The organism is Aureimonas flava (genome assembly GCF_003583935.1).
Classification (GTDB): Bacteria; Pseudomonadota; Alphaproteobacteria; order Rhizobiales; family Rhizobiaceae; genus Aureimonas; species Aureimonas flava.
This window is the reverse complement of record NZ_QYRN01000002.1, coordinates 1-112284: the sequence shown is the minus strand read 5'-3', so window position 1 is coordinate 112284 and position 112284 is coordinate 1. Positions and strand designations below refer to the sequence as shown.

The following is a 112284-nucleotide window of genomic DNA, read 5'->3' as shown; positions in this document are numbered from 1 at the left end:
ATATCGAGAGCCTGCGGCCGGACGTGATCGCCACCGGCAACATCGGCTGCATGACGCAGATCGGCTCGGCCACCGCGATCCCGATCGTCCACACGGTGGAACTCCTGGACTGGGCCCATGGCGGCGAACGCCCGGCGGCGCTGGAGGGCCTCGCCGCGCCGGCACGGGCCGGATAGCGCGACGCGGAACGGCCCGCCGCGGGCGGGCCGTCGCCGATCGATGGACCGAAGCGGCCGGTCAGCCGCCGAACACGGCCGACAGGAGGCCCTTCCGGCCGACCTGGCGCAGGGTGCCGGTCTCCTGCACGAGGCGGTTCGGCTGGCCCGGCCCGATCACCACGACACGCGTGCCGCGCGCCGCCCGCTCGTAGAGGTGGGAGACGTCCTCGTTCATCATGCGGATGCAGCCCGAGGACATGTTGAGGCCGATCGTCCAGGGCTGGTTGGTGCCGTGGATGCGGAACATCGAATCGCCGCCGCCGCGATACAGGTAGAGCGCGCGCGCGCCGAGCGGATTGTCCGGGCCGCCGGGCATGTAGGCCGGCAGGATGCGGCCCTTGGCCTTCTCGCGCACCCGCATGGCGGCCGGCGGCGTCCAGCCGGGCCACTCGGCCTTGCGGCCCACCGACATGGTGCCGCCCCAGGAGAAGCCGTCCTTGCCGACGCCCACGCCGTAGCGCGTCGCCGTGCCCTGGCCCTCGATGAAGTACAGGAACTTCCGGTCCGTATCGATCACGATCGTGCCGGGCTTCTCCTTGGTCGAGATGGCGACGGTCTGCCGGGCGAAGCGCGCGTCGGGCTTGCGCATCATCTGCGTCTTGCGCTCGACCTGGTCCTGGCGGATGCGGGCCCGGTCGCCCGAGATCCACCGGGCGCTCGCGTGGTCGTAGACCCGCACCTGCGGTTCCGCCCGGGCGGCGAGGGGCGCGGCGAACGGCGAAAGGCCTACCACGAGGGCAAGGAGAAGGGGCGTCGTCTTCATGGGCGTTGCGTCCTTTTCGTAAGGGCCGGGCAGGGCGGATATGGGCCGATCAAGGCCTATGGGGCGCGGCTTGTCAGCCGTGCCGGAAGATCGGTTGTGGTTTTGCAACCCTCTGTTGCAGTCAGAGCACGACCACGCGGGTGCCGACGCCGACGCGCTCGTAGAGGTCCATCACGTCCTCGTTGCGCATGCGGATGCAGCCGGACGACACGGATTGGCCGATGGTCCAGGGCTGGTTGGTGCCGTGGATTCGATAGAGGGTGGAGCCGAGATACAGGGCGCGCGCGCCTAAGGGGTTCTCCTCGCCGCCGGGCATGTGGGCCGGCAGGATGCGGCCCTTGGCGCGCTCGCGGGCGATCATCTCGGCCGGCGGCGTCCAGCCGGGCCACTCGGCCTTGCGGGTGATCTTGTGGCTGCCGGACCAGCCGAAGCCCTCCTTGCCGACGCCCACGCCGTAGCGCATGGCGCGGCCGCCGGCCTCGACGTGGTAGAGGTAGTGCGCGCGCGTATCCACCACGATCGTGCCCGGCGCGTAGCCGCCGTCGTAGTCCACCCGCCGGGGCAGGAAGGCGGGGTCCATGCCGCGCGGCCGGGTGGCGCGGGACGCGGCGGCGCGGGCCGGCGCGGCCGAGGCGGAGGCGAAGACCGGTGCCCCGGTGCGGCGCTCGCGCAGCACGCCGGCCGAGCGGGGCGCGGCGGGCGCCGCCTGCCCGAAGACCACCGGCGCGCGGCCGGCGCGATAGGCGCCGAGCGGCTGCATCGGCCCGCCGCCCTCGGGGATCACGCCCACCGGGATGTTGCCCTCGAACACCACCGTGCCGGGTGCCGCCGGCGGGGCGAGATGGCGCCGCGCGTAGCCCGGCACGACGCCCGAGCCGGGCGAGAGCTGCCGCACCCAGGGTTCGGCGACGTCGGGCGGCACGGAGAGCGGGCGGCGGTCGCGCGCCTCGGCCGGCAGGGCGAGCGAGCCGAGGAGCGACATCGCGCAGAGCGCGTGGAGGAGGCGCATGGGAACAAACCTCGTTCAAACGGCACGCCGGCGGGCGGCGCGCGACAATCCGGGCCGAGGATGGGCGCCAATCGCCAGCGAAAGGTGAATCGCACCGCCCTTTGCGCCGGCGGGCGGGCGTCTTCCGCCCGGCAGGGTGAACGCGCGGTAAAGTTGCGGCGGGCGTGGCCGAGCCGCACGGCCTAGCGCCAGGTCTCGTCGACGCTCGCCAGGAAGGCCGACAGGACGTCGCTGCCGCGCCGCGCGCGGGGCGTGTAGAGTTCGAACAGGCAGAGATAGCCGATGTCGTCCGGCCGGATCTGCCGCAGGCGCCCGGCCGCGACGTCCGCCTCGGCGGCGTGGTGCGGCAGGAAGCCGACATAGCGGCCGGAGCGGATCAGCATCAGTTCGGGCTCGATCTGCTGCACCGTGGCCTCGATCCGCCAGCGGATCCGGCGCATGCCGTCCTCCTCGCGCCAGTAGCCGCGATGCACGTAGGGCGCCTCGGCCAGCGCCTCGTCGGTGAGCTCGGCGTCGGGCCGCCCGAAGAAGGGGTGCGCGTCGCCGCAGTAGAGCCCGTGGCTCTCCTCGTAGAGGGTCCGGTAGTCGATCCCCTCGACGCGCGAGCGGTGGCTGCCGATTCCGCAATGGTAGAGCCCCTCCGCGACCTTGGGCTGGATGTCCTGCGGGCGCTCCTGCACCAGCGTCAGACGCACCTCCGGGGCGATCCTCCCGAAGGCGCGGACGACCTCGCTCAGGCGGTTGCGCGGGTCGCTGGCGACCGAATCGAGGATCGCGACGCGCAGCTCGCCGCGCAGTTCCCCCTTGAGCGCGGCGATGTCGCCGGCGAAGTCGCCGAGCGCGCCGCCCAGGCGCCGGGCCGCCTCGTGCACCGCCCGCCCGCGCTCCGTCAGCCGGAAGCCGCCGCGCCCGCGCTGGCACAGGGTGAAGCCGATCCGCTCCTCCAGCGCCGTCATGTGGTTGCTGATGGTCGACTGGCCGATGTTCAGTTCGGCCTCCGCGCCGGCATAGCCGCCGCCGCGCACCACCGCGTCGAAGACCTGGAGGAGGCGCAGGTCACTTCCCGAGACGCGCATCGAACCCGCCCTTCCATGGACAATCGTCAAGGTGAACCTTGATAGAACCCTATGGCGCGCGCGTCGATCCCCGCCCTATGGTCGAAACGACGCCATCCAGCCGACGTGATCATTTCGCATGCAAGGCAGCTTCTCCCCCTTCGGTCCGGTGCGCCCGTGAGCGGCGCCACCCGCCTCGCCCGCGTCGCGGTGCCGCCGATCGCCCAGGCGGGCCGCTGGGCCGCGCTCTACGACGGACGTCACGGCCCGGGGATCGACTGCAGCCAGGCGGTGCCGAACCGTCCGCCCCCGCCCGCGCTCGCCGAGCGTCTCGCCCGCGCCGCCGCCGAGCCGGCCAGCGCCCGCTACGGCGACATCCTCGGCGACCCGCCCCTTCGCGCGGCCTACGCGGCGCATGTGTCGCGGCGCTACGGTGCCCCGCTCGATCCGTCGCGCGTCGCCATCACCAGCGGCTGCAACCAGGCGTTCTTCGCCGCCTGCGTCGCGCTGGCCGGCGCCGGCGATGCGGTGATCCTGCCCGCCCCCTGGTACTTCAACCACCTCATGACGCTGGAGATGCTGGGCATCGAGGCGCGCCCGCTGCCGCTCGACCCGGTGGCCGGGTTCCTTCCCGATCCGGCGGCGCTCGATGCCCTGATCGACGCGCGCACCCGCGCCGTGGTCCTGGTGTCGCCCAACAACCCGACCGGCGCCGTGTACCCGGAGGCGCTCCTGGCGGAGATGCTGGCGCTGTGCGCGCGGCGCGGCGTCACCCTGATCCTGGACGAGACCTATCGCGACTTCCTGGAGGGCGATGCGCGCCCGCACGACCTGTTCTCGCGGCCGGAGGCCGAGGCGCACCTCGTCGCCCTCTATTCCTTCTCCAAGACCTACGCGATCCCCGGCCACCGCGTCGGCGCGCTGGTGGCCGGTCCCGCGCTGATGGGCGACATCGAGAAGGTGGTGGACTGCATCCAGATCTGCGCCCCCCGGCCGGCGCAGGCGGCGCTGCCCTTCGCGATCGAGACCTTGGGCGACTTCCGGCGCGCCGGCGCCCGCGAGATCGCCGGCCGGGCGGAGGCCTTCCGCCGGGCGCTCGGCGCGCTTCCGGGCTGGCGCGTCCGGCAGGTCGGCGCCTATTTCGCCTATGTGGAGCATCCGTTCGGGTCCGAGCCCTCGGACGCGGTGGCCGCCCGCCTCGCCCGCGAGTTCGGCGTCGTCACGCTGCCGGGCTCCTTCTTCGGCCCCGGCCAGGAGCGGTTCCTGCGCATCGCCTTCGCCAATGTCGACGGGTCCGCCATCGCCGAGCTCGCGCGACGCCTCGCCCTCGCATCCCACCGACTGGACATGACCGCATGAGCATCGACCTCGAAGCCCTGCGCGCCCGCTTCGGCGGCGACAACGAGCGGGTGATCCACGACCGGGACTTCGCGCGCGTCGCCTCGCGACTGTTCGACCCGAAGGGCACGCGCGTCGCCCCCTTCGCCGGCATGCCGACGCTCCTCGACGCGCCGCACCGCACCGTGGACTGGAACGCGCCCGACCTTTCAGGGCTCGACGTCGCGCTCCTCGGCGTGCCGATGGACCTCGGCGTCACCAACCGGAACGGCTCGCGCTTCGGCCCGCGCGCCCTGCGCACCATCGAGCGCGTCGGCCCCTACAACCACGTCCTCAAGACCATGCCGACGATGGACCTCGCGGTCGCCGACGTCGGCGACGTGCCGTTCCGCTCGCGCTTCGATCTCGAGACCTCGCACCGGGACATCGAGGCGACGATCGCCGCGATCGTGGCGGCCGGCGTGGTGCCGCTGTCGGTCGGCGGCGACCATTCGATCTCGCTGCCGATCCTGCGCGCGCTGGGGCGCGAGCGCCCGGTCGCGATGATCCATATCGACGCCCACTGCGACACGAGCGGCCCCTTCGACGGCTGCAAGTTCCACCATGGCGGCCCGTTCCGGCAGGCCGTGCTCGACGGCGTGCTCGACCCCGAGCGCACCATCCAGATCGGCATCCGCGGCTCGTCCGAATATCTCTGGGAGTTCTCGGCCGCGTCTGGCATGACCGTGATCCATGCCGAGCGCGTGCCCGAGCTCGGCATCGCGCGCATCGTCGAGATGGCGCGCCGGACGGTGGGCGACGCCCCGGTGTACCTGTCCTTCGACATCGACAGCCTCGACCCCGCCTTCGCGCCGGGCACCGGCACGCCGGAGATCGGCGGCCTCACCTCGCGCGAGGCGCAGGCGATTCTGCGCGGGCTCGCCGGCATCCGCATCGTCGGCGGCGACCTCGTGGAGGTCGCCCCGCAATACGACGCCACCACCAACACCGCCCATGCCGGCGCCCAGATGCTGTTCGAGATCCTCAGCCTCGTGCCCTTCTCGCCGGCGCGCGCCGCCCCGCAACCCTGACCCACCGAACGGAGACCCAAGGCATGACACGCATCGTCCATCCCACCCGCCGCTCGGTCCTGATCGGCGCCGCCGCCGGCGCCGCGACCCTCGCCATGCCCGCGATCGGGCGCAGCCAGGAGCGGTCGCTGAAGGTCGGCGTCTACGGCGGCTACTTCAAGGACAGCTTCGACGAGAACGTCTTCCCGGCCTTCACGCAGGCGACCGGCATCGCGGTGGAGAGCGTCGCCGAGCCGACCGGCGAGGCCTGGCTCGTGCAGCTCGAGCAGGCCGCGCGCGCCGGCATCGCGCCGGCGGACGTGTCGATGATCAGCCAGGTCGCCATGCGCAAGGGCCTGTCGACCGAGCTCTGGGCCCCGCTCGACCTCGCGAAGATCTCGCGCTCGGCGGACGTGCTGCCGCCCTTTCTGCTGCGCTACCCGGACGAGCGCGTGGCGGGCGTGGGCGCCGTGGCCTGGTACATCAACCTCGTGACCAACACCGAGGCCTACCCGACGGCCCCCGAATCCTGGGCCGCGTTCTGGGACCCGGCGAACCAGGGCAAGCTCGGCCTGCTCGCGCTGGTCTCCAACTCGTTCCTGCTTGAGGTGACGGCCAAGACCTTCTTCGGCGGCACCGAGGTGCTCGACACGGACGAGGGCATCCTCAAGGTCATGGACAAGCTGGCCGAGCTGAAGCCCAACGTCCAGCTCTGGTATCGCGACGAGGCGCAGTTCGAGGCGGCGCTGAAGTCGGGCGAGATCCCGATGGGCCAGTACTACCACGACGTCACGGGACTGGCCGCGTCCAAGGGCGCGCCGGTGCGCTCGACCTTCCCCAAGGAGGGCGGCATCTCGGATTCGGGCTGCTGGGCCGTCAGCCGCGCCTCGGAGAAGCTCGACGAGGCGCATGTCTTCATCGACTACATGACGCAGCCCGCCACGCAGAGCCTGCTCGCGCGCAAGGTCGGCACGGCGCCGGTGATCGCCCGCTCGCTGCTCGACCTCACCGACGCCGAGTTCGCGGCGGTCTCCTCTACCGCCGAGCCGATCGTGCCGCGCTACGACCTCTACGTCTCCAAGGCCGACTGGCTGAACCAGAAGTGGACCGAGCTGATCGTCGGCTGATCCGCCCCGGTCCCCTCGAACCCTGCAAGATCGGAGCCCCATGACCGACCTCGTGCTCAGCGGCGTCACCAAGCGCTTCGGCGCGACCCTGGCCGTGGAGGCCGTCGACCTCGCCATCCCGGACGGCACGCTCGTGTGCCTTCTGGGTCCGTCCGGCTGCGGCAAGACCACGCTGATGCGCATGATCGCGGGGCTGGAGAGCCCGAGCTCGGGCGAGATCCGCTTCGGCGCCGAGGACATCACCCGCGTGCCGGTCCACCGGCGCGGCTTCGGCATGGTGTTCCAGTCGCTGGCGCTGTTCCCGCACCTGTCGGTCGGCGACAACATCGCCTATCCGCTGCGCCTGCGCGGCGAGGGGCGCGCGGCGGTGGAGGGGCGGGTGCGCGAGCTTCTCGACCTCGTGCGCCTGCCGGGCGTGGAGGGGCGGGCGATCACGCAGCTTTCCGGCGGCCAGCGCCAGCGCGTGGCGATCGCCCGCGCGCTGGCCGTGGCGCCGCGCCTGTTTCTCCTGGACGAGCCGCTCTCGGCGCTGGACGCCAAGCTGCGCGAGGCCATGCAGGTCGAGCTGAAGCTCCTGCAGCAGCGGCTCGGCATCACCACGATCGTGGTCACCCACGACCAGCGCGAGGCCATGACCATGGCCGACCGCGTGGTGGTGATGCAGTCCGGCCGCGTTCTCCAGATGGACCGCCCGATCGACGTCTACCGGCGCCCCGCGACGCCCTTCGTCGCCGACTTCCTGGGCCAGACCAACCTCCTGGCGGCGCGGCGCGAGGGGGGCGGGGCGCGCCTTGCCGGCGGCTTCCTTTCCGACCTTGCGCTTCCGGCGCCGCAGGCGCTCCTGTCGATCCGGCCCGAGGACCTCTCGATCCTGCCCGACGGCGAGGGGCCCATCGCGGCCGATGTCGAGTTCGTGCGCGACATGGGGTCGGCGGTGGAGGTCTTCCTCCAGGCGGAGGGGACGCGCATCGTGGTCCACCGCGAGGCGGGCGCGGCGGTGCCGCCGGTCGGCGCGCGCGTCTCGCTCGCCCCGAGGCCCGGCGCCGCCACGATCTTCCCGGCCGAGGCCGCATGAGCGCGGCCGCCCCGCAGCGCGCGGGCACCGGCCAGGCCGCCCTCCTGTTCCCCGGACTGATGCTGGCCGCCTTCTTCGTGGTGCCCTTCGGGCTGATGATCGCGGTGTCGTTCTTCCAGCGCGTGCCCGGCGGCTTCTACGAGCCGGTGTTCACGCTCGACAACTACGCGCGCTTCCTGTCGCTGTTCTTCGGGCGCGTGCTCCTGTTCTCGCTCGGCCTGTCGGCGCTGGTGGCGCTGATCTGCCTCGTGGTCGGGGCACCCTTCACCTATCTCCTGTCTCGCATGGGGCGGCGGGCGCAGGTGCCCTGGCTGGTCGCGCTCCTGTCGGTCCTGTCCCTGTCCGAGGTCATCATCGGCTTCTCCTGGTCGACGCTGCTCAGCCGCACGGCGGGCGTGTCGAACCTCCTGGTGGCGCTCGGGCTGATGGTCGAGCCCACCGCCCTCACGCCGAGCCTCGGCGCCGTGCTCCTCGGGATGACCTACCAGGCGCTGCCCTACTGCGTCCTGGTGCTCTACCCGTCCTTCTCGCGGCTCGACCCGGCGCTGGGCGAGGCGGCGGAGACGCTCGGCGCCTCGCCGGCGCGCGCCTTCCTGACCGTGATCCTGCCGGCGCTGCGCGGCGCGCTCGCCGCCACGTTCGTGGTGGTCTTCGTGTTCGCGCTCGGCTCCTATCTCCTGCCCCAGCTCCTCGGCCGTCCGCAGCACTGGACGATCTCGGTGCTGGTGACCGACCAGGCGATCTACCAGTCCAACATGCCCTTCGCGGCCGCCATGGCCGTGTTCCTGGTGCTCGCCTCCATGCTCCTGGTGGCGCTCTCGGCCCTGTTCGGCGCCCGGCGTCCGGGAGCGCGCGCATGAGCCGCCTCGCCCCGCGCCTGCTGCTCGCGATCGTCGCCCTCTTCCTCGCCGCGCCCGTGGCGATCATCGCCGGCGTCTCCCTGAACGCGCAGCAGAGCCTCGTGTTTCCGCCGCAGGGCCTGTCGGCGCGCTGGTACGCCGCGATCTTCACCGACCCCGCCTGGCGCGCCGCGCTCCTGACCTCGGTCGCGGTGGCGGCGCTCGCGGCGCTCCTCGCCGTGCTGGTGGCGCTGCCGATCGCCTACGCGCTGTGGCGGCGCGCGAGCCCGGTCGGACGGCTGGTGCAGCTCCTGGGCGTCTCGCCCTTCGTGCTGCCGCCGGTGATCACCGCGCTCGGCGCGCTGGCCTTCTGGTCCACCGCCGGCTTCTACGGCTCGCCGTTCACCGTGGTGGTCAGCCACGCCGTGTTCTTCACCAGCCTGCCGCTGGTGACGCTGACGCTCGGATTCGCCTCGATCGACCGCGAGATCGTGGAGGCCGCGCGCACCATGGGCGCCGACGAGCGCGCCGTGCGGCGCACGATCGTGCTGCCGATGATCCGGCCCTATCTCGTGTCGGGCTTCGCCTTCGCCTTCGTGCTGTCGCTCAACGAATACATCATCGCCTACATGACGGTCGGCTTCACCATGGAGACCGTTCCGATCAAGATCTTCAACGCGCTGCGCTACGGCTACACGCCGGTGATGGCCTCGATCTCGGTCCTGTTCGTGGCGCTCGCCGCCGTGGTGTTCTCGCTGGTGGCCCGCTTCGGCGACCTGCCCCGGCTTCTGGGTGCCTGGGACCGGCGCTGATGCGCCTCGCCCTGTTCCAGCTCGACGCGGCGGAGGCGGGCGACGGCGAGGCGGGGATCGCGCGCGCCCGGCGGTGCCTCCTGCGGGCGCGCGAGGCCGGGGCGGCGCTCGCCCACCTGCCCGAACTCGCGATCCCTGGCTACGGCGTCGAGCCGGAGGCGCTCCAGGCCGAGGCCGCGCAGGCCCCGGCGGCCCTCGCCCGGCTCGGCCGGATGGTCCATGAGACCGGCGTCGCCCTCGCGCTCGGCATGCCGATCCCGGAGGGCGGCGCGGTGCGCAACGCCGCCGTCTTCCTCGCGCCCGGCGCCGCGCCGGTGGTCTACGCCAAGCGGTTCCTCTACGGGGAGCACGAGCGCGCAGCCTTCCGTCCCGGCACCGTGGGCGCGCCGGTGGTCGCCTTCGCGGGGCTGCGGATCGGGTTGCTGGTCTGCTTCGACGTCGAGTTTCCCGAAACGGTGCGCGCGCTGGCGCTCGCCGGCGCCGACCTCGTGCTGGTGCCGACCGCGCTTCCCGCCGGCGCCGGCGCCCGCTTCATCGCGCGCACGCTGGTGCCGGCCCGCGCCTTCGAGAACGGGCTGTTCCTGTCCTATGCCGACTGGTGCGGCGCCGACCGGCGGTTCCGCTTCCAGGGCCTGTCGGCCGTGGCGGGGCCGGACGGGGCGCTGCTCGCCGCGGCGGACGAGACCGGGGCGGCGATGCTCGTCGCCGATCTCGATCCCACGGCGATCGAGGCGGCGCGTGCCGCCAACGATTATCTCGGCGAACTCCGGGCGTGGCGGGAACGAGGGCGGGCGGACGGTTAGCCGCGCGTCCCCGCCCTCGCGACGGGCATCACGGACGCGGCAGGCGCACCGCGTCGGGCGCCACGGCGGCGAGGGGTGCGGGCTCGAGGAAAGGGCGCAGGCTGTCGCGGCTCGGCGCGTCGGCCTTGACCACGCCGCGCCCGACGATCCACGCGCCCTGTTCCGCCATCAGGTCGAGCAGGCGGTCGTCGAGCCGGGCGCCGATCTCGGTGTCCTGCCACAGCGCGCGCACGGCGGCTGCGTCGATATTGCCCTGGACCGTCGCCACCACCGCCTCGGCGGCGGCGTCCGGGTCGGCCGCAACGCTCCCGTCCGCCTCCACCACGGCGTCCAGGAACCGCGTCACCGCCTCGCTCTTGCCGTCCAGGGCCGCGGGGCTCGCGGCCAGCACGAAATGCGGCTCGTAGAGGTCGGAGCGGATTTCGCGATAGTCCTCGCCCAGCGCCCGCGCCGCCGCCGGGTAGGCGTTGGGGAAGGGCACGATCGCGTCCACGTCCCCGCGCAGGAGCGCGGGCACGAGGTCGGCCGGCGCGGCATTGACGATCTCGGCGGTGACGCCGGCGGCCCCCAGGATCTTGCCGAGCAGGAAGTCGGTGTTGGTTCCGAGCGTGACGCCGATGCGCCGACCCGCGAGATCGGCCGGCGCGGCGATGCCGGAGGAGGCCTTGGCGATCACGCGCGAGCCCCGGTAGCGGGCGAGGTCGGCGACGATCGCGAAACGCTGGTCGCGCAGGGCGCCGGTGACCGCGGGCAGCTCGGCCATGGTGGCCAGGTCCGCCTGGCCGCCGGTGAGCGCCTCGAAGGCCTCGCGGCCGCTGGCGAAGGTCACGACGGATACGTCGAGCCCGGCCTTGGCGAAAAGGTCCTCCGCGAGCGCCACGTCGATCTGCGGCATCTGCGGGGCGGGCGACCAGGCGAGGGTCAGCGTGTCCTGCGCGGCGCCGGGGGAGGCGGCGAGGGCGATCGCCAGGACCGATCCGGCGGCGAGGAACAGGCGGCGGGTCGTGCGAAACATGGGGGAGCTCCGGGCGGGGGTCAGGATTCGGGGTGGAGGAGGCCGACGATCGCGGTGCGCAGGTCGCCGAGCGCGGCGTCGAAGCGGGCGACCGAGCGCGGCCGCGGCGTGTCGATCGCGTAGCTCGCCAGAATCCGGCCGGGTGCGTGCGACATGACGTGCACGGTGTCGGCGAGCAGCAGCGCCTCGTCCACGTCGTGGGTCACGAACAGGACGGTGGCGCGGTGGCGGGCCAGGAGGCGCAGCAGCAGCGCGTGCATCGAGAGGCGCGTCTGCGCGTCGAGCGCGCCGAACGGCTCGTCCATCAGGAGCACGCTCGGCTCGCGCACCAGCGTGCGGGCGATGGCGACGCGCTGCTTCATGCCTCCGGACAGTTGTCCGGGAAACTTGTCGCCCTGGCCGGCGAGTCCGACCTCCTCCAGCGCCTGGAGGGCGCGCTCGCGGCGCTCGGCGCGGGACAGGCCCTTGTTGGCGAGCGCGAACTCGATGTTGCCGCGCGCGGTGAACCAGGGAAACAACGCGTATTGCTGGAACACGACGCCCACATCGGGGCCGGGCCCCTCCACCGGCCGCCCGTCGATGCGCACGAAGCCGTGGCCGAGGGGCACGAAGCCGGCGAGCGCGTTCATCAGGGTCGACTTGCCGCAGCCCGAGGGGCCGATCAGCGCGGTGAAGGAGCCGGGCTCGAGGCGCAGCGAGGTCCGGTCCAGCGCCAGCACACCGCCACGCGGCCCGGCGAAGCGGATCTCGGCCTCGTGGATCTCCACGAGGCCCGGCGCGGCCAACGTGCGGACGGCGGGGGAGGGGGTGTCGATCGCCATGCGGGCCTCACGCCTGCTGCCAGTGGACGATGCGACGGCCGAGCCGGTACACGGCCGCGTCGATCACCGCGCCGATCAGCCCGAGCTCGATCAGGAGCGCGAACATGCGGTCGGTGCGGATGTACTGGCGCGCCTCCTGGAGGCGGTAGCCGATGCCCGAGGAGGCGCCGGTGAGCTCGGCCGCCACGAGGCTGAGGAGGGCGAGCGCGACGCCGAGCCGGATGCCGGCCAGAATGTGCGGGGCGGCCGCCGGCACCACCACCAGGAAGAACTCGCGAAGCCGCGAGGTCGCCAGCGAGCGCGAGGCGCGCACGAAGATGTCGGGCACGTAGTCCATGCCCTGGTGGGTGTTGAACCAGACCGCCAGGAACACGGTGTAGGCGATCACGAAATACTTCGACCCCTCGCCGATGCCGAACCAGACGATCGCCACCGGCACCAGCGCGATCGCCGGGATCGGCCGCATCACCGCCAGGAACGGGTTGAGGAGAAGGCGGAACAGCCGGGTGCGTCCGGTCAGGAGGCCGACGGCGACCCCGAGCCCCGCGCCGATCGCAAAGCCGATCGCCGCGCGCGAGAGCGAGGCGGCGAGGTCGGTCCAGAGGACGCCGCTTCCGGCCATCTCGGCGAATGCGCGCGCCGTGTCGAGCGGCGTCGGCAGGATGGTGGAGGACACCGGCGCCAGCACGGTCGCGAGCCACCAGGCGCCGATGACCAAGGCGAAGGAATACAGCGCGCCGGCCGAGCCGAGGCGCGGCAGGAGGCGCCGGACGCCGAAGGCCCGGGGCGTGCGCGAAGGGGCGGCGGCCGGTATGGTCATCGACCGTCTCCTTTCAGGGCCTGAGCCAGGGGATCTGCGCGGCCTCGTAGCGATGGGCCCGGAACACGCTGTTCTGGACCCCGGCGGCGAAGTCGCGCGCGCCGTCGTCGGGATATTCGCCGAAGAAGGGGATCACGTATTCCCACACGACGTCGCCCTCCGGGGTGACCTCGAACAGCCGGCCGAACGCCGATTCGCAGATGAAGGTGTTGCCGTTCCACAGGCGCTGGGCGCTGCCCATGTAGGGTGAGAAGAAGGCGGGCTTCAGCGGGTCGGCGTATTCCCAGACCGTGCGGCCGGTGCCGGGGTCGACCTGCACGGCGCGCGAGAAGGGCGCGGTGACGCCGGGGCGCAGGTTGCCGTTGTCGAAGCACAGGATCGAGCCGTCGGCCATCTCGATCGGCGTGTGCTGCTGAGCCAGCCGGTCGGCGCCGATGCGCCATGCGACGGCGCCGGTGTCGCGGTCCACAGCGATGATGCCGGAGGTGACGCGCAGGCTCATCAGCACCAGCCCGTCGCGGGTTTCGCCGAGCCCGTTGACGAAGGGCCAGTGGCGCCGGTCGAAGATGGGATGGACGGGGTAGTCCTCGGGCGGGAGGTGGTCGCCCGCCGCCCAGCGCCAGACGGTCTCGCCCTGCCGGTTCACCTGGCGGATCACGTCGCCCTGGACGATGCCGTCCGGCGCGTCGCGGCGCGGATCGCCCCCGGCGACGCGGGCCGACAGCTCGGCGGACAGCGGCTCCACCGTCGCGTAGAGAAGGTCGCCGTTGTCGAGCCAGCGGGCATCGTGGTGGTGGCGCGGATCCTCGAACCGCCAGACGATCTTGCCCTCCGGCGTCGCCTCGTAGAAGTCGCCGCCGCGCCAGAGCGGCCAGGCCGGATAGGGGCGGAAGGGGTCGGGGTGGCTGCCGTTGTAGCCGAGATGGCCGTTGGGCAGGATCACCGCGTCGCGGCCCGGCCGGACCGGCATCTGCCAGCGGTGGACCACCTCGCCCCGGATGTCAACGAGATACACCGCGCCGCCCCCGGTCTGGGGCGCGAACAGGGTGTAGCCGCCGGCCGAGCGCGCCGCATCGAGGGCCGTCAGGCCGACGCCGCGGCGCCGCAGCGTGGTCTGGTCGGCGGCCGGCGGGGAGGGGGCGGGGGAAACGGACATCGGCGGACTTTCCAGCGATCGACGTGCCGGGGCGGAAGCCAAGTCGGCACGTTATCTACAACGTTTTTGTACGTGTAACGGCGATTGGAAACGCAGGTCAATATGGTATAGAAACGTTGTAGAGCATCTGATTATACTTTGAGCGCGGTGCTCAGGAAGTGACGACCCAGGTGAACATTCAACAGGCAAGGCCGCGCTCCGCCGGCGGCGCACGGCGCGTCACCATCGTCCAGGTGGCCGAGCTCGCCGGCGTGTCGCCCTCCACCGCCTCCAACGCGATCACCGGACGGCGCCCCGTCGACGCCCAGACCCGCATCCGGGTCGAGAAGGCGGCGCTGGAACTTGGCTACCGGCCCAATCTCAGCGCCCGCCGGCTGCGCTCCGGGGGCGCGGCGACCTTCGCGATCTTCTCGTCCATGCCCTTCGCCGTGTCGGCCGGCCCGTCGCGCCTCGGCTTCATGATGGAGATCGCCGCCGCCGCCTCGCTGGCCGCGATGGAGCAGGGCGTGGCGCTGATGCTGGTCCCCCCGATCGCCGGCGCCGACCTGTCGCGGCTCGACCTCGACATCGACGGCGCGCTGGTGATCGAGCCCTCGCGCGATGATCCGACGCTCGCCGCGCTGGCGGCGCGCGGCGTGCCCACGGTCGCGATCGGTCGCGTTCCGGGCGGCATGGCCGGGATCGAGGAGGTCGACCTCCAGTCGGAGGCGACGGCCGAGCTTCTGGTCGCGCACCTCGCCGGGCGCTGCGCGCGGATGGCGCTGGTGGTGGGCGACGCCGACCGAACCTCCTACGCGAGCGCGGAAGCAGCCTATCGCAACCACGCGCGGCGCAGCGGCTCGGAGCCCGTGGTGCTGCGCCTGCCCGAGGGCGGGGGCCAGGAGGGCGCGGCCCGGGCCTGCGCGGGGCTCCTGGCGTCGGATCCAGGCATCGACGGCATCCTGGCGCTGGTGGACGCCTTTGCGACCGGCGCGGTGCAGGCGGCCCGCTCGCTGGGCCGCTCGGTGCCCGCCGATCTCAGGATCGCCACGCGCTACAACGGGCTGCGCGCGATGGAGTCCGAACCGCCGCTGACGGCGGTGGACCTGAGGCTGGACGAGGTCGGGACGCGCGCGGTCCACCGGCTTCTGGCGATCGCGGGACTGGGCGCACCGGCGCGGCGGCGCGCGGCGCCGTCCCCGGTTCTGGTGCCCCGCCGATCCACGGCATGCGAGGCCCCGGGCAGCACGCCCTAGGCTCGGGACGCGTCGATAGGCGAGGCAGGGTCTGGGCCAGGCTGGCTCGGGGGATTGGATGCGTGCGATCCGTACCGGCTAATGGGCGAGCAGATGGGTTGCGGGAGGGCTGGCCGCAGGTGGCGCCGATCCCCCGACCGTCGTGATCGGTGCGCAATAGGCCTGCGTCGGACGGGCGACGGCGTTCCCGCCAGCCGATTGCCGACGCCCTGGACGGCGAGCGTGTCGCCCCCGACGGCGATCCGTCCGGTATGCGCGCGGGACGCCGGCTCGCGGGCCGTCTTCAGAACGGGGCGACGAGGTGGCCGCCGCCGCGATCCACCAGAGGAAGCCTTGCCGGCGGATCGCCGAGCGGCCGGACGGCGCTCGGGATGTCGCCCGCGAGCAGAGGGAACGCACCGCGCCGGCGGGTGGGATCGGGCACCGGCACCGCCTCGATCAGCCGCCTCGTATAGGGGTGGCGCGGATCGCCGAAGACCTGCGCGGCTGTGCCGAGCTCCACGATCTGCCCGAGATACATCACGGCGACGCGGTCCGAGATGTTCTCCACCACCGCCATGTCGTGGCTGATGAAGAGATAGGCGATGCCGAACTCGTCCTGCAGCTCGCGCAGGAGCTCCAGCACCCGCTTCTGCACCGAAACGTCCAGCGCGGAGACGCTCTCGTCGGCGATGATCAGCCGGGGCCGCAGGGCGAGCGCCCGGGCGATGCAGATGCGCTGGCGCTGGCCGCCCGAGAACTGGTGCGGATAGCGGCGCATGTCGTCCGCCGAAAGGCCGACGCGGCCGAACAGGCCGGCGACGTGCTCCTCGCGCTCGCGGGCCGAGCCCATGCCGTGAATCGCGAGCGGCTCGCCCACAAGATCGCCGACGCGGCAGCGCGGGTCGAGCGAGGCGAACGGATCCTGGAAGATCATCTGCACGTCGCGGCGCAGGGCCTTGCGCTCCGGCGCGGAAAGGCCCTGCGCCGGCCGGCCGGCGATGGAGATCCGGCCCCGGTAGGGAACGAGGCCGGCCATCGCCTTGGCCGTCGTGGACTTGCCGCACCCGCTCTCGCCCACGAGGCTCAGCGTGCCGCCGGCCGGCACGTCGAAGGAGAGGCCCGACACGGCATGGACCTCGGCCACCGTGCGGCCGAGCACGCCGCCCTTCAGCGGAAAGCGGACCTCGAGATCCCGGATCTCGGCCACCGGCGCGGCCGACGCCGGCGCCGCGGGGCGGCGTCCGTCGCCCATGCGCGGCACGGCGGCGAGCAGCGCCCGGGTGTAGGGCTCGCGCGGGACGGCGAAGAGCGGACCCACCGGCCCCGTCTCCACTGCCCGGCCCCCGCGCATCACGACCACGCGGTCCGCCATCTCGGCCACCACGCCCATGTCGTGGGTGATCAGGATCAGCCCGGTGCCGCGCGCGGCCTGGATTTCGCGCAGGAGGCCGAGGACCTGGGCCTGGATGGTGACGTCGAGCGCCGTGGTCGGCTCGTCGGCGATCAGGACGTCGGGCTCGAGCGCCAGCGCCATCGCGATCATCACCCGCTGGCGCATGCCGCCCGACAATTCGTGCGGATGCTGGCGCAGCCGGCGCTCGGCTTCCGGAATGCGCACCGATCGGAGCGCCTCCAGCGCCAGGGCGCGCGCCTCGGCCGCCGAGACGTCGCGATGGGCCTCGATGGCCTCCGTGAGCTGGCGGCCCACGGTGAGCACCGGGTTGAGCGAGGTCATCGGCTCCTGGAAGATCATCGCGATCCTGTCGCCGCGCACGCGGCGCATCTCGCGCTCGGGCAGGCGGGTCAGCTCTACCCCGCCGAGCCGGATCCGGCCGCCCGAGACCACCGGTCCCGGTCGCGGCAGCAGGCCCATCACCGCGAGCGAGGTGAGCGACTTGCCCGAGCCCGATTCGCCGGCGATGCACAGCGTCTCGCCTCGGGCGAGCGAGAAGCTCAGCCCGTCCACCAGCGTCCGGGCCCGTTCGCCGACGCCGACCGAGATCGACAGGTCCTCCACCGCCAGGACGGTGTCGCGGGCCGGCGCCGGTGCGCCGGCCGCAGCGGTTCGCGCGGACGCCGCCGTCACTCGAACACGACCCTCGGGAAGTAGAAGGAGACCACCCAGTTCGGCATGTCGACGATCTCCGAGATGCGAAGGTCGCCGCAGGTCGAGACCAGCATGTAGGCGTCCACGGGCGCGAGATTGTAGCGCCCCGCCAGAAGCTCCACCATGTCGGCGACCGCCTGGCGCGCGCCGGTCATCAGGTCGGGTCCGACGCCGGTGGTCACCTCGTAGCCCTTGGCGTCGAGATGGCGGGTGACGGGACCGGGCGTGGTGAAGCGCGGCATCCGAAGGTTCGCCCCCTTCACGAGGTCGAGCGTCAGCACCGCGTTCATCGGGCTCTCGATCGCGGTGCCGCAGACCTCGCCGTCGCCCTGGGCGGCGTGGGTGTCGCCCACCGAGAACAGGGCGCCGGCCACCTCCACCGGAAGGTGGAGCACGGTGCCGGCCGAAAGGTCCCGGATGTCGAGATTGCCCCCCACGCGGCGCGGCGGAACCACGGAATGATGCCCCGGCTCGGCGGGCGCGTTGCCGATGGTGCCGGCGAAGGGCTTCAGCGGCACGCGCCCGTGCCGCCCGAAGGCGGCGGGCTCGAGCGAGGCCGCGTCGTAGTTCCAGAGGGTGAGCGCGGGTTCGGTGAACTGGTCCGCCAGGAGCCCGAAACCGGGAATGTTGGCCGTCCACCCGAAGCCGGACGGCTTGAAGCCCTCGATCGTCACCTTGAGCGCGTCGCCCGGCTCCGCCCCGTCCACGAAGATCGGGCCCGACACGGGGTTGATGCGGGAGAAGTCGAGCGTGGTGACGCTCGACGCCGTGGAGGCGGGCGTGATCTGTCCGGCCGAGCTGTCCCGGCACTCGAACTCGATCGTCGCCCCCGGCGCCACGCGCAGCGCCGGCTCCAGCGCGTTGTCCCAGCCGAAATGGTGCTGGCGGCCGTGGATCGTGTAGTCGCAGGCCTTGCACATGTTACCGGGTCTCGACGTAGCGGTAGTTCATCGGCGTGTTGACCGGGTCGACATAGAGCGCGTCGTCGCCGCCCATCCGGGCGGAGCGCATCGTGTAGCGCTTCTCGTTGAACACCGGCACCCAAGGCGCGTCGGCCATCACCTGCCGGTAGACCTCGCCCCAGGCGGCGGCCCGCTCGGCGGCCTTGGCCGGATCCACCATGGCGTCGGCGTCGGCAGCCTTCCGGTCCAGCGCCTCGTTGCAGTACTTCGCCCAGTTCCAGCCGCCGTCCGCCGCGCCGGCGCAGCCGAGGATCGGACCGTAGAAGTTCGACGGATCGGGGAAATCGGCGATCCAGGCCATGCCGCCCGACCAGATCATCGGCGCGCCCTCGGCCGAGCCGCCGGCGGCGATCACGTTGGCCTGCGCGAGGCTCTGGATCGAGGCCTTGATGCCGACCGCCGCGAGGTCCTGCTGGATCGCCTGCGCGATGCGCGGCTGCGGATCGACGTTGGCGACGAAGAGTTCGGTCTCGAAGCCGCCCTCGTGGCCGGCCTCCGCCAGGAGCTTCTTGGCGGCCTCGACGTCGTACCTGTAGCCTTCGAAGCCCTCGACGTAGCCCGGCATGGTGGGCGGCAGCGGCTGGTTGGCGGGCGTCGCGCGTCCGTTGATGATCTGGACGATGCGCTCCTTATTGATCGCCATGTTGACGGCCTGGCGCACCTTCAGGTCGTCGAAGGGGGCGGCCTTGGTGTTCATGGTGATGTAGCCGGTGTGGAGCTGTACGCCCTCCACCACCCGGGCCGCCTCTTCGGGATTGCCCATCACCTCGCGGAACTTGGCGGGCGGGATGCCGTCGCCCGGCACGTCCACCTCGCCGTTCTGGACCCGCAGCAGCGAGACCACCGGCTCCTGGCCGATCTCGAAGGTGATGCCCTCGAGCTTGGGCGCGCCCTCGCGGTAGTAGTCCGGGTTCTTCTCAAGGACAAGGCGCTGGCCGAGCGTCCATTCGGCGAGCTTGAAGGCGCCGGTGCCGACCGGATTGCGCCCGAAGTCGGCGCCCGACTTCTCGACCTCCTCCCTGGGCACGATGAAGGAGAAGTTCAGCGCCATCACCGAGAGGAAGGTCGCGTCGGGACGCGAGAGCATCACCTCCACCGTCCTCGGATCGACGATCCTGACGCCGGAGAGCGCGGTGGCCGTGCCGGACTGCATGGCGTCGAAGCCCTCGATCGAGCCGAGGAAACCCGCGCCCGGCGACTGGGTGGCGGGGTTCACGGTGCGCTCGAAGGAGTATTTCACGTCGTCCGCGGTCATCGCGCGGCCGTTGTGGAATTTAACGCCGTCGCGCAGCTTGAAGGTGAAGACCTTTCCGTCGGGCGAGATCTCGTAGCTTTCCGCAAGGCCCGGCCTCAGCGTCGCGGTGCCGGGCTCGTAGTCCATCAGCCCGTCGAACAGGGCCTTGATGATCGAGAAGTTCTGCCAGTCGTAGCCGATCGCCGGATCGAGCGTGGCGATGTCGTCCTTGTAGGTGACCGTGATCGCGTTCCCGTCCTGCGCCGAGGCGGCGGAGGGCGCGGAGAGAAGCGCGGCGGTGATGGCGAGCGCCGCGGCGCTCCGCTTGAACAGGGACCTCATGGGCGGGCTTCCTTCCTACTGGAGCTTGATGCGGGGATCGACGAAGGGGGCGACGAGGTCGGCCAGGAGGTTGCCGAGGACGATGGCGACCGCCGAGACCAGCGTGACCCCCATGATGACGGGTAGGTCGACGCGCTGGATGGCCTGCCAGGCGAGCTGGCCGATGCCGGGCCAGCCGAACACGCTCTCCACCACCACGATGCCGCTCATGAAGAGGCCGATGTCGATGCCGATCATCGCGACCACGGGCAGGATCGCGTTGGGCAGGGCGTGGCGGGCGAGGATGGTCCAGCGCCGGAGGCCCTTGGCGCGGGCTGTGCGCATGTAGTCCTGGCGCAGGACGTCCACCATGGAGGAGCGCATCATCCGGGCGTACCAGCCGGCGCCGAGGATGCCGAGGGTGAGCGCCGGCAGGACGAGGTGGGCGAACGTGCCGTAGCCGCCGATCGGGAACCAGCCGAGCCGCACCGCGAACACGTAGAGAAGCAGGAGGCCGACCACGAACTGCGGGGCCGAGACCGTGACGAAGGAGGCCACCATCAGCGCGTGGTCGCTCGACCGTCCCCGCCGGACGGCGGCCAGCATGCCCATGGTCAGGCCAAGCGCGAGTTCGCACAGGATCGCGGCCAGCATCAGGAGGAGGCTCGCCGGAAGCCGCGCCCGGATCAGCTCGGCGACCTCGGACCGCTGGAGGTAGGAGCGGCCGAGATCGCCCTGGACGAGACGGCCGAGATAGCGGGCGTACTGCACGGGGAAGGGCTGGTCGAGGCCGAGCTGGGCGCGGATGCCGGCGACCTGCGCGGCCGAGGCGGTGCGCCCGGCGATCTGCCGTGCCGGATCGGCCGGCAGGAGATAGAGCAGCGCGAAGGTCACGAGGCTGACGCCCAGCAGGATCAGCACCGCTTGGACCAGACGCCGCGCCAGATAGATCGCCATCAGCCGCGCCCCTCCTCGGTCGGGTCGAGCGCGTCGCGCAGCGCGTCGCCCACGAGGTTGAAGGCGAGGGCGAGGAGCAGGATCGCTGCGCCCGGAAAGAACACCAGCCAGGGCGCCGCCTGGAAATAGGTCTGGTTCTCGAAGATGATGTTGCCCCAGGACGCGTCCGGCGGCTGCACGCCGACGCCCAGAAAGGACAGCGTCGCCTCCAGCAGAACCGTGGTCGAGATGCCGAGCGTGCCGTAGACGATCACGGTGGAGAAGAGGTGCGGCATGACGTGGCGGAACAGGATGCGCGCACCCCCCGCACCCAGCGTCACCTCGGCCTGGATGAACTCGCGCTCCGCAAGCGAGCGCGTCTCGGCATGGACGACTCGGGCGACCTGCACCCAGTTCACCAGGGCGATGACCAGGGCGACGATCCAGAGGCTCGGCCGCAGCACGGCGGCCAGGCAGATCGCCAGGAGAAGCGCGGGAAAGGCCATCATCAGGTCGGTGAAGCGCATCAGAACCGCGCCGAGCCAGCCGCGGACATAGCCGGCCACGACGCCGACCATGGTGCCGATCAGGAGCGCCGCGCCGTTGGCGGCGACCCCGATCACCAGGGAGTTGCGGGCCCCGAACAGGAGGCGCGACAGGAGATCGCGCCCCAGGAGATCGGTGCCGAGCCAGTAGGTGGCCGACGGCGGGAGGGGCGCGCCCTCGAGCGACAGCCCGTCGAAGAACTGCTCGTTCGGATCGAACGGGGCGATCCAGGGCGCGAAGGCCGCCGCCAGCACCACCACGGCGATCATGAGGAGGCCAAGCACCGCGAGCCGGCGGCGCAGCAGGCGGCGGAAGACGCCGCCGCCGCCGGTCCCGGCGGCGGGCGTGCGGGCGTCAGGCCCGGCGAGGGCGCTCATGGGCTACCTCCCGGTTCTTGAGCGCCACCACGTGGTGCGCCGCTTCCTCGAGCGTGACCTGCCAGCTCATGGCGAGCGCCCGCAGCTGCGCATAGGCCTGCTCCTCGCCGACCGCGGCGCCCGACAGCGCGGCCACGGCGCGCACGATTGTCCGGCGCTGGTCCAGGCGCTCGCGCAGGTCCGCGATCTCGCCTTCCAGCCGCCGCCGTTCGTCGAAGGCGCGCCGGGCGATCAGCAGGGCGGCGTAGACGCCGGCACTGCCGACCGGCTTCACGATCTGGGCGTCCGCCTTCAGCGACAGCGCCCATTCGATGCGCCCGGGCGCCTCCGAGCCGATCAGCGCGACCAGCGGCATCGGCGCCTCGCCCGGCCGCCACGGGAACTGTTCGTCGAAGCCGTGGTCGACGTCGAAGAACAGGAAGTCCGCATCGGCGGTCGCGGCGGGCAGTTCCGGCCAGGCGCCCTCGATCTCCAGCCCGATCGCGCGGAGCTGGCGGATCAGCATGTCGATGGAGGCATGCTCGCGGTGGAGCAGCACGGCCTTGGCGCCGCCGAGATTGGGGATGCGCGGGCGCCGGGTCATCGCACCAGCCTCAGCGGCGGGCGGAAGGTCGCCACGGGGTCGTAGTGCGAGAGATAGGGGTCCGGCTCGACGCCCCCCGCGCTGGTCTCCAGCACCTCGAAGCCCGAGCCCCGGATGCGGCCGATGGTCATCGGCAGTTCGGCGTGCTGGGTGCGCGCGTCGATGCGGATCGTCCCGAGCGCCGTGCGGTGCGTGCCCTGTCCGAGGACCCGGCGGACGGCGGACGGCTCGTCCGTGCCGGCCGCCTCGATCGCGTCCGCGAGCACGGTCACCGCCGCATGGGCCGCCGCCTCGAACGAGGAGCGCGGACCCGCCGCGCCGTCGTGCACGAAGGCAAGACTCGACAGGTGGCCTTCGCCGTGCGGCGCGATCGCGCAGAGTTCGGCCTCGGTGAGGTTGCACGAGACCACCGGCCGCCGGTCGGCGCGGAACCGCGCGTCCTCCCGGCCGAGCGCCGCATAGGCCTCGTAGAAGGCGTAGGAGGAGGGGCCGATAAGGTTGTTCAGGACGAAGTCGGGCAGGCCGGCGCGGATCTCGGCGATCAGGCGGGACACGTCCGTGTCGCCCAGAGGCAGATAGCGTTCTCCCCGCACCTCGCCGCCGGCGTCGGCCACGAGGTCGCGCGCGATGCGGTTCATCTCCCAGCCCCAGATGTAGTTCGAGCCGAGCAGGAAGGCGTGCGGGCCGTAGCGCCGCGCGACATGGGCGACAAGCGGCACCAGGTGCTGGTTCGGAGAGGCGTTGGTGTAGACGACGTGGTCGTTCGCCTCGAAGCCCTCGTAGGGCGCGGGATACCAGAGGAGGCCGCCGTGCCGTTCCAGCGTCGGGATCGCCTCCTTGCGGCTCCACGAGGTGATGCAGCCGACCACGTGGCGGGCCCGCGTGTTCGAGAGGAGGTCCGCGCAGAGCGGGGCGTAGCGCTCGATCCGGCCGCCGGGATCGCGTTCCACGGCTCGGAAGCGGACCCGGCGCCCCGGGTCTTCGTTGACCGCCGCAATCCCGCTCATCGCGCCGTCCCGGCACGCGTTGCTGAGGCGCTCGTAGTGGCCGGAGCGCGAGAAGAGGACGCCGATCTCGATGTGCCGTTCCACGCCATTCGTCCCGAAACGAAAAAGCCCCGCGACCCCAGGCAGGCGGACGACGCGTTGCAAGGGATGGCAGGGCTCGATTGCCGTCCGGCAGACAGGGCCGGTATGGACCCCGACCTTGCGCCACGCATCCCGCCGCGTCAAGCGCCTTGCCGCGATCGAAGGCGTGCGCAGAAAATAGGCAGATCACGCCCGTCGATACGCGTCGCTTCGTGTCGGCCTCGAAGGGGTGTGCGCCCAGCGTTCGCCCCCCTGCTATTCATCGCCTCGTGACGGCATCGGAGAACGACGACACGCGTGGCAAAATCTTCCGTCCCTGCCGCCCTCCGTCTCAGTCGCCCGACGAGGCGGGCGTCGCTCAAAAGCGTGCGGCATTGCGGCACCCGCGAGCACCCTTGAAGAACGAACGGGGAACGGCATTTGCCCCTGTCGCCAGGCTCACGTGGCCGCATCCAGAAGGCGATCCGACGATGACCCGACTGCGCTTCGTTCTCGGCGATCAGCTATCGCGCGACATCTCGTCCCTCCGCGACCTCGGGCCCGGCGACGTGGTGCTGATGGCCGAGGTCGACGAGGAGGCGACCTACGTGCGCCATCATCAGCGAAAGATCGCCTTCCTGTTCTCCGCCATGCGCCACTTCGCGGCCGAACTGGAGGCCGACGGCATCACGGTCGATTACCTGCGGCTCGACGGGGAACGTCGGGCGGGCTCGTTCACGCAGGCGCTGGAGGATGCGCTGAAGCGCCACGGGCCGCAGGCGGTGGTCCTCACCGAGCCCGGAGAATGGCGGGTCCTGGAGATGACGAAGTCCTGGGAGGGCGCGTTCGGCGTGCCCGTCGAGGTGCGGCCCGACGATCGCTTCCTGTGCTCGCACGAGGACTTCGCGCGACTCGCGGGAACCGGGCGCACGCTCCTGATGGAGAGCTTCTACCGGCGGATGCGCGAGCGCACCGGCTATCTCATGGATGCGGACGGACGGCCGGAGGGCGGGCGCTGGAACCACGATGCGGACAACCGCGAAAGCCTGCCGAAGCGCATTCCGATTCCGGTCCGACCCGTGGTCGAACCCGACCGGACGACAAGCGAGGTGCTGAGCCTCGTCGCCGCCCGCTTCGGCAACCATTTTGGCTCCCTGAAGGGTTTCGACTACCCGGTGACGCGCGCCGACGCTTTGCGGTATCTCGACTGGTTCGCGCAGAAGGCGCTGCCCCGCTTCGGCACCTACGAGGACGCCATGCGCCAGAGCGAGCCGCTTCTGTTCCATTCCCATCTCTCGGCGCTGATCAACTGCGGGCTTCTGAACCCTCGCGAATGCTGCGAGCGGGCCGTCGCGGCCTACCGGCAAGGCCATGCGCCGATCAACGCGGTGGAGGGCTTCGTGCGCCAGATCATCGGGTGGCGCGAGTTCGTGCGCGGTGTCTACTGGCGCGAGATGCCGGGATACGGCGCGCGCAACGAACTGGCGGCCGACCGGCCGCTGCCGGACTTCTTCTGGACCGGCGAGACCGGAATGAACTGCATGGCCCAGGCCATCCGCGAGACGGCGGCGAACGCCTATGCCCATCACATCCAGCGCCTGATGGTGCTTGGCAACTTCTGCCTCCTGGCCGCCATCGATCCGCGCGAGGTGCAGGAATGGTATCTCGTGGTCTACCACGACGCCTTCGAATGGGTGGAGATGCCCAATGTCGTCGGCATGGTGCTCTATGCCGACGGCGGCGTCTTCGCCACCAAGCCCTATGCGGCGTCGGGCAACTACATCAACAGGATGTCGGACTACTGCCGCCGCTGCCGCTACGACGTGAAGCAGCACACCGGCGAGGACGCCTGTCCGTTCAACTACCTCTACTGGGACTTCGTCGCACGTCACGAGGCGCGCCTTGCCGCCAACCGGCGCACCGATCGCATGGTCGCGACGCTCCACCGCATGGCGGAGGAGAAGGTCGCGGCGATGCGCGGCGACGCCGCCGCGTTCCTGGACGGGCTCGAAGCGTCAGGAACCTACTGACGGCGCCCAGGCGGTCGGTCTCGCGCGGTCTCGCGAACCGCCGCCGCGTGCCGGCCTGAAGCGCGCCGCGCCTCGCCGACCTTTCCGAGGCAGCGGCACAGCCTGCGCTGCCGGAAGGCGGCGAGCCTCGCGGCTCGATGCCGCGCCGCCCACACGGAAACGAAGGAGACCCTGACGCCTTGCTCGACGCCGGGCCTATCGCCGCGTCGAACGCAAAGCGATCCAGGCCTGCCGCACCCGGTGCTGTGAACGCTGCACGAGACGCAACAGGAGAGTTGCCGTGCGCATGTCGTCGATGGGAAGGAAAATTGGAGCGGGCGATGGGATTCGAACCCACGACCCCAACCTTGGCAAGGTTGTGCTCTACCCCTGAGCTACGCCCGCCCGCTCCGTGTCCGGTGCCCTCTGGGCTCCGGCGGTGAGTGGCTTATGGCCCAACCGCCGGGCGATTGCAACAGGGAAAATGACGATGCGGCGACGATCGCGAGGGGGCACGGACGGTCGCGGCTGAAGGACCCCGGAGGAGGGCGGGCCGGAGGCGAAGGCGGGTCGCGGCGGCGGTGGCGGTGCCCGCGCGGTGCGTCCGGTTCTTGATGGCGCGGCGCTTGCGCACGATATGGCGACCTGTCATCCCCAGGGAAGCCGGACGGCCATGCCGGCCGCCCGAGACACCCTTTCGGCTGCCGCCGATCGCGATCCTGCCCGGTCGCGGCCGGCGGCGAGCCCCAGCGACGCGGACGGTCCCGATGAGCAACAATCCCTATGCCTCGCCGCTCGGCGGCTACGGCGCGCAGACCACGGCCTCGGGCTCCGCCGCGGCGCGCCCCGCCGCGCCCGCGCCCGCCGGCGAACTGGTGAAGGATACGACCACCGCCAACTTCTCGGCCGACGTGGTGCGCGAATCGCGCAACCAGCCGGTGCTGGTCGACTTCTGGGCGCCCTGGTGCGGCCCGTGCAAGCAGCTCACGCCGGTGCTGGAGCGCGCCGTGCAGGCCGCCGGCGGGCGCGTCAAGCTGGTGAAGATGAACATCGACGAGCATCCGTCGATCGCCGGCCAGCTCGGCGTCCAGTCGATCCCGGCCGTGTTCGCCTTTGTGGACGGCCAGCCGGTGGACGGGTTCATGGGCGCGCTGCCAGAGAGCGAGGTCAAGGCCTTCATCGACCGGCTCACGGCCGGCCGCCCGGCGCCGGGCGGCGACCCGCTGGCGGAGGCGCTGGACCAGGCGGACGAGTTCCTGAAGGCCGGAAACGCGGCGGAGGCCTCCCAGCTCTTCGGCGCCGTGCTCCAGCACGACCCGGAGAGCGCCCGGGCGGCGGCGGGGCTTGCCGAATGCTATCTGGCCGCCGGCGACACGGCGCGGGCGAAGTCGGTCGCCGAGGCGATGCCGCCGAAGGTGCTGGACGACCCGGCCTTCGCCGCCGTGCGCGCGCGGCTGAAGCTGTTGGACGAGATCGCGGGCCTCGGCGACGCGACGGCCCTGCGCGCGCGCCTCGCGGCCGATCCCGACGATCACCAGGCCCGCTTCGATCTCGCGCTGATCGCGCAGGCCGAGGGCGACCGCGCGGCGGCGGCGGATCATCTCCTGGAGATCGTGCGCCGCGACCGCGCCTTCGAGGACGACGGCGCGCGCCGCAAGCTCCTGGAGTTCTTCGAGGCCTGGGGGCCGATGGACCCGGCCAGCAAGGAGGGCCGGCGCAAGTTGTCCTCGCTCCTGTTCCGCTGAGCGGGCGCCGCCCTTGCGGGCGGGGGGCGCTGCGCCAATTGGGCGGGAAGGCGAAGGAGGTCGGACCGTGGTTCAGGTCGGAAACGTCAACTACCGGACGGAAGCGGATCTGCCGGAGACCGTGCCGGTCTTTCCGCTGACGGGCGCGCTGCTCCTGCCGGGCGGCCAGATGCCGCTCAACATCTTCGAGCCGCGCTACCTCGCGATGCTCGACCGGGCGATCGGCACCGATCGGGTGATCGGGATGATCCAGCCGCGGCTCGACGGCGCGCTGCGTCCCGACGGCGAGCCGGAGCTGTGCGCCGTGGGGTGCCTCGGCCGCCTGACCTCGTTCTCCGAGAGCGGCGACGGGCGCTACGTGATCAGCCTGCAGGGAATCGCGCGCTTTCGCGTTCTGGAGGAGACGCCCGGCCGCGAGCCCTTCCGCCTGTGCCGCATCGCGCCCTTCTCGGCCGATCTCGATCCCGGCGAGGGCGCCGACGAGGTGGACCGCGAGGGCCTGCTCAAGGCCTTCCGCCAGTATCTGGAGGCCAACCAGCTCCAGGCCGACTGGGATTCGGTGTCCAAGGCGTCCAACGAGACGCTGGTCAACGCCCTGTCGATGATGTCGCCCTACGGCGCGGCCGAGAAGCAGGCGCTCCTGGAGGCGCCGGACCTGAAGACGCGCGCCGAGACGCTCGTCGCCATCACCGAGATCTCGCTCGCGCGCGAGAATTCGGGCGACGGCGGCGGCCAGATCCTGCAATAGGCCGGCCGACGCCGATGGCCGAAACGGAAGGACGCCCCATGCCGGAGGACGCCGAGCGCCACCGCCCCGACCCCAAGCTCCTGGAGCTCCTGGTCTGCCCGCTGACCAAGGCGCAGCTCGTCTACGACGCCGAGCGCGGCGAACTCGTGTCGCGCGCCGCGCGGCTCGCCTATCCGATCCGCAACGGCATCCCGATCATGCTGCCGTCCGAGGCGCGCCCGCTGGAATAGGACGCCGGGCGGGAGACGGGCCCCGCCCGCCTCGGGGTTTCAGATGCCCATGCCGTCGCGCACGTCGGTCGGGTCCACCGGCAGCGCCTCGGTCTCGGCCGGCACCATGAGCCGCCGCAGGTACGGGCGCAGCACGAAGTCCAGGACGCCGAGGATCACGGCCTGCCAGACATGGAGGCCGAGCAGAACGGCGATGATCGCCATCATCACGGCGGCGGCGGCGCGAAACAGGGTGACGCCGCACGCGCGCGCGGCATCGCTCGCGAGCGAGGGGCCGAGCCATTCCGCCTTGGCCCGGTCGAAGGGCGTGCGCGGCTCGGCCGGGGCGCCCTTGGCGGCGGTCTGCGGCGCCGGCATGCCGAGCAGCGTCGACTGCGTCTCGGGCAGCGCGGTGACGGTTCCCAGCGCCACGGTCTCGTTGGTGAGCTGGTCCACCAGGATGAAGGCGCCGAGCTCGCGGCTTTCCCGGTAGGCCGTCGCCACCAGCGGCTTGTCGAAGGCGAGGGTGACGCGGCCGATCTCGTTCATCAGGAGCGCGTTGGCGGGGCGGGGCTGGTAGGAGTGGATGTCCACCGCCTCGCGCAGCGCGCGCACGGTGGCGGGAGTCTGGGCGGATCCGAGCCGCGCCACCACGCGCGCGCCCGCAATCAGGGGCCGGTCCACCATCCAGAGGATCTCGGCGTCGAGCCGCGTCTGCGGGGCGATCGGGTCGCCCTCGCGCACCAGGACGTCGCCGCGCGATGCGTCGATCTCGTCGGCGAGCGTCAGCGTCACCGCCTCGCCGTCCTCGGCCTCCTCGACCTCGCCGTTCGGCCCGAAGATCGCCCGCACGTGGCTGCGCTGGCGGCTGGGCAGCGACAGCACGGCGTCGCCGCGGCGCACGCGACCGCCCGCCACCGTACCGCAGAAGCCGCGGAAGTCGAGATTGGGCCGGTTCACCCACTGCACCGGCAGGCGGAACTGCGGCGAGCCGGCGCTGAGCGTCTCGGGCTCGGCGCGCTCCAGCGCCTCCAGAAGCGTCGGCCCGTCGTACCAGGGCGCGTTGGGCGAGCGCGTGGCGAGGTTGTCGCCGTTCTTGGCCGAGAGTGGGACATAGGTCACGCTGGTGAAGCCGAGGGCCGGCCGGATCGCCTCGTAGCCCTTCACGATCTCGCGGAAGGTCGCCTCGTCGAAGTCCACGAGGTCCATCTTGTTGATCGCCACGATCACCGACTTGATGCCGACCATCGAGGTGATGAACGAGTGGCGCCGCGTCTGGGGCAGGATGCCCTTGCGCGCGTCCACCAGGATCACGGCAAGCTCGGCCTGGCTCGCGCCCGTCGCCATGTTCCGCGTGTACTGCTCGTGGCCGGGCGTGTCGGCGATGATGAAGGCTCGCCGGCCGGTCGAGAAGTAGCGATAGGCGACGTCGATCGTGATGCCCTGCTCGCGCTCGGCCGAAAGCCCGTCGACCAGGAGCGCGAAGTCGAGATCCTCGCCGGTCGTGCCGAACTTGCGCGAGTCGCGCCGCAGGGCGTCGAGCTGGTCGTCGAATACGGAATCGGTGTCGTAGAGGAGGCGGCCGATCAGGGTCGACTTGCCGTCGTCCACCGAGCCGCAGGTGATGAAGCGCAGGAGCGATTCGGCCGGCGAGGCGAGAAGCGGCATGTCGGCCTGCGGATCCACGATCCCGTCGTCGGCGGTGTCGGCCACCACGCCGTCGGGCGCGGGCCCCGCGAAGGTCTCGTCCTCGGCGAGCGCGCGTCCGTTGGCGGAGGCGGCCAGGACCGCGTCGCCGGCGGCGGAGGTGTCGGGCTTGGGCGCGCCGCTCATCAGAAGTAGCCTTCCTGCTTCTTTTCTTCCATGGAGGCGCCACCGTCCCGGTCGATCAGCCGGCCCTCCCGCTCGGAGGAGCGCGAGCCGCGCATCTCGGAGATGATCGCGTTGAGATCGGCCGCCTCCGAGCGCACCGCGCCCGTCAGCGGGTAGCAGCCGAGGGTGCGGAAGCGCACGGTCATCTCCTCGACGCTCTCGCCCGGCAGGAGCTTCATGCGCTCGTCGTCGCGCATGATGATCATGCCGTCGCGCACCACGACCGGACGCTTCTTGGCGAAGTACAGCGGCACCACGGGAATGTTCTCGAGCGCGATGTAGTCCCACACGTCCGCTTCCGTCCAATTGGACAGGGGGAAGACGCGAAAGCTCTCGCCCTGGCGCTTGCGGGTGTTGAAGAGGCGCCAGGGCTCGGGCCGCTGGTTCTTGGGCTCCCAGCGATGCTCGGCCGAGCGGAACGAGAAGATGCGCTCCTTCGCCCTCGATTTCTCCTCGTCGCGACGCGCGCCGCCGAAGGCCGCGTCGAACCTGTGCTTCGCCAGCGCCTGCTTGAGGCCTTCGGTCTTCATCACGTCGGTGTGGACGCGGCTGCCCGAATCGAACGGGTTGACGCCGGCCTTCACGCCCTCCTCGTTGATGTGGACGATGAGGTCGAGGCCGAGGTCCTTGGCGATCCTGTCGCGGAACTCGATCATCTCGCGGAACTTCCAGGTCGTGTCGACATGGAGCAGCGGGAAGGGGGGCTTGCCGGGCGCGAAGGCCTTCATGGCCAGATGCAGCATCACGGCCGAGTCCTTGCCGATCGAATAGAGCATCACCGGATTGTCGGCGGTGGCCGCGACCTCCCGGATGATGAAGATCGATTCGGCCTCCAGGCGCTGCAGATGCGTCATGTGCTTCATGGCGGGGCTTTCGGTTGGGCCGCTGGCGGGGCCCGATGGTCGTTGGCCGGCGCGGCGCCGGCCGGAAGGGGATCAGAAGCTCGATCGCTCCGCGAGGGCGGCCCGTCGCTCTTCCGTGTCGCTGACGGCGACGGGATCGTCGACATGGAGCCCGCATTCGCGCCGGGTCTCGTCCTCCCACCACCAGCGGCCGGCGCGCTCGGGCTCGCCGGGCCGGATGGCGCGGGTGCACGGGGCGCAGCCGATCGACAGGAAGCCCTGCGCGTGCAGCGCGTTCACCGGCACCGCGTTCCGGGTGCAGAACGCCGCGATCTCCGCCCGCGTCCAGTCGAAGAGCGGGTTCGCCTTGACCAGTCCGCGCGACGCGTCGGCGCTCACGAAGTCCATGCCCTCGCGGTTGGCCGACTGGTCGCGGCGCAGGCCCGCGACCCAGGCCGAGGCGCCGGCGAGCGCGCGGTTCAAGGGCTCGACCTTGCGCACGCCGCAGCAGGCCTTGCGCATCTCGGGCGCGAAGTAGAACCCGTTGACGCCCTGGTCCTCGACCAGCGTCTCCAGCGCCTCGGCCTGCGGATACTTCGCCCGGATGCGCCGTCCGTAGCGGTCCTCGGTCTCCTGCCACAGCGCGTAGGTCTCGGGGAACAGGCGGCCCGTGTCGAGCGTGACCACCTCGATCTTGAGCTTTTCGGAGAAGATCAGGTGCGTCAGCATCTGGTCCTCGATCCCGAGCGAGGTGGTGAACACGATGCGCCCGGGCACGCTCTCGCGCAGCAGCCGCAGCCGCTCCAGGGGCGCGCGCCCCGCGAAGCTTGCGTTCAGCGCCTCGACCGTGTCGCCGAGCGCGGCGCTCATGCGTTCTGCCGCCGCGCCGCCAGGCGCTTCTGCAGGATGCTCTCGTCCTCGCCGTAGCCGGTCTGGTAGTGGTCGCGCACGATGTCCTTGGCGGCCATCCACTGCTCCACCGGCTGGCGCGCGGCCATGGCGTCGGGCAGCTCGATCTCGTCGAAGCCGCAGTCCAGCGCCTCGCGGAACTGGTCGGCGATCAGCGGGCCGGCCGCGCGCAGCGTGCCCGAGAAGCCCGCCCGTCGCAGGCGCTTGGCGAGCGACAGGCCGCGCCCGTCTGAGAAGGAGGGAAAGCCGACGGAGATGAGGTCCACGGTGCCGAGATAGGCTTCCAGCGCGCAGAGCGGCGTGTCGCCGCCGACATGGAGGCCGAGCCCGGTGTTGCGGCGGTCGGCGATCGCCTGGTCGATCGCGGTGAGCGGCAGGATCACCGCGCCCTCGGCGAGCGACAGGTCGGCGCCCTCCTCGACGCGCGAGAACGTGTCGGCCTTGGGGCCCGTGCGGTCGATCAGCACGCTCATGCCGGCTCTCCCGCGTGCTCGCGCCCGACGAAGGCCGTGAAGCCTTCCTTGAAGGGCTCGAGGCCCGCGCGCTTCACCGTGTCGATGAAGGTCTCGGCGCCCTGCCGTTCGCGGCGGTAGACCTCCACCAGCGCCTCGATCGCGCCGGGCACCTGGTCGGCGTCGATGCCGGGCCCGACCCGCTCGCCGAGCGCGGCGGCCTCCGAGGCGTCGCCCCCGACGGTGATCTGGTAGTTCTCGCGGCCCGACTTCTCCAGGCCCAGGATGCCGATATGGCCGACATGGTGATGGCCGCAGGCGTTGATGCAGCCGGAGATCTTGATCTGGAGCGGCCCGAGGTCGCGCTGGCGCTCGTCGCTCGCGAAGAGGTTCGAGATGTCCTGCGCGATCGGGATCGAGCGCGCGGTGGCCAGCGCGCAGTAGTCGAGGCCGGGGCAGGCGATGATGTCGGTGACCAGCCCGGCATTGGCCGTGGCCAGGCCCGCCGCCACCAGCGCGGCATGGACGGCCGGCACGTCGTCGAGCTTGACGTGCGGCAACACGAGGTTCTGGACGTGGGTGACGCGGAACTCGTCGAACGACCAGCGCTCGGCGATGTCGGCGAAGGCGCGCATCTGCGCGTCCGACATGTCGCCGGGCACGCCGCCGATCGGCTTCAGCGAGACGGTCAGCGCCACGTAGCCGGGCTGGCGGTGCTCGAACCCGTTCTGCTCCACGAAGCGGTCGAGCTCCGGGTCGTTCGCGCGGGCGTCGTCCAGGATCCTCGAGGTCGCGGGCAGGGTCTCGTAGGCGGGCGGCGCGAAGTAGCGGGCGATGCGCTCGACCTCGGCCTCGGGCGCGTTGATCGTCGGCCCGTCGAGCTGGGCGTATTCGGCCTCGACGCGGGCGCGGAACTCCTCCGTGCCGATCTCGTGCACCAGGATCTTGACGCGCGCCTTGTACTTGTTGTCGCGGCGGCCTTCCGCGTTGTAGACGCGCATCACCGCCTCGAGATAGGCCAGCAGCTCGTCCTTGGGCAGGAAGTCGCGGATCACCTTGCCGATCATCGGCGTGCGGCCGAGGCCGCCGCCCACGATCAGCTCGTAGCCGACCGCGCCGGTCTCGGGATGGCGCAGGATCCGGATGCCGATGTCGTGCACCCGGATCGCCGCGCGGTCGTGCTCGGCGCCGGTGACGGCGATCTTGAACTTGCGCGGCAGCCACGAGAACTCGGGATGCAGGCTCGACCACTGGCGGATCAGCTCGGCGGTGGGGCGCGGGTCCTCGACCTCGTCGGCCGCCACGCCCGCGAACTGGTCGGCGGTGACGTTGCGGATGCAGTTGCCGCTGGTCTGGATGCAGTGCATCTCGACATCGGCCAGAAGGTCGAGGATGTCGGGCACGTCGCGCAGCTTGGGCCAGTTGTACTGGAGGTTCTGGCGCGTGGTGAAATGCGCGTATCCCTTGTCGTACTTCTCGGCGATCAGCGCGAGCTGGCGCATCTGCTTGGCGTTCAGCGTGCCGTAGGGCACCGCGACGCGCAGCATGTAGGCGTGGAGCTGGAGATAGAGGCCGTTCTTCAGGCGCAGCGGCTTGAACTCGTCCTCCGACAGCGAGCCGTCGAGCCGGCGTTCCACCTGCTGGCGGAACTGGGCGACGCGCTCGCGCACGAAGCGCTCGTCGAATTCGTCGTAACGATACATGCCGCTGGTCCTTCGTGTCTTGCCGGAGCGTCGGCCGGTCCCGTCGCGGCCCCGCCGGGCCGCGCGCCTCGCGGGGGTCCGGGCGCTCCTAGAATTCCGCCTGCTTCCCGTATTGCGGCAGCATGGTCGGGCCTTTCTGGCGGATCGCCTCGCGGAAGTGGCTGGCGACCGGCAGGCCGCCCGCGTCGCGCGAGACCGCCACGAGGTAGGGATCCACGATGCGGTTCTCCCCGACGCCGCGGCGCCCTTCCTCCTCCATCCAGGCGGCGGTCTCGGCGTCGTCGGCGACGAGCGCCGCCCTCGGGTCGAGGGTCCAGCCTTCGCGCGTCAGGAACACGACCTCGCCGTCCAGGAGATCGTTGGCGCTCATGATCACGGGAAGCTTGGGTCCCTTGCTCTTCGCGCCTGCCTTGACCTCGCCCGCCATCTCGCTTCGTCCCGCTGCCCGTTCATGCGCCCCGCCCGCGGTGGCTCGGGGGCCGCCGCGGCGAGGCTGTCATCGTTCTAAATAGGCCAGAGCGCAAGCGGTTGCGCCGACACGCGTTCCAATCCTCGCCGGGCGAGGGAAACGATTTTCCGCCGAGGCGCCCGGCGCGCGATGATTCAGATCGGCTCGCCGAGAAGCAGGCGGGGGGAGGGGCCGCCGGCGAGGCCCGAGGCCTGCCGGATGAAGTGGCGCTTGGCGGCGGGCGCGCGGTCCACCAGCGACAGGCCGAAGGAGCGCACGGCGCGCAGGAGCGCGTTGTCGTTGGAGAAGAGCCGGTTCAGCACGTCGGTGGTGACGCCCATCTGCACCGTGTCGAAGCGCCGCCAGCGCCCGTAGAGCTCCAGCGTGTCCAGCGCGCCAATGTCGCGTCCGAGGCGCGCGGCCTCGACCACGGTCTCGGCGAGCGCCGCCGCGTCCTTGAAGCCGAGATTGAGCCCCTGGCCGGCGATCGGGTGGATGCCGTGCGCGGCGTCGCCCGCCAGCGCGACGCGCGGGCGCACGAAGTCGCGCGCCAGGGTCAGGCCGAGCGGAAAAGCGCGCGGGCGACCCTCCACCGCGAGGGCGCCGAGCTTCAGCCCGAAGCGCTGCTCCAGCTCCAGCTCGAACACCATGTCGTCGGCGCGCAGGAGCCGATCGGCCTCGGCGGTGGATTCGGTCCACACCAGCGAGGAGCGGTTGCCCTTCAGCGGCAGGATGGCGAAGGGGCCGGCGGGCAGGAAATGCTCCTCCGCCCGGCCCCCGTGCGGGCGCTCGTGCCGGACGGTCGCCACGATGCCGCTCTGGCCGTAGTCGGTGTGCACGGTGCGGATGCCCGCCATGTCGCGGATGCGCGAGCGCACGCCGTCGGCCGCGACCAGGAGGCGCGCCTCCACCGTCTCGTCCGCGAGCTCCACCCCGATCGCGGCGGCACGCTCGGCGATGCCGGTCACCGGGGCGTTCGCCCGGATGGCGATGCCGAGCGCGGCGGCGCGCGCCCGCAGCGCCCCGTTCAGCGCCACGTTGGGCACCATGTGGGCGAAGGGCTCGCCGGGCTCGCCCTCGCCGCCGAAGGTGAGGAACACCGGGCGCACCGGGTCGCCGGTCCGCGAATCGGTGACGATCATCTCGCGGATCGGCTCGGCCTCGTCCCGGATCGCCTCCCAGGCCCCAAGCCGCGTCATCATGCGCACGGCGGCCGCCGCGATGGCCGAGGCGCGCGTGTCGCGCTCCCAGACGCCCTCGGGTGCCGCGTCCACCAGCAGGATCTCGAGCTCGGGCGCCGCCTGCTTGATCGCGACGGCCGTGACCAGCCCGACATAGCCGGCGCCGGCGACCACGATGTCGGCGCGGCGGGACGGGGCGGGCGTCGCGGGAGTGTCGGACATGGGCGGACTTTCCGTTTCGGGGCCGGGCGCCGGGCGACGCGCAGTCGGTTCTCAATCTAGGGCATGCGCGGTGAAAGCCGAACCGGCCTCACGCGGGTTGGTGCGAGCGGCGCCGCACGGTCCATCGCCCGAGACGGGCGCCGATCGGCCGTTCCACCCACAGGTGGACCGCCGCCGAGCCGAGGAGCGCGGCGCCAATGCACAGGACCAGGATCAGGGGCAGGGGCAGGCCGAGCCGGTCGCCGACGATGCTCGTGATCCGCAGCGCGAAGGGATGCGCGAGATAGAGCGCGTAGGAGGCCGCGCCGCCGAACACCAGGAGCCGCGTCATCGGCATGTCGCGCGCCGGAGGGCCGAGCGCCGCGCCGGCGGCGATCAGGAGCGCCGGCAGGCCGCCCGTGACCAGCCGGGGCAGGTGCTCGAAGGCGGACACCTGGAAGAGCCAGACGGCGAGGAGCGTGCCGGCGGCCAGGAGCGCGGCGGCGGCCGCGCCGCCGAGCCGGACGCCGGCGACATAGGCCATCGCCAGGCCGATGCCGAGCAGGAACTCGCCGATCACCGAGTTGCCCCAGAACCGAAGCCACCAGACCTCCGCCGGCACCGCGGCGGCCGCGGCCCAGAGCGCCGCGAACGCCGCCCCGACCAGCAGGAGGCCTGCGCGCCGGCCGAGGCCGAGCGCCAGCGCGAACACGAGGTAGAACAGCATCTCGTAGTTCAGGGTCCAGCCGAGCGACAGGACCGGGAAGATCAGCCCGTCGGCGCGCGGCCAGGGCAGGAAGAGGTAGCTCGCCAGGATGTGCGCCGGGTCGTGGCTCGGATTGTTGACGGCGCTGCCCACCGCCAGCGTGGAGGCGAGCATCAAGGTGGTGACGATCCAGTAGAGCGGCACGACGCGGATCGCGCGGCGGCGCAGGAAGTCCCGGGCGACGCCCGGCTCGCCGAACCGATCGCGCATCGTGTAGTACATGATGAAGCCGCTGATGACGAAGAAGATGTCCACCCCGAGCCCCCAGTCCAGGAGGCCCGCGGACGCGAAGCCCGTGCCGCGCCGCGCCGCGATGTTGGACACGTCGAAATGGGCGTGGGTGAATACCACGAGGAGGGCGGCGACGAGGCGAAGGATCTGGACATTGACCAGAAGATCCGCGCTCTGGCGGTTCGGAACGGCGGGCATGGTGGCTTCCAGGTGGACCGGTTCTGCGGCCATACCAGAATTCCTGTATCCTTCCGCATCGCAAAACAAGGGAACGGCGCCGGCACATGGACGAAACGATGAACAGGCTGATCCGGGCGCTCGACCTCGAGAAGCTGGAGGAGAACCTGTATCGCGGGGTCAGCTCCTCGGTGGGCTGGCAGCGCACCTTCGGCGGCGAGGTGATCGCGCAGGCGCTGGTCGCCGCCCAGCGCACCGTGGCGGCCGAGCGGCCCGTCCACTCGCTGCACGGCTACTTCCTGCGTCCCGGCAACCCGCAGGCGCCGGTGATCTACGAGGTCGCGCGCATCCGCGACGGCGGCTCGTTCACCACGCGCATCGTCCACGGCATCCAGCACGGCGAGGCGATCTTCACGCTCTCGGCCTCGTTCCAGCGCCGGGAGGAGGGGCTCGACCACCAGATGCCGATGCCCGACGTGCCGCGGCCGGACGCGCTGCCCTCGGCCGCCGACCTCGCGGACGAGATCCTCGCCCGCGCGCCCGAGCCGATCCGCCGCTACTGGAGCCGGCCGCGCCCGATCGAGTTCCGGCCGGTGTCGTTCGACCACTACCTGACGCGCGAGCCCCTGCCGCCGCGCCAGCACGTCTGGGTCCGCACGGTGGCGCCGCTCGGGGACGACCCGGCGCTGAACGCGGCGGCGCTCGCCTACCTGTCCGACATGACGCTGCTCGACACCGCGCTGTTCGCGCACGGGCTTTCGGTGTTCGACGAGCGCATCCAGGCGGCCAGCCTCGACCATGCCATGTGGTTCCACCGCCCCGTGCGGGTCGGCGACTGGCATCTCTACGCGCAGGACAGCCCGTCCTCCTCGGGCGGGCGCGGGCTGACGCGCGGTTCCCTGTTCGCCCTGGACGGCACGCTGGTCGCCTCCGTGGCGCAGGAGGGGCTGATCCGCCCACGCCGGCCGCCGGAAGGCTGACCTGATCGATATCTAGGCATCTGCCTCGGTATCGGGCAATTCGTCCAAAGGGCGATCAGTCTTGCTGACCAATGATCCGGCACGCCCCCCTTTCGCGCCGCACAATCTTGGCGAAAACGGGGCTGGCGTTCATTTGGCACGCATCTTGATTCCTGTTTGGGCGTGACCCACGGCCGCCTGGCCGGCGGGTCGCCCAATCCAGCGGGGCGCGCGAGCGTCCGACCCGCGTGAAGGTTCGAGGTGCACATGAAAATCGTGATGGCGATCATCAAGCCATTCAAGCTCGACGAGGTGCGTGAGGCCCTGACGGCCGTCGGGATCCAGGGCCTGACGGTGACCGAGGTGAAGGGGTACGGGCGGCAGAAGGGCCACACGGAGATCTACCGTGGCACCGAATACGCCGTGAGCTTCCTGCCCAAGCTGAAGATCGAGATGGCGGTTCCCACCGACATGGTGGAGCGCGCGGTCGAGGTGATCGCGGGAGCCGCCAAGACCGGCCAGATCGGCGACGGCAAGATCTTCGTCTACGGCATCGACCAGGCGGTCCGCATCCGCACCGGCGAAACCGACACGAACGCGCTCTGAGGGGACACGACACGATCATGCGCTTTCTGAAGACTTCCCTGGCGACCATGGCCCTTTCCGGCCTTTCCACGGTCGCCGCCCTCGCGCAGGACACGGGCGTGGCGCCCGCTCCCGAGCAGGTGCCCGCCGATGCCGCGGCCGCCGTCGCCGACGTCATGGACAAGGGCGACGTCGCCTGGATGATGGTGGCCACGGTGCTGGTCCTGTTCATGATCCTGCCGGGCCTCGGCCTGTTCTACGGCGGCCTGGTGCGCGCCAAGAACATGCTCTCCGTGCTGATGCAGTGCGTGACGATCACCGCGGTGGTGATGATCATCTACGTGACCTACGGCTATTCCTTCGCCTTCGGCGGATCGGAAAGCGCCTTCTGGGGCGGCACGGGCAAGCTGTTCCTGGCGGGCATCACCAAGGACACGATGGCCGCGACCTTCACGTCGGGCGTCGTGATCCCGGAATACGTGTTCATCGCCTTCCAGATGACCTTCGCCTGCATCACGCCGGCGCTGATCGTCGGCGCCTTCGCCGAGCGCATCAAGTTCGGCGCCGTGGTGCTGTTCTCGATCCTCTGGGTGACGATCGTCTACTTCCCGGTCGCCCACATGGTGTGGGACGCCAACGGCCTGATCTTCACCGGCGCCCATGCGGGCGGCGTCGCGGCCCTCGACTTCGCGGGCGGCACGGTGGTGCACATCAACGCCGGCATCGCCGCGCTGGTCGGCTCGTTCCTGGTCGGCAAGCGCACCGGGCTCGGCCGTGACAACATGGCGCCGCACTCGATGACGCTGACCATGGTCGGCGCCTCCATCCTGTGGGTCGGCTGGTTCGGCTTCAACGCCGGCTCCAACCTCGAGGCCAACGGCGGCGCGGCGCTCGCCATGATCAACACCTTCACCGCCACGGCCGGCGCGACGGTCGCCTGGGTGATCCTGGAAGCCATGCTGCGCGGCAAGGCCTCCATGCTCGGCGCCGTGTCGGGCATCATCGCCGGCCTCGTCGCCGTGACGCCGGCCGCCGGCGCCGTCGGCCCGATCGGCGGCATCTTCCTGGGCGCCATCGCCTCGGCCGCCTGCTACTTTTTCGTGGCGGTGGTGAAGCCCAAGTTCGGCTACGACGACTCGCTCGACGTGTTCGGCATCCACGGCATCGGCGGCATCGTCGGCGCCATCGGCACCGGCATCTTCGCCTCCACGGCGCTCGGCGGCGGCGGCTATCTCGACGGCGTCACCATGGGCGCCCAGGTCTACTCGCAGGTCGTCGCGGTGCTCATCACCGTGGTCTACTGCGGCGTCGTCTCGGCGATCCTCTACAAGATCGTCGACGCCGTGATCGGCCTGCGCCCGACCCTGGAAGCCGAGCGCGAGGGCCTGGACATCACCTCGCACGGCGAGGCGGCCTACCACTCCTCCTGATCCCATCGGACCAGGACCGGAAAGCGAAAGGGGCAGGCGGAGCGATCCGCCTGCCCCTTTCCCGTGCAGCGTCGGGCAGGGTCCTGGGGCTCTCCCGAGCCCCGAGTCCCGGGCCGCGTCAGGGCCGGATTTCGCCGATCGACCAGGGCAGCGGCTCGCCGCCGCGGAACACCACCACGTCCTCGTCCTCGACCGAGACGGCTGCGAGCGCGGTGGCGGGCTTGCGCAGGAGCGTCACCGTTCCCGTGTTGACGGGCAGTCCGTGGAAGCGGGCGCCGTTGAGGCTGGCGAAGGCCTCGAAACGGTCCAGCGCGCCCTCCTCGTCGAAGACCTGGACATAGGTCTGCAGCGCCGTCGCCCCGCCGAACACGCCGGCCGAGCAGCACTCGGCCTCCTTCGCGCCGCGCCGATGCGGCGCGGTGTCGGTGCCCAGCATGAAGCAGGCCTCGCCGGAGGTCGCCGCCTCGCGCAGCGCCAGCCGGTGCCGCTCGCGCTTGGCGACCGGCAGGCAGTAGAGATGGGGCCGAAGCCCGCCCTGGAAGATCGAGGTGCGGTTGATCACGAGGTGGTGCGGCGTGATCGTGCAGGCCGCCTGGCCCGCATGGGCGCGCACCAGCGCCACAGTCTCGGCCGTGGTCGCATGTTCCACCACGACCTTCAGCCCCTCGTGGCGCCGCAGCAGCGGCAGCATCTCGGCCTCCATGAAGGCGGCCTCGCGATCGAAGATGTCGATCGCGGGATCCGTCGCCTCGCCGTGCACCAGAAGCGCCATGCCGATCCGCTCCATGCGCTCCAGCACCGGGGCGAGCGCCGCGATGTCGGTGACGCCCGCATGCGAGTTGGTGGTGGCGCCGGCCGGATAGAGCTTGGCCGCCCGCCACACGCCTTGCGCGTAGCCGCGCTCGATCTCGTCCGGCTCCGTGTGGTCGGTGAGGTAGCAGGTCATCAGCGGCTCGAAGTCCGAGCCGGCGGGCAGGGCGGCGAGGATGCGCTCGCGATAGGCCTGCGCCATGGGCACCGTGACCACGGGCGGCACGAGGTTCGGCATCACGATCGCACGCCGGAACTGCTGGGCGGTGAAGGGCAGCACCGCCTCCAGCATCGCCCCGTCGCGCAGGTGGACGTGCCAGTCGTCCGGCCGGCGGATGGTGAGCGAGGGGACGGCCGCGGCCGGTCCGCCGGACGAGAAGAGGGTGTCGGTCGACATGGGCGCGGCCTCCGGGTGTCTCCTTGGCCGCCCAAAACGCGAACGGGCGGCGGGGCCCCTGGATAGCCCCGCCGCCCGTCGATTGCCAGAAGGCCCGGTGCCCTACTCGGCCGCCGGCTGCATCTGCGGCGGCGGCGGGCGGTCCCCGGCGGTCCGTGTCTCGCCGGCCCGCGTCTCGCCGGAGCGTCCCGCGAACTCCGTCACGCGCTTCCAGGTCGGATCCCGGTCGGAGCCGGCGGCGTGGTCGGGCACGAGGGGCGGACCCTGGTGGTCGGCGGGCGTGTGCGCGTTCGGCTCGCCCATCTCCTCCTCGCCCATCTCCTCCTCGCTCGCGTTCGGCTTCAGCAGCCGGCGGAACAGGCGGCCCGTCACGTGGCTGAGATCGTCCATCAGCGTGTAGAGCGAGGGGATGAAGACCAGCGACAGCAGCGTCGAGACCAGGAGGCCGCCGATCACCGCGATCGCCATCGGCGCGCGGAACTCGCCGCCCTCGCCGGTGGCCATGGCTGCCGGCACCATGCCCGCCGCCATGGCGAGCGTGGTCATGATGATCGGCCGGGCGCGCTTGCGGCCCGCGTCGATGATCGCGTCGCGCTGGCTCATGCCGTGCCGCTCCTGCTCCACCGCGAAGTCCACCAGCATGATGGAGTTCTTGGTGACGATGCCCATCAGCATCAGGATGCCGATCACCACGGGCATGGAGATGGCGTTCTGGGTCAGGAGCAGGCCGCCGACCACGCCGCCGACCGAGAGCGGCAGCGAGGCGAGGATGGTGATCGGCAGGAACACCGAGCCGAACAGCAGGATCAGCACCACCAGGACCAGCATGATGCCGGCGGCCATCGCCGAGGCGAAGCCGGCGAAGACCTCGCCCTGGATCTCGGCGTCGCCGACCTGCTGGAGCCGCACGCCCGGCGGCATCGAGCGCACCGCCTCCGACGCCATGATGTGCTGCGAGCCCTCGCCGATCTCGCGGCCCGGCGCCATGGAGGTGCCGACCTTGACCAGGCGCTCGCGGTCGTAGCGCTCGATCGTGGACGGGCCCTGGCCGAAGCCGATGTCGGCCACCGCGTCCAGCGGCACGGAGGCGCCGGCACCCGTGTTGACGCGCAGCGAGCTGACCGCCGACAGGTCGCGCCGCGCCGCCTCGGAGAGCTGCACCCGGATCGGGATCTGGCGCGTGCCCGCGTTGAACTTGGCGAGGTTGGCGCCGAGGTCGCCGATCGTGGCGACGCGCACCGTCTGCGAGATGGCGTCCGGCGCGATGCCGAGGTCGGAGGCCTCGTCGAGGCGCGGCCGGATGCGGATCTCGGGCCGGTCGAACGAGGCCATGGCGCTCGGGTTGGCGAAGATCGGGTCGCGCCGCATCTCCGCCTCGAGCTTCGAGGCCGCCTCCGACACCGCCTTGCCGTCCTGGCCGAGGATGCCGACCGACAGTTCGCGCTCGCCCCGGTCGTTGACGAAGAAGGAGCGCAGGTCCGGGATCCGCGAGAGCCGTTCGGTGACCACCGGCTCGAGGTCCGCCTGGCTGCGCGTGCGCTCGAACTTGCGCGTCAGCGCGATGGTCATCGCGGCGCGGCGCACCTCGAGCGTCCCGGTCGGCGAGGCGCCGCCGATCACCAGGACGGAGCGCACCTCGGGAAGCTCGCGCACGGTGCGGGCCGCCTCGTCGGTGATGCGCCGCGTGGTCTCCAGGGTCGCGCCGGGCGGCAGCTCCAGCGACACCACGATGCGCGAGGCGTCCTCCTTGGGGATGAAGCCGGTGGGCAGGTACTGGATCGCGTGGATCGACAGGGCGAAGAGCCCGATGCCGGCGGCGAGCGTCCCCCAGCGCCAGCGCACCGTGGCGCCCAGGAAGCCGGTATAGGCGCGCATCAGCGGCCCGTCGTGGCGCTCGGCTTCGTGCGGGCGGTTGAGGTAGGCGAGGAGCGCCGACAGGATCAGCGCGCCGGCGAGGATCTCCACCGCGAGCCGGCCCGCCGCGTCCCAGGACACGGGCGGCAGCGCGGCGGCGTAGGGCTGGATCGCGCGGGCGATGCCGTTGCCCGCGGCGGCCGCCTCCGGCAGGGCGGCCAGGCCGAACACCGCGCCGATGGCGAGCCCGGCCAGCGGCAGGAGGCGCAGCAGGTATCGCTTCAGGAGGCGCCCGAAGCCCGGCCCCTCGTAGCGGGGGCTACGGAAGAAGTAGGCCGCCAGCATCGGCGTTATGAGGCGTGCGACCAGCAGCGAGAAGAACACCGCCACGGCGACCGTCAGGCCGAACTGCTTGAAGTACTGGCCCGCCACGCCCCCCATGAAGGAGACCGGCGCGAACACGGCGATGATGGTCATGGTGATCGCGATCACCGCGAGGCCGATCTCGTCGGCGGCTTCCATGGAGGCGCGATAGGGCTTCTTGCCCATCTGCATGTGCCGCTCGATGTTCTCGATCTCGACGATCGCGTCGTCCACCAGGATGCCGGTCACCAGCGTGATGGCGAGCAGGCTGATGAGGTTGAGCGAGAAGCCCAGGAGGTCCATCGCCCAGAAGGTGGGAATGGCGGCCAGCGGCAGGGTGATGGCGGCGACGGCCGTCGCGCGCCAGTCGCGCAGGAACAGGAGCACGACGATCACGGCGAGCGCCGCGCCCTCGGCGAGCGTCTCCATGGCCGATTCGAAGTTGCCGTAGGTGTAGGTGACGCTGTCGTCGATGCGCGAGAAGCGCACGTCCGGGTGCTGCGCGCCGAGTTCGGCGACGCGCCCGGCCACGGCTTCGGCCACCGTGGTGTCGCTCGCCCCCTTGGCGCGGTAGATCGCGAAGGCCACCACCGGCTCACCGTCGAGACGGGCGAAGGAGCGCGGCTCCTCCCAGCGGTCCAGGACGGTGCCGAGCTCGTCGAGCCGCACCTCCCGCCCGCCGCCGAGGGCGATGCGGGTGGAGGCTAGGCCCGAGACGGTGGCGGCCGAGGACAGGGTGCGGATCGCCTGTTCCTGGCCGCCGAACTCGCCGCGCCCGCCCGACAGGTCGACATTGGTGGAGCGGAGCTGCGCGTTGACGCCGGCCGCCGTGATGCCGAGCGCGGCCAGCCGGTCCGGATCGAGGCGGACCTGGATCTCGCGCTCCACGCCGCCCATCCGGTCGACCCGCCCGACGCCCTTAAGGCCCTGCAGCGCCCGGATCACCGTGTCGTCCACGAACCAGGAGAGCTGCTCGGGCGTCTTGCCGGGCGAGGAGGCGGCATAGGTGACGATGGACTGGTTCTCGACCTCCACCCGCTGGATCACCGGCTCCTCGATCGTGCGCGGCAGGTCGCCGCGGATCTTGGCGATGGCGTCCTTCACGTCGTTCACGGCGCGGTCGGTGTTGATCTCCAGCCGGAACTCGGCCGCCGTCACCGACTGGCCGTCGGTGATGGTGGAGGTGATGTGCTTGATGCCCGAGACGCCCGCCACCGCGTCCTCGACGCGCTTGGTGATCTGCGTCTCCATCTCGGACGGGGCCGAGCCCTGTTCCTGGATGGTGACGGAGACGACGGGGACGTCGATGTTGGGGAAGCGGGTGATCGGCAGCGTCAGGAAGGAGACGATCCCGAGCGCCACGAGCACCACGAAGAGGAGGATCGGCGGAACCGGGTTGCGGATCGCCCAGGCGGAGATGTTCCAGTTCATCGCGCGGCCTCCGCCGTCCGGGTGTCCGCGTCCGCCGCCACGGGGGTCACCGCGTCGCCGTCGCGCACGAAGGTGCCGGCCAGCGACACCACGTCCTCGCCGGGCTGAAGATTCTCGGTGATCTCGACGTCGTCGCCGGCCACGAGCCCGGTCTTCACGGTGCGCGTCTCGATGCGGCCGTCGCGGACCACCTGGACCGTGGCGACCCCGTCCTCGGTGAGGACGGCGGTGCGCGCGATCACGACGCCCTGCGAGCGGGCCGTCTCGACGCTGCCGCGCGCGAAGGAGCCGGAACGCAGCGCCGGCGAGGGGGCGAGCGCGATGCGCACCCGCCCGAGCCGCGTCGCCTGGTCCACCAGCGGCGACACGAGGCGCACCTCGCCCGCCACCGCCGCCTCGCCGCCGGGCAGGCGCACCGTGGCGGCCTGGCCCTTGCGGACATGGCCGAGCTGCGTCTCGCTGACCTCGGCGTCGAGCTCGATCAGCCCGTCGCGCGCGATCTCGAACAGGGTGCCGCCGGCCGCCGACACCACGGCGCCGAGCCGCGCCGCGCGCGACAGGACCAGCCCGTCGGTGGGCGCCTTGATCTCGGCCTTGGAGCGGCGAAGCTCCAGCGAGCGCCGGTCGGCCTCGGCCGACGCGCGGTCCGCCTCGGCGAGCGCGATGCCCTGGCGGGCGGAGGCGAGGCGCGCGGCGGCCGAGGAGGCCGCCGAGACGCGCTGGTCGAGAACGTCCTGGCCGACGATGCCCTTGGCGGACAGGGCGCGGGTGCGCTGCAGGGCGTTGGTCGCCTCCGTGCTGGCCGACTGGGCTTCCTCCACCAGCGCGCCGGCCTGCGTGATCGCGGCGTCGGCACGGGCGATCTGCGCGGTGGCGCGGGCGAGGTCGGCGTCCACGAGGTCGGTCGCCAGCCGGGCCAGCACCTGGCCGGCCTTCACCGTGTCGCCCTCGTCGGCGAGAAGCGCCACGATGCGCAGGCCTTCCACGTCGGCGCCCACGCTCACGGTCTCGCGGGGCACCAGCGTGCCGGTGACCGGCACGGTGGCGACGATCGGGCGCCGCTCGGCCTTGACCACGCTGATCGAGGGCGGCGCCACGGCGGGCTCCTTGGCCAGGACCGGCGATGCGGCGGCCAGAAGCAGCGCGAGCGCGAGACGGACGGAACGGACGGACATCGACGGCCTCCGGGTGGTCGGGACGGAACGGAAGGGGGCGGGGGAGGGGGCGGCGGAGCGAGGCGCCATCGGCTCAGACCTCGTCCATGCGCAGGAGGGCGCGCAGGATGCGCCGGAGATGCGGCTCGATCGCCTCCAGCGCGACGTCACGCTCGAACTGGAGACGCATCATCAGCCCGTCGCCGAAGGAGAAGATCATCGTGAGCGCGATGTCGAGATCGAGGTCGCGCGGCACCTCGCCCCGCTCGCGCGCGTCCTCCACGGCGGCGCGCATGCGATCGCGAACCAGGGTCTCCAGCTCGCAGAACCGGGCGCCCACGGCGGTGTTTCGCAGGGATTCTGAGCAGATCTCGATCATCAGGCCGCCGCTCTCGGGGTCGCGTGCGGAGGCGAGATAGTCCATCGCCATGGCCACGAGCCGATCGGCGATCGTGCCGGGGCCGCGCAGGTGCTCCAGGCAGGCCACGGCGCCGGCGCGCTCCTCCTCGGCGATCGCCTCGATGATCGCGTCCTTGGACGGAAAGTAGCGATACAGGGCGCCCGGGCTCATCTGCGCCTCGGCGCAGACCTGGCCCATGGACGCGCCGTGAAAGCCTGCGCGTGCAAAGCAGGCGCGGGCCGCCGACAGGATCTGACGGCGCCGGTCGTCGGCGGGCTGCTGAGCCTGCGCAGCGAGAGGAGGAGGTGTCATCGGCGGTCCCGTATCAGTGAGAGCGAACGATCGTTCTCATACCCGGCTGCGACGGCGTTGTCGAGAGACCCGTCGCCTGAATGCCGTTTTTTGGAGATGACCGCGGAGGGGCTCGCGCCGCTTGGCGCTAGCGCGTTGTCGCGTCGTTGGCCGGGCGCGGCGCGCGCGCGCGGGGCGGCGCCCACTCGGCGCGGAACGCCGCCAGAACGTCGCGCGCCTGGTGGCGCCGGCTCATCACCGCGTCGAGCACCGGTCCGTTCAGCACCGAGATCGAGCGCAGGATGCGCGCGTCCGCCGGGCCCGTCGCCACCTGGGGCCCCGCCGCGCGGACCGCCTCGGCCGGCCCGCCTTTGCGGTCCTCCGTCCTGGGCGTGTCGGGAAAGCGCAGAATGTTCATCGGGCCATGGATCGCGTTGCCGCCCGGCCGGATCGCCGGCGCGGGTCGTCACCCGAAGCCTTACGCGAGGATGTTGAAAAGAGTGTTGGGAAAGGTGCTTAACGGAATCCTTTCCGAAGCTGGGCGGCGACCTTGGCGGGGCCATGTGCTTGACAGGGGCGCCCGCGCCTGCTTCAAGCGCCCGATCCAGCGTTCGATCCCGTCCGCGACCCGCCGACCGTGCCCCTTGCCCCGCGCAGGCCGCACGGAGGTCCCCATCCGCCAGCGAGTGTCGCCCGCGGATGCGTTTCCGTTTGGCGCCGGCTCGCGGCTTGGATCGGGCGCGACGAGTTCCCATTCTTCCGGGGTCCGGAAGAACAAGGAAGACGCCCGATGTTTGAATCCCTCCAGGACCGTCTCGGGTCCATCCTGAACGGCCTCACCGGCCGCGGTGCCCTGTCGGACGGCGACGTCGCGGCGGCGCTGCGCGAGGTGCGCCGCGCGCTCCTGGAGGCGGACGTGTCGCTGGAGGTGGTGCGCTCCTTCACCGACCGCGTGCGCGAGAAGGCCGTCGGCGCCCAGATCGTCAAGTCGATCAAGCCCGGCCAGATGGTGGTCAAGATCGTCCACGACGAGCTGGTGGCGACGCTCGGCTCCGACCAGGTGGCGATCGACCTCAACGCGCCGGCGCCCGTCACCATCATGATGGTCGGCCTCCAGGGCTCGGGCAAGACCACCACCACGGGCAAGATCGCCAAGCGGCTGACGGAGCGCCAGCGCAAGCGCGTCCTGATGGCCTCGCTCGACACCCGCCGCCCGGCCGCGCAGGAGCAGCTCCGCGTCCTGGGTGAGCAGACCGGCGTCGCGACGCTGCCGATCATCGCCGGCCAGGGCCCGGTGGAGATCGCCGCCCGCGCCTCGCAGGCCGCCAAGCTCGGCGGCTACGACGTCCTGATCCTCGACACGGCCGGCCGCACCCATATCGACGAGCCGCTCATGCAGGAGATGGCCGAGATCAAGGCCAGCGCCCGCCCGCACGAGATCCTCCTGGTCGCCGACTCGCTGACCGGCCAGGATGCGGTGAACCTCGCCCGCTCCTTCGACGAGCGCGTTGGCATCTCGGGCCTGGTGCTCACCCGCGTCGACGGCGACGGGCGCGGCGGCGCCGCCCTTTCGATGCGGGCCGTCACCGGCAAGCCGATCAAGCTGATCGGCACCGGCGAGAAGATGGACGCGCTGGAGGAGTTCCACCCCGGCCGCATCGCCGACCGCATCCTCGGCATGGGCGACATCGTCTCTTTGGTCGAGAAGGCGGCCGAGAACATCGACGCGGAAAAGGCCGCGGCGATGGCCAAGAAGATGCAGTCGGGCAAGTTCGACCTCGACGATCTCGCCGACCAGATCCGCCAGATGCAGAAGCTCGGCGGCATGGGCGGCGTGATGGGCATGATGCCCGGCATGGCCAAGATGAAGGATCAGGTTTCGGCGGCCGGTCTCGACGACAAGCTCTTGAAGCGTCAGCTCGCCATCATCTCCTCCATGACCAAGTGGGAGCGCGCCAACCCGGACGCGCTGAAGCATTCGCGCAAGAAGCGGATCGCGGCGGGCTCGGGCACGGACTCGGCCGACATCAACAAGCTTCTCAAGATGCACCGCCAGATGGCCGACATGATGAAGGCGATGGGCGGCAAGGGCGGCAAGGGCGCCGGCATCATGGGCAAGCTGATGGGCGGCCTCGGCTCCAAGATGGGCCTGCCGCCTGGGCTGGGCGGCGGCATGCCGGACCTGTCGAAGATGGACCCCAAGCAGCTCGAGGAGATGGCCAAGGCCATGCAGAAGGGCGGGCTCGGCAGCCTGCCCGGCGGCCTGCCGCCCGGCCTCGGGAGCGGCGGCCTGCCGGGACTTCCCGGCGGCGGCTTTCCCGGACTTCCCGGCCTCGGCCGGAAGAAATAAGGGCCGCCCGGCGGCCCCGACCACCCGACCACAGCAACCCGACGGCGCGACACTCCCGGACGACGCCGCGACCTCACGAGAACCAGAAGGAAGACCCCGATGCCCCTGAAGATGCGCCTCGCCCGTGCCGGCTCCAAGAAGCGCCCCTACTACCACGTCGTGATCGCCGATGCCCGCAGCCCGCGCGACGGCCGCTTCATCGAGACGGTCGGCTCGTGGAACCCGATGCTCCCGAAGGACGCCGAGCGCGTCACCCTCAGGGAGGACCGGATCAAGCATTGGCTCGGCGAGGGCGCCCAGCCGACCGACCGCGTGCTCCGCTTCCTCGACAAGGCCGGCATCGCCAACCGTCCGGCCCGCGAGAACCTGACCAAGGGCCTGCCCGGCAAGAAGGCGCAGGAGCGCGAGGCCGAGCGCAAGCAGCGCGAGGAAGACGCCCGCGAGGCGGCCGCCAAGGCGGCGGCCGAGACGGCCGGCGCCGAGGCCTCGGCCGAGTAAGGCAATCTTCACGTTTCACGTGAAACAGGTGGCGGCGTCCCGATTCGTTCGGGGCGCCGTTTTTGTCTGGCGACGGGCCCGGGTCGCACCGCCCGCGCGTTTCGCTTGACGAGGCGGGCGCGACGGGTCAGTGACGCCCGAGATCGGAGCCTTGCTCCCTCCACCCCTCCGTTCCGGGATGCCCATCGTGACCGAGCCGACCCGCGACCGCGTACTCCTGGCCGTGATCGGCGGCGCCCACGGCATCAAGGGTGAGGTGCGGGTGCGCTCCTTCACCGCCGACCCCGAGGATGTCGGGGCCTACGGCCCGCTCTCCGACGCGGCCGGCCGCCGCTACACCGTGGCGTCGGCGCGCGTGCAGAAGACCGTCGTGGTGGTGCGTTTCCGCGAGGTCGCCGACCGCAACGCCGCCGAACTCCTCAACGGCACCGAGCTCTTCGTGGACCGCGCGGCCCTGCCCGACGAGGGCGAGGACGAATTCTACCAGGCCGACCTCGTGGGCCTGGTCGCGCGGCTGGTGGACGGGACCGTGATCGGCGAGGTCGTGGCGTTCCACGACTTCGGCGCCGGCGACATCCTGGAGATCGCGCCGGAGGGGGGCGCCAGCGTCATGATCCCCTTCACCGAGGCCGCCGTGCCGGAGGTCGACCTGGAACTCGGCTTCCTGCTGGTCGAACCGACCGCCGCCGGTCTCGTGGCGGCCGACGAGGATGCGCCGCGCGAGCCATGATCTTCCGACGCCCGCGCGCTTCCCCCGAAGGACCGGTCGACGCCGCGCGAGGCGCCGTGCCGCACGGGGACGACGCGGCGCGCGCCGTGCCGGTGGGCGATGAACCGGTCGAGGGCGTTGTCGACCGCGGCGAACCGGCTGCGGACGCTGTCGCCTCCCCGTCCGGGATGCCGGGGACGACGCCCGCCATGCACGGCGCGGTGCCGAACGCCGCGCGCTCTCGCTGGGACGCGCCGGACGGCCAGCGCGAACCGGAGCGGACGGCCGCTCCGCCTGCGGCGGACGGCGGCGCCCTGTCGGGCGCCCTGCGCGTCGTGGCCCTGGTGCTGCTGGGGGGCGGCGCCCTCTACGTCGGCCTGTTGTCCGTTCGGCCGGATGGCGCGGCGCCGCCGGCCACGGTGCGCGCGCCTCGGGTCGTGGAAAGCTCGCCGGTGCCGCCAGCGCCCGATCCGCCCCCCGCGCCCCTCCGAATCGAAGGCTTCGAGACGCTGCGCGACCTCAACCTGCGCGGGCAGGCGTTTCGCCTGGCGCGTCCCGTGCCGGAGGCGCCCGCCGCCGTCTGCCAGGCCTTCGCCGCGGCGGGGTGGTCCGCCGGGGACTGGGGCGCGAGCCCGCTCGGCGACCGTGAGGAATGCCTGGCGGAGCGCGCCTATGGCGACAGGGGGAGCGCGGATGGGTTCGCGGTGCTGCGCGGGCGCGAGACCCTGATGGAGATCCGCATCAAGCTCAACCTCGGCGCGGACGCGCGGCGCCTGGAGGCAGCCCGCGACGCCGGCGATCTGGTGGCGGGTCTGTTCCGGCGCTGGCGCTGGGGCGGCGGCGTGGACCTGGCGCGGCGCATCGCGGCGCTCCAGCCGTTCGAGGCCGAGCTCGGCGGGACACGCGTCCGGCTGATGCGCGAGCATGGCGACGTGGAGCGGTGGAACCTCGTCCTGCTGTTTCCCGCCCCGTCCGCGCCCAACGAGGCCGCGTTGCGACGGCTGTCGCTGGCCGCGCTCGCCGCGGCGAACGGGAGAGGGGAGGCGGCGCCGGCCAGGACACCCTGACGGCCCCCCGCGAGCCGGCCGGCGCTAGCGCGCGTTGCGCCGACCCAGCGCCTCTTCCCAATCCAGCGCGTGCCGCACGATCAGCGGCAGGTCGTCGTAGCGCGGCTCCCAGCCGAAGGCCTGCCGGGCGAGCGAGGCGTCGGCCACGATGGCGCTGGCATCGCCCGGCCGGCGGCCGGCCATGCGCACGTCGAAGTCGCGTCCCACCACCCGGCGCACCGTGTCGAGCACCTCCAGCACCGAATAGCCGTGGCCGTAGCCGCAATTGGCGACGAGCGAATCGCCGCCTGCGCGCAGGTAGTCGAGCGCGCGGCGGTGGGCGGCGGCGAGATCCGAGACGTGGATGTAGTCGCGCACGCAGGTCCCGTCCGGCGTGTCGTAGTCGTCGCCGAAGACCTCGAGGAACGGCCGCTTCCCGAGCGCCGTCTCGCTGGCGACCTTGATGAGATGCGTCGCCCCGCGCGTGGACTGGCCGGCCCGGCCCCTGGGGTCGGCGCCCGCCACGTTGAAGTAGCGCAGCGCGGCGAAGGTGAAGGGATGCGCCGCGGCCGCGTCGCGCAGCATCAGCTCGGTCATCCACTTGGAGGTGCCGTAGGGCGATTCGGGCGCCGGGGCCTGCGTCTCGGGCACCGGCATCGCCTTGGGCGAGCCGTAGACGGCGGCGGTGGACGAGAAGATGAAGTGCTTCACCCCGCCCGCCACGGCCGCTTCGAGGAGCGCGCGCGAGGCCACCGTGTTGTTCAGGTAGTAGCCGAGCGGGTCCGCCACCGATTCCGGCACGACGATCGAGCCGGCGAAATGGATGATCTCGCGGATGCCCTTCTCGGCGATCAGCCGCGACACCAGCGCCGTGTCGGCGATGTCGCCGACCACGAGCTCGGCCTCCGGCGCCACCGCCCATTCGAAGCCGGTGGACAGGCGGTCGAGCACCACCACGCTTTCGCCCGCGTCGACGAGGTCCCAGACCATGTGGCTGCCGATATAGCCGGCGCCGCCGGTGACGAGTACCGTCATGCACGTATCCTTCGACACTCCGGGCCGCCCCGGTTCCGATCGCGGCGGATGCTATCTTGCGCAGGATGTTTCGCAAGTGCGAAAACGCCTCGTCGCCTCGGGCGGCAGCCCTGTCGCCAGCCGCCGGAGGATCGAGAACCCGCATGCGTCGAAGCGATGAATGGGCCGGCGCCGCGACGGCGGCGGCCGCCGGGATCGCGGCGCTCGCGGTGCTGGGCCTCGCCCTGCCGCGCGTGCCGCTCGTGTCGATGATCGGCCAGCTCCTGCCGCTTCTCGGCCTCGCCCTCCTGCCGCTCGCGCTGGGTCTTGCCGCCCTGCGGCGTCGCCGGCGGGCGGCCGGCGTGGCGCTTCTCGCGCTCGGCATCCTCGGGCTGACCGGGTGGCGCTTCGCCGACGTGTCGGCCGAGGCGACGGCGGCGCCGGACGCGGGCGTTCCCTTCACGCTGATCAGCTTCAACGCGCTCTACAGCAATCGCGAGGGCGTTTCGGCCATTCCGGCCCTCCTCGCCTCGGGCGCCGACGCGATCCTGATCCTGGAGGCGCAGCAGTTCCAGGCCGAGCTGCCCCGGCTGGCGCAGGCCTACCCCTACCGGCTCGGCTGCACGCCGCCCGAACCCTGCGACACGCTCCTCCTGTCGCGCCGGCCGCCGGTGCAGGCGCGACAGACCTGGCTGGGCGCGGTGCCGGCCAAACGCTTCGCCCAGTTCGCCTTCGACCTTGACGGATGGCGCGTGACCCTCGTCGGCGCCCACCTCACCAAGCCCTATTTCGACGAGCTGCCGGCGATCGAGCGGCTGGTGCTGGCCAACCGGCTGCGTGCGATCGACGGGCCGCTGATCCTGGTGGGCGACTTCAACGCCACGCAATGGTCGCCCGACCTGCGCTGGCTGGCGAAGCGCGCGGACATGCGCTTCTCCGGCTTCTACGTGCCGACCTGGCCGGCGGCCGCCGGCGGCTTCGGCCTGCCGATCGACCACGTGCTGACGCGGGGCGCCACCGTGCTTTCGCTGGAGCCGCTGCCGAGCGCGTTCGGCTCCAACCATCGCGGCCTCGTCGCGCGGCTGCGGATCCCGTGACGCCCGCGCGGGCGACCGTCGCCGGCCGCCCGGAAGCCGCCGCCCCGACGGTGCGGGGCGGCGCGGGCGGTCAGCCGATGCGCCCGCCGCCCTGGCGGGTGATCGCCACCACGGAGGGGCGCGTCGGCATGTCGTCGCGGAAGTCCGGCCAGCGGGTCGACAGGTCCTCGTAGAAGGACAGGCGGCCGAAGCCGTCCCAATCCTCGCCGCCGTCGCCCGGATGCTGGACCGCCACGAAGGCCGTCTGCATGTCGGGCAGGAGCAGGGGGCCGCACATCTCGGCGCCCACGGGGACGCGGAAGAAGAGCTTCGACGTGCCGCGGCCCTCGCCCTCGGTCTCCACCGCCCAGAGGCCGTCGGTGCGCCCCGTGGCCTTCGGCGAGTTGCCGTCGGTCGAGACCCAGAGGCGCCCGTCCGCGTCCACCGCGCAGTTGTCCGGCATGCCGAACCAGCCGTTGCGCGTGGTCTCGGTCGAGAAGGTCGCGCCGACCTCGGCCACGGCCGGGTCGCCGCACTTCAGGAGCACCTCCCAGCGACCCTTGGCGGCGGCGAAGTCGTCGCCGTCCTCGTGGATCTCGATGATGTGGCCGAAGGCGTTGGCGGCGCGGGGATTGGCGGCGTCCACCTGGTCCGGCTTGCGCCGGGTGTTGTTGGTCAGCATCACGTAGACGCGGCCGTTGGTGTCGTTGGGCTCGATGTCCTCCGGCCGGTCCATCGGCGTGGCTTCAAGGAGGTCGGCGGCGCGGCGCGTCTCGATCAGGACGTCGGCCTGGCTGCGGAAGCCGTTGGCCTCGGTCAGCGGACCCTGCCCGTGCACCAGCGGCAGCCACGCCATCGTCCCGTCCTCGTCGAAGCGGGCGACATAGAGCGTGCCCTCGTCCAGGAGGTCCATGTTCGCGGCGCGGTCGGCGGGGTCGAAGCGGCCGGCGGTCACGAACTTGTAGACGTAGTCGAAGCGCTCGTCGTCGCCGAGATAGAAGACGACGCGGCCGTCCCTGGCCACGGTCGAGGCGGCGCCCTCGTGTTTGAAGCGGCCGAGCGCGGTGCGCTTCTTGGGCGTCGAGGTCGGGTCCTCGACGTCCACCTCGACCACCCAGCCGAAGCGGTTCGCCTCGTTCGGCTCCTTGGCGAGGTCGAAGCGATCGTGGAACCGGCCCCAGGCATAGGTCCCCTCGGGAATGCCGAGGCGCTTGTAGTTGCCCGCCTCCGGGTGGTCCGCCGGCAGCTCGCCCATGAAGTAGCCGTGGATGTTCTCCTCGGCCATGATGTAGGTGCCCCAGGGCGTGACGCCGCCGGCGCAGTTGTTGATGGTGCCGAAGACCTTGGTGCCGGTGGCGTCGGCATTGGTCTTCAGGCGGTCGTGGCCGGCGGCCGGGCCGGACAGGGCCATCTCGGTGGTGGCGGTGATGCGGCGGTTCTTCGCGCCGTCGCGCACCACCTGCCACTTTCCGTCCGCCTTGCGGATCTCGACCACCGTGCCGCCGTGGGCGGCCATCTCGATGTCGACGCGCGTGCGGTCGGCCGGCGCGATCTCGAGCTCCTCCACCATCTTGGCGGGGTCCTTCTTGTCGGCCTTCTCGACCACCTTGACGATGCCCGGGAACATCAGGTGCTCGTTGGTGTACTCGTGGTTCACCACGAGGTAGCCGTGCTCGGACGAGCCCTCGATCGGGATGAAGCCGACATAGTCGTTGTTGTAGCCGAACTGACGCTCCTGGGCCTGCGGCGTCTGGCGGGTCGGCTCGAAGTCCGGGCTGTCGGGAAACAGCGCGTCGCCCCAGCGCAGGAGCACGTCCGCGTCGTAGCCCTCGGCGACATGATGGCGCTCGTCGATGCCGGCCTCGACCTCGGGAAAGTCGAATCGGGTCGTGGTGGCGGCGCGGGCGTGGTCGGCCGAGATCAGGGCGATCGGGCTCACCGTCGCGGCGATCGCGGTGGCGGCGAGCGAGCCGCGCAGGAAGTCGCGGCGCGAGAAGCGCGCGGCGATGATCTCGCCCATCGTGCGGTTGGCGGTCGGGTTCAGCCCCTCGCCCTCGGCCTCCTCGAGGCGGCTGGTCGGAAACGCGGCCTGGCGCGGCGTGACGTGCTCGTTCATCGGACGGCGTCCTTTTCCCTTGGAACGGTTCCAGGCTGCCCTAAGCGGTGAAGATCACAGCGGCATGACACGGCGCGGGTCCGCGGCGGCGTCGCGCCGGCGCCGATCGGGGAACTGTGACGGCCCCGCGCGCGTCCCCTCCGTCCCGGGCTGGCAGCACGCCGGACCCGCCACAGGAGAACCACGCCGATGACGCCACCCCTCCGTTCCGCCGCGCTCGCCGCCCTCGTGCTGGCCGCCACGACGCCCGCCTTCGCGCAGGCGCCCGACGCACCCCAGCCGGCCGTCCCGTCCGTCACCACCGAGACCGAGAGCCAGGACTCGGGCGTCGGCGACCAGGAGGCCTCGGGTTGGGTCGGGCAGCCGGTGGTGAGTTCCGACCGCAAGCCCCTGGGCACGTTGCGCGACGTTCGGGTCGCCAGCGACACGGCCGACGCGGGCCTCCTGATCGTGGAGCGCGACGGGGGCGGCACGGTCGAGGTGCCGATGCAGGGCGCGAGCTTCGACGGCACGCAGGTGATTGTGACGCCGCTCGCGGAGGCGCTCACCAGCAATTGAACGGGCGGGGCGCGGCGGTGGTGTCGGAGGACGATGCCGCTGCCGCGCTTCGCAAGACTTCGCCCGACGCGCGACGAAAACATGGGCGGGGCCTGTCGGCCCCGCCCATGCTGTATCTTCCGCTCGTGGGCAGCCCGTCTCAGTTCGCGCCGAGGCAGAGCACCGGGTAGATCGAGTCCTGCACCTTGGCCGTCGCGTCGGGCACGCTTTCCAGCGGCAGCGAGGCGTCGGCGGTATCGAAGGCGACGTGATGCTCCTCGAGGAACCGCGCGGCCGCGTCCGGGCGGATCGCGAAGTTGATCGACTGCGGGATGTCGCCCGTCAGGTCCGCCACCGCGACGGCGTTGAGCTTGGCGGTCACAACGCCGACGACGCGACCGGCCAGGTCCACCAGCGGGCCGCCCGAATTGCCGGGCTGCACCGGCGCCGAGATCTGGAGGTAGTTGGCGTCGTTCATCAGGCCCATCAGCGACGAGACGTTGCCGCGGGTCACGTTCAGGCTGTCGGCGAGGATCGAGCGCAGCGGGAAGCCGAGCGCCAGGATGTCCTCGCCGAGGCGCGGCTTGCCAGCGACGATCGGCAGGGGCTTGCCGACCTTGCCGTCGAGCTTCAGGAGGGCGAGATCGTGGTCCTCGTCGACCACAACCTGGGACGCGGCGCCGAGGTCGCCCACCAGCACGGTCTTGCAGGCCTTGGCGACGTGGGCGTTGGTCAGGAGCCAGCCGTCCCGCGACACCACGAAGCCGGTGCCCGACGAATCGAAGCCGGGCGCCGGGCTTGCCAGCGACGGCGCGTCCTTGGGCGCGGCGGCGACGCGCTCGCCCTCGCCGAAGGCGACGCCCTCGGCCCGCCCGCTCTGGAACAGGCGCGCCATCGGCCCGGCGTCGTTCGAGCGCGGCTCGCCGGCGAAGGGCTCCACGGTCTGCGCGGCGACCTGCGCATAGGGCGCGATCAGGTCCGCATGGGCGGGGCTCCAGGCGACCGAGAAGCCGCGCAGGTCGGTGCCGCGCCCGGAGAAGCGGATCAGGAAGTCGCGACCGTCCTCGTGGCCACGGATGGTGAACCCGCCGTTGGCCTCCTCGGCGAGCGACACGGTCTTGTCCGGCCCGGCCTGCGAGAGCACGCCGAACACGCCGTCTAGCGTGTAGCCCTCCTTGGAGAAGCGCACGGTCTCGATCTCGATTCCGCCGTCGTCCGAGCGCCACAGGCTGCCGACCTCGGTCTCGCCCATCGGCGCGACCAGGGCGCCCGGCAGGCCGAGGTGCACGCCCGTCGCCTCGTCGGTGACCTGCACAAAGCCGACCGCCTCGCGCGCCGCGTCGCTGATCTCGATCACCCGCTTCAGGAAGGCGTCGTCCATCACGCCATCGGCGCGCAGCCCGTGCCGCGCCTGGAAGTCGCGCACCGCGCGCAGCGTCTGCGGCCCGATGCGACCGTCGAACGGTCCGGCGTAGTCGCCGGTCCAGGTCAGGCGGTGCTGCAGGCCGGTGCGGAAGGCCGCGTCGGTGTTCTGGTTGTAGAGGGCCGCTAGATCCTGCTCGGCGGTGCGGGCCGCAAAGGCGGGCGCCGGCATGGCCACCGGGGCGGCACAGAGAAGCAGGCCTGCGAGAACCGCCGTCGTCACGCCGCGCATGGTTGTTGCCCCCGTTCGTTCAGTCCTGGGAGGAACGCAGCGGGTGCCGTTTCGATCCCATCGATTAAAGATTTGTCAAGCTTTAGCCCGTCCATTTTTCCGCGTGGTTTCGCGTACGTGTGGAAAACCGGGCGATTCGTCTCGATTGTTTCGGGACGATGTTTCTTCGCCCGCCGCCTCAGCGGAGCGGCTGGGGCGCGGCTTCGTCCGGGGTCCCGAGCTCGGCGCTCGTGATCCGCTCGCCTCGGCGGATCAGCTTCTCGGTCGAGATCAGGATCTGGTCCACGTCGCGCCCGGTCTGGCCGAAATGCGTCTTCAGCGCGGACACCCGCGCCTCCAGCCGCTGCAGGTCCTCCGACAGGAGCACCACCTCGCGCTGGATCAGCCCGGCCTCGCGGCGCATCCGCTGGTCCTTCAGCAGCGCCTTGACCACCTCGATCGACAGCATCAGCAGCGAGGGCGAGACGATCACCACCCGGGCGCGGTGGGCGCGCTGGACGATATCCCCGAAGTGCTCGTTGATCTCGGCGAAGACCGATTCGGAGGGCACGAAGATGAAGGCCGTGTCCTGCGTCTCGCCGGGCAGGAGATACTTCTCGGCCACGGCGCGCACGTGCACCTCCATGTCGCGGCGCAGGCGCCCGGCGGCCACGTCGCGCGCCTCGTCGCTCGGCGCCTCGCGGAAGGCCGTCCAGGCCTCCAGCGGGAACTTGGCGTCCACCACCAGCGCCGGGGCGCCGTTGGGCATCGGGATCAGGCAGTCCGGCCGCTTGCCGTTGGAGAGCGTCGCCTGGAACGAGTAGGCGCCCGGCGGCAGGGCGTCCATCACGATCGCCTCCATGCGGGCCTGGCCGAAGGCGCCGCGCGCCTGCTTGTTGGCCAGGATGTCCTGCAGGCGCACGACCTCGCCCGCGAGGCCCTGGATCTGGCCCTGCGCGCGGTCGATCACCGCCAGCCGCTCGGCCAGGCGCGACAGGCTCTCGCCGGTGCGAAGCTGCGCCTCGCTCACCGACTGGCCGACGCGCAGGCCCATCCCGTCCAGCCGTTCCGAGACGGTGCGCGAAAGCTCGGCCTGGCGCGCGCCGAGCATCTCGCCCATGGACTGGAGCCGCCCGGCGAGCTCGGCCTGGGCCTGCCGCATCTCCAGCCGGTCCGCGTCCCCCGCCGCGCCGCCCGCGTGGCGCCGGACGAGACGCGCCAGGGCGAGGAGCGCGAGGAGCGCCAGCAGCGCCTCGCCCCAGCTCACGGCGATGCCGAAAGGGGCGGCCAGCGGGCGATCCAGGAAAGCGGCGAGGGCGGAGAAGTCCATGCGCCGGACGCTAACCGATTCCGGCGGGGCCGGCCAGATCAAAACGGGAACATTTGCGGCCGGTTGACCGCCTCGCGCTCTGCGATTACCTGACCGTCATGAGCGTCAAGCCCCTCGTCATCCTGCCCGATCCGATCCTTCGCCGCCAGTCCGAGCCGGTGCTCCGCGTCGACGACGCCGTGCGCCGCTTCGTGGACGACATGCTGGAGACGATGTACGACGCGCCCGGCATCGGGCTGGCCGCCATCCAGGTCGGCGAGCCGCTGCGGATCGTCACCATCGACCTGTCCAAGGAGGACGACGCGGAGAAGTCGCCGCAGGTCTTCCTGAACCCGGAGATCCTGCGCGCCTCCGACGAGCGGTCGGTCTACGAGGAGGGCTGCCTGTCGATCCCCGACTACTACGCCGAGGTGGAGCGGCCGGCGGGGGTCACGGTGCGCTATCTCGGGCTCGACGGGCAGACGCACGAGGCGGAGGCCGACGGGCTGCTGGCGACCTGCCTCCAGCACGAGATCGACCATCTCAACGGCGTGCTCTTCATCGACCACATCTCCAAGCTGAAGCGCGACATGGTGATCCGCAAGTTCTCCAAGGCGTCGAAGCGCGGCGCCGTCTGAGCGCATGGCCCTTCGCCTCGTCTTCATGGGAACGCCGGACTTCTCGGTTCCCACCCTGCGCGCCCTCGCCGGCGCCGGCCACGCGATCGCCGCGGTCTACACCCAGCCGCCCCGGCCCGCCGGGCGCCGGGGCCTGGAGACGGTGCCCTCGCCGGTGGAGCGCGAGGCCAGGCGGCTCGGACTGGAGGTGCGCTGCCCCGCGTCGCTGAAGGGGGCGGACGAGCAGGCGGCCTTCGCCGCGCTCGGCGCCGACGCGGCGGTGGTGGTCGCCTACGGCCTGCTGCTGCCCCGCCCGGTGCTCGAGGCGCCGCGCTTCGGCGCCCTGAACGGCCACGGCTCGCTCCTGCCGCGCTGGCGCGGCGCCGCGCCGATCCAGCGCGCGATCGAGGCGGGCGACGCGACGACCGGCATGATGGTGATGGGCATGGAGGCCGGGCTCGACACCGGGCCGGTGGCGCTGACGCGCGAGATCCCCATCGGCCCGGCGGACACGGCGCGCGAGCTGCACGACCGCCTGTCGGAGGCCTCGGCCGAGCTGATGGTCGAGGCGATGGCCGGGCTCGAGGTCGGCACGCTCCGCTTCGAGACGCAGGAGGCGATCGCCGCGCGCACCGGGCGCACGGTCGCCTACGCCGCCAAGATCGACAAGGGCGAGGCGGCGGTGGACTGGTCGCGTCCGGCCGCGGAGATCGCGCGTCGCATCAACGCCTTCTCGCCCTTTCCCGGCGCCTGGACCACGCTTCGCGGCGAGCGGCTGAAGCTGCTGCGCGCGGTGGCCGAGACGGGGACGGGCGAGCCCGGCACCACGCTGGACGACGCGCTGGCGGTGGCGGCGGGCGGCGGCTCGGTGCGGATCCTGGAGGTCCAGAAGGCGGGCGGCAAGCCGGCCGGCGCGTCCGACTTCCTGCGCGGGACGGCGGTGCCGGCCGGCACGCGCCTCGGCGCCTGACGCCATGCCGCGCTACAGGCTGACCATCGAGTACGACGGCTCCACCTATTGCGGCTGGCAGCGGCAGAAGAACGGCATCTCGGTGCAGGAGACGGTGGAGCGCGCGCTCCTGGCTTTCTGCGGCGAGGCGGTGACGCTCTTCGGCGCCGGGCGCACCGATGCCGGCGTCCACGCCACGGGGCAGGTCGCCCATGTCGACATCGCCCGCGACTGGAAGACCGACACGGTGCGCGACGCGCTGAACGCCTATCTGCGCGAGGAAGGGGGCGTCGCGATCCTGCGGGCCGAGCGGGCGCCGGAGGGGTTCGACGCCCGCTTCTCGGCCCGCAAGCGGCACTATCTCTATCGCATCCTCAACCGCCGCCCGCCGCCCTCGATCCTGAAGGGGCAGGTCTGGTGGGTCTGGCGCCCGCTCGACGTCGAGGCGATGGACCGCGCCGCCAAGCACCTGCTCGGCACCCACGACTTCAACACGTTCCGTTCGGTGAACTGCCAGGCGAAGAGCCCGGTGCGCACGCTGGAGCGGCTCGACGTCGTCCGCGCGCCGGGCGACGAGGTCCACATCCACGCCTCCGCCCAGTCCTTCCTGCACAACCAGATCCGCTCCTTCGCCGGCTCACTGAAGCTGGTGGGCGAGGGGCGCTGGACCGAGGACGACCTGGTGGCGGCGCTCCGGTCGCGCGACCGCAAGCGATGCGGCCCGGTCGCGCCGCCGGACGGGCTCTACCTCACGCGCGTCGACTACCCCTCAGCCGATCACCAGGCCGAACAGGTCGGAGACGGCGGCGAAGGAGAGGAGTGACACGAACACCATCATGGTGACGATGGCGATCGACAGCGCGTAGTCGCAGGCCGTCGCCACCGCGATCAGCCGCACGGTGAGGACGATCGAGGCCAGCGCAATCACCAGGCCCAGCCCCTGCGTCAGGCCGCTCTGGCCGCCGAGAAGCAGCAGGAGGAAGAACGGCGAGAAGGCCCAGGTGAGCAGCGCGCCGCCCCAGTTCACCGCGACCACGAAGGGCACGATGCGCTTCTGGAAGTCGATGTGCCGTGCGGCCATCGCCACCAGGAGAAGCGGCAGCAGCCAGGCCGTGAGGTCGGCCAGCGCATGGGCCGCGAGCGCGCGCACGGGACTGGCGGCGGCCTGGGCGCGCTCCACGCGCTCGAACTCCAGCCAGGACAGGGCGGTCGGCGGCAGGGCCACCACCAGCGCGGCGAAGGAGCGCCAGAACCCGTCCGCCGACAGGTCGAGCCGGTCGAGCCCCCGGCGGTCGCCCGCCATCAAGCGCCAGGCGCCGGTGAAGTAGCGTCCGATCTCGGGCAGCGTCGGCAGGAAATCAGGACTGGGCGGCGAACCAGCGGGCAACGAAGGTTTCATAGATGGCCGTCAGCGTTTCGAGGTCCGAGAGGGCGACCCTCTCATTGGCCATATGCATGGTGGCGCCGACAAGGCCGAATTCCACCACCGGACAATGGTTCTTGATGAAGCGCGCGTCGGACGTGCCGCCCGAGGTGGACAGGTCCGGCCGGCGCCCGGTGACCGCCTCCACCGCCTGCGAGAGCGCCTCGGTCAGCGGTCCCGCGGCGGTCACGAAGACGTCCGAGACCGGTGCGCGCCAGGCGATCTCGTAGGGCGCGCCGCCGAGCGCCGCTTCGATCCGCCGCACCAACTCGGCCCGCAGCGCCTCCGGCGTCCAGCGGTCGTTGAAGCGCACGTTGAAGGCGACGGCGACGCGGGCCGGCACCACGTTGGTCGCCGGATTTCCCGTATCCACGGCCGTGACCTCGAGGTTCGACGGCTGGAAGGCCTCGCTGCCCCCGTCCAAGGGCGGGTGGTGCAGCGCATCCAGGACGCCCGCCAGCCGCCGCATCGGGTTGTCGGCGAGGTGGGGATAGGCGACGTGGCCCTGGCGGCCGATCAGCGCGAGCCGGCCCGACAGGGAGCCGCGCCGGCCGATCTTGATCATGTCGCCGAGCGCGGCGGGGTTGGTCGGCTCGCCCACCAGGCAGGCGTCGAACCGCTCGCCCGCCGCCTCGGCGAAGTCGAGCAGCTTCACCGTGCCGTTCACGGCGGGCCCCTCCTCGTCGCCGGTGATCAGCAGCGAGATCCGCCCCTCGGGCAGGCGCCCGGCGACCTCGAGCCGCGCCACGGCCGCCACGAAGCAGGCGATGCCGCCCTTCATGTCCACCGCGCCGCGGCCGAACATCTCGCCGCCCTCCACCGCGCCCGAGAAGGGCGGATGGCGCCAGTCGGCCTCCGCGCCGGGCGGCACCACGTCCGTGTGCCCGGCGAAGCAGAGATGCGCCCCGCCGGTCCCGCGCCGCGCCAAGAGGTTCTCGACGTCGGGCGTGCCGGGTTCGCAGAACACCGGGCGCCGCACGGCGAAGCCCAGCGGCTCGACCATGGCGCACAGCTCGTCCAGCGCCCCACCCTCGGCGGGCGTCACGGACGGGCAGCGCAGGAGGCGTAGGAGATTCGCGGCGGGATCGGTCGGAAGCGCGGTCATGGCGCAAAGGTTTAACGCTCGCGGGCGCATTCGGGAACGATTTTTCCACGCGGGCGGGAACCATCCGCAATGTCCGCGCGGCCGCGAATCATGGCGTGGATTCAGTCGGATACGGCGACGCCGGCATCGGCGAGCCGCTGTCAAGCTTGCCCGGAGCCCGCGAAAGCGAGTTCGGCGGGGTGGTGTTTTTCGGTCACGTTGCGCTAACCTTCGTGAACGCTTCGTAACCTTTGCCCATTCCCGCCACGTTTCGGCCGGGTTTGGCCGGGAAGGACGGGGTCGAGGGAAACGGCTTTGGGGACCTTGCATGAGTGAACAGCGGGCCGAGGGAGCCCGGGGCGCGTCGTCGCGTTCCGGCCGGATGGTTTCGGTCGCCGGACTGGCGCTCCTCGCACCGCTGATCCTGTCGGCCTGCGTCTCGGACGGGGACCGGATGGCCGGCACCGCCGACCTGACCCCGAAGGGCGCGGAGGCCGTGAAGACGGCGGATGCGGCCGCCGACGTCCCCGCCCGCGAGGTGGTGGAGATCGCCTCCAACGATGCGGGCCCGCGCCGCGTGATCCTGCCGACCGATCGCCCGGCGGCCGCGGCCGTCGCGGTGGCCGAGGCCAAGGGCGGGCGCGTCCTGGCGCCGGAGGCCAAGGCTCCGGCCACCCAGGGCGCGCAGGCCGGCCTCGCGGCCCGTGCGCTCGACACCGCCGCCGCCGCCCACCAGAGCGTGAAGGGCGGCGTCGTGGCCGCCAAGGACACGGTGGTGGCGAGTGCGTCGGCCGTGGGCTCGGGCGCGGTCGCCGTGGCCTCCGCCGGGGCGCGCACGGTGCGCGACGCGGCGCGCGCCGTCAGCGACACGATCACCGGCGACCCCAAGATCGACCAGCTCATCGCCGAGGCGGCCGACGAGAACGACATTCCCCGCGAACTCGCCTATGCCGTGGTGCGCGTCGAGAGCCACTACAATCCCCGCGCCAAGGGGTCGGGCGTCTACGGTCTCTCGCAGATCAAGCCCGCCACCGCGCGCGGCCTCGGCTTCCAAGGCCCGGTGGAAGCGCTCTACGACCCCGAGACCAATCTGCGCTACGGCATGCGCTACCTCAAGGGCGCCTACGAGCAGGGCAACGGCGACGTCTGCCAGACCGCGATGAAGTACAAGGGCGGACACCGCACCACGGTGATGTCGAAGTCCGCCAGCGTCTACTGCTCCAACGTCAAGCGCCACATGGCCGCGATCCGCGCCCGCAAGTCGCCCGCGATGGGCGGCGAGACCCAGACCCTGGTGGCCGCCGTGGAGCCCACCGTGCGCTCCGGCCTGATCGCCCGCCAGGTCACCGCCCAGCCCACCGCCGCCCGCAAGGCGCCCGTCGCGCCGGCCGCCGCCGCCATGGCGCCCGCCGAGCCGGCACCGTCCACGGCGGCCGCGGCCGTGCTCGCGGTTCCGGCCACCGACGCGCCGCTGCCCGTCGCCCGTCCGGTGCGCGTCGCCGACAACGCCCCGCGCCCGGCCTCGGCCGCGGCCAAGCCCGCCGGCGGCTCGATCGGCCTCGGCACGATGGTGGGCGGACGCGTGACCGGCCACCGGGAGCCCGACGTCGGCCGCTTCGGCGACGCCTTCGACGCGGGCACGCCGGCCGACGCCGCGCCGGCCGGTGGCCTCGGTTTCAACTGAGCCGCTCGCTCGCCCCGATACCGCGATGACGAAAGGCCGGGTTCGCCCGGCCTTTTCGCGTTCCGCGAACCCCTGTCAGGGAAGCCGGGACGCTTGCGCGCGGCGGCGCCCCGCGCGAAAGCCGAGGATCGCCCATAGGGGCACGAAGCAGGCGAGGCTGACCGCCAGCACGGGCAGGGCGGCGGCGCCCGGCGGGTCCACGAGAAAAGGCAGCGCGCCGGCGAAGACCAGGGGGACTACCGCGAGGGCCAGGAGGCCGAGCGGGGCGCCGGCGTCCCGGAGACGCTTGGCGGACAGGGCCAGGAACATGGCGACCGAGCCGACCGCCAGCAGCCCGATCGCGAAGTTGAACGCTGGCGAGGTGCGGGTCTGCGTGACGCGGTCCGCCGTGCTCGCGGTCTCCACGGTCACCGCGCCGATCGGCACCGCGTAGAGGAGGAGAAAGCCGAGGAGAACGAAGGCGGCGACGCCGGCGACCAGGAGGCCGTAGATGCCGAGCCACCATTGCGTGCGCCCGATCGTGCCGCGAAACGTGAAGAAGAGGGTTGCAAGGGTCACCCTGCGTCGTCTCCCGCCCCGGATCGGGACGGGAGGGACTGTGGCGCCGGTTCGGCGGATGGCTAGGGTGCCGGCGGCGTCAGGCCCGCAGCAGCTCGTTGATCGAGGTCTTGGAGCGGGTGCGCTCGTCCACGCGCTTGACGATCACCGCGCAGTAGAGCGACGGGGCCGCCTCGCCGTTGCCCATCGCCTTGCCCGAGGCGAGCGAGCCGGCCACCACGACGGAATAGGGCGGCACCTCGCCATAGCTGACGGTGCCCGTCTCGCGGTCCACGATGCGGGTCGACTGACCGATGAAGACGCCCATGCCGAGCACCGAGCCCTCGCGCACGATGCAGCCCTCCACGACCTCGGAGCGGGCGCCGATGAAGCAGTTGTCCTCGATGATGGTCGGGCCCGCCTGGAGCGGCTCCAGCACGCCGCCGATGCCCACCCCGCCCGACAGGTGGACGTTGGCGCCGATCTGCGCGCAGGAGCCCACCGTCGCCCAGGTGTCCACCATCGTGCCCTCGCCCACCGAGGCGCCGAGGTTGACGAAGCTCGGCATCAGGATGGCGTTGCGGCCGATATGGGCCGAGCGGCGCACGATGGCGCCGGGCACCGCGCGAAAGCCCGCCTCGCGAAACCGGGCCTCGTCCCAGCCGTCGAACTTCGAGGGCACCTTGTCCCACCACGCGGCGCCGCCGGGGCCGCCGGGGATGGTCTCCATGTCGTTGAGGCGGAACGACAGGAGCACCGCCTTCTTCAGCCACTGGTGGACGGTCCAGGCGCCGTCCGCCCCGCGCGTCGCGACCTTGGCCTCGCCGCGGTCCAGGAGGTCGAGCGCGGTGTCGACCGCCGCGCGGACCTCGCCGCCGGTGGCGGGGGAAACGGTCTCGCGCGCCTCGAAGGCGGCTTCGATCGTGCGCTCGAGATCGGCGTGGCTGGCGGCTGGCATCGGCATCGGTCTCCGGTTGGGCGGTCTTGAAAAAGGGGATCGGGCTTCCTCTAGAGGCAGGGCGGGGAGGGCACAAGGCTTGCCCCGGTTCGCCATCAGTCTCTAAACCCGTGCCTCGACCCACGGGCAGGATCAGGCAGCGATGACGGACGATGAAACCAAGGGCGGGGCGGCGGCTCCGGCCGCATCGGAGGGGACCTGGGTTCCCTTTCCCTCGTCGGGGGACGACAAGCGGCGGCAGGCCGAGAAGCCGCGCACGCCGCAGACGCTGTCGCCGACCTATCGCCTGGCCTACGACGACCCGGACTTCCTGACCGCCGAGGCGACGCGGGGCGTGCGGCTGCAGCTCGAACTGATGAAGCCGGAGCTGGCGCTGATCGAAGCGGGGATCCTGTCCACCGTGGTGCTGTTCGGCGGCGCGCGCATCCCCGAGCCCGGACAGGCGGCCTGGGCGGCGCGCAACGAGGGGCAGAAGGCGCGGCTGGAGGCCAACAGCCGCTACTACGAGGAGGCGCGCCGCTTCGCGCGCCTCGCCTCGCGCCATTCGGCCAACTCGTCGGGCGGCAAGGAGTTCGTGATCGTCACCGGCGGGGGGCCGGGCGTGATGGAGGCCGGCAACCGGGGCGCGGCGGATGTCGGCGCCGTGTCGATCGCCCTCAACATCACCCTGCCGCACGAGCAGGCGCCCAACCCCTACGCCACGCCCGAGCTCTGCTTCAACTTCCACTACTTCGCCACGCGCAAGATGCATTTCCTGTTCCGCGCCAAGGCGATGGCGATCTTCCCCGGCGGCTTCGGCACGCTGGACGAGCTGTTCGAGGCGCTGACGCTGATGCAGACGGGGCGCATGGCGCGCATCCCCGTGCTCCTGTTCGGCGCCTCGTTCTGGCGGCGGCTGGTGGACTTCGACTTCCTGGCCGAGGAGGGCACGATCGCGCCCGCCGACCTCGACCTGTTCCAGGTGGTCGACACCGCGGAGGAAGGCTGGGCGGCGATCCGCGCCTTCTATGGGTTCTAGCGCGGGGGAACCCCGACCCTTCCCCGCCGTTCCGACGGAGGGACAGGCGAGACGCGGAGACGGCCGATGGGCGGCGACGACACCGATTCGGAGATGATGCGGCACCAGCAGGCGATGGACGTCGCCGAGCGGATTCCCGACGACGAGACGCGCGAACGGCTCGGCCCCTCCGACAGCGACGCGGCGAGCGGAACGGCGCGCACGGCCGCCAAGGCGGGGCAGGGCGCGGACGGCGGTTGGGCGGAGGACGCGGTGCTGCGCCAGAACCGCGCCGGCCTCGACGCCGCGGCTTCGGGCGAAGCCCGCGCGCCGCGCGGCGGCCCCGCTCCGGCCGGCTCGCTCGCCAGCCCGGGCCGCTCGCTCCTCGGCGACTGACGCGCCGGCCCCGGCGGGGCTCGGCGTCCTCGCCTCAGGCCCCGCGCACGCGGCGCAGGAAGCCGGCGAGGTCGTCGGTCACGAAGTCGATATGCGCCCCGTCGCGCCCTTCGTGCTCCCAGGCGTCGCCGAGCGCGGTCTCGAAGTTCTCCGGCACGATCAGCACGGTGCGCATGCCCAGGCGCTTGGGCACCTCGAGGTTGCGCGCCAAGTCCTCGAACATGACGGCGCGCGCCGTGTCGATCCGGTGCAGACCCATGAACTTGTCGTAGGTCTCGGCGGCCGGCTTCGGGATCAGGCCGGCGGCCACGATGTCGAACACGTCCTCGAAATGCTCGAAGATGCCGAGTTGGCGCGCCGCGCGCTCGGCATGGGCGCGGTCGCCGTTGGTGAAGATGAACTTGCGTCCCGGCAGGGCCGCGATCTCCTGGCCGAGCGCCGGGTCCGGCGCAAGCCAGGAATAGTCGATGTTGTGGACATAGGCGAGGAAGGCGTCCGGGTCGATCCGGTGCACCTCCATCAACCCGCGCAGCGTCGTGCCGTATTGGCGGTAGAGGTCCTTCTGGACGGTTCTGGCCGCCTCGCGCGGCACCGACAGAAGCTCGGCCACGTAGTCCGTCATCCGCGCGTCGATCTGCGAGAACAGGTCGGTGCGGCGCGGATAGAGCGTGTTGTCGAGGTCGAAGACCCAGGTGTCCACGTGGGAGAAGTCGGCGGGCTCGGCGTCGCGCGTGCGCCCGATCGGCGTGTCGGTCGTGTTCATGGCCTCTTTCGGCACGGCAGGGGCGCGCCGTCAACGCAAAAGCCGGAGCGCGCGACGATCGGGTCACCAAGCCCCGGCCGTCCGCGCCCGGCGGGCGAGCCGCGCGGCCGCCGCCTCAGGGCACGATCAGCGTGCCGGCGCCGTGCTCGGTCAGGAGTTCCAGCAGCACGGCGTGCAGCACCTTTCCGTTCAGGATCACGACGCCCTGCACGCCCCGGTCGATCGCCTCGATGCAGGTCTCGACCTTAGGGATCATGCCGCCCGATATGGTGCCGTCGGCGATCAGCGCGCGCGCCTGCGCCACCGACAGTTCCTTGATGAGCTGGCCGTCGCGGTCGAGAACGCCTGGGACGTCGGTCAGGAACAGGCAGCGCGCCGCCTGCACCGCGCCCGCGATGGCGCCCGCGAACGTGTCGGCGTTGATGTTGTAGGTCGCCCCGTCCCGGCCGGGCGCCACGGGCGCGATCACCGGGATCATCTCCGAGCGCGCGAGGAGGTCGAGAAGGGTGCGGTCCACCTCAACCGGCTCGCCGACATACCCTAGGTCGAGCACGCGCTCGATGCGCGAATCGGGATCGACGATGGTCTTTTTGGCCTTCTCGGCGAAGACCATGTTGCCGTCCTTGCCGCACAGGCCGATCGCCCATTCGCCCTCGGCGTTGATCAGCGCGACGATCTCCTTGTTGATCGAGCCGGCCAGGACCATCTCGACGATCTCGACGGTGCGCTGGTCGGTGACCCGAAGGCCGCCCTCGAAGCGGCTCTCGATGCCCATCTTGGTCAGCATGGCGCCGATCTGCGGACCGCCGCCATGCACCACGATCGGGTTGATGCCCGACTGCTTGAGAAGCGCGATGTCGCGGGCGAAGGCACGGCCCAGCGCCTGGTCGCCCATGGCGTGCCCGCCGTACTTCACCACCACGGTCTTGTTCTCGTAGGCCTGCATGAAGGGCAGGGCCTCGGCGAGAAGATTGGCCTGCATGGCGGCGCTGTCGGTCATGGGGGGTCGGCTCCCGGGCGTGTCGAGGAACGGTCGGCGGAACGCTTAGCCGCGATTCGTGACAGGCTCTAGACCATGACGCCGGTCGAAAGAAAGGCCGGGCCTGCCTCGCCGCTTCGGGCCTCGGGCTTTCGCAACGAACGGTTAAACTTGCAATTGCAATCTTGTGCGCGACCGCATCGGTGGTTGGGAGCAGGACATGCCGACGCAGTGCCATCGCACCAGACCATTCGCCGCCCTCTGTGCGGCCCTGACGCTGGCGGGTCTTCAACCATGGGGCGTGCGGGAGGCCGTGGCGGGAGCTTGGACCCTCGCCGACGGCGAAGGCATCGCGATCGTCTCCGCCGGCGCATCCGAGGCGCGCGGCGCCTTCGCCGACCGCCGCGCCCGCGTCGCCGCATCGGGCTTCCGCAAGGCGGAGATCCAGGTTCTCGCCGAATACGGCGTCACCGACCGCTTCACGATGCGCGGGCGCACCGAGCTGCGCCACCTCGCGCTCGACGGGCGCGACGCGGACACCCATTTGGGCAAGTCCGAGATCGGCGGTCGCTTCCGCCTCCTGCAGCGCGGCGGCTTCGTCACCTCGGTGGAGGCGAACCTGCGCCTGGCCGAGGCCGACCCGGCGGTGGACCCCAACGGCGCGGGACTGCTGGAGGGCGAGATCGAGGGACGGCTCCTGGCCGGCTACGGCTTCGTGGTCGGCGGGCTGCCCGCCTTCGCCGACGGGCAGGCGGCCTATCGCGCGGCCGGGGCCATCACCGGCGACGAGATCCATGCCGATCTGACGCTCGGCCTGCGTCCCCGGCCCGACATCCTGCTGCTCGGCCAGAGCTTCTCGGTAGTCGGCCTGCCCAAGGCGGGGGTGGAGGCCTTCGACCAGCACAAGCTCCGACTCAGCGGTGTCCACGACCTGACGCCGCGCGTGTCGGTGCAGGCCGGCGCCTGGAGCGCGGTGGCCGGCCGCAACGCGCTGGACGAACGCGGGCTCCTGGCCGCGCTCTGGCTGAAGTTCTGACCCCGCCCCGTCTCGGCCTCAGGCCGCCCGCTCGCGCACCAGCGCCAGGGACGCCCGCCCCCGCGTCTCGCCGGCCGCCCGCTCCAGAAGGGCGAGCGCGACCTCGCGTTCGGCGTCGGCGGCCTCGTCGGGCGCGCAGAACAGCACGATGTCGAGCCGAGGCTTGCCGAGTTCGGTGGTCGCCAGGGCGACGCGCGGGCCGGGCATGCCGGGAGCCGAGCGCGCCGCCGCTTCCATGCCGGCCAGCGCGAGGAGATCGCGCAAGGGGCTTGCCGCCTCCAGCGTGACGGAGAAGGCGTGGCGCCGGGCGGCGTCCGCGCACGGCTCCACATGGATGCCGCCGGCGAAGATGCGGCTGTTGGGGATCACCAGCCGCCGCCCCGTGGGCCGGGAGCCGAGGCTGCCGGCCTCGCTCTCGGCGATCGTGGTGGTGAGCCAGTTCACCGCGACCACCCGGCCGGACGTGCCGTCGAGATGCACCCGGTCGCCCACCGCGTAGCTCCGTCCGGCCCGGCCGGCCAGCGCGCCGGTGGCGCACTGGATGAGTTCCTTGGTGGCCAGCACCAGCGCCATGGCGACCGCGGTCAGCGAGAGGAGCAGCGACTGCAGCTCGCCGAGCCACACGAGGCCGAGGGCCAGCGCGGCGCCGGCCGTGCACAGCCGCCGCGTCCTCGCCCGTTGCGCCGGCACGATGCGGCGGACCAGCGCCGCCAGGAGGAGGGTCACAGCGCTCGCCCCGATCTGGGGCATGAGGGCGGGGCAGGTGTCGAACAGCGAGGTCACGGCGGGAGGCTCCATGCACGCAAGACGCCCGGCGGTTCCGGCGTCTCGGATCGGGATCGAGCTTTAGGGCCGCCCCGTTGCGGCGCGATGCCGCCGATGTTGCGAGCGAAAGCCGACCTGTTTCGATCGGGGCGCGGATCGCTCGGTTCGGCCGGGTTCGTGTCTCGCGCGGCGGCCCGGACGCTCGGGACGGCGAAAACGCGGGGCAAGCGAAACGATCCCGAAACGCCGGCGGCGATCCCGACCGACGCCCGAAACACGCGGCGCTTAACAGCGGCACCACCGGGGCGCGCAATCGGCGGGTCCCGCGCCGCGAGGAGCCCCGCCATGATCCTGGACGCCTGTCGTCGTCTCGCCCACCCGATTCTCGGCGTCCGCCGGTCCGCAAGCCCTTCGGCGCAAGGGGCGCGAGGCGCGCGCCCGACACGCGCGGCGGCCGCGAGCATGGCGTCCGCCTGCGAGTTCGATTACGCTTTCTACGCGCATCTGACGGCGTGCCGGCGCCCGCCGGTCCGCCGCTGACCGGCGGCGGCGGGAACCGGCCGGCGGGGAGGGGCGATGACGGGCGACTGGATCAGCTTCGAGGTCGGCGAACGCGCGCCCGCGACGCCCGCGCACGCGCCGTGGAAGCTCCTCGTGGTGGACGACGACCGGGCGGTGCACGAGGGCACGCGCTTCGCGCTGGAGGCCTTCTCGCTCCACGGGCGCGGCTTGCGGCTCCTGGGCGCCCATTCCGGTGCCGAGGGCCTGGCGCAGATGCGCACCCATCCGGACGTCGCGATCGTGCTCCTGGACGTCGTGATGGAGAGCGACGACGCGGGGCTTCGCCTCGCGCGTGCGATCCGCGAGGAGCTCGGCAACGAGCTCGTGCGCATCATCCTGCGCACCGGCCAGCCCGGCCAGGCACCCGAGCACCACGTGGTGGTGGACTTCGACATCAACGACTACAAGGCCAAGACCGAGCTCACCGCCGACCGCCTCTTCACCACGATCACCGCCGCGCTGCGCTCGTTCGAGCAGCTCAAGAAGCTCGACGACATGCGCGCCGGGCTGGAGCTCATCGTCGGCGCCTCGTCCGACCTTCTCAACGAACGCTCGCTGTCCGGCCTGGCGCGCGGCGTGCTGCTGCAGCTCAACGCGCTCCTGTCGCTGGAGTCGGACGGCATGCTGGTGCTGCGCGAGGAGGCCGGCGGCGAGCCGACGGTGCTGGCGCGCCTCGGCAGCTTCGAGGCGGGCGAGGGGATCGACCTCGCGGCCCTGATCGCCGAGGCGGCCGACTGGCGCGCGCCCGTGCACCGCGACGGACGCGTGCACCTCTACGTGCGCACCGGCGGCGGAGCCGAGATCCTGGTGGTGCTCGACACCCAGGCGCCGCTCGACGCGACGCAGGCCTCGCTCGTGTCGGTGTTCTGCGCCAAGCTCGCGGCCGCCTTCGACAACGCCCGCATGCACGCCGCGATCGTCGCCGCGAACGAGGGGCTGGAGATGGAGGTGCGCGAACGGACGCGCGCGCTGCGCACCGCCAACGAGCGGCTGGAGATCCAGAGCGGCCAGTTGAAGCGGGTCAACGCCTTCAAGAACGAGATCCTGGGCACCGTCGCGCACGACCTGAAGAACCCCCTGGCGGTGATCCTCGGCCGGGCCGAGATGCTGGCGGCGCTGGCCGGCGAACTGCCCGAGGCGGTCCGCGCGCCGATCGACACGCAGACCGAGCACCTGCGCACCGCCGCGCGTCGAATGGCCCGCATCGTCGACCTGTCGGTGTCCGACGCCATGGCCGACGCGATGGACGTGCGGGTCAACCCGCGCCGCGCCGACCTTGCCGAGGTGGTCCGGGCGGCGGCCGAGATGAACGCCCCCCTGGCCGCGTCCAAGGATCAGGTCCTCGCCGTATCGCTTCCCGAGGGGGTGGACCTTCGCTGCGACCCCGACCGGCTGGGCGAGGCGATCGACAACCTCGTCAGCAACGCGGTCAAGTACACCCCGGCGGGCGGGCGGATCGAGCTCGCGGCCGGCCGCGAGGGCGAAGCAGCCTTCGTGCGCGTGTGCGATTCGGGGCCAGGCCTGCGGCCGGAGGACCTCGCCCGCCTGTTCGGCCGCTTCCAGCGCCTGTCCGCCCAGCCCACGGCCGGCGAGAGCTCCACCGGCCTCGGCCTGTCGATCGTCCACAAGATCGTGGACCTGCACGGCGGCCGGATCGACGTGCTCGAGACCGGTCCGCTGGGCGGCGCCGCCTTCACCGTCACCCTTCCCCTCAGCCCCCTGGCCGCCGAGCCGCCCGAGAGACGCCCATGAGCGAACCCTTGATTGCCGTGGTGGACGACGAGGAGCCGACGCGCGCCATGATCGGCGACTATGTCGGCATGAACGGCTTCCGCACCGTCGCCTGCGACGGCGGCGCGTCCTTCCGCGAGCTGCTGACGCGCCAGACCCCCGACCTGGTGGTGCTGGACCTCAACATGCCGGGCGAGGACGGCCTGTCGCTCGTGCGCTTCCTGAAGACGGAGACGCGCATTCCCGTGATCATGCTGACGGCCACCGCGAGCCTCGTGGACCGCGTGGTGGGGCTGGAACTGGGCGCCGACGACTATCTGGCCAAGCCTTGCGAGCTGCGCGAGCTCCTGGCGCGCATCCGCTCCGTGCTGCGCCGCGCCGCCGCCGCGGCGCCGCCCGCCGGCGAGGCCGAGAGCACCCGGCGCGTGCGGTTCGGCACCAAGTGGCTCGACCTCGACGCGCAGCTCCTGTGGGACGAGGGCGGCGGCTCGGTGCAGCTCGTCCAGAGCGAGTTCAGCCTGCTCAAGGCCTTCGCCGAGAACCCGCGCCGCGTGCTGACGCGCGAGCGCCTCCTGGATCTGGCGAGCGCGCGCGACAGCGACCCGTTCGACCGGGCGATCGACGTGCGCATCACCCGCATCCGGCGCAAGGTCGAGCCCGATCCCGCCCATCCGACCGTGATCCGCACCGTGCGCGGGGCCGGATACATCTTCTCGCCCGAGGCCGCGCCCGGGACGAAATCGGCATGAAACGAAACCGCCGCATGGTCCGGCCATCGCGACCTCACCCGGATCATGCATGGACCACGTTCCGCCCAGCCGCCTGACCCCCGTCCTGTCCGGACCGGCGCCCGGCGTCCTGGCGGCGCGCCGTCGCTCGCGGTGGCCGCGTCTCTTCCGGCCGACGATCGCCCAGCGCGTGTTCCTGGTGGGCGCCATCCCGATCGCGCTGATCGCGCTGGTCGGCTTCCTGTCGGTGCTGCTCCTGGACCGGGCCGACCTCGCGCGCGACGGGGCGCTGGAAGCATCCAACATATATCGCCAGGTCGTCTCGGGCATGAGCGCGCAGGACGCCTTCGTGTCCGGCGCCCGCAGCGCGCGCGAGCGGCAGGCGGCGGCCTTCTCGGCGTCCGTCACCGGGGCGTCCGCCGGGCTGCGGGCGCTGGAGGGCCGGACGAGCGATCCGGTCCAGGCGAGTTCCATCGTCCAGACGCGCGCCACGCTCCAGCGCTACCAGGCGCTGATGGGCGAGCTGACCCGGGCGACGCGCGAGAGCGACCGGCTGGTGGGCGAGATGGACGCCCGGCTCCAGACGCTCCTTCGCCTGACCGACGATGCGCGCGAGCGCCAGACGCGATCCAACCACGGCCTCGTGGACACGCTCACCGCGCGCGACCGCGCCCTCGGCCTGACGCGCGACGTGGTGGACAGCGCGCTGGCGCTGCGCGCCGCGCTCGCCGACGGGATGCTGGTCCTGGTCGGCGGCCGCTCGCCCTCCGAGACCAGCGTGTCGGCCTCGTTCGAGATGGCGCGGATGCGCAACGCGGCCGCGCGGCTGGCCGAGGCGATCACCGCCGCGAAGGCGGGCGGCGCCGGCGAGCGCGCGGCCCCGGACCTCGGCACGGGAAGCCCGCGCGCGCTGCGCGACGCGCTGGAGCGGGTGGACCGGCAGCTCAAGGTCGACATCACCGCCCAGCGCACGCTCCAGGGCGAGATCTCGAACCTCCTCGCCTATACGGTGGACGCGCACGAGACCGAGCAGGCGACGCAGAACATCGCGGTCGACACGCTGAAGCTCGCCCGCTACTCGCGCGAGGTGATCGGGGCGCGAAAGGCGGACGCCATCCCCGCCATCGACGCGCAGGGGCGCAGCATCGGCGAGAAGGTCGCGGCCCTGCCGATCTCGCCCCGGATCCAGAGCGAGATGATCGACGCCCTGGACGAGTGGCGTTCCGGCCTGCGGGCGGTGCGCCAGGGCCTGGAGGAGCAGTCGCGCCTCCTGATCGACATGTCGGACACGGCCGGCATCATGCTGCTCCAGGTGTCGGGCCTCAACAACGATCTCTCCCGCCACGCCGACGCGATCGGTTCGGCGGTGCGCCGCATCCTCCTCGCCGGCGGCGGCATGGCCTTCCTTCTGGCCTCGGGAGCCGGGCTCATGGTGGCGCGCTCGATCACCAAGCCGCTGCACCGGCTGGAGCGCGGCATGATCGCGCGCGCCAGCCGCACGGACGCCGGCCTGCTGCCCGAGGCCGACCGGCTCGACGAGCTCGGCTCCATGGCGCGCGCCACCAACAACGTGCTCCAAGAGCGCGACGGTCGCGAGGCGGCGCTGCGCCGGGCCAAGGAGGAGTCCGACGAGACGCTGCTGCGCCTGCGCGAAACCCAGGCCGACCTGATCCAGGCCGAGAAGCTCGCCTCGCTCGGCCAGCTCGTGGCGGGCGTCGCGCACGAGATCAACACGCCGCTCGGCGTGGCCCTGACCACGGCCACGACCATGGCCGGCGACGTGCGACGCTTCGAGGCAGCCACCGCCGACGGGCGCGTGACGCGCGAGGCCTTCTCCTCCTTCGTCGCGCGCATGGCCGAAGGGACGCGGCTGACGACCTGCAACGTCGAGCGCGCCGCCGGCCTCGTCCACGCCTTCAAGCAGGTGGCGGCCGACCAGGCGAGCGGCGAGCGACGCGAGTTCGAGTTCGGCGAGTTCGCGCGCGACCTGTTCACCAGCCTCGGCCCCTTGCGCAAGCGCGCCGGCCACGAGCTGGAGGTCGCCTGCGAGCCGGGCCTGCGCCTCAACTCCTATCCCGGCGCGCTGGCGCAGGTGCTGACCAACCTCCTGTCCAACGCCTATGCCCACGCCTACGCGCCGGGGCAGACCGGCACGATCCGCGTCGAGGCGCAACGCCAGGGCGCGGGCGCGTTGCGCATCGCCTTCTCCGACGACGGGCGCGGCATCGCGCGCGAGGACCGCCCGCGCGTGTTCGACCCGTTCTTCACCACCGGCCGCGCCACCGGCTCCACCGGCCTCGGCCTCCACATCGTCTTCAACCTCGTGACCGCGACGCTGGGCGGCAGCGTGTCGCTCGCCGGCGGCGCGGGGCCGGGCACCACGTTCTGGGTCGACCTGCCGCTGGACGCCCCGCGCCACGACGGGCCGGCGCGCGCCGCCGGCCGGGCGGCGGACGCCCGATGACGCCCGCCCGCCGCCGCCTCGCCGCGCTTCTCCTCGCGCTGTGCGGCGCGTCGCCCGGCACGGCGGGCGCGAAGACCTTCGTGTTCTGCTCGGAGGGCGATCCCGAATCGATCAGCCCGCAGCTCGCCATCACCGGCACGGCGATGGACGCCTCCAAGCCGATGTTCAACACGCTGGTGGAGTTCCGCCCGGGCAGCACGCAGATCCGGCCGGCGCTGGCCACCTCCTGGACCATTTCGCCGGACGGGCTCGACTACACGTTCGCCCTGCGCGAGGGCGTCGCCTTCCACGCCAACGACGACTTTGCGCCGACCCGTCCGCTGGAGGCGCGCGACGTGGTCTTCTCGCTGGAGCGGCAGTGGAAGAGCGACCATCCGTTCCACGCCGTGTCCGGGGCGCGCTTCGACTATTTCCAGGACTCGGGCTTCCCCGACCTGATCGCCGCGATCGAGGCGCCCGACGCCCGGCACGTGCGGATCCGCCTGACGCGACCGGAGGCACCGTTCCTGGCCAGCCTCGCCATGCCCTTCATGTCGATCCTGTCGGCCGAATACGCCGACCATCTCCTGCGCGAGGGTCGGCCCGAGGCGCTCGACACCGCGCCCATCGGCACCGGGCCCTTCGAGTTCGTCGGCTTCAAGCCGGGCGTGGCGATCCGCTTCCGCGCGTTCGAGCACTACTGGCGGGGCCGCCAGCCGATCGACACGCTGGTCTTCTCCATCACGCCCACCACCCGGCCCGGCTCGCCAAGCTGTCGGCCGGCGAATGCCACATGAGCGCCTTTCCCGACGCGGCCGACCTGCCGGCCTTGCGCGCAGACCCGGAACTCAAGGTCTACGAGACCGAGGGGCTGAACGTCGGCTACCTGGCGATGAACACGCATGTGAAGCCGTTCGACGACGTGCGCGTGCGCCGGGCGATCAACATGGCGATCGACCGGCAGGCGATCCTGTCCGCCGTCTATGTCAGCGGCGCGGTGGCCGCCAAGAATCCGATCCCGCCCACGCTCTGGGCCTTCGACAACGACATCCGTCCCTATCCCTACGATGTCGCCATGGCGCGCAAGCTGCTGATCGAGGCGGGGTTGGAGAACGGGCTCGGCGCCGACATCTGGTACATGCCGGTATCGCGCCCCTACAATCCCAACGCACGGCGCGTCGCCGAGATGATCGCCGCCGACCTCGAGACGCTCGGCATCCGCCTCCACCTGCGCACCACCGAATGGAACGCCTATCGCGTGGCCATCATGGGCAACGAGGACGTGCCGCTGGTGCTCTACGGCTGGGCGGGCGACAACGGCGACCCGGACAACTTCCTCCACACGCTGCTCGGCTGCACGGCGGCCCGGCCTGGCGGCAACAACGTCGCGCGCTGGTGCGACCCGGAATACGACCGGCTGGTGCGCGAGGCCAAGACCGTGCCGGACGTGGAGGAGCGCAAGCGCCTCTACAGGCGAGCGCAGGAGATCTTCCACCGCGAGGCGCCCTGGGTGCCGCTCGCCCACTCGATCTTCTCGGTGGCGGCGCGGCGCGAGGTGACCGGCTATGTCGCCGATCCCCTGTTCTACCACGCGTTCGAGGGGGTGGACCTTGCCCCGGCGACCGGGCCGCCGCCGGGCTAGGGGCGGGTCAGGCCAGCGCGCGCTCGGGCGCGAGCACCCGCGCGATCGCCACCTCGAGGTCCTCCATCCCGTAGGGCTTGGGCAGCACCGTCACGTGCGGATCCTCGCCGGGCGTCACGCCTGCCACGTGCCGGTCTCCGGTCGCGAACACGATGCCCACCGCCGGCTTCACCTGCCGCGCCTCGACGGCGAGCTCCGTGCCGGACATGCCGGGCAGGTTGACGTCGGTCACCAGCGCGTCGAAGGGCACGGTCTGGATCGCGGTCAGCGCGTCCTCCGCCCGGCCCGCCTCAACCACCACGTAGCCGAGGTCCTTCAGCATGTCGGCCGTGTTCATGCGGATCAGCCCGTCGTCCTCCACCAGGAGCACGGTGCCCTTGCCCGTGGGCTGAGGCTCGGCGGGGCCGGCGCCCGTGCCGCCGGTCCGCGGCGACGCGGGGTCGGCCTCGTGCCCTTGCGCGGCGGGCGACAGCGCGGGGCCCTGGAGGGTCCTGCGGCCGGCGCCGCGCTGCGCCTGATTGGCCAGGACGTGGCGGATCTTCCGGGCCAGCGCCTCGCGCGTGTAGGGCTTGGGCAGGAGCTGCACCCCGGCGTCGAGCCGGCCGCCGTGGACGATCGAGTTCTCGGTGTAGCCGGAGGTGAAGAGGACCGCCAGCGACGGCAGGCGCTCCTTCGCCTTGCGGGCGAGCTCCGGGCTCTTGAGCTTGCCGGGCATCACCACGTCGGTGAACAGGATGTCGATCGGAATGCCGCTTTCCACGACGTTCAGCGCCGACTGGGCGTCCACCGCCTTCAGGACGCGGTAGCCGAGGTCGGTGAGCATCTCCACGGCGGTGGCGCGCACCTCCTCGTCGTCCTCCACCACCAGCACGGTCTCCGTGCCGCCCGAGACCGGGCCGGCGTCGACCTCGATCTCCTGGTCTTCGCGCTCGGCCGAGCGCGGCAGGTAGAGCCGGATCGTGGTACCCTGGCCGAGCTCGGAATAGATGTTCACGTGGCCGCCGGACTGCTTCACGAAGCCGTAGACCATGGAGAGGCCGAGGCCCGAGCCCTTGCCCTCCGCCTTGGTGGTGAAGAAGGGCTCGAACACGCGCTCGATCACCTCGGCGCTCATGCCGGCGCCGGTGTCGCTCACCGCGAGCATCACGTACTGCCCGGCCGAGACCTCGTGGCGCCGGGCGTAGTCGTCGTCCAGATGGGCGTTGGCGAGCTCGATGGTGAGGCGGCCCTGGCCGTCCATCGCGTCGCGCGCGTTGATGGCGAGGTTGAGCAGCGCGTTCTCGATCTGGGTCGGGTCGATGAACGTGTTCCACAGGCCGCCGCCGAACACGGTCTCCACCTCGACGCCCTCGCCGATCGCGCGGCGCAGCATGTCGTCCATGCCGCGCACGAAGCGCGTGACGTTGACGACCTTGGGCTCCAGCGCCTGGCGCCGGCCGAAGGCGAGGAGCTGCGAGGCGAGCTTGGCCCCGCGCGAGACGCCGGCCAGCGCGTTGCGCACGCGCGTCTCGGCGCGCTCGTTGCCGGCGATGTCCTTCAGGAGAAGCTGGAGATTGCCCGAGACCACCTGGAGGAGGTTGTTGAAGTCGTGGGCGACGCCGCCGGTCAGCTTGCCCACCGTCTCCAGCCGCTGCGAGCGGTTCAGGGCGGCCTCGGCGAGCTGCCGCTCCTCCACCGCCTGGGCGACGCGCTGCTCCAGCGTCTCGTTGAGCTGGCGGAGCTGCTCCTCGGCGCGCTCGCGGTGGCGGATCTGCCGCTCCAGCACGCCGGCGTGCTCGCGCATCTGCTCCTGCGCCAGGCGCTCCTCGGTGACGTCGGTGTGGACGCCCACCCATTCGCGCAGGGTGCCGCCCTCGTCGACGATCGGCACCGCCCGGATTGAGAACTGGCGCCATTCGCCCGAGGCGACGCGCACCCGGTGCTCGAACACGAAGGTCGCACGCGCGGCCACCGCCTCGTTCCAGGCGACCACCGAGGCGTCGGCGTCCTCGGGATGCACGGCGTCGGCCCAGCCGAAGCCCTCGTACTCGGCCTGCGTCTGGCCGGTGAGCGCGGCCCAGCCGGGCTGCTCGCCGCACATGCGCCCTTCCGCCGAATTGGTCCAGAGCGTCGAGTGGATGGCCGAGACGGCGGCGCGGAAGCGCTCGTTGGAGCGGCGCAGGTCGTGGCGCGCGCTCTCGCGCTCGGTGTGTTCGATCACCGTGCACAGGACGCCGCCCACGGCGCCGTCGCCGCCGCGGATCGGCGTGTAGAAGAGGTCGAACACGACGTCGCCGAGGGCGCCGTTGCGGAACAGGCGCATCGACTGGTCGCGATAGGTCTCCGCCCGCCCGGCCAGGCCGCTCGCCAGGACCTTGCGGTTCCAGTCCCAGATCTCGGGCCAGACGGCGGGCACGGTGCCGCCGAAGGCCGCCGGGTGCTTGTCGCCGGCGATCTCGCGATAGCCGTCGTTGTAGATCATCACGTGGTCGGGTCCCCACATGAGGACCTTGGGAAGCTGCGAATCGAGAACCGTGTCCACCACCGCCGACAGGGCGACCGGCCAGGCGGCGCGGGGCCCGAGCGAGGTGGCGGACCAGTCGGTCCGCTCCAGAAGCGCGCGCGCCGGCACCGGTGTCTCCGGCTCGAGGTCGGGCGCTGCGCTCATCCGTAGGGTCTCCCGGTTGCGCCCGGCCGATGCGGCCGGGGGTGCCAACGCCTTGACATGCCGTCAAAATGCGTCGTCGGCAAGGCCGATTCCGAGAGGCGCCTTCGCATCTCAGGCCGGCCGGCCGAGCAGCCCGCGCCCGGCGAGATAGCGCATCAGCTCGGCGATGCCGAAGCGCCAGGGCTGCGCCGCGTCGGTGTGGACCACCGTGTTCTCCAGCCGGCCGAGCCGGGGCGAGGCGATGGAGACGCGGTCCCCCACCTTGTGGGTGAAGCCCTTGCCGGGCGCGTCGCGGTCCTCCACGGGGGCGAACAGCGTGCCGAGATAGAGCATCATCCCGTCCGGATACTGGTGATGGCGCCCGAGCGCCTGCGCCACGAGGTCGGCCGGGTCGCGGCTGATCTCGCGCATAGAGGAGCGGCCGTCCAGCCGGTAGCCGTCGCCTGCGCCCTCCACGGTGAGCGTCAGCTCGGCGGCGCGCACGTCGTCCAGCGTGAAGCGCGCGTCGAACAGGCGCAGGAAGGGGCCGATCGCGCTGGAGGCGTTGTTGTCCTTGGCCTTGCCGAGCAGCAGGGCCGAACGGCCCTCGACGTCGCGCAGGTTCACGTCGTTGCCGAGCGTGGCGCCCCGGATCCGGCCGCGCGAATCCACCGCCAGCACCACCTCCGGCTCCGGGTTGTTCCATTCCGAGGAGGGCAGGATGCCGATCTCGGCGCCCCAGCCGACGCTGGCCAGAACCGGGGCCTTGGTGAACACCTCCGCGTCCGGCCCGATGCCGACCTCGAGATACTGCGACCAGTATCCGCGCTCCTGGAGGATGCGCTTCACCTCGGCCGCCTTGGGCGAGCCGGCCACGACGTCGGTGAGCGCGCCGCCGATCACGGAGCCGATCTCGCCGCGGATGCTGGCGGCCAGGGCGAGGTCGCCCTTGGCGCGCTCCTCGATCACGCGCTCGATCATGGAGCGGGCGAAGGTGACGCCGCAGGCCTTCACCGTCTGGAGGTCGCACGGGGCGAGGAGCACGGGCCGCGTCTCGCGGTCCGGCCCGTTGCGCCCGCTCGCCGCCGCCACCGCCTCCAGCGGCCATTCGCGCCCGCCCTCGATCCGCGCCAGCGCGCCCGCGGGATCGTCGAGTTCCAGGAGCTGCGACACGGTCGGCGCGGCCTGCGTCGCCTCCACGAGGCGCTCGCCGCGCAGGACCACCACGACCGGGCCGCCGGTCTCGGGATCGAACAGGCGGCCGACCAGCACGGCGTCGGCCGCGTCCGCCGGAAGAAGGGCCGGAAAGGGGGAAGGGGTGCTCATGTGGTCCGTCCATCGCTCGGGGGCGAATCGCGTCCGCCGGCGGGCAGGGGACCGCAGAACCGACGCCGCTTGCAAGCGCGCGTCGTGCTGCGCCGCGTCATCGCGCTCAGCGTCGGCGCGTGAGCGAGGCGAGCCGCGTGCGCCAGCCGACGGGACGCTCGGGATCGGCCATGTCGGATTCGGCCAGCATCTCCTCGTCCACGGTGAGCGGGCGCAGGGGAAGCGGCTTCAAGCGCGCCTCCCCCAGCTCGTCCACCACGCCCGCGAGGCGGCCGCGATGGCGCTCCAGCGCCCGTCCGAGCGTCTCCATGGAGACGCCGAGATGCTCGGCCAGCAGCCCGTCGCGCTTGGCCAGGATCGCCCGGCGCGTGTCCTCGTCCCCCGGGCGCGCCTCGATCAGGAGGTCGCATTCGGTGTCGTAGCCCATGGAGCGGTTGTTGAGGTTGGCCGAGCCGAGCTTCAGGAGCCGGTCGTCGGCCACCATCACCTTGGCATGGACGTAGATCGGCGAGCCGGCCGCGTTGACGGGAAAGCGGATGCGGAACCGGTCGAACCGGTCGGCCCGCTTCAGGAGGCGCATCAGGCGGATGCGCGCCGAATCCATCGCCTTGGCCTCCAGCCAGCCGTCGGCCGTGTCGGGGTTCACCACCACGATGTCGGGTCCGTCGGGCTCGGCCAGGCGCTCCGCCAGCGCCAGTGCGATGCGGCGCGAGGCGAAGTACTGGCTCTCCACGTAGAGGTTGCGCCGGGCGGCGGCGATCACCGACAGCGTCGCCGCCTCGATCTCGCAGACCTGGGGCCGCGCGCCGTATTCGGGCGCGGTGCGCGCGATGCCGATCTCGACGTCGCGAAGGTCGGTGCCGAGCCCGTCCGGCCAGATGGGGCGCGCGCCTGCGATCGGGTCCAGCACCTCGCCCGTGGCCTGCGCCCAGCGGTCGCGCGCGAGCTCGGCCAGGGCCCCGGCGGCCGGCCCCGTCAGGCAGCTCGTGGCGTCGTGCCACGGGCCGAGCGGCTTGCCGCGCGGCGAGCGGCGCCCCGGCCGGTCCTCCTCGTGCTCGCGCGTGTCCCAGCGCCCTGTGGTCATGTCGATCCCGCCGCAGAAGGCGAGCGTCTCGTCCACCACGAGGAGCTTCATGTGGTGGGCGCCCAGAGGCGGATGGGCGCCGTCGAGCTTGAGGCGCACGCGCCCGCCCATCATCCAGTTCAGCATGAAGACCGGCGTCTCGCCCCGCGCCAGGGAGTTGAGGAGGCCGAGGTCCCATTTCAGGATCCGCACGTCGAGGTCGGGCCGACGCCGGACCAGCCAGTCCAGGAGCGGGCCGATTCGGTTCGGCCCCTCCAGCGTCCGGCGCTCGGGCTCGATCTCGATGCGCGCGTCGAAGTCCCAGCCGATCAGCAGGATCGAATGGCGCGCGGCGAGCATCGCCTGCTTGGCATGGAAGAAGAAGTCGGCCGCGTCAACGATCACCGAGAATCGCTCGGCGCGCCGGATGCGCCAGCAGGTGTCGCCCTCGCGCAGCGTCCGGGCGCTTGCGTCCTCCGGAAGGGTCATCGCCAGGCTCGTTCCCCCGTGTGGTGCCGTCGTCGGGAAACATGGGGGAGGGAACGCGCGCGCCAAGCCGGGGCGGACGCGCGACGGCCGGCGAAATCGCGGCGCGTTAGACGTTTGTTCAATCTCGGACCTTAGAACCGTAGCTGCAGCAGCGAAGCGGACGGCGACAGGCCCCCTTCGCCAGGCATGATGCCGATGTTGCCCGACGGTTCGACCGTCATGTCCCAACAGTATTCGTTTTCGGGACAAGCAAACCAATGTCTAGCGTTAACTTCAATGCCGCCGCGACCTCTGCCCTGCGCACCCTGCAGCAGACCAACTCGGCGCTCGACTCCACGCAGAGCCGCATCTCCACCGGTCTGAAGATCGGCGAGGCCAAGGACAACGCGGCCTACTGGTCGATCTCCACGACGCTGAAGTCGGACAACAAGGCGATCTCCACCGTCTCCGACGCTCTGAGCCTCGGCGCGGCCACCGTCGACACGGCCTACCAGGGCCTGAACGCGACGCTTTCGGTTCTCGACGAGATCAAGTCGAAGCTGACGGCCGCCACCCAGGACGGTGTCGACAAGTCGGCCGTGCAGTCGGAAATCGCCGAACTGCAGAAGCAGCTCAAGTCCATCGCTTCGTCGGCTACCTTCTCAGGCGAGAACTGGCTGTCGGTCAACACCAGCACGAACGACTACTCGTCCTCCAAGACGGTGGTCTCCTCGTTCACCCGCGACGCGTCGGGCAGTGTATCGCTCGGCTCGATCGGCATCGACATCAGCAAGATCGCCCTGTTCGACGCCAACGGCGCAGGCGAGGGCATCCTGGACAGCGGCAAGCTCGGCAACACCGCCACGGGCGGCCTGAGCAACGTCTACGCTGCGGGAACCGCGGCCTCGCCAGCGACCTCCGGCGGCTTCACGTCGGGCGTCATCGACGTCTCCGGTCTGGCGGTCGGTGACCATGTCACCTTCAACCTCGCGATCGACGGCGCTGCCGCCGCTCCGCAGAACGTCACCCTGACGGCCGGTGCCGGTGGTGTCGTGACGCTTGCGAGCCTTGCGAGCGACCTGAACGCGATCGCCGGCATCACGGTGGGCGTCGACGACAGCGGCACGAAGCTCGTGTTCGCCTCGAGTACGGCGAGCGGCACGTCCAACGTCGCGGTCGACACGTTCGCCTACACCGACAGCGTTCCGGCTGCGAAGACGCCTTCGCCGGCAACCGGCCTCGCCGATCAGACGGGTACCGCCGGCAAGGCGGCGGTGAACTTCGCGGCGGCCGCGGCGACCGTGTCGAACTTCTCGGGCCCGATCACGCTCGACTCCAACGACACGATCATGTTCAACGTGGCGGTCGACGGCGGCGCTTCGAAGCTCGTCACGATCAGCAAGTCCACGGTGGATGCCGCCCTGTCCTCGACGGACGGCGTGATCACCACGGACGCGAACTTCCTGTCCGTGATGCAGCAGGCTCTGACGGATGCAGGCGTCACCGGCGTCACCGCCGACCTGAACGGAACGGCCGTCCGGCTGACCAGTGCCGCCACGAGCGGCGCGTCCTCCGTCTCGATCACCGACGTGAGCGCGGACAAGGGTTCGGGCGTGACGAGCATCGACATCACGGACAAGTCGGCGGCCCAGATCACCGCCTACATCAACACCGTGAACACGGCGATGAACGCCATCACGGCGGGTGCGTCGAACCTCGGCGCCGTGGCGGCCCGTATAGACCTGCAGAAGACCTTCGTGACCAACCTCATGGACACGATCGACAAGGGCGTGTCGGGTCTCGTGGACGCCGACATGAACGAAGAGTCCACCAAGCTCCAGGCGCTGCAGGTCAAGCAGCAGCTCGGCGTGCAGGCTCTGTCGATCGCCAACCAGTCGGCTCAGAACGTCCTGCGTCTGTTCCAGTAAGAACGGGGACCCGCGACGGGCCGGCGCCTCGGGGCGCCGGTTCCCGAACGGGACAGGAGGCTCCCGGACCCATGCGGGTCCGGGAGCCTTTTCGCGTATCGGCTCAGCGGGCGGCGAGGAACTCGCCGGCCTCGATCAGCACGAACTCGTTGTCGTCCGCCCGGTCGAGGGCGCGGCCGGCCGAGAAGGGGAAGTTGTTGTCGTTGGCCACCACGATATGCGTCCCGTCCACCCGGTCGACGTTCTCGATCGTCACGAAGGGCATGTCGTGGACGCCGTCGCGGGTTCCCTGCCGGGCGCGGCCCTGCGGATCCTCGACGTTCAGCAGGTCGACGTAGCCGATCTTGCGCACGGCCTCGCCCTCATTCTCCTCGCCCATCTCGATCTTGTAGACGCGCTTGAGCCTGGCGGGGGTCGCGAAACAGTCCGCCGCAGGTTCGCCCTTGCATGCCTGCGAGGCGTGTCCGGCGCCGTTGTCGCGCTCGATCACGAGGGCGGTGGTGTCGTCCAGCATGTTGAAGTCGCCGATAGCGACGCCCCCTTCTGCGAGCGGATACAGCCAGAAGCGGCCGGTCCAGTCGCCCTTGGCCGTGTCGAACTCCAGGACCCGCAGGGCCGTGCGACCGTCCGCGGTCTTCTCCACCGCGCCGTCCCGGTAGATCGGTCCCTCCAGGAGCGCGTAGAGGCGCGTGCCGTCCGGCGAGCGGGCGAGACCCTCGAAGCCGCCGGACCGCTTCAGGTTGAAGGGCGGCATGGGCTTGGTCGGGTCGGCCGGCAGTTGCAGCAGGGGGTTGTCCGGGGAGGCCACGGCGACCGAGCCGAGCCGCGTCTCGTGGACCGACCGGAGCTGGCCCTCGCGGTCGAAGCGCAGGAGCCAGGGGCCGAACTCCTCGCCCACCCAGAACCCGTCGGGCACCGGCTGGATCGATTCCACGTCGAAGTCGGCGCCGGTGAGGTAGCGCGTGTCGGAGCCCTCCAGCGCGATCGGGAAGGGAGCGATCCGGTCGGGATCCGACAGGAACACGGTTTCCCGGCGGTCCACCATGCCGGCCTGCCAGTCGATCGCGAGGTGGTGGAGCATCAGCGCCGCGTCGCCGGAATTGGCCTTGGAGCCGAAGCCGTTGTCGGACAGGGTCCAGAACGTGCCGTCCTCCATCCGGCGGATGCCGGAGAAGCCCTGCACGGGTTGGCCCGCGATCGGCAGGCCGTAGCCGGTGGGGCGTACGCCGTCCCGGCCGGGCACCGCGCCGAGCGTGTCCGTGCGGCGGCGGTCGGGCGTGGTGAACTTGCCGGCCTTTGCGAGGTGGGCGGGTGCGTCCGCCGGCGCGGCGATCGTGGTGTCGGCGGGCAGCACCGCCTGCGCGGCGAGGCGGGCGGGAAATCTCCGGCCCTCCGTGTCCTGCGCGAGGGCGGACGAGCCGATGGCGAGCAGCGCGAGGCCGCCGGTGAGAAGCGGGTTCATGGGGGTCGGTCTCCTGTTGGCCGGACGGCCGGGAAACCAACCCAAAAGCGTGACGGGCGCGCGACGCGCCGATGACGTGTCGGTAACGCGACGCTCAGGCGCAGGCGGCGCAGAGGCCCTTGATCTCGACGGTGGTGCGCCGGGGCGCGAAGCCCGCCCCGCGCGCCCAGGCGCCGAGCCGCGCCTCCACCGCCTCGTCGGCGAACTCGGCCACCGAGCCGCATTTCTCGCAGATCGCGAAGGCCGTGAGCGCGTGGGCGCAGGCGTGCGGATGGGCGCAGGCGACGAAGGCGTTGAGGCTTTCCAGCCTGTGCACGAGGCCGTTCTCCAGGAGCTTCTCCAGCGCGCGATAGACCTGGGGCGGGGCGCGCAGCCCCTCCGCGCGCAGCGCGTCCAGGATGGAATAGGCGCTGAGCGGCCCGTCCGCCCGCTCCAGGATGTCGAAGACGAGCTTCTGGTTGCGCGTCAGCCCGGCCTCGGGGGCGGGGCCGTGGTGGTCGTGGTCGTGATGGTGCGGGCTCATCGCTCGGCGTTTCTCCCAGGCGCTCGGAGCGCGCGACGCTCGGGGCCATCCCTATATGGCGGCGGCCGGCGCCCGGCGAAAGGGCGCCGGCCGCCTCGGCTCAGCTCGTGCCGAGCGCCCTGGCCAGCTCGGCCGCGTTGTGGCGGAACATGTCGAGATAGGTGGCGGCCGGCCCGCCCGGCTCCGACAGGCTGTCGGAGAACAGCGAGCCGCCGATCTCGGCGCCGGTCTCGGCGGCAATGCGCTGGACGAGGCGCGGGTCCGAGATGTTCTCCACGAACACGGCGCGGATCCCGTCGGCGCGGATCTGGTCGATGATGCGCGCCACGTCGGCGGCCGAGGCCTCCGATTCGGTGGACACGCCGTTCGGCGCGATGAACGCGATCCCGTAGGCGCGGCCGAAATAGCCGAAGGCGTCGTGCGAGGTGACGACCTTGCGCCGCGCGGCGGGCACGGCGTCGAGCTCGGCGTGGATCTCGCGGTTCAGCGCCGCCATCTCGGCGATGTAGGCCGCGCCGTTGCGCTCGTAGTCGCTCGCGTTGGCCGGGTCGGCCGCCTTCAGCGCCTCGGTGATGTTGCGGGCGTAGATCTGGCCGTTGGCGAGGTCCTGCCAGGCGTGCGGATCGTTCGGCCCATGGTCGTGTCCATCATGGTGCTCGGCGGCGTGGTCGTGGTCGTCGTGGTCGCCGTGCTCGGCATGGTCGTCGTGCGCTTCGTGCGCCTCGTCGGCGAAGGCGAGCGGCTTCACGCCCGTGGAGGCGACCACGGTCTCGCCCGCGAAGCCGGAGGTCGAGACGAGGCGCGGCAGCCAGCCCTCGAACTGGAGGCCGTTGGTGACCAGGAGCTTCGCCTTGCCGAGAAGGCGGGCGTCGGCCGGGGTCGGCTCGAACACGTGGGCGTCGCCGCCGGGGCCGACCAGCGAGGAGACGGCGACATGCTCGGCCCCGATGCGGCTGGTCATGTCGGCGAGGATCGAGAACGAGGCGACCACGGGCAGGGGCTCCTGCGCCCGGGCGGCGCCCGACAGGGCGAGAAGCGCGGCGGCGCCGGCGGCGAGACCGAGGAACTGGCGACGAGGGATCATGCGGATGAACTCCTGTGGAGGGTCAGCCCGCCGCCACGGCGCCTCGAAAGGCGCGCGAGGCGAGGCTGTCGACGCGCCCGACGAGAACCGACAGGGCGTAGAGGGCGCTCGCCGACAGGATGATGGCGGGCGAGGCGGGAAGGCTGAGGTGGTAGGAGACGAGGAGCCCGGCGAGCGAGGACAGGAGGCCAACCAGCACGGCCACCGCCATCTGCCCCGGCACGCTCTCGGCCCAGAACCTGGCGGCGGTCGCCGGCAGCATCATGATGCCCACCACCATGAGCGTGCCGAGCGCCTGGAACCCGCCCACGAGGTTGAGCACCACCAGCGCGACGAAGCTCATGTGCACGACGCCGCCCCAGCCGCCCACCGCGCGCAGGAAGCCGGGGTCGAGGCATTCCACGATCAGCGGCCGGTAGATGGCGGCCAGCGCCAGCATGGTCAGCGTGGCGATCGAGGCCATCAGGAAGAGCGCCGCGTCGTCGAGGCCGAGAACGGTGCCGAACAGGACGTGCAGGAGGTCGATGTTGGAGCCGCGCACCGAGACCAGGAGGACGCCGAGCCCCAGCGAGAAGAGGTAGAAGGCGGCGAAGCTCGCGTCCTCGCGCAAGGTCGTGTAGCGCGACACCAGCCCCGCCAGCAGCGCCACGGCGAGCCCGGTCAGGATGCCGCCGAGCGTCATCGCGAAGAGCGAGAAGCCGGCCACCAGGAAGCCCACGGCCGCGCCGGGCAGAATGGCGTGCGCCATGGCGTCGCCCACCAAGCTCATGCGCCGGAGGACCAGGATCACGCCGAGCGGGCATGCGCCCAGGCACAGCGCCAGGCAGCCGGTCAGCGCCCGCCGCATGAAGGCGTAGTCGGCGAAGGGGGCGATGGCGAGCTCGTGGAGGCTCATGCGGCGCGGCTCCCTTCGGCCGGCGGCGCCTGCGTGTCGAGGTCCTCGCTCAGCGCCTGCGCGCGCGCGAGGTTGGGCCGCGCCAGGGCGTCAGGCGTGCGGCTCCAGGCCACCGTCTCGCGCGCCAGGAGCAGCGTCTCGGGAAAGTATTCCCGCACGAGCTCCATGTCGTGCAGCACCGCGATCACCGTGCGTCCCTCGCCGTTCCAGCGCCGCACGAGGTCCATCAGCTCGCGCGTGGTGCGCGCGTCGATCGCGGTGAAGGGCTCGTCCAGGAGAAGCAGCCGGGCGTCCTGGAGCAGGAGGCGCGCGAACAGCGCGCGCTGGAGCTGGCCGCCCGACAGGGTGCCCACCAGCCGGTCGCCCAGACCCTCGAGGCCCACGGCGGCCAGCGCCGCCTCGACCTCGCCCGCGAGGTCGCGACCGATGCGGCCGAACGGCCCGGCGCGCCGCCACAGGCCGAGCGAGACGAGGTCGAGGACGCTGATCGGAAACGAGCGGTCGAGCTCGCCGGCCTGCGGCAGGTAGCCGATGTCGCGCCGCCGCACCCCGTCGATCAGGATCCGGCCGCCGCTCGCCCGGACGCTGCCCATGATGCCCTTGAGAAGGGTCGACTTGCCCGCCCCGTTGGGCCCGACCACGGCGGTCATCGAGCCCGGCGCGAAGCGGCCCGAGACGCCGGTCACGGCGGGCCGGCGCCGGTAGGCGAGGGTCAGGTCGCGCAGCTCCACCGCCGGCGCCGCGCCTCGTGCGTCGGCCTTCACGCGGCGATCGCCCAGAACACCGCGCCCCAGAGTGCCAGGGTCCCGGCCAGCGCGATCACGAGCCGCTCGGCGGCCGAGCGCCGGAGGAAGGAGGGAGGGCGGTGGCGGATCGGGGGCATGGGCTCACGCGTCGGGACGAGTTGGCGGAGTGATATAACATTACACCACGGGGAACAAGCCGCTCGCTATCCGCCGAGCGCGCCCGCGCCGCACTCGCGCGCGATTCACCATTGCACGCAAGACTCGCCCCCGTTCGGGCCCGCGCCACATTGAGGACGCGATGACAAGCGAGGCCGCAGCGGCTATGACGCGGTGCACGCGCCGTGGCTCGGCATTCTCGAACCCACCAGCGCCGGGAACGGAACACGATGGCTTTGGGCAGACTCCTCTTCGCGCTGACCGCCCTGGTGCTGGCGGCGCTCGCCGGCGTCCTGTTCGCGGTGGTGATCACGGCGAACGGCACGACCTGGCTCCACGTCATCCAGATCGTGCTCCTGGCCGTGTGCTGCGTCTGGCTCGCCTGGGGCTTCAACACGGCGGTGACGGGCATCCTGTTCGGCCGCACGCGCCGGCGCGAGCGCAAGGCCGGCACGCTGCCGCCCGCCTCTCAGCACAAGACCGCGATCCTGGTGCCGGTCTACAACGAGGACGCGGCGGCCGTGATGGCGCGCGTCGCCGCGATGATCGAGGGGCTGCGCTTCATCCGCCGCATGGACGGGTTCGTGTTCTTCGTCCTGTCCGATTCCACGAAGGCGGAATGCGTCGCCGACGAGAAGCGCACGATCCTGAAGCTGGCGGGCGAACTGGAGACCGGCTCGGTCCTGTTCTACCGCAACCGCGTGAAGAATGTGAACCGCAAGGCCGGCAACATCGAGGACTACGTCACCAACTACGGCGGCGCCTACGAGTACATGATCGCGCTCGACGCCGACAGCCTGATGCGGCCGGAGACGCTGGTCGAGATGGTGGCGCGCATGGACGCCGACCCCGAACTCGCCCTGCTTCAGACCCAGCCGCTGATCATCGGCCGCAAGACCCTGTTCGGGCGCGCGCTCCAGTTCTCGGCGGCGCTCTACTCGCCGATCTTCTCACGCGGGATCGCCGCGCTGCAGGGGCGCGAGGGGCCGTTTTGGGGGCACAACACGATCATCCGCACTCGCGCCTTCGCCGACTGCTGCGGCATGCCCAAGCTCTCGGGAGCGCCGCCCTTCGGCGGGCTGATCCTGTCCCACGACTTCGTGGAGGCGGCGCTCCTGTCGCGCTCGGGCTGGAAGGTGCGGCTCGACCCCGACCTCGAGGGCTCCTTCGAGGAGGCACCCGCCAACATCATCGAATACGCCAAGCGCGACCGGCGCTGGTGCCAGGGCAACCTCCAGCACGGGCGGCTCCTCGGCGCGCCCAACCTCCGGCTCTGGAGCAAGGTCTCCATGATCTCAGGGATCATGGCCTACGCGGCCTCGCCGATCTGGCTCCTGTTCCTGATCGCCTCCATGCTGGACCCGGTGCTGGCGCCCGCGCCGAACTACTTCCCGGCCGACAGCCTGTTTCCGGTGTTCCCGACGCCCGAGACCGGCAAGGCGCTGCTGCTGCTGCTCGGCATCTTCCTGCTCCTGCTCCTGCCCAAGACCCTGATCGCCTTCCACACGGCGATGTCGCGCCGCGCGCCGCGCTTCGGCGGCGGCTGGGCGGTGCTGCTCGGGGCGACCTGCGAGCTGATCCTGACCAGCGCGCTGGCGCCGATCATGATGCTGTTCCAGTCCAAGGCGGTGGCCGAGATCCTGATGGCGCGCGACAGCGGCTGGCCGGCCACCGAGCGTGAGGACGAGGGCCTGCCGCTCGCGGCCGCCTTCGCGGCGAGCTGGTGGATGATGATCGCGGGCGCGGTGCTCGGCACCGTCGCCTACGTCTACTCGCTGCAGCTCTTCCTGTGGGTCTGCCCGATCGCCATCCCGCTGTTCTTCGCGCCCTTCTTCATCTCGCTCACGGGCGATCCCGGCCTCGGCGAGAAGGCCCGGCGCCTCGCGATCTTCAACACGCCCTTCGAGACCGACCCCGAGCCGGTGATCCGCTCGGCGGCGGTCTGGCATGCCCGCCTGTCGGGCGAAGCCGACGAGCGCAGGGACGCGGCCGCGCCCGCCGGCATGCCGCAGCCGGCCTGAGACGAGGGGACGAGGCCATGGCCAACGCCGACCGATTCTACCATGCCGTCGCGGGCGGCCTGCCGCCGCAGACGCAGCGCACCACCCAGAGCGCGGTGTTCACCGACGCCTACGCGGTGATTCCCGGCGGCACCATGGCCGACATCACCGCGAGCTACCTGCCCTTCTGGGAGGGCACGCGCGCCTGGATCATCGCGCGGCCCCTGTCGGGCTTCGCCGAGACCTTCTCGCAATACGTCATGGAAGTCGCCCCCGGCGGCGGCAGCGACCGGCCGGAGCCGGACGCGGGCGCGCAAGGGGCGCTGTTCGTGGTGGAGGGCGAGGCCACGGTGACGCTGGACGGGACCGAGCACGCGCTCGCGCGCGGCGGCTTCGCCTACCTGCCGCCCGGCCGGGCCTGGACGCTGCGCAACCGCGGCGCGGCCCCCGTGCGCTTCCACTGGATCCGTAAGGCCTACGAGGCGGTGGACGGGCTCGGCTTTCCCGATCCGGTGTTCTCCAGCGACGACGCGGTGGCGCCGGCGGTGATGCCGGACTGCGGCGGCGTCTGGGCGACCACCCGCTTCGTCGACCCGGCGGACCTGCGCCACGACATGCACGTCACCATCGTGACCCTGCGGCCGGGCGGGGTGATCCCGTTTCCCGAGACCCACGTCATGGAGCACGGGCTCTACGTGCTGGAGGGCAAGGGGGTCTATCTCCTGAACCAGACCTGGGTCGAGGTGGAGGCCGGCGATTTCATGTGGCTGCGCGCCTTCTGCCCGCAGGCCTGCTACGCGGGCGGGCCGGGACCCTTCCGCTACCTGCTCTACAAGGACGTCAACCGGCACCCCAAGCTGCGCTGGCGCTGACACCCACAACCACGGATCGGGCGGCGGGGGGCCGCCGGAGGGAGAAGAGACGATGAAGGCATCCGACAAGCGCACGCTGAAGCGGGCGGGGATCGAGGTCACGGCGCTGGGCATGGGCACCGCGCCGCTGGGCGGGCTCTACGCGCCGGTCGCGCTGGCCGACGCGCGCGCCGCCATGCGGGCGGCCTGGGAGGCGGGCATCCGCCATTACGACACCGCGCCGATGTACGGCCTGACGCGCTGCGAGCACCTGACGGGCGAGCTCCTGCGCGAGGAGGACCCGGCCTCCTACGCGATCTCCACCAAGGTCGGACGCCTGATGAGCTTCGACCGGCCGGGCCGCCAGCTTCCGCCCGAGGGCCCGAAGAACGAGTTCGACTCGGGCTGGAACAACGGCCTCTCGTTCCGAGAGGTGTTCGACTATTCCTACGACGCGATCCTGCGCTCCTACGACGATTCCCGCCAGCGCACCGGCTGCCCGAAGCTCGATCTCCTGTTCGTGCACGACATCGGCCGGGTGACGCACGGCGAGCTTCACGAGCACCATTGGGGCGCGTTGACCCGCGGCGGCGGCTTCCGGGCGCTGGAGGAGCTGCGCGCGGCCGGGCTGATCGCCGGCTTCGGGCTCGGCGTGAACGAGAACGAGGCCATCCTCGACGCGATGGAGGAGACCGACCTCGACGTGTGCCTGCTCGCCGGGCGCTACACGCTGCTGGACGGCTCGGCGACCGAGAAGCTCCTGCCGAAAGCGGTGGAGCGCGAGGTGGCGCTGGTGGTCGGAGGAGTCTTTAACTCCGGCATCCTCGCCTCCTCGTCGGGGCGCCGGAAGTTCAACTATGTCGACGCCCCGGCCGAGATCGTCGCCAAGGCCGACGCGCTGCGCGCTGCGTGCGCCGCGTTCGACGTGCCGCTGCCGGCCGCCGCGATCCAGTTCCCGATGCGCCACGCGGCCACCGCGAACGTGGTGATCGGGGTCAAGACGGCCGACCAGCTCCGGCAGAACGTCGAATGGTTCGAGCAGCCGATCCCCGAGGAGCTCTGGCAGGCGCTGGAGACGCAAGGGCTCGTTCCCGCCGGCTGAGGCACTGGGCGGCGCGCGAAACGGCACGGGCGCCGTTTCGCGCGACATCGCGATGCGGTAGGACCGAGGGGCGCGATGCGGCTCGCGGGATCGGAAAGGGGTGCCATGGAAATCGAACAGGCCCCCGGAGAGCCGCGGCGCGACGAGCTGGCCTACCGGCTCAAGCAGCAGAAGCTCCTTGCCGAATTCGGCCGGCTCACCCTCCAGGCCGCGGATCTGCCGGCGCTCTTTGCCGGCGCCACGGAACTGTGCGCGCGGGGGCTGGAGGCGCCCTACTGCAAGGTCCTGGAATACCGCGCGCCGCAGAACGACCTCCTGATGCGCGGCGGCTGGGGCTGGGGGCCGGGCGAGGTGGGCGTCGCCACGCTGGGCGCCGACCTCGAATCGCCGGCCGGCTACGCCTTCCACACCGGCGAGGCGGTGCTGTCCAACCACCTGACCGACGAGACGCGCTTCCGCACGCCCAAGCTCCTGGCCGATTACGGCGTGCGCCGCGCGGTCAACGTCCTGGTGGACCGGGGCGGCCACCACCAGCGGTCCTTCGGCGTTCTGGAGGTGGACAGTCCCGATCCAGGCGACTTCGATGCGTCCGACGTCGATTTCCTGTCGGGCTGCGCGCGGGTCCTCGGCGCGGCGATCGAGCGGGTGGAGACCGACCGGCATCTCAAGGAGGCGCTGGAGACGCAGGCCATGCTGACGCGCGAGATGAACCACCGCGTCAAGAACAGCCTCGGCGTCGTGGGTGGCCTCCTGCGCGTCAACGCCAATGTCGTGTCCGATCCCAAGGCCAAGGCGGCGCTGGTGGACGCCGAGGCGCGCATCATGACCATCGCCCGCGTCCACGACCACCTGTGGAAGGGCGCGAGCGTCACCGAGGTGGACCTGTCGACCTTCCTGGACGATCTGTGCTCGCAGCTCGGCTTCGCCACCGCGGGGCTGGAGATCCAGTGCCGCGCCGATCCGGTCGTGGTCAGCGCCGACAAGGCCATTCCCGTCGGGCTGATCGTCAACGAGCTCGTCACCAACGCGGTGAAATACGCCTACGAGGAGGGCGAGCCCGGCGTCATCGAGGTGGCGCTGTGGCAGAAGGGCGAGCGCGCCATGCTGCGCGTGCGCGACGGCGGTAGGGGCTTGCCGGAAAGCTTCGACCTGGAAGCCTCGCGCAAGAGCTTCGGCATGCGCGTGATCCTCAGCCTGGTGCGCCAGCTCGACGCCGAGCTGACGGTGGAGAGCGTGCCGCGCGGCGCCTCGTTCCTGCTGGCCTTCGACCCGGTCACCGCCTCCTGAGCGTGTCGGGGCCCGCGCGCGGCGGGCCCGTCCGGTTCACAGAACGGGCAGGGCGCCCACGATGCGCAGCGACAGGCCCTCCCAGGGGTCGAGCACGATGCGCAGCTCGCCGTTCTCGGCCAGGTCCCCCTCCACCGTCTCGGCGATCATGTCGACCACCGGGCCCGAGCGCACGTTCGGCAGCACCACCGTCTCGTCCACCGGCTCGCGGCCGAAGTTGAGCGCGGTGACCTGCGTGCCGCGCCCGTCGGGAAGCTCGTGCACCATCAGGAGGAGGCCGGGCGTCGTGACGTCCGGGATCGCTGTCTGGCGGCTGGCCGCGATGCCGTAGGCCTCGCGCACCGCCAGGAGGCGCTTGAGCTGCGAGGCGAAGGAGCCGGGGTCGTTGAGCTGCTCGTTGATCGGCCCGTAGAGCGCGCGCGAGCGCGGCAGCCCCTCGGCCGAGGTCGGGGCTTCCGGGTTGAGGCCGGTGAGGTCGTAGGCGCCGCGCTCGATCCAACGCGTGTCGCCGTCCTGCATGTAGTCCGCCACCGCCTCCGGCGGCAGCGGCAGCGCGCCCACGAGGTCCCAGCCCGACAGGGCGAAGATGCCCGGCTGGAAGGCGTTATACATGGCCATCAGGAGATGGCCGCGCTGGATCTCGGCGCGGTCCTCGTCGGTGATGTCCGACAGGTCGGTGATGCCGAGCGCCGCGGTGACGACGCTGGCCGACGTGCAGGCGATGCCGTTGGTGACGAAGCGCAGGTTGTAGGGCGCGTTGGCGCCCGACAGCTTCTCGTACATGGTCTCGCGGATGCGCGTGCGCAGCGTGCGGCCCTGCCAGGTCTGGCCGCCGAACGTGTAGATGTCCTCCGAGTGGAGGGTCCAGAAGTGGACGAGCTCGGTGGTCAGCTCGTCGTGGTTCTGCATGGCGTGGATCAGGGAGGCCGGGTCGATGCCGAACTCGTGCACCATGCGCAGCATCATGCGCAGGAACTCGGTGTCGCCGGTCAGAAGCGCGTGCTGGTAGGCCGGCCGGGTGATGAAGTCGTAGGACAGGTCCGCCCCGCCCTTCGACATGGAGGCGATGTCGTCCACCGTGAGGTTGAGCTCCTGGAACGAGAAGCCGCCCGCCTTGCGGATCATGCCCGCCAGCAGCGCGTTGCCCGTCACCGAGAGCGGGTGGCTTTCCGACCAGGCGGGGCCGTCGAGCCGCTTCTCGACGCCCAGGAAGCCGTTGGCGTCGAGCCGCAGGCCCCGCGCGCCCATGTGGTCGATCGAATGGAGCGCGTCGCCGATGATCATCTGCTGCGCGGCGAAGGACGGGTCCAGCCAGTTGAGGCTCGGCTGGCCTTCCTTGAAGTAGTGGAGGTAGACCCAGCGCCGCCGCACGCCGTCGACGCCCGTCACCGGACCCGTGGCGCTCCAGTCGGTCTCCTTGACGCCCGGCTCGAAGAAGATGACCCGCTGGAGTTGGCCCACGATGTGGCCCTTGTCGCGCAGCGCGTCCACGGTGGCCGGCGTCAGGTTCACCGCGTCGCGGCCCTCCGGCACCTCGGGCAGGAGGTCCCAGTCGTCCTCCGGGATCGCCACCATGTGGTAGAGGCCGGGATAGGTGGAATGGTTCATCTCGGCGAGGCGGAAGTCGACGCCCTTGCCGGTATGGGCGGGGATCACGTCGTCGATCACCACCGCGTTGTGGGCCGCGGCCATGCGCGAGATGGCCACGAACTCCTCGGCGGTGCCGAAGGACGGGTCGATGTCGAAGCCGATGCGGTCGAAATTGCCGTCGATCGTGGGCGTGAACGTGCCCGCTCGCCAGCCGCCGGCGCGCTTGGTCGGGCCGGTGTGGATGCCGCGCACGCCGATCGAGGACAAAGCGGACCACAGCGCCGGGTCGCCGAGCGTCGCCAGCACCGTCTCGCCCGGCCGCGTGACGATCGAGGCCGGATAGGCGGTGAACCACACGGGCGCCACGGCCGAGGCGACGCGCGGGCGCGTCTCGGCATAGGGGCGCTGCCAGAACCGGCCCTGGCCGCCGTAGGACGCGGCGTGACGGCGCGCCTGGTGCAGCATCGAGGTCTCGACCATCTGGTCGATCGTGTCGGTGTCCGGTCCGCTCATGAACGCAAGGCCCTTCTGGTCTGGTCGTGGAGGCATCGTCGGGCCCTTCCGAGCCCGCCCCGCGAGGCTGCGTCCCCTCGCGAGGCTCCATCTAAGGGCGCGGGGCCGAAGGGCCAGACCCGCGCCTCGTCGTCCCGCGGCTCATCGACGGCCGCCGGTGTCCGCCAGGACGCGCCGGATCGCGAAGGACGAGTTGATGCGAGACACCGCCGGCAGGCGCGACAGGATCTCCTTGTGGATGCGCTCGTAGTCGCCCGCCCCCTCGGCCTCCACGCGTAGGAGATAGTCCTCCGCCCCGGTCATCAGGTAGCATTCGCGGATCTCGGGATGCTTGAGCACCTCCGCCTCGAAGCGGTTCAGAACGTCCTCGGTCTGGCGCTCCAGCGTGATGCGAACGATCACCACGTGGGCGTCGTCGCCGCCGGGCCCGGCGACGATCGCCGTGTAGCCTCGGATGGCGCCCGACTGCTCCAGCATCTGGACGCGGCGCAGGCAGGCCGAGGGCGACAGGCCGACCTCGGCGGCCAGCGCCACGTTGGTGGCGCGCGCGTCGCGGCGCAGGGCCCGGATCAGGGCGCGGTCGATACGGTCCATGAGAAGCTTGTTGCGCCGGTTCGAACGATGTGTCGTCAATAGAGGGAAAATAGCAGGATCGCCGGCGTTTCGGTATCTCCTTCGACGATCCTTCGACCATCATGGAGGGGCAACGGCCAAGGGGCTCGCCATGAACGCCACGCTTCTTCCGCCCGCCGTCCACGGCGGGTCGACCGGCAGCCCGGGCGGCGTGCTGACGGTGGACCTCGGCGCCCTGGCGCGCAATCATCGCCGGCTGGCGGAGCGCGCCGGCGGCGCGGCGGTGGCGGGCGTCGTGAAGGCCGACGCCTACGGCCTGGGCGTGGCCGCCGTCGCGCCCGCGCTCCACGCCGCCGGCTGCCGCACCTTCTTCGTCGCCCATCTCGCCGAGGCCCTGCGGCTGCGCCCGGCGCTGCCGGGCGAGGCGGAGATCTTCGTGCTCAACGGGCTGCTGCCGGGCGACGAGCCGCTGTGTGCGGCGTCCGGCTTCCGGCCGGTGCTGAATTCGGGCGAACAGCTCGATGCCTGGGGCGCGCTGGGGCGGGCGCTGGGGCGCGCGCTGCCGGCCGCAATCCAGGTCGATTCGGGCATGTCGCGGCTCGGGCTCGCGCCGGGCGAGGTCGCAGGCCTGGTCGGCGACCCGTCGCGCCTCGACGGGATCGAGACCGTCCTGGTGATGAGCCACCTCGCCTGCGCCGACGAGCCCGACCATCCGGCCAACGCCGCGCAGCTTGCCGCCTTCGAGGCGCTGGCGGCGGGTCTGCCGGCGGCGCGCCGCTCGCTTGCCAACTCGGCCGGCCTGTTCCTGGGCGATCGTTTCCGCTTCGACCTCGCGCGGCCGGGCATCGCGCTCTACGGCGGGGCGCCGACGTCGGGGCGGCCCAACCCGATGGAGCCCGTGGTGCGGCTCGACGCGCGGGTGATCCAGGTCCGCGAGGTGCCGGCGGGCGCGGGCATCGGCTACGGTTTCGCGGCCGTTGCCGAGCGGCCGATGCGCCTCGCCACGCTGTCGGTCGGCTATGCCGACGGCTGGCTGCGCGCCTCGGGCAACCGGGGCGCCGCGTTCTTCCGCGGGCGCCGCCTGCCGATCACCGGGCGCGTGTCCATGGATTCCATCATCGTCGAGGCCGGCGACGCGCCGCTCGGCGCGGGCGTCCTGGTGGAGCTGATCGGCCCCGACGCGACGCTCGACGCCGCCGCCGCCGCCGCCGGCACCATCTCCTACGAGATCCTCACCGCGCTCGGGCACCGCTACGAGCGCCGCTACGTCACCACCACCATCGAGGGAGACCGGCCATGAAGGTCGTCGTGCTCGGCGCCGGCATCATCGGCGTCACCTCCGCCTGGTACCTGGCCCAGGCGGGCCACGAGGTCGTGGTGGTGGACCGGCAGGACGGGCCGGCGCTGGAGACGAGCTTCGCCAACGCGGGCGAGGTGTCGTTCGGCTACTGCAGCCCCTGGGCGGCGCCGGGCATCCCGCAGAAGGCCGTCAAGTGGCTGATGATGGAGCATGCGCCGCTCATCCTGCGTCCCCGGCTCGACCGGGCCATGCTATCCTGGCTCGTGCGCATGCTGGCCAACTGCACGGCCGAGCGCTACGCGGTGAACAAGAGCCGCATGCTGCGCCTGTCGGACTACAGCCGCCTGTCGCTGGCCGAGCTGCGCCGCGACACCAACATCGCCTACGACCAGCGCATGCAGGGCACGCTCCAGCTCTTCCGCACCCAGGCGCAGCTCGACGCCTCGGCCAAGGACGTCAAGGCGCTCGCGGCCGACGGCATCCCCTACGAGATGCTGGACCGCGAGGGCTGCATCCGCGCCGAGCCGGCGCTCGCCCACGCCCGCGACCGGATCGTGGGCGGCCTCCAGACCCCGCAGGACGAGACCGGCGACTGCTTCAAGTTCGCGGGCGCCCTGCAGGAGATGGCCGCCTCGCGCGGCGTCGACTTCCGCTGGGGACGCACGGTGCGGCAGATCCTGGTGGAGGGCGGCCGGGCGACCGGCGTGCGGACCGACGCCGGCGAGATCCGGGCCGACGCGGTGGTGGTCGCGATGGGCTCGTTCTCGCCCCAGCTCGTGCGCCCGCACGGCATCCGGCTGCCGGTCTATCCGGTCAAGGGCTATTCGCTGACCATCCCGATCGTGGACGAGGCGCGCGCGCCGGAGTCCACCGTGATGGACGAGAGCTACAAGATCGCGCTGACCCGGCTCGGCAGCCGCATCCGCGTCGGCGGCATGGCGGAGATCTCCGGCTTCACCAACGACCGGCCCGAGCGGCGGCGGCGCACGCTCGAACATTCGGTCACCGACCTGTTTCCCGGCGGCGACCTCGCCCGTGCCACGTTCTGGTCGGGGCTCCGGCCGATGACGCCGGACGGCACGCCCGTGATCGGGCCGACGAAGGTGCGCGGCCTGTTCCTCAACACCGGGCACGGCACGCTCGGCTGGACCATGAGCTCTGGCTCCGGCCGCCTCCTCGCCGACCTCGTGTCGGGGCGCAGCCCCGACATCGACGCGCGCGACCTGTCGGTCGCGCGCTACGGCTGAGCCGCGGTCAGATCCGCCCGACCGGCTTGTCCTCCTCCGTGCGGATCGCGGCGTAGCGTTCGGGATGCCGGTCGAACAGGGCACGCACGTAGGAGCAGGCCGGGACCACGGTCTTGCCCTGCTCCCTGGCATAGGCCACCGCGTGATCCACGAGGCGTTCGGCGATGCCCTGTCCGCGCAGATGCGCGGGAACGTAGGTGTGGTCGAAGATCAGCGAATCCTGGATGCCGGCGGGCGCATAGGTCAGCTCCGCCCGGTCCTCGCCCTCGCCGATGGCGAAGACGCCGGTGCGTCCCTGGTCCTCGTGGACGATCTGCATGGGGAACTCCTGTGAGCGGTTGCGGTCGGCGGGATGACGCCGGGCGACGCGCTCGGTTCCATCAAGCCGGCGCGAGCGGGGCGTGGGGGAGGGGCCGCGCCTCGCCGCAGGGTTAAACGCCCCTTAACCCCGTTTCTTTACCTTGCCCGCGAACAGCCGGAGCGCGGGGTGCGCCGTCCGAGGGACGCGCGCCCGGACCCCGCCGGCCGGCCACAGGCAGACCGGGCGGCGCGGCAGACGCCACCGGGCAGGCAGAACGCGAAGGGCAGCGACATGGCATCGATCGAGGCGCGGGACGAGGGGACGGGATCGATGGCACGACCGGCGCGCTTGGGCCTCGGCATCGGGTTGATCGGCCTCGCCCTCTGGCTGGCCACGGCCTTCGCCACCTGGGCGGTGGACGACCCCTCGCTGAGCTATTCCAACGACAATCCGGTCCGCAACATGGCGGGCGCGGGCGGCGCCGTGGCGGCCGACCTCGCCATGCAGATCTTCGGCCTCGCCGCCGTGCTGGTGCCGCTGCTGCTGGCGATCCGCGGCATCCTGTGCGTCGCCGGCCGCCGTGCGGGCCGCGCCGGCCAGCGGGCCTGGTGGGCGATGGGCGGGCTGGCGCTCGCCAGCGCCGCCCTCGGCTCGCTGGAGGCGCCCGCCGGCTGGCCGCTGCCGATCGGCCTCGGCGGCATCGTCGGCGACCTGCTCCTCAAGGTCCCCGCGCTCGCCACCGGCGCCTATCCGGCCGGGGCCTGGAGCTGGCTCGCCGCCGCGCTGTTCGCGGCGCCCGCCCTGTGGTGCATCCTCAACGGCGCGGGCCTCGTCGGCGCGCCGGATGAGCCGGTGGCGCTGAGCGCGCGCCGCGCCGCCACGGCCGAGGAGGACGAGGGCGAGGGGCGGCTGGCGCTTCTGGCGGGCGTCGCCAGCCATTGGGCCTATCGCATGCGCTCGGCCGCCGCGCGCGTCTCGGGCTCCATGCCCGCGCTCGGCCGCCGCGAGGATCCGTTCTCGCACCGCGAATGGGACGCCGACGTGCCGCTGATGCCGCCCGCCCCGCCGGCCCGGTTCCGCGACGGCACGCCCGCGCCGGCCGCCCGGCGCGAGGTGCGCGTGGTGCAGCCGCCCGCCTACCGGGAACCCGCGTTCGACGCGCACGACGCGCACGACGCCGATCACGACGAGCGGGCCTGGGAGGAGGTGCCCTACGCGCCCGAGCCCCCGACGACCGCCGCCGCGCGCGCCCCGTCCGCCGCGCCGGCGGGCGAGCCCGACGCGCCCGCGCGCCGCACGGTGGACACGAGCCGCGCCACCGTGCGCCACGGACGGTCCGACTGGAACGGCTCCTACAAGCTGTCGCAGCGCACGGCCGCCGGCCGGGCCGAGCCGCCGTTCGGGACCGAGGGCGAGGGCGACGACGAGCTGTTCGAGACCGGCGCCGCGGAGGATCGCGGCGTGGTGGGCTACGACGACATCCACCGTCACGACGAACCGGGCTTCGCGCATGACGAGGAGCCCCCGTTCGAGGAGCGGGGCGCCCCCTATCTCGGCGACGACGGCCGTCTCTCGCTGGAGGAGCGGATCGCCATGGAGGAGGAGGCGGACGCCCGCGTCGATCCCGCCGAGCGCCCGGGCGCTCCGGAGGAGAGCGGCGGCTGGCGCGACTTCATCGCCAACAACATCGTCGCCTTTCCGGGCCTGAAGCGCGCGCCCAAGGCCGAGGCCGAGGCGCCGCGCGCGCCGGCGGAGCCGCGCATGGCGCCGGCCGCCCCCGCGCCGGCCGCCCCCGCGCCGGCCGCGCCCGCGCCGCGTGGACCGATGTTCGAGCGCCCGGCGCGCGTGGTGCCCCAGGCAGTGTCGGAGGCGAGCTCGCGCCAGTCGTCGCGCGCCCGGCTCGCCGAGCTCGGCAACGCGGCGCTCAACGCCGAATTCGAGCTGCCGCCAATCGAGCTCCTGTCGCCGCCCAAGCCCCGGAACCGCGACAACTCGCTGACGCCCGAGATCCTGCAGGAGAACGCGCGCCTTCTCGAGGGCGTCCTCGACGACTTCGGCGTGAAGGGCGAGATCATCGAGGTGCGTCCGGGCCCGGTCGTCACCCTGTACGAGCTCGAGCCCGCGCCGGGCATCAAGTCCAGCCGCGTGATCGGCCTCGCCGACGACATCGCCCGCTCGATGTCGGCGATCGCCGCCCGCGTCGCCGTGATCCCGGGCAAGAACGCCATCGGCATCGAACTGCCGAACCAGCGCCGCGAGACGGTCTACTTCCGCGAGATGATCCAGTCGGAGACCTTCGCCGGCGCCAAGGCCAAGCTGGCGCTGGCGCTCGGCAAGACGATCGGCGGCGAGGCGGTGATCGCCGACCTCGCCAAGATGCCGCACCTCCTGGTGGCGGGCACCACGGGCTCGGGCAAGTCGGTCTCGATCAACACCATGATCCTGTCGCTGCTCTACCGCATGAGCCCGGCCGAGTGCCGCATGATCATGATCGACCCGAAGATGCTGGAACTGTCGATCTACGACGGCATCCCGCATCTCCTCGCGCCCGTGGTCACCGACCCGAAGAAGGCGGTCGTCGCGCTGAAGTGGACGGTCAAGGAGATGGAGGACCGCTACCGCAAGATGTCGAAGGTGGGCGTTCGCAACATCGACGGCTTCAACACGCGCGTGTCCTCGGCGATCGAGCGCGGCGAGACCATCTCGCGCACGGTGCAGACCGGCTTCGACCGCGAGACCGGCGAGCCGATCTTCGAGTCGGAGGAGTTCGACCTCCAGCCGCTGCCCTACATCGTGGTCATCATCGACGAGATGGCCGACCTGATGATGGTCGCCGGCAAGGACATCGAGGGCACCGTCCAGCGCCTCGCGCAGATGGCGCGCGCCGCCGGCATCCACGTCATCATGGCGACGCAGCGTCCCTCGGTCGACGTCATCACCGGCACGATCAAGGCGAACTTCCCGACCCGCATCTCCTTCCAGGTGACCTCGAAGATCGATTCGCGCACCATCCTTCAAGAGCAGGGGGCCGAGCAGCTTCTGGGCATGGGCGACATGCTGTTCATGGCCGGCGGCGGGCGCATCCAGCGCGTCCACGGCCCCTTCGTGGACGACGCCGAGGTCGAGGAGGTGGTGAAGCACCTCAAGGCCCAGGGGACGCCCGAATATCTCGACGCGATCCTGGAGGAAGAGGACGAGGACGGCGGCTCGGCGGCCGGCGGCTCGGCCGGCGCGGCGGGCGGGGCCGAGGAATCGGCCGACCTCTACGACCAGGCGGTGGCCGTGGTGCTGCGCGACGGCAAGGCCTCGACCTCCTACGTCCAGCGCCGGCTCCAGATCGGCTACAATCGCGCCGCCTCGATCATCGAGCGGATGGAGCGCGAGGGCATCGTCGGCGCCGCCAACCACGCCGGCAAGCGCGAGATCCTGGTGCCGACCGACAATGCCTGACAGGCTCGCGCGGGTTTGATGACGCACGATCGGGGCGGCGGTTTGCGAGCGGGCGGCCGCCGCCCCATCTCCTTCGCAAGGGGGTGCTGCGCCCCAATCCCGCCGGAGCCGGCCGCTAGAAGCGGCGGCGAAGGAACGGAACGGTCCGCGCACCCTCGATCGGGGCCGGGCCAGAACCACACGAGGACGATCATGACCGCCAACCGCCGCGCCCCGCACCCTGTCCGCGCCCTGATCGGCGCCGGCGTCCTGGCGCTCGGCCTCCTGGCCGGCGCGCTGCCGGCCGCCGCGCAAGGGGCGGCCGCCGCCCAGCGCGTGGCGGACCACTTCTCCGGCGTGAAGACGATGAAGGGCAACTTCGTCCAGTTCGACGCGGCCGGAAACCAGACCGAGGGCACGTTCTTCATGGAGCGGCCGGGCAAGATCCGCTTCGACTATGCGGGCTCGCCGGTGCGCGTGATCGCCGACGGCAGCCAGGTCGCGGTGAACAACCGCAAGCTCAACACCTGGGACCTCTATCCCCTGTCGAAGACGCCGCTGAAGCTGCTGCTCGACCGGCGCATCGACCTGTCGTCCGCCAACATCCAGAGCGTGAAGGAAGGGCCCGACCTCACCACGATCGTGATGGGCGACAAGTCGATCTTCGGCAATTCGCGCATCACCATGATGTTCGACCCCTCGACGCTGGACCTGCGCCAGTGGACGATCCGCGACGCGCAGGGCAAGGACACGACCGTGATGGTCTACAACGTGGAGGAGGGTGGCGCCGTGGACAACGGGCTGTTCAGCATCCCCTACGCCCAGATCCGCGGCGGCATGACCGGCAACCGCTGAGGGAACCCGGCGGCCGGAGCGGGGTTGCCCTCCTGTCCCCGCGCGCCCTTCGGCGCCGCCAGCCGGAACACGCCCGATGCGTCCGATCCTCGCCCTCGCCCTCCTCGCGCCGCTGACGCTCGCCGCCTGCGCCACGGTGACGCCCGCCGAACGGCGCGCGGCCGACGAGGCGCGCTGCCGCGACTACGGCTTCCGCCCCGGCACCGACGCCTTCGCCGCCTGCCTTCAGCGCATCGACCTCGACCGCAGCGAGACGCGCCGCGCCCGCCTCTACGGCGAGCCGGTCTGGACCGGGGGCGTCGGCGTCGGGATCGGGTACGGGCGCATCGGCTGGTGACCGGTCAGTCCAGGAAGCGCAGAAGCGCGTCGAGCGTCGCCTCCGAAGCCTCCTCCACCAGGAAATGGCCGCCCTCGATCGCGTGTCCCGACACGTCGTCGGCATAGGCGCGCCAGATCTCGAGCGGATCCCCGTGCCGGGCCGGCGTGCCCTTGGCGCCCCAGAGCGCGAGGAGCGGGCAGGCGATGCGCCGTCCCGCCGCGCGGTCCTCCTCGTCGTGCCGCCGATCGATGGTCGCGCCCGCCCGGTAGTCCTCGCAGGCGCCGTGCACCGCGTCGAGGCGCGAGAAGGAGCGGCGATACTCGGCCAGCGCCTCCGGGGCGAAGGGGGCGGTGCTCTGGTTGGCGGTCCAGCTCGCCAGCGTGTGGTCGAGATAGAACACGGGGTCGGAGCCGATCAGCCGCTCGGGCATCGGGTTCGCCTGGGCCAGGAACTGCCAGTGGTAGGCGGACAGGGCGCCGGCGGCGTCCATGCGCTCCCACATCTCGACGGTCGGGATGATGTCGAGCAGCGCCAGGCGCTCGACCGCGTCCGGGTGGTCGAACGCGAGGCGGTAGGCGACGCGCCCGCCCCGGTCGTGGCCGGCGAGGCGGAAGCGCGGGTGCCCGAGCGTCGTCATCACCCGCACCATGTCGGCCGCCATGACCCGCTTGGCATAGCCCTCGCCCGCCTTAGACTCGGGCGCCGAGGACTGTCCGTAGCCGCGAAGGTCCGGCACCACGACGCGAAACCGCTCGGCCAGGCGCGGCGCGATGCCGGCCCACATCGCGCCGGTCTGCGGATAGCCGTGCAGAAGCAGGAGCGGCGGCCCGTCGCCCCCGATGCGGCAGAAGATCTCCGCGCCCTCGCCGGCGACGGTGCGCGTCTCGAAACCCTCGAACATGACCATTCCCCTCGGCGACCCCAAACGCGCACCGCCACAACGCGGCCGGCGGGCATGCGTTGCCTCCGCGCGGCGCGCGGCGGGCGGTTTCCCTCGGCGCGCTCCATGCTCTAGACAGGCGGCCGACGCCCCTGCCGACGGACCGGAACGCCATGCCCTTCACGCTCGCTACCTGGAACATCAACTCGGTGCGCCTGCGCCTGCCGATCGTGGAGGCCTTCCTGCGCGACGAGGCGCCGGACGTCCTGTGCCTGCAGGAGACCAAGTGCCCGAACGAGCTCTTCCCCGAGGCGGCGTTCCACGCGCTCGGCTACGAGCACGTCGCGCTGCACGGCCAGAAGGGCTACCACGGCGTCGCCACGATCTCGCGCCTGCCCTTCGCCGACCTCGTGCGGCAGGACTTCTGCGCCATCGGCGACGCGCGCCACCTGTCGGTGCGCATCGCCGTGGCCGAGCGCCAGATCCGCGTCCACAATCTCTACGTCCCGGCGGGCGGCGACGAGCCGGACCCGGAGATCAACCCGAAGTTCCGCCACAAGCTCGATTTCCTAGAGGAGATGCGCCGCATGCGCGCCGACGCCGAGCCCGGCGTCGCGGCGATCCTGGTCGGCGACCTCAACATCGCCCCGTTCGAGGACGACGTCTGGTCGCACAAGCAGCTCCTCAAGATCGTCTCCCACACGCCGGTCGAGACCGAGGGCATGAAGCGGGTGATCGCGGAAGGGGGCTGGACCGACCTCGTGCGCCAGCACATCCCCCTGCCGCAGAAGCTCTACACCTGGTGGAGCTACCGCGCGAAGGACTGGGACGGGGCCGACAAGGGCCGGCGGCTCGACCACGTGTGGAGCTCGGGGGATCTTGCGCCGCACCTGACCGGCGCGCGCGTCCTGCGCGAGGCGCGCGGCTGGGAACGCCCGTCCGACCACGTGCCGGTGATGGTGACGCTGGATATCTGACCGGGCTCGGCGCCCCGAAGGTTGGAACCGTTCCGAAACCCGTGTCCGGGCTGCATCAGCCGCGCGTAAAAGGCGCAGCCGGCGACCCTCGCGCCCCGCCGTCGAAACGCCCGTGGTGCCGGGGTTCCGCCTCATCGTCGCCTCGATCGACGTTCGCACGATATGTTGACTCATCCAGTCATCTATTCGTAGCGAGGGGCGTCGGCCGGCACGAGGGGTGCTGGCCCCAGCTTCTCGTGTGCGTCCATGGCCCGTCCGATCCCCGCCCGTCTGCGTCCGCTCCGTTCCGTGCTGCTCGGCTCCGCCGGCGTCCTCGCCCTCCTGGCCCCGGCCGGCGCGCAGGACATCGTGCTCGACACGGTGACGATCGAGACGGGCGAGGCCGGCGTGCCGGCGGACGGCTCGCTGAGCGCCGCCGGCGGCGGGGTCGCGGGCGCCTCCGCCTCGGGCTTCCAGACGCAGGGCTACGTCGCCACCACCACGCGCTCGGCCACCAAGACCGACACGCCGCTGGTCAAGGTGCCGCAGTCGGTGTCGGTGGTCACGGAACAGCAGCTCGACGACCGCAATCCGCAGACGCTGGCCGATGCGGTGGGCTACACGCCGGGCGTGCGCATCGGTGCCTACGGGCTCGACCCGCGCTTCGACGCCTTCTTCATCCGCGGCCTGCCCGCCACCTATACCGGCATCTTCCGCGACGGGCTGCGCGAGTTCAATATCGGCTTCTCCACCTTCGACATCGAGCCCTACGGCCTGGAGGGCCTGTCGATCCTGAAGGGGCCGGCCGCCGGCCTCTACGGCTCGTCCAACGCCGGCGGCATCGTCGACCTGCGCTCCAAGCGGCCGACGCGGGCGGCGGCGCGCGAGGTGGAGGCGCAGGTCGGCTCCAACAGCCGCTACCAGCTCAACATGGACGCCTCGGGGCCGCTCGGGCAGTCGGAGACCGCCTTCTACCGCCTCACCGGCATCGCGCGCGACGCCGACACCGACTATCCCTTCGCCTCCGACGACCGGCTGATGGTCGCCCCGGCCTTCACCTGGACGCCGGACGCCGACACCTCGCTGACGATCCTCGGCGAGCTCCAGCGCTCGCGCTCGGGCGGCACCTTCGCCTATGTCAACGACGGCAACCGCGTCACCGACGTCGCGGCGGGCGACCCGTCCTTCAACGATCTCGACCAGAGCCAGGGCCGCCTCGGCTTCGAGCTGGAGCGCCGGCTCGACGAGACCTTCACCTTCCGCCAGAAGGCGCGGGTCCAGAGCCTCGACGTCTACGGCGAGTACGCCTACGCGATCGGCGCTCCGGTGAACGGGGTCGTCGCCCGCGGGTCGGGCAACGTGGCGCAGACGCTTAAGGGCGTCGTGTCCGACACGCAGCTCGAGGCCAAGTTCGACACCGGGCCGCTCGCCCATACGCTTCTCGGCGGCGTCGACGCGTCCTACGCGCAGTACACCAACCTCGCAGGCTACGGCGCGGCGCCCTCGCTCCTGTTCGCCGCCCCGCGCTACGACATCGCGATCGCGACCCCCGCCTATTCCGTGGCGTCGGCGCAGGACCAGTCGCAGGTCGGGCTCTACCTGCAGGACGAGGTCGCCTACGACCGCTTCACGCTGACGCTCGGCGGGCGTCACGACTGGGTGTGGACCGAAACGGAGTCCGGCACGCCGGACGCCCTGACGGCCCAGCCCGAGCAGAAGGATTCCGAGTTCTCCGGCCGCGTCGGCCTGTCCTATCTGTTCGACAGCGGGATCGCCCCCTACGCGAGCTACGCCACCGCCTTCGCGCCCAACATCGGCACCAACTCGGCCGGCGAGGCCTTCGTGCCCACAACGGCCGAGCAGTGGGAAGCGGGCGTGAAGTACCAGGTGCCGGGCTGGAACACGCTGCTCACCGCCGCCGTGTTCGACATCACCCAGAAGAACGGCGTGTTCTTCGACGTGAACCCGCTCACCGGAACCAACGAACAGGTGCAGCGCGGCGAGCTGCGCTCGCGCGGCTTCGAGCTGGAGGCCACCGCCTCGCTGGCCGAGGGGCTGAACGCCACGCTCGCCTACGCCTATACCGACCTCGAGATCGTGGAGGGCACGGCGGCGACCACCGGCAACACCCTGTCGTCCACCCCGCGCCACACGGTCTCGCTCTGGGCCGACTACACGGTGCAGTCCGGCCCGGCCGAGGGGCTCGGCCTCGGGGCCGGCCTTCGCTACCTGTCGTCGAGCTTTGGCGACGACGAGAACAGCTTCAAGAACGACGCGCGCGTCTTCATCGACGCCAGCGCCCACTACGACGTGCCGCAGGTCGAGGGGCTGCGCATCCAGGTCAACGCCACCAACATCTTCGGCGAGGACGCGCAGATCTGCTCCTCCGGCTTCTGCTACAAGGAGCCCGAGCGCAACGTCATCGGGTCGGTGCGCTACAGGTTCTGACCGCGCATCCCCGGAGGCCGCCCCGATCGTTCCTCGGGGCGGCCTCGCCCGTCGTCCTTGCCCGTCCCGCGGGCGATCCCTCGTCAGGATCGTCGCCGATGCGTGCTTCGATCGGCAAAAATGTATCGATAGCTGGAAAAACCGTGGGTAGCTAAGCGCGCGGCTCCGGTCTTTAGTGATCCTCGCGGAGGGCGGGGAACACGCTCCCGCCGCGGACAGCGCCGGGAGGAATCGGCATGCATCCAGACCTGGAATTCGTCCAGATCCGGCAGGGGGAATCGTTCAAGGTCTGGACCCACGGCTACCCGTTCCACACGGTCCGTTGGCACTTCCACCCCGAATACGAGATCCACCACGTCGTCGCCACGCGCGGCAACTATTTCGTGGGCGACTTCATCGGCGAGTTCGAGCCGGGCAATCTCGTGCTCACCGGCCCCAACCTTCCCCACAACTGGGTCAGCGAGGTCGCGCCGGACGCCGTGATCCCGCTGCGCTGCCGGATCGTGCAGTTCTCGGAAGGGTTCGTGGACGAGACCACGCGCGCCCTGCCGGAGTTCGCCGCCGCGGCCGCGCTTCTGCGCCTCAGCCGCCGCGGCGTCCTGTTCGGCTCCGATTCCGCCGAGGCCGCCGCCCCGATCATGGCGGAGATGGTGGAGGCGACGGGCTTCCGCCGCCTGTCGCTCTTCATGGCGCTGATGGACGTCCTGACAGCGGCCGCCGATGCCCGGCCCCTGACCAGCGCCGACTACCTGCCGGACCCGTCCGGCTTCATGAGCGGGGGCATCAACGAGGCCCTGCGCTTTATCGGCCGGCACCTCACCGAGGATTTCAGCGAGAAGGACCTGGCGGCCCTGTCGGGGCGCAGCCCCTCGACCTTCAGCCGCGCCTTCCGCCGCCACACGGGGATGACGCTGGTCCAGTACGTCAACCGGCTGCGGATCAACCTCGCCTGCCAGCTCCTGACCAGCGACCCGCACCGGTCTATCACCGACATCTGCTTCGCCGCCGGCTACAACAACGTGTCCAACTTCAACCGGCAGTTCCAGATCCAGAAGTCCATGACGCCGACCCGGTTCCGCAACCTGTCGCAACGCAACCAGACCCTGTCCTACGCCGCCTGAGGCGGCGGCGGGACGAGCCGATCGGCGGACGGGCGCACCCAAGGCGCGCCCCCGCCGCCAATGGCCCCTCGCGCGTGCCCCGAACGCCGAGACCGGACACACTCGAAGAACGAGACATAAAGGGAGAAACGATCATGACGCATCCGACATTGCGCAACGGCGGCCTCGCCGTCCTCGCCCTTGGCCTCCTGGCCGGCACCGCCTCGGCCCGCGCGGCCGACGCCACGGTCGCCTTCCTGATGCCCGACCAGGGCTCGACGCGCTACGAGGAGCGCGACTTCCCCGGCTTCAAGCAGGAGATGGAGAAGCTCTGCCCCGACTGCACCGTGGTCTACCAGAACGCCAACGGCGACGCGGCCCTGCAGCAGCAGCAGTTCAACTCGGTGATCGCGCAAGGGGCGAGCGTGATCGTGCTCGATCCCGTGGATTCCAGCGCCGCCGCCTCGCTCGTCCAGCGGGCGCAGAGCCAGGACATCAAGGTGATCGCCTACGACCGGCCGATCCCCGCGACGCCGGCCGACTTCTACGTCTCGTTCGACAACAAGGCGATCGGCCAGTCGATCGCGCAGTCGCTGATCGACCACCTCAAGGCGACCGGCGTGCCCGAGGGCGCCGGCGTCCTCCAGATCAACGGCTCGCCCACCGACGCGGCCGCCGGGCTGATCCGCGACGGCGTCGACGCGGCGCTGGACGCCAGCGCCTACAAGACGCTGGCCGAGTTCGACACGCCGGACTGGGCGCCGCCCGAGGCCCAGCAGTGGACCAGCGGGCAGATCACCCGCTTCGGCGCCGACATCAAGGGCGTGGTGGCCGCCAACGACGGCACCGGCGGCGGCGCGATCGCGGCCTTCAAGGCGGCCGGCGTCGATCCGGTTCCCCCGGTCACCGGCAACGACGCGACCATCGCCGCGCTGCAGCTCATCGTGGCGGGCGACCAGTACAACACCATCTCCAAGCCCAGCGAGATCGTGGCCGCGGCGGCCGCCAACGTCGCCTTCAAGTTCATCTCGGGCGAGACGCCCGAGGCCAAGACGACGCTCTACGACACCCCGTCCGAGCTCTTCGTGCCGCAGGTCATCACCCGCGACAACATCAAGGCCGAGATCTTCGACAAGGGCATCACCCCGGCCTCCGAGGTCTGCACCGGCGAATACGCCAGCGCCTGCCAGGAACTCGGCATCCAGTAGGCCCTCGGGCCCGAACCGTCGGGCGCCCCCCCCCCCCGGGCGGGCCGCCC

General features: G+C 71.7%; 99 protein-coding genes and 1 tRNA gene (1 of these 100 only partly in view). 48 read left to right on the top strand and 52 right to left on the bottom strand.

Annotated elements, in window-relative coordinates; genetic code table 11:
* Positions 1-176, top strand: the 3' end of a protein-coding gene (glcF, locus tag D3218_RS03805; protein ID WP_119538584.1) for a glycolate oxidase subunit GlcF. The gene continues 1135 nt to the left of window position 1, outside the view; the window shows 176 of its 1311 coding nt (coding positions 1136-1311); its start codon lies off the left edge, out of view; its stop codon occupies positions 174-176.
* Between the two features lie 61 nt (positions 177-237).
* Here the strand turns inward: glcF and D3218_RS03800 are convergent, their stop codons facing one another.
* The 3 genes from D3218_RS03800 to D3218_RS03790 all read right to left on the bottom strand — a co-directional run bounded on the left by D3218_RS03800 (position 238) and on the right by D3218_RS03790 (position 3066).
* Positions 238-981 (bottom strand): L,D-transpeptidase, encoded by a 744-nt coding sequence (locus D3218_RS03800; RefSeq protein ID WP_168990405.1) that lies wholly within the window; start codon positions 979-981, stop codon positions 238-240.
* A 121-nt stretch (positions 982-1102) separates the two neighbouring features.
* The gene (locus D3218_RS03795; RefSeq protein ID WP_119538583.1) at positions 1103-1990 is read right to left on the bottom strand and encodes a L,D-transpeptidase; all 888 of its coding nucleotides are present in this window, start codon (positions 1988-1990) and stop codon (positions 1103-1105) included.
* 182 nt (positions 1991-2172) lie between these two features.
* Complete coding sequence (locus D3218_RS03790) at positions 2173-3066, bottom strand: LysR family transcriptional regulator (protein ID WP_119538582.1); 894 nt, start codon at positions 3064-3066, stop codon at positions 2173-2175.
* A gap of 156 nt (positions 3067-3222) precedes the next feature.
* On the opposite strand from D3218_RS03790, the gene D3218_RS03785 reads away from it, so the two are divergent.
* The 7 genes from D3218_RS03785 to D3218_RS03755 are packed head-to-tail and all read left to right on the top strand — an operon-like array spanning position 3223 to position 10088.
* Positions 3223-4404, top strand: a complete 1182-nt coding sequence (locus D3218_RS03785; RefSeq protein ID WP_245414913.1) for an aminotransferase — start codon at positions 3223-3225, stop codon at positions 4402-4404.
* Entirely contained in the window at positions 4401-5453 is a 1053-nt protein-coding gene (gene speB, locus D3218_RS03780; protein ID WP_119538580.1) for an agmatinase, read from the top strand. The genes D3218_RS03785 and speB overlap by 4 nt, the downstream gene beginning before the upstream one ends.
* Before the next feature lie 23 nt (positions 5454-5476).
* A complete protein-coding gene (locus D3218_RS03775; protein WP_119538579.1) occupies positions 5477-6559 on the top strand; it encodes an ABC transporter substrate-binding protein in 1083 nt (360 codons plus the stop codon).
* Between the two features lie 40 nt (positions 6560-6599).
* A complete protein-coding gene (locus D3218_RS03770) occupies positions 6600-7634 on the top strand; it encodes an ABC transporter ATP-binding protein (RefSeq protein WP_119538578.1) in 1035 nt (344 codons plus the stop codon).
* Complete coding sequence (locus D3218_RS03765) at positions 7631-8494, top strand: ABC transporter permease (protein ID WP_119538577.1); 864 nt, start codon at positions 7631-7633, stop codon at positions 8492-8494. Before D3218_RS03770 ends, D3218_RS03765 begins: the two co-directional genes overlap by 4 nt.
* A complete protein-coding gene (locus D3218_RS03760) occupies positions 8491-9285 on the top strand; it encodes an ABC transporter permease (RefSeq protein WP_119538576.1) in 795 nt (264 codons plus the stop codon). Before D3218_RS03765 ends, D3218_RS03760 begins: the two co-directional genes overlap by 4 nt.
* Complete coding sequence (locus tag D3218_RS03755; protein ID WP_119538575.1) at positions 9285-10088, top strand: nitrilase-related carbon-nitrogen hydrolase; 804 nt, start codon at positions 9285-9287, stop codon at positions 10086-10088. Before D3218_RS03760 ends, D3218_RS03755 begins: the two co-directional genes overlap by 1 nt.
* Positions 10089-10116: 28 nt before the next feature.
* Here the strand turns inward: D3218_RS03755 and D3218_RS03750 are convergent, their stop codons facing one another.
* The 4 genes from D3218_RS03750 to D3218_RS03735 are packed head-to-tail and all read right to left on the bottom strand — an operon-like array spanning position 10117 to position 13900.
* A complete protein-coding gene (locus tag D3218_RS03750) occupies positions 10117-11103 on the bottom strand; it encodes an ABC transporter substrate-binding protein (RefSeq protein WP_119538574.1) in 987 nt (328 codons plus the stop codon).
* Positions 11104-11123: 20 nt separating this feature from the next.
* Positions 11124-11924 (bottom strand): ABC transporter ATP-binding protein, encoded by an 801-nt coding sequence (locus tag D3218_RS03745; RefSeq protein ID WP_119538573.1) that lies wholly within the window; start codon positions 11922-11924, stop codon positions 11124-11126.
* 7 nt (positions 11925-11931) lie between these two features.
* The gene (locus tag D3218_RS03740) at positions 11932-12744 is read right to left on the bottom strand and encodes an ABC transporter permease (protein WP_119538572.1); all 813 of its coding nucleotides are present in this window, start codon (positions 12742-12744) and stop codon (positions 11932-11934) included.
* A gap of 13 nt (positions 12745-12757) precedes the next feature.
* The gene (locus D3218_RS03735) at positions 12758-13900 is read right to left on the bottom strand and encodes an aryl-sulfate sulfotransferase (protein WP_119538571.1); all 1143 of its coding nucleotides are present in this window, start codon (positions 13898-13900) and stop codon (positions 12758-12760) included.
* Between the two features lie 170 nt (positions 13901-14070).
* On the opposite strand from D3218_RS03735, the gene D3218_RS03730 reads away from it, so the two are divergent.
* On the top strand, positions 14071-15135 hold the full coding sequence (locus D3218_RS03730; protein WP_245414912.1) for a LacI family DNA-binding transcriptional regulator: 1065 nt from the start codon (positions 14071-14073) through the stop codon (positions 15133-15135).
* 283 nt (positions 15136-15418) lie between these two features.
* On the opposite strand, the gene D3218_RS03725 is transcribed toward D3218_RS03730, so the two are convergent.
* Genes D3218_RS03725 through D3218_RS03695 form a run of 7 tightly spaced genes read right to left on the bottom strand, consistent with a single transcriptional unit; the run spans position 15419 to position 23274 of the window.
* Entirely contained in the window at positions 15419-17203 is a 1785-nt protein-coding gene (locus D3218_RS03725) for an ABC transporter ATP-binding protein (protein ID WP_119538570.1), read from the bottom strand.
* The gene (locus D3218_RS03720) at positions 17200-18144 is read right to left on the bottom strand and encodes an acetamidase/formamidase family protein (RefSeq protein ID WP_119538569.1); all 945 of its coding nucleotides are present in this window, start codon (positions 18142-18144) and stop codon (positions 17200-17202) included. Before D3218_RS03720 ends, D3218_RS03725 begins: the two co-directional genes overlap by 4 nt.
* A gap of 1 nt (position 18145) precedes the next feature.
* Entirely contained in the window at positions 18146-19762 is a 1617-nt protein-coding gene (locus tag D3218_RS03715; protein WP_119538568.1) for an ABC transporter substrate-binding protein, read from the bottom strand.
* A 15-nt stretch (positions 19763-19777) separates the two neighbouring features.
* Positions 19778-20698, bottom strand: a complete 921-nt coding sequence (locus D3218_RS03710; protein WP_119538567.1) for an ABC transporter permease — start codon at positions 20696-20698, stop codon at positions 19778-19780.
* Positions 20698-21600 carry an ABC transporter permease gene (locus D3218_RS03705; protein WP_119538566.1) on the bottom strand — a complete coding sequence of 301 codons (903 nt, stop codon included), beginning with the start codon at positions 21598-21600 and terminating at the stop codon, positions 20698-20700. The genes D3218_RS03710 and D3218_RS03705 overlap by 1 nt, the downstream gene beginning before the upstream one ends.
* Entirely contained in the window at positions 21578-22183 is a 606-nt protein-coding gene (locus D3218_RS03700; protein WP_119538565.1) for an ANTAR domain-containing response regulator, read from the bottom strand. The genes D3218_RS03705 and D3218_RS03700 overlap by 23 nt, the downstream gene beginning before the upstream one ends.
* Positions 22180-23274, bottom strand: a complete 1095-nt coding sequence (locus D3218_RS03695) for a transporter substrate-binding protein (RefSeq protein WP_119538564.1) — start codon at positions 23272-23274, stop codon at positions 22180-22182. The genes D3218_RS03700 and D3218_RS03695 overlap by 4 nt, the downstream gene beginning before the upstream one ends.
* Positions 23275-23741: 467 nt before the next feature.
* Here D3218_RS03695 and D3218_RS03690 point away from each other — a divergent pair, with 467 nt between their 5' ends.
* Positions 23742-25280, top strand: coding sequence for a cryptochrome/photolyase family protein (locus D3218_RS03690; RefSeq protein ID WP_119538563.1), 1539 nt, complete (start codon positions 23742-23744; stop codon positions 25278-25280).
* A 309-nt stretch (positions 25281-25589) separates the two neighbouring features.
* Here D3218_RS03690 and D3218_RS03685 read toward each other — a convergent pair.
* Positions 25590-25664, bottom strand: a tRNA-Gly gene (locus tag D3218_RS03685).
* A gap of 362 nt (positions 25665-26026) precedes the next feature.
* On the opposite strand from D3218_RS03685, the gene trxA reads away from it, so the two are divergent.
* From trxA to D3218_RS03670, 3 genes are all read left to right on the top strand, one after another.
* Positions 26027-27004, top strand: a complete 978-nt coding sequence (trxA, locus tag D3218_RS03680) for a thioredoxin (protein ID WP_119538562.1) — start codon at positions 26027-26029, stop codon at positions 27002-27004.
* Between the two features lie 67 nt (positions 27005-27071).
* Complete coding sequence (locus D3218_RS03675) at positions 27072-27752, top strand: LON peptidase substrate-binding domain-containing protein (RefSeq protein WP_119538561.1); 681 nt, start codon at positions 27072-27074, stop codon at positions 27750-27752.
* Positions 27753-27790: 38 nt separating this feature from the next.
* A complete protein-coding gene (locus D3218_RS03670; RefSeq protein WP_119538560.1) occupies positions 27791-27982 on the top strand; it encodes a Trm112 family protein in 192 nt (63 codons plus the stop codon).
* Between the two features lie 39 nt (positions 27983-28021).
* On the opposite strand, the gene D3218_RS03665 is transcribed toward D3218_RS03670, so the two are convergent.
* The 8 genes from D3218_RS03665 to D3218_RS03630 form a co-directional block, all read right to left on the bottom strand.
* Complete coding sequence (locus D3218_RS03665) at positions 28022-29794, bottom strand: sulfate adenylyltransferase subunit 1 (RefSeq protein ID WP_119538559.1); 1773 nt, start codon at positions 29792-29794, stop codon at positions 28022-28024.
* A complete protein-coding gene (cysD, locus tag D3218_RS03660; RefSeq protein ID WP_119538558.1) occupies positions 29794-30696 on the bottom strand; it encodes a sulfate adenylyltransferase subunit CysD in 903 nt (300 codons plus the stop codon). Before cysD ends, D3218_RS03665 begins: the two co-directional genes overlap by 1 nt.
* A 72-nt stretch (positions 30697-30768) precedes the next feature.
* The gene (locus tag D3218_RS03655) at positions 30769-31545 is read right to left on the bottom strand and encodes a phosphoadenylyl-sulfate reductase (protein WP_119538557.1); all 777 of its coding nucleotides are present in this window, start codon (positions 31543-31545) and stop codon (positions 30769-30771) included.
* Positions 31542-32057: a DUF934 domain-containing protein gene (locus tag D3218_RS03650; protein ID WP_119538556.1), complete on the bottom strand. Its 516-nt coding sequence runs from the start codon at positions 32055-32057 to the stop codon at positions 31542-31544. The genes D3218_RS03655 and D3218_RS03650 overlap by 4 nt, the downstream gene beginning before the upstream one ends.
* Positions 32054-33739, bottom strand: coding sequence for a nitrite/sulfite reductase (locus D3218_RS03645; protein ID WP_119538555.1), 1686 nt, complete (start codon positions 33737-33739; stop codon positions 32054-32056). Before D3218_RS03645 ends, D3218_RS03650 begins: the two co-directional genes overlap by 4 nt.
* Before the next feature lie 88 nt (positions 33740-33827).
* Positions 33828-34166, bottom strand: coding sequence for a DUF2849 domain-containing protein (locus D3218_RS03640; protein WP_119538554.1), 339 nt, complete (start codon positions 34164-34166; stop codon positions 33828-33830).
* Between the two features lie 176 nt (positions 34167-34342).
* Positions 34343-35590 (bottom strand): ubiquinone biosynthesis hydroxylase, encoded by a 1248-nt coding sequence (locus D3218_RS03635; protein ID WP_119538553.1) that lies wholly within the window; start codon positions 35588-35590, stop codon positions 34343-34345.
* Between the two features lie 88 nt (positions 35591-35678).
* Complete coding sequence (locus tag D3218_RS03630; RefSeq protein WP_119538552.1) at positions 35679-36797, bottom strand: acyltransferase family protein; 1119 nt, start codon at positions 36795-36797, stop codon at positions 35679-35681.
* Positions 36798-36862: 65 nt separating this feature from the next.
* On the opposite strand from D3218_RS03630, the gene D3218_RS03625 reads away from it, so the two are divergent.
* The 3 genes from D3218_RS03625 (at position 36863) to D3218_RS03615 (ending at position 39717) form a co-directional block, all read left to right on the top strand.
* A complete protein-coding gene (locus D3218_RS03625) occupies positions 36863-37723 on the top strand; it encodes an acyl-CoA thioesterase (protein ID WP_245414911.1) in 861 nt (286 codons plus the stop codon).
* Between the two features lie 246 nt (positions 37724-37969).
* Positions 37970-38308 (top strand): P-II family nitrogen regulator, encoded by a 339-nt coding sequence (locus D3218_RS03620; RefSeq protein WP_119538550.1) that lies wholly within the window; start codon positions 37970-37972, stop codon positions 38306-38308.
* A 17-nt stretch (positions 38309-38325) separates the two neighbouring features.
* Positions 38326-39717, top strand: a complete 1392-nt coding sequence (locus D3218_RS03615; protein ID WP_119538549.1) for an ammonium transporter — start codon at positions 38326-38328, stop codon at positions 39715-39717.
* Between the two features lie 118 nt (positions 39718-39835).
* On the opposite strand, the gene pyrC is transcribed toward D3218_RS03615, so the two are convergent.
* The 5 genes from pyrC to D3218_RS03590 all read right to left on the bottom strand — a co-directional run bounded on the left by pyrC (position 39836) and on the right by D3218_RS03590 (position 46835).
* On the bottom strand, positions 39836-40924 hold the full coding sequence (gene pyrC / locus D3218_RS03610; protein ID WP_119538548.1) for a dihydroorotase: 1089 nt from the start codon (positions 40922-40924) through the stop codon (positions 39836-39838).
* A 102-nt stretch (positions 40925-41026) separates the two neighbouring features.
* Positions 41027-44572: an efflux RND transporter permease subunit gene (locus tag D3218_RS03605; RefSeq protein WP_245414910.1), complete on the bottom strand. Its 3546-nt coding sequence runs from the start codon at positions 44570-44572 to the stop codon at positions 41027-41029.
* Positions 44569-45747: an efflux RND transporter periplasmic adaptor subunit gene (locus D3218_RS03600; RefSeq protein ID WP_119538547.1), complete on the bottom strand. Its 1179-nt coding sequence runs from the start codon at positions 45745-45747 to the stop codon at positions 44569-44571. The genes D3218_RS03605 and D3218_RS03600 overlap by 4 nt, the downstream gene beginning before the upstream one ends.
* A 73-nt stretch (positions 45748-45820) precedes the next feature.
* Positions 45821-46438 carry a TetR/AcrR family transcriptional regulator gene (locus D3218_RS03595; protein WP_119538546.1) on the bottom strand — a complete coding sequence of 206 codons (618 nt, stop codon included), beginning with the start codon at positions 46436-46438 and terminating at the stop codon, positions 45821-45823.
* Between the two features lie 127 nt (positions 46439-46565).
* Entirely contained in the window at positions 46566-46835 is a 270-nt protein-coding gene (locus D3218_RS03590; RefSeq protein ID WP_119538545.1) for a hypothetical protein, read from the bottom strand.
* Positions 46836-47207: 372 nt separating this feature from the next.
* On the opposite strand from D3218_RS03590, the gene ffh reads away from it, so the two are divergent.
* From ffh to D3218_RS03570, 4 genes are all read left to right on the top strand, one after another.
* Positions 47208-48767 carry a signal recognition particle protein gene (ffh, locus tag D3218_RS03585; protein ID WP_119538544.1) on the top strand — a complete coding sequence of 520 codons (1560 nt, stop codon included), beginning with the start codon at positions 47208-47210 and terminating at the stop codon, positions 48765-48767.
* A gap of 99 nt (positions 48768-48866) precedes the next feature.
* The gene (gene rpsP, locus D3218_RS03580) at positions 48867-49265 is read left to right on the top strand and encodes a 30S ribosomal protein S16 (protein WP_119538543.1); all 399 of its coding nucleotides are present in this window, start codon (positions 48867-48869) and stop codon (positions 49263-49265) included.
* Between the two features lie 178 nt (positions 49266-49443).
* Complete coding sequence (gene rimM, locus D3218_RS03575) at positions 49444-49995, top strand: ribosome maturation factor RimM (protein ID WP_168990404.1); 552 nt, start codon at positions 49444-49446, stop codon at positions 49993-49995.
* The gene (locus D3218_RS03570; RefSeq protein WP_119538542.1) at positions 49992-51041 is read left to right on the top strand and encodes a DUF6030 family protein; all 1050 of its coding nucleotides are present in this window, start codon (positions 49992-49994) and stop codon (positions 51039-51041) included. Before rimM ends, D3218_RS03570 begins: the two co-directional genes overlap by 4 nt.
* A 24-nt stretch (positions 51042-51065) precedes the next feature.
* Here D3218_RS03570 and galE read toward each other — a convergent pair whose 3' ends face one another.
* A complete protein-coding gene (galE, locus tag D3218_RS03565) occupies positions 51066-52055 on the bottom strand; it encodes a UDP-glucose 4-epimerase GalE (RefSeq protein ID WP_119538541.1) in 990 nt (329 codons plus the stop codon).
* 143 nt (positions 52056-52198) lie between these two features.
* Between galE and D3218_RS03560 the strand changes: the two genes are divergently transcribed.
* Entirely contained in the window at positions 52199-53131 is a 933-nt protein-coding gene (locus tag D3218_RS03560) for an endonuclease/exonuclease/phosphatase family protein (protein ID WP_119538540.1), read from the top strand.
* A gap of 70 nt (positions 53132-53201) precedes the next feature.
* Here D3218_RS03560 and D3218_RS03555 read toward each other — a convergent pair whose 3' ends face one another.
* Positions 53202-55226, bottom strand: coding sequence for a PhoX family protein (locus D3218_RS03555; RefSeq protein ID WP_119538539.1), 2025 nt, complete (start codon positions 55224-55226; stop codon positions 53202-53204).
* 189 nt (positions 55227-55415) lie between these two features.
* Here D3218_RS03555 and D3218_RS03550 point away from each other — a divergent pair, with 189 nt between their 5' ends.
* On the top strand, positions 55416-55784 hold the full coding sequence (locus D3218_RS03550) for a PRC-barrel domain-containing protein (RefSeq protein WP_119538538.1): 369 nt from the start codon (positions 55416-55418) through the stop codon (positions 55782-55784).
* 139 nt (positions 55785-55923) lie between these two features.
* On the opposite strand, the gene D3218_RS03545 is transcribed toward D3218_RS03550, so the two are convergent.
* Positions 55924-57417 (bottom strand): serine protease, encoded by a 1494-nt coding sequence (locus tag D3218_RS03545; protein ID WP_245414909.1) that lies wholly within the window; start codon positions 57415-57417, stop codon positions 55924-55926.
* Positions 57418-57595: 178 nt separating this feature from the next.
* On the bottom strand, positions 57596-58726 hold the full coding sequence (locus tag D3218_RS03540) for a DNA recombination protein RmuC (RefSeq protein WP_119538537.1): 1131 nt from the start codon (positions 58724-58726) through the stop codon (positions 57596-57598).
* A gap of 98 nt (positions 58727-58824) precedes the next feature.
* On the opposite strand from D3218_RS03540, the gene def reads away from it, so the two are divergent.
* From def to truA, 3 genes are read left to right on the top strand one after another with little or no spacing between them, the layout of a single operon-like run.
* Positions 58825-59343: a peptide deformylase gene (def, locus tag D3218_RS03535; protein ID WP_119538902.1), complete on the top strand. Its 519-nt coding sequence runs from the start codon at positions 58825-58827 to the stop codon at positions 59341-59343.
* Positions 59344-59347: 4 nt separating this feature from the next.
* Entirely contained in the window at positions 59348-60292 is a 945-nt protein-coding gene (fmt, locus tag D3218_RS03530; protein ID WP_119538536.1) for a methionyl-tRNA formyltransferase, read from the top strand.
* A 4-nt stretch (positions 60293-60296) separates the two neighbouring features.
* Positions 60297-61094, top strand: coding sequence for a tRNA pseudouridine(38-40) synthase TruA (gene truA / locus D3218_RS03525; RefSeq protein WP_119538535.1), 798 nt, complete (start codon positions 60297-60299; stop codon positions 61092-61094).
* Here the strand turns inward: truA and D3218_RS03520 are convergent.
* Positions 61041-61658 (bottom strand): hypothetical protein, encoded by a 618-nt coding sequence (locus D3218_RS03520; RefSeq protein WP_119538534.1) that lies wholly within the window; start codon positions 61656-61658, stop codon positions 61041-61043. The two genes, truA and D3218_RS03520, sit on opposite strands and share 54 nt — an antisense overlap.
* Positions 61630-62799: a succinyl-diaminopimelate desuccinylase gene (gene dapE / locus D3218_RS03515; RefSeq protein WP_119538533.1), complete on the bottom strand. Its 1170-nt coding sequence runs from the start codon at positions 62797-62799 to the stop codon at positions 61630-61632. The genes D3218_RS03520 and dapE overlap by 29 nt, the downstream gene beginning before the upstream one ends.
* Positions 62800-63106: 307 nt before the next feature.
* On the opposite strand from dapE, the gene D3218_RS20035 reads away from it, so the two are divergent.
* Positions 63107-64462, top strand: coding sequence for a lytic transglycosylase domain-containing protein (locus tag D3218_RS20035; RefSeq protein ID WP_245414908.1), 1356 nt, complete (start codon positions 63107-63109; stop codon positions 64460-64462).
* A gap of 75 nt (positions 64463-64537) precedes the next feature.
* On the opposite strand, the gene D3218_RS03505 is transcribed toward D3218_RS20035, so the two are convergent.
* The gene (locus tag D3218_RS03505; protein ID WP_119538532.1) at positions 64538-65020 is read right to left on the bottom strand and encodes a DUF805 domain-containing protein; all 483 of its coding nucleotides are present in this window, start codon (positions 65018-65020) and stop codon (positions 64538-64540) included.
* Between the two features lie 79 nt (positions 65021-65099).
* Positions 65100-65957 (bottom strand): 2,3,4,5-tetrahydropyridine-2,6-dicarboxylate N-succinyltransferase, encoded by an 858-nt coding sequence (gene dapD, locus D3218_RS03500; protein WP_119538901.1) that lies wholly within the window; start codon positions 65955-65957, stop codon positions 65100-65102.
* Between the two features lie 142 nt (positions 65958-66099).
* On the opposite strand from dapD, the gene D3218_RS03495 reads away from it, so the two are divergent.
* Entirely contained in the window at positions 66100-66975 is an 876-nt protein-coding gene (locus D3218_RS03495) for an LOG family protein (protein ID WP_119538531.1), read from the top strand.
* A 66-nt stretch (positions 66976-67041) separates the two neighbouring features.
* Entirely contained in the window at positions 67042-67350 is a 309-nt protein-coding gene (locus tag D3218_RS03490; protein ID WP_119538530.1) for a hypothetical protein, read from the top strand.
* A gap of 34 nt (positions 67351-67384) precedes the next feature.
* Here D3218_RS03490 and D3218_RS03485 read toward each other — a convergent pair whose 3' ends face one another.
* Positions 67385-68113, bottom strand: coding sequence for a pyrimidine 5'-nucleotidase (locus D3218_RS03485; RefSeq protein ID WP_119538529.1), 729 nt, complete (start codon positions 68111-68113; stop codon positions 67385-67387).
* A gap of 115 nt (positions 68114-68228) precedes the next feature.
* Positions 68229-69113, bottom strand: coding sequence for an acetylglutamate kinase (gene argB, locus D3218_RS03480; RefSeq protein ID WP_119538528.1), 885 nt, complete (start codon positions 69111-69113; stop codon positions 68229-68231).
* A 199-nt stretch (positions 69114-69312) separates the two neighbouring features.
* Between argB and D3218_RS03470 the strand changes: the two genes are divergently transcribed.
* Entirely contained in the window at positions 69313-70128 is an 816-nt protein-coding gene (locus tag D3218_RS03470) for a hypothetical protein (RefSeq protein ID WP_136625052.1), read from the top strand.
* 18 nt (positions 70129-70146) lie between these two features.
* Here the strand turns inward: D3218_RS03470 and D3218_RS03465 are convergent, their stop codons facing one another.
* Positions 70147-70911 (bottom strand): mechanosensitive ion channel family protein, encoded by a 765-nt coding sequence (locus D3218_RS03465; RefSeq protein WP_168990403.1) that lies wholly within the window; start codon positions 70909-70911, stop codon positions 70147-70149.
* Between the two features lie 558 nt (positions 70912-71469).
* Between D3218_RS03465 and D3218_RS03460 the strand changes: the two genes are divergently transcribed.
* The 5 genes from D3218_RS03460 to D3218_RS20300 are packed head-to-tail and all read left to right on the top strand — an operon-like array spanning position 71470 to position 77998.
* Entirely contained in the window at positions 71470-73206 is a 1737-nt protein-coding gene (locus D3218_RS03460; RefSeq protein ID WP_245414907.1) for a sensor histidine kinase, read from the top strand.
* Positions 73203-73934, top strand: a complete 732-nt coding sequence (locus tag D3218_RS03455) for a response regulator (RefSeq protein ID WP_119538525.1) — start codon at positions 73203-73205, stop codon at positions 73932-73934. The genes D3218_RS03460 and D3218_RS03455 overlap by 4 nt, the downstream gene beginning before the upstream one ends.
* Before the next feature lie 49 nt (positions 73935-73983).
* The gene (locus D3218_RS03450) at positions 73984-76377 is read left to right on the top strand and encodes a sensor histidine kinase (protein ID WP_119538524.1); all 2394 of its coding nucleotides are present in this window, start codon (positions 73984-73986) and stop codon (positions 76375-76377) included.
* Positions 76374-77153 (top strand): ABC transporter substrate-binding protein, encoded by a 780-nt coding sequence (locus tag D3218_RS20305; protein ID WP_342635105.1) that lies wholly within the window; start codon positions 76374-76376, stop codon positions 77151-77153. Before D3218_RS03450 ends, D3218_RS20305 begins: the two co-directional genes overlap by 4 nt.
* Positions 77150-77998 carry an ABC transporter substrate-binding protein gene (locus D3218_RS20300; protein WP_342635104.1) on the top strand — a complete coding sequence of 283 codons (849 nt, stop codon included), beginning with the start codon at positions 77150-77152 and terminating at the stop codon, positions 77996-77998. Before D3218_RS20305 ends, D3218_RS20300 begins: the two co-directional genes overlap by 4 nt.
* A gap of 7 nt (positions 77999-78005) precedes the next feature.
* Here D3218_RS20300 and D3218_RS03440 read toward each other — a convergent pair whose 3' ends face one another.
* The 3 genes from D3218_RS03440 to D3218_RS03430 form a co-directional block, all read right to left on the bottom strand.
* Positions 78006-80645, bottom strand: a complete 2640-nt coding sequence (locus tag D3218_RS03440) for a response regulator (RefSeq protein WP_119538523.1) — start codon at positions 80643-80645, stop codon at positions 78006-78008.
* A gap of 111 nt (positions 80646-80756) precedes the next feature.
* Positions 80757-81950 carry a fumarylacetoacetate hydrolase family protein gene (locus D3218_RS03435; RefSeq protein WP_119538522.1) on the bottom strand — a complete coding sequence of 398 codons (1194 nt, stop codon included), beginning with the start codon at positions 81948-81950 and terminating at the stop codon, positions 80757-80759.
* Positions 81951-82056: 106 nt separating this feature from the next.
* Positions 82057-83502, bottom strand: coding sequence for a phospholipase D-like domain-containing protein (locus D3218_RS03430; RefSeq protein ID WP_119538521.1), 1446 nt, complete (start codon positions 83500-83502; stop codon positions 82057-82059).
* A 257-nt stretch (positions 83503-83759) separates the two neighbouring features.
* Here D3218_RS03430 and D3218_RS03425 point away from each other — a divergent pair, with 257 nt between their 5' ends.
* Positions 83760-85409 (top strand): flagellin N-terminal helical domain-containing protein, encoded by a 1650-nt coding sequence (locus D3218_RS03425; RefSeq protein WP_119538520.1) that lies wholly within the window; start codon positions 83760-83762, stop codon positions 85407-85409.
* A gap of 103 nt (positions 85410-85512) precedes the next feature.
* Here D3218_RS03425 and D3218_RS03420 read toward each other — a convergent pair whose 3' ends face one another.
* From D3218_RS03420 to D3218_RS20230, 6 genes are all read right to left on the bottom strand, one after another.
* Positions 85513-86871: an esterase-like activity of phytase family protein gene (locus D3218_RS03420; protein ID WP_119538519.1), complete on the bottom strand. Its 1359-nt coding sequence runs from the start codon at positions 86869-86871 to the stop codon at positions 85513-85515.
* Positions 86872-86965: 94 nt separating this feature from the next.
* Positions 86966-87394: a Fur family transcriptional regulator gene (locus tag D3218_RS03415; RefSeq protein WP_119538518.1), complete on the bottom strand. Its 429-nt coding sequence runs from the start codon at positions 87392-87394 to the stop codon at positions 86966-86968.
* Positions 87395-87494: 100 nt separating this feature from the next.
* A complete protein-coding gene (locus D3218_RS03410; RefSeq protein ID WP_119538517.1) occupies positions 87495-88478 on the bottom strand; it encodes a metal ABC transporter substrate-binding protein in 984 nt (327 codons plus the stop codon).
* Between the two features lie 22 nt (positions 88479-88500).
* A complete protein-coding gene (locus D3218_RS03405; protein WP_119538516.1) occupies positions 88501-89373 on the bottom strand; it encodes a metal ABC transporter permease in 873 nt (290 codons plus the stop codon).
* Entirely contained in the window at positions 89370-90137 is a 768-nt protein-coding gene (locus tag D3218_RS03400; protein WP_119538515.1) for a metal ABC transporter ATP-binding protein, read from the bottom strand. The genes D3218_RS03405 and D3218_RS03400 overlap by 4 nt, the downstream gene beginning before the upstream one ends.
* The gene (locus tag D3218_RS20230) at positions 90134-90256 is read right to left on the bottom strand and encodes a hypothetical protein (protein ID WP_280959956.1); all 123 of its coding nucleotides are present in this window, start codon (positions 90254-90256) and stop codon (positions 90134-90136) included. The genes D3218_RS03400 and D3218_RS20230 overlap by 4 nt, the downstream gene beginning before the upstream one ends.
* 204 nt (positions 90257-90460) lie before the next feature.
* Here D3218_RS20230 and mdoH point away from each other — a divergent pair, with 204 nt between their 5' ends.
* From mdoH to D3218_RS03380, 4 genes are all read left to right on the top strand, one after another.
* Positions 90461-92296, top strand: coding sequence for a glucans biosynthesis glucosyltransferase MdoH (gene mdoH, locus D3218_RS03395; RefSeq protein WP_280959955.1), 1836 nt, complete (start codon positions 90461-90463; stop codon positions 92294-92296).
* 17 nt (positions 92297-92313) lie between these two features.
* The gene (locus D3218_RS03390) at positions 92314-93147 is read left to right on the top strand and encodes a bifunctional allantoicase/(S)-ureidoglycine aminohydrolase (protein WP_119538513.1); all 834 of its coding nucleotides are present in this window, start codon (positions 92314-92316) and stop codon (positions 93145-93147) included.
* 52 nt (positions 93148-93199) lie between these two features.
* Positions 93200-94228 (top strand): aldo/keto reductase, encoded by a 1029-nt coding sequence (locus D3218_RS03385; RefSeq protein ID WP_119538512.1) that lies wholly within the window; start codon positions 93200-93202, stop codon positions 94226-94228.
* Between the two features lie 105 nt (positions 94229-94333).
* Positions 94334-95515, top strand: coding sequence for a sensor histidine kinase (locus tag D3218_RS03380; RefSeq protein WP_119538511.1), 1182 nt, complete (start codon positions 94334-94336; stop codon positions 95513-95515).
* A 36-nt stretch (positions 95516-95551) separates the two neighbouring features.
* Here the strand turns inward: D3218_RS03380 and treS are convergent, their stop codons facing one another.
* Positions 95552-97618, bottom strand: a complete 2067-nt coding sequence (gene treS, locus D3218_RS03375; protein WP_119538510.1) for a maltose alpha-D-glucosyltransferase — start codon at positions 97616-97618, stop codon at positions 95552-95554.
* Positions 97619-97759: 141 nt separating this feature from the next.
* A complete protein-coding gene (locus tag D3218_RS03370; RefSeq protein WP_119538899.1) occupies positions 97760-98212 on the bottom strand; it encodes an Lrp/AsnC family transcriptional regulator in 453 nt (150 codons plus the stop codon).
* A 130-nt stretch (positions 98213-98342) separates the two neighbouring features.
* Between D3218_RS03370 and alr the strand changes: the two genes are divergently transcribed.
* Together alr and D3218_RS03360 are read left to right on the top strand one after the other, a co-directional pair.
* Positions 98343-99491 carry an alanine racemase gene (gene alr, locus D3218_RS03365; protein WP_119538509.1) on the top strand — a complete coding sequence of 383 codons (1149 nt, stop codon included), beginning with the start codon at positions 98343-98345 and terminating at the stop codon, positions 99489-99491.
* Positions 99488-100738: a D-amino acid dehydrogenase gene (locus D3218_RS03360; RefSeq protein WP_119538508.1), complete on the top strand. Its 1251-nt coding sequence runs from the start codon at positions 99488-99490 to the stop codon at positions 100736-100738. The genes alr and D3218_RS03360 overlap by 4 nt, the downstream gene beginning before the upstream one ends.
* A gap of 7 nt (positions 100739-100745) precedes the next feature.
* Here D3218_RS03360 and D3218_RS03355 read toward each other — a convergent pair whose 3' ends face one another.
* Complete coding sequence (locus tag D3218_RS03355) at positions 100746-101057, bottom strand: GNAT family N-acetyltransferase (protein WP_119538507.1); 312 nt, start codon at positions 101055-101057, stop codon at positions 100746-100748.
* 273 nt (positions 101058-101330) lie between these two features.
* Between D3218_RS03355 and D3218_RS03350 the strand changes: the two genes are divergently transcribed.
* From D3218_RS03350 to D3218_RS03340, 3 genes are all read left to right on the top strand, one after another.
* The gene (locus D3218_RS03350) at positions 101331-104489 is read left to right on the top strand and encodes an FtsK/SpoIIIE family DNA translocase (protein ID WP_119538506.1); all 3159 of its coding nucleotides are present in this window, start codon (positions 101331-101333) and stop codon (positions 104487-104489) included.
* Positions 104490-104681: 192 nt separating this feature from the next.
* On the top strand, positions 104682-105323 hold the full coding sequence (locus tag D3218_RS03345) for an outer-membrane lipoprotein carrier protein LolA (RefSeq protein ID WP_119538505.1): 642 nt from the start codon (positions 104682-104684) through the stop codon (positions 105321-105323).
* 76 nt (positions 105324-105399) lie between these two features.
* Entirely contained in the window at positions 105400-105660 is a 261-nt protein-coding gene (locus D3218_RS03340) for a hypothetical protein (RefSeq protein WP_119538504.1), read from the top strand.
* 4 nt (positions 105661-105664) lie between these two features.
* Here the strand turns inward: D3218_RS03340 and D3218_RS03335 are convergent, their stop codons facing one another.
* Positions 105665-106543, bottom strand: coding sequence for an alpha/beta fold hydrolase (locus D3218_RS03335; protein ID WP_119538898.1), 879 nt, complete (start codon positions 106541-106543; stop codon positions 105665-105667).
* 152 nt (positions 106544-106695) lie between these two features.
* Here D3218_RS03335 and D3218_RS03330 point away from each other — a divergent pair, with 152 nt between their 5' ends.
* The 4 genes from D3218_RS03330 to D3218_RS03315 all read left to right on the top strand — a co-directional run bounded on the left by D3218_RS03330 (position 106696) and on the right by D3218_RS03315 (position 112234).
* Positions 106696-107499, top strand: coding sequence for an exodeoxyribonuclease III (locus tag D3218_RS03330; protein WP_119538503.1), 804 nt, complete (start codon positions 106696-106698; stop codon positions 107497-107499).
* Between the two features lie 246 nt (positions 107500-107745).
* Positions 107746-109926 carry a TonB-dependent siderophore receptor gene (locus tag D3218_RS03325; protein WP_119538502.1) on the top strand — a complete coding sequence of 727 codons (2181 nt, stop codon included), beginning with the start codon at positions 107746-107748 and terminating at the stop codon, positions 109924-109926.
* A gap of 236 nt (positions 109927-110162) precedes the next feature.
* Positions 110163-111047, top strand: coding sequence for an AraC family transcriptional regulator (locus tag D3218_RS03320; protein ID WP_119538501.1), 885 nt, complete (start codon positions 110163-110165; stop codon positions 111045-111047).
* 134 nt (positions 111048-111181) lie between these two features.
* Complete coding sequence (locus tag D3218_RS03315) at positions 111182-112234, top strand: ABC transporter substrate-binding protein (protein WP_119538500.1); 1053 nt, start codon at positions 111182-111184, stop codon at positions 112232-112234.
* The last annotated feature ends 50 nt before the right edge of the window (positions 112235-112284 follow it).

Excerpts from the sequence above, each read along its gene's own strand:
- D3218_RS03405 (WP_119538516.1), bottom strand. The coding sequence starts at position 89,373 with ATGAGCCTCCACGAGCTCGCCATCGCCCCCTTCGCCGACTACGCCTTC.
- D3218_RS03770 (WP_119538578.1), top strand. The coding sequence starts at position 6,600 with ATGACCGACCTCGTGCTCAGCGGCGTCACCAAGCGCTTCGGCGCGACC.
- D3218_RS03690 (WP_119538563.1), top strand. The coding sequence starts at position 23,742 with ATGACCCGACTGCGCTTCGTTCTCGGCGATCAGCTATCGCGCGACATC.
- D3218_RS03560 (WP_119538540.1), top strand. The coding sequence starts at position 52,199 with ATGCGTCGAAGCGATGAATGGGCCGGCGCCGCGACGGCGGCGGCCGCC.
- D3218_RS03700 (WP_119538565.1), bottom strand. The coding sequence starts at position 22,183 with ATGACCCGGCGCCCGCGCATCCCCAATCTCGGCGGCGCCAAGGCCGTG.
- D3218_RS03745 (WP_119538573.1), bottom strand. The coding sequence starts at position 11,924 with ATGGCGATCGACACCCCCTCCCCCGCCGTCCGCACGTTGGCCGCGCCG.
- D3218_RS03435 (WP_119538522.1), bottom strand. The coding sequence starts at position 81,950 with ATGAGCACCCCTTCCCCCTTTCCGGCCCTTCTTCCGGCGGACGCGGCC.
- D3218_RS03450 (WP_119538524.1), top strand. The coding sequence starts at position 73,984 with ATGGACCACGTTCCGCCCAGCCGCCTGACCCCCGTCCTGTCCGGACCG.
- D3218_RS03325 (WP_119538502.1), top strand. The coding sequence starts at position 107,746 with ATGGCCCGTCCGATCCCCGCCCGTCTGCGTCCGCTCCGTTCCGTGCTG.
- D3218_RS03640 (WP_119538554.1), bottom strand. The coding sequence starts at position 34,166 with ATGGCGGGCGAGGTCAAGGCAGGCGCGAAGAGCAAGGGACCCAAGCTT.
- D3218_RS03655 (WP_119538557.1), bottom strand. The coding sequence starts at position 31,545 with ATGAGCGCCGCGCTCGGCGACACGGTCGAGGCGCTGAACGCAAGCTTC.
- truA (WP_119538535.1), top strand. The coding sequence starts at position 60,297 with ATGCCGCGCTACAGGCTGACCATCGAGTACGACGGCTCCACCTATTGC.
- cysD (WP_119538558.1), bottom strand. The coding sequence starts at position 30,696 with ATGAAGCACATGACGCATCTGCAGCGCCTGGAGGCCGAATCGATCTTC.
- D3218_RS03645 (WP_119538555.1), bottom strand. The coding sequence starts at position 33,739 with ATGTATCGTTACGACGAATTCGACGAGCGCTTCGTGCGCGAGCGCGTC.
- D3218_RS03425 (WP_119538520.1), top strand. The coding sequence starts at position 83,760 with ATGTCTAGCGTTAACTTCAATGCCGCCGCGACCTCTGCCCTGCGCACC.
- D3218_RS03705 (WP_119538566.1), bottom strand. The coding sequence starts at position 21,600 with ATGAGCGCCCTCGCCGGGCCTGACGCCCGCACGCCCGCCGCCGGGACC.
- D3218_RS03495 (WP_119538531.1), top strand. The coding sequence starts at position 66,100 with ATGACGGACGATGAAACCAAGGGCGGGGCGGCGGCTCCGGCCGCATCG.
- D3218_RS03440 (WP_119538523.1), bottom strand. The coding sequence starts at position 80,645 with ATGAGCGCAGCGCCCGACCTCGAGCCGGAGACACCGGTGCCGGCGCGC.
- treS (WP_119538510.1), bottom strand. The coding sequence starts at position 97,618 with ATGAGCGGACCGGACACCGACACGATCGACCAGATGGTCGAGACCTCG.
- D3218_RS20305 (WP_342635105.1), top strand. The coding sequence starts at position 76,374 with ATGACGCCCGCCCGCCGCCGCCTCGCCGCGCTTCTCCTCGCGCTGTGC.
- D3218_RS03390 (WP_119538513.1), top strand. The coding sequence starts at position 92,314 with ATGGCCAACGCCGACCGATTCTACCATGCCGTCGCGGGCGGCCTGCCG.
- D3218_RS03790 (WP_119538582.1), bottom strand. The coding sequence starts at position 3,066 with ATGCGCGTCTCGGGAAGTGACCTGCGCCTCCTCCAGGTCTTCGACGCG.
- D3218_RS03615 (WP_119538549.1), top strand. The coding sequence starts at position 38,326 with ATGCGCTTTCTGAAGACTTCCCTGGCGACCATGGCCCTTTCCGGCCTT.
- D3218_RS03315 (WP_119538500.1), top strand. The coding sequence starts at position 111,182 with ATGACGCATCCGACATTGCGCAACGGCGGCCTCGCCGTCCTCGCCCTT.
- D3218_RS03335 (WP_119538898.1), bottom strand. The coding sequence starts at position 106,543 with ATGTTCGAGGGTTTCGAGACGCGCACCGTCGCCGGCGAGGGCGCGGAG.
- D3218_RS03545 (WP_245414909.1), bottom strand. The coding sequence starts at position 57,417 with ATGCGCGGCGTGACGACGGCGGTTCTCGCAGGCCTGCTTCTCTGTGCC.
- D3218_RS03460 (WP_245414907.1), top strand. The coding sequence starts at position 71,470 with ATGACGGGCGACTGGATCAGCTTCGAGGTCGGCGAACGCGCGCCCGCG.
- rpsP (WP_119538543.1), top strand. The coding sequence starts at position 48,867 with ATGCCCCTGAAGATGCGCCTCGCCCGTGCCGGCTCCAAGAAGCGCCCC.
- D3218_RS03455 (WP_119538525.1), top strand. The coding sequence starts at position 73,203 with ATGAGCGAACCCTTGATTGCCGTGGTGGACGACGAGGAGCCGACGCGC.
- D3218_RS03605 (WP_245414910.1), bottom strand. The coding sequence starts at position 44,572 with ATGAACTGGAACATCTCCGCCTGGGCGATCCGCAACCCGGTTCCGCCG.
- D3218_RS03355 (WP_119538507.1), bottom strand. The coding sequence starts at position 101,057 with ATGCAGATCGTCCACGAGGACCAGGGACGCACCGGCGTCTTCGCCATC.
- D3218_RS03485 (WP_119538529.1), bottom strand. The coding sequence starts at position 68,113 with ATGAACACGACCGACACGCCGATCGGGCGCACGCGCGACGCCGAGCCC.
- D3218_RS03765 (WP_119538577.1), top strand. The coding sequence starts at position 7,631 with ATGAGCGCGGCCGCCCCGCAGCGCGCGGGCACCGGCCAGGCCGCCCTC.
- D3218_RS03650 (WP_119538556.1), bottom strand. The coding sequence starts at position 32,057 with ATGAGCGTGCTGATCGACCGCACGGGCCCCAAGGCCGACACGTTCTCG.
- D3218_RS03350 (WP_119538506.1), top strand. The coding sequence starts at position 101,331 with ATGGCATCGATCGAGGCGCGGGACGAGGGGACGGGATCGATGGCACGA.
- D3218_RS03330 (WP_119538503.1), top strand. The coding sequence starts at position 106,696 with ATGCCCTTCACGCTCGCTACCTGGAACATCAACTCGGTGCGCCTGCGC.
- D3218_RS03345 (WP_119538505.1), top strand. The coding sequence starts at position 104,682 with ATGACCGCCAACCGCCGCGCCCCGCACCCTGTCCGCGCCCTGATCGGC.
- D3218_RS03720 (WP_119538569.1), bottom strand. The coding sequence starts at position 18,144 with ATGTGCAAGGCCTGCGACTACACGATCCACGGCCGCCAGCACCATTTC.
- D3218_RS03340 (WP_119538504.1), top strand. The coding sequence starts at position 105,400 with ATGCGTCCGATCCTCGCCCTCGCCCTCCTCGCGCCGCTGACGCTCGCC.
- D3218_RS03755 (WP_119538575.1), top strand. The coding sequence starts at position 9,285 with ATGCGCCTCGCCCTGTTCCAGCTCGACGCGGCGGAGGCGGGCGACGGC.
- D3218_RS03665 (WP_119538559.1), bottom strand. The coding sequence starts at position 29,794 with ATGAGCGGCGCGCCCAAGCCCGACACCTCCGCCGCCGGCGACGCGGTC.
- galE (WP_119538541.1), bottom strand. The coding sequence starts at position 52,055 with ATGACGGTACTCGTCACCGGCGGCGCCGGCTATATCGGCAGCCACATG.
- D3218_RS03470 (WP_136625052.1), top strand. The coding sequence starts at position 69,313 with ATGCCGACGCAGTGCCATCGCACCAGACCATTCGCCGCCCTCTGTGCG.
- D3218_RS20300 (WP_342635104.1), top strand. The coding sequence starts at position 77,150 with ATGAGCGCCTTTCCCGACGCGGCCGACCTGCCGGCCTTGCGCGCAGAC.
- D3218_RS03550 (WP_119538538.1), top strand. The coding sequence starts at position 55,416 with ATGACGCCACCCCTCCGTTCCGCCGCGCTCGCCGCCCTCGTGCTGGCC.
- D3218_RS03600 (WP_119538547.1), bottom strand. The coding sequence starts at position 45,747 with ATGTCCGTCCGTTCCGTCCGTCTCGCGCTCGCGCTGCTTCTGGCCGCC.
- D3218_RS03320 (WP_119538501.1), top strand. The coding sequence starts at position 110,163 with ATGCATCCAGACCTGGAATTCGTCCAGATCCGGCAGGGGGAATCGTTC.
- D3218_RS03750 (WP_119538574.1), bottom strand. The coding sequence starts at position 11,103 with ATGTTTCGCACGACCCGCCGCCTGTTCCTCGCCGCCGGATCGGTCCTG.
- D3218_RS03430 (WP_119538521.1), bottom strand. The coding sequence starts at position 83,502 with ATGACCCTTCCGGAGGACGCAAGCGCCCGGACGCTGCGCGAGGGCGAC.
- D3218_RS03715 (WP_119538568.1), bottom strand. The coding sequence starts at position 19,762 with ATGAGGTCCCTGTTCAAGCGGAGCGCCGCGGCGCTCGCCATCACCGCC.
- D3218_RS03415 (WP_119538518.1), bottom strand. The coding sequence starts at position 87,394 with ATGAGCCCGCACCATCACGACCACGACCACCACGGCCCCGCCCCCGAG.
- D3218_RS03385 (WP_119538512.1), top strand. The coding sequence starts at position 93,200 with ATGAAGGCATCCGACAAGCGCACGCTGAAGCGGGCGGGGATCGAGGTC.
- D3218_RS03540 (WP_119538537.1), bottom strand. The coding sequence starts at position 58,726 with ATGGACTTCTCCGCCCTCGCCGCTTTCCTGGATCGCCCGCTGGCCGCC.
- dapD (WP_119538901.1), bottom strand. The coding sequence starts at position 65,957 with ATGCCAGCCGCCAGCCACGCCGATCTCGAGCGCACGATCGAAGCCGCC.
- trxA (WP_119538562.1), top strand. The coding sequence starts at position 26,027 with ATGAGCAACAATCCCTATGCCTCGCCGCTCGGCGGCTACGGCGCGCAG.
- D3218_RS03740 (WP_119538572.1), bottom strand. The coding sequence starts at position 12,744 with ATGACCATACCGGCCGCCGCCCCTTCGCGCACGCCCCGGGCCTTCGGC.
- alr (WP_119538509.1), top strand. The coding sequence starts at position 98,343 with ATGAACGCCACGCTTCTTCCGCCCGCCGTCCACGGCGGGTCGACCGGC.
- pyrC (WP_119538548.1), bottom strand. The coding sequence starts at position 40,924 with ATGTCGACCGACACCCTCTTCTCGTCCGGCGGACCGGCCGCGGCCGTC.
- D3218_RS03590 (WP_119538545.1), bottom strand. The coding sequence starts at position 46,835 with ATGAACATTCTGCGCTTTCCCGACACGCCCAGGACGGAGGACCGCAAA.
- dapE (WP_119538533.1), bottom strand. The coding sequence starts at position 62,799 with ATGACCGCGCTTCCGACCGATCCCGCCGCGAATCTCCTACGCCTCCTG.
- D3218_RS03800 (WP_168990405.1), bottom strand. The coding sequence starts at position 981 with ATGAAGACGACGCCCCTTCTCCTTGCCCTCGTGGTAGGCCTTTCGCCG.
- speB (WP_119538580.1), top strand. The coding sequence starts at position 4,401 with ATGAGCATCGACCTCGAAGCCCTGCGCGCCCGCTTCGGCGGCGACAAC.
- D3218_RS03595 (WP_119538546.1), bottom strand. The coding sequence starts at position 46,438 with ATGACACCTCCTCCTCTCGCTGCGCAGGCTCAGCAGCCCGCCGACGAC.
- D3218_RS03670 (WP_119538560.1), top strand. The coding sequence starts at position 27,791 with ATGCCGGAGGACGCCGAGCGCCACCGCCCCGACCCCAAGCTCCTGGAG.
- D3218_RS03795 (WP_119538583.1), bottom strand. The coding sequence starts at position 1,990 with ATGCGCCTCCTCCACGCGCTCTGCGCGATGTCGCTCCTCGGCTCGCTC.
- D3218_RS03635 (WP_119538553.1), bottom strand. The coding sequence starts at position 35,590 with ATGTCCGACACTCCCGCGACGCCCGCCCCGTCCCGCCGCGCCGACATC.
- def (WP_119538902.1), top strand. The coding sequence starts at position 58,825 with ATGAGCGTCAAGCCCCTCGTCATCCTGCCCGATCCGATCCTTCGCCGC.
- D3218_RS03625 (WP_245414911.1), top strand. The coding sequence starts at position 36,863 with ATGAACAGGCTGATCCGGGCGCTCGACCTCGAGAAGCTGGAGGAGAAC.
- ffh (WP_119538544.1), top strand. The coding sequence starts at position 47,208 with ATGTTTGAATCCCTCCAGGACCGTCTCGGGTCCATCCTGAACGGCCTC.
- D3218_RS03490 (WP_119538530.1), top strand. The coding sequence starts at position 67,042 with ATGGGCGGCGACGACACCGATTCGGAGATGATGCGGCACCAGCAGGCG.
- fmt (WP_119538536.1), top strand. The coding sequence starts at position 59,348 with ATGGCCCTTCGCCTCGTCTTCATGGGAACGCCGGACTTCTCGGTTCCC.
- D3218_RS03620 (WP_119538550.1), top strand. The coding sequence starts at position 37,970 with ATGAAAATCGTGATGGCGATCATCAAGCCATTCAAGCTCGACGAGGTG.
- D3218_RS03710 (WP_119538567.1), bottom strand. The coding sequence starts at position 20,698 with ATGGCGATCTATCTGGCGCGGCGTCTGGTCCAAGCGGTGCTGATCCTG.
- D3218_RS03630 (WP_119538552.1), bottom strand. The coding sequence starts at position 36,797 with ATGGCCGCAGAACCGGTCCACCTGGAAGCCACCATGCCCGCCGTTCCG.
- rimM (WP_168990404.1), top strand. The coding sequence starts at position 49,444 with ATGCCCATCGTGACCGAGCCGACCCGCGACCGCGTACTCCTGGCCGTG.
- D3218_RS03570 (WP_119538542.1), top strand. The coding sequence starts at position 49,992 with ATGATCTTCCGACGCCCGCGCGCTTCCCCCGAAGGACCGGTCGACGCC.
- D3218_RS20230 (WP_280959956.1), bottom strand. The coding sequence starts at position 90,256 with ATGCCCCCGATCCGCCACCGCCCTCCCTCCTTCCTCCGGCGCTCGGCC.
- D3218_RS03555 (WP_119538539.1), bottom strand. The coding sequence starts at position 55,226 with ATGAACGAGCACGTCACGCCGCGCCAGGCCGCGTTTCCGACCAGCCGC.
- D3218_RS03380 (WP_119538511.1), top strand. The coding sequence starts at position 94,334 with ATGGAAATCGAACAGGCCCCCGGAGAGCCGCGGCGCGACGAGCTGGCC.
- D3218_RS03360 (WP_119538508.1), top strand. The coding sequence starts at position 99,488 with ATGAAGGTCGTCGTGCTCGGCGCCGGCATCATCGGCGTCACCTCCGCC.
- argB (WP_119538528.1), bottom strand. The coding sequence starts at position 69,113 with ATGACCGACAGCGCCGCCATGCAGGCCAATCTTCTCGCCGAGGCCCTG.
- D3218_RS20035 (WP_245414908.1), top strand. The coding sequence starts at position 63,107 with ATGAGTGAACAGCGGGCCGAGGGAGCCCGGGGCGCGTCGTCGCGTTCC.
- D3218_RS03370 (WP_119538899.1), bottom strand. The coding sequence starts at position 98,212 with ATGGACCGTATCGACCGCGCCCTGATCCGGGCCCTGCGCCGCGACGCG.
- D3218_RS03735 (WP_119538571.1), bottom strand. The coding sequence starts at position 13,900 with ATGTCCGTTTCCCCCGCCCCCTCCCCGCCGGCCGCCGACCAGACCACG.
- D3218_RS03420 (WP_119538519.1), bottom strand. The coding sequence starts at position 86,871 with ATGAACCCGCTTCTCACCGGCGGCCTCGCGCTGCTCGCCATCGGCTCG.
- D3218_RS03775 (WP_119538579.1), top strand. The coding sequence starts at position 5,477 with ATGACACGCATCGTCCATCCCACCCGCCGCTCGGTCCTGATCGGCGCC.
- D3218_RS03760 (WP_119538576.1), top strand. The coding sequence starts at position 8,491 with ATGAGCCGCCTCGCCCCGCGCCTGCTGCTCGCGATCGTCGCCCTCTTC.
- D3218_RS03410 (WP_119538517.1), bottom strand. The coding sequence starts at position 88,478 with ATGATCCCTCGTCGCCAGTTCCTCGGTCTCGCCGCCGGCGCCGCCGCG.